At 36.5% G+C, this 115,343-nt stretch carries 119 protein-coding genes, 1 tRNA gene, 1 pseudogene and 3 riboswitches (1 of these 124 running past the window's edge); of the genes and pseudogenes, 88 read left to right on the forward strand and 33 right to left on the reverse strand.

Going from position 1 to position 115,343, the window contains the following annotated elements; translation table 11 throughout:
* Positions 1 to 113: 113 nt before the first annotated feature.
* Positions 114 to 1,886: a B12-binding domain-containing radical SAM protein gene (locus tag LT143_RS14410; protein WP_246943922.1), complete on the reverse strand. Its 1,773-nt coding sequence runs from the start codon at positions 1,884 to 1,886 to the stop codon at positions 114 to 116.
* Positions 1,887 to 2,148: 262 nt separating this feature from the next.
* Between LT143_RS14410 and LT143_RS14415 the strand changes: the two genes are divergently transcribed.
* The 3 genes from LT143_RS14415 (at position 2,149) to LT143_RS14425 (ending at position 5,528) form a co-directional block, all read left to right on the forward strand.
* The gene (locus tag LT143_RS14415; protein ID WP_246943923.1) at positions 2,149 to 4,329 is read left to right on the forward strand and encodes a PAS domain S-box protein; all 2,181 of its coding nucleotides are present in this window, start codon (positions 2,149 to 2,151) and stop codon (positions 4,327 to 4,329) included.
* A gap of 9 nt (positions 4,330 to 4,338) precedes the next feature.
* Positions 4,339 to 4,830 (forward strand): methylated-DNA--[protein]-cysteine S-methyltransferase, encoded by a 492-nt coding sequence (locus LT143_RS14420; RefSeq protein ID WP_272495811.1) that lies wholly within the window; start codon positions 4,339 to 4,341, stop codon positions 4,828 to 4,830.
* Between the two features lie 83 nt (positions 4,831 to 4,913).
* Complete coding sequence (locus tag LT143_RS14425; protein WP_246943924.1) at positions 4,914 to 5,528, forward strand: DedA family protein; 615 nt, start codon at positions 4,914 to 4,916, stop codon at positions 5,526 to 5,528.
* 99 nt (positions 5,529 to 5,627) lie between these two features.
* Here LT143_RS14425 and LT143_RS14430 read toward each other — a convergent pair whose 3' ends face one another.
* The 4 genes from LT143_RS14430 to LT143_RS14445 form a co-directional block, all read right to left on the reverse strand.
* Complete coding sequence (locus LT143_RS14430; protein WP_246943925.1) at positions 5,628 to 6,083, reverse strand: chemotaxis protein CheX; 456 nt, start codon at positions 6,081 to 6,083, stop codon at positions 5,628 to 5,630.
* Positions 6,084 to 6,300: 217 nt separating this feature from the next.
* Positions 6,301 to 7,356: an S-methyl-5-thioribose-1-phosphate isomerase gene (mtnA, locus tag LT143_RS14435; protein ID WP_246943926.1), complete on the reverse strand. Its 1,056-nt coding sequence runs from the start codon at positions 7,354 to 7,356 to the stop codon at positions 6,301 to 6,303.
* Complete coding sequence (gene mtnK, locus LT143_RS14440) at positions 7,349 to 8,545, reverse strand: S-methyl-5-thioribose kinase (protein WP_246943927.1); 1,197 nt, start codon at positions 8,543 to 8,545, stop codon at positions 7,349 to 7,351. Before mtnK ends, mtnA begins: the two co-directional genes overlap by 8 nt.
* Before the next feature lie 86 nt (positions 8,546 to 8,631).
* A riboswitch (SAM riboswitch) is annotated at positions 8,632 to 8,811 on the reverse strand.
* A 491-nt stretch (positions 8,812 to 9,302) separates the two neighbouring features.
* Positions 9,303 to 10,088: a carbon-nitrogen family hydrolase gene (locus LT143_RS14445; protein ID WP_246943928.1), complete on the reverse strand. Its 786-nt coding sequence runs from the start codon at positions 10,086 to 10,088 to the stop codon at positions 9,303 to 9,305.
* Positions 10,089 to 10,242: 154 nt separating this feature from the next.
* On the opposite strand from LT143_RS14445, the gene LT143_RS14450 reads away from it, so the two are divergent.
* The 5 genes from LT143_RS14450 (at position 10,243) to LT143_RS14470 (ending at position 14,927) form a co-directional block, all read left to right on the forward strand.
* On the forward strand, positions 10,243 to 11,415 hold the full coding sequence (locus tag LT143_RS14450; RefSeq protein ID WP_246943929.1) for a pyridoxal phosphate-dependent aminotransferase: 1,173 nt from the start codon (positions 10,243 to 10,245) through the stop codon (positions 11,413 to 11,415).
* Between the two features lie 90 nt (positions 11,416 to 11,505).
* Positions 11,506 to 11,619, forward strand: a riboswitch (SAM riboswitch).
* A gap of 135 nt (positions 11,620 to 11,754) precedes the next feature.
* Positions 11,755 to 12,981 carry a 2,3-diketo-5-methylthiopentyl-1-phosphate enolase gene (mtnW, locus tag LT143_RS14455; RefSeq protein ID WP_246943930.1) on the forward strand — a complete coding sequence of 409 codons (1,227 nt, stop codon included), beginning with the start codon at positions 11,755 to 11,757 and terminating at the stop codon, positions 12,979 to 12,981.
* 12 nt (positions 12,982 to 12,993) lie between these two features.
* Positions 12,994 to 13,653, forward strand: a complete 660-nt coding sequence (locus LT143_RS14460; RefSeq protein ID WP_246943931.1) for a 2-hydroxy-3-keto-5-methylthiopentenyl-1-phosphate phosphatase — start codon at positions 12,994 to 12,996, stop codon at positions 13,651 to 13,653.
* Positions 13,650 to 14,279 carry a methylthioribulose 1-phosphate dehydratase gene (locus LT143_RS14465; RefSeq protein WP_246943932.1) on the forward strand — a complete coding sequence of 210 codons (630 nt, stop codon included), beginning with the start codon at positions 13,650 to 13,652 and terminating at the stop codon, positions 14,277 to 14,279. Before LT143_RS14460 ends, LT143_RS14465 begins: the two co-directional genes overlap by 4 nt.
* 114 nt (positions 14,280 to 14,393) lie before the next feature.
* Positions 14,394 to 14,927 carry a 1,2-dihydroxy-3-keto-5-methylthiopentene dioxygenase gene (locus tag LT143_RS14470; protein WP_246943933.1) on the forward strand — a complete coding sequence of 178 codons (534 nt, stop codon included), beginning with the start codon at positions 14,394 to 14,396 and terminating at the stop codon, positions 14,925 to 14,927.
* Positions 14,928 to 15,169: 242 nt separating this feature from the next.
* Here the strand turns inward: LT143_RS14470 and LT143_RS14475 are convergent, their stop codons facing one another.
* Positions 15,170 to 15,937 (reverse strand): divergent polysaccharide deacetylase family protein, encoded by a 768-nt coding sequence (locus LT143_RS14475; protein ID WP_246943934.1) that lies wholly within the window; start codon positions 15,935 to 15,937, stop codon positions 15,170 to 15,172.
* A gap of 74 nt (positions 15,938 to 16,011) precedes the next feature.
* Positions 16,012 to 16,458 (reverse strand): YkvA family protein, encoded by a 447-nt coding sequence (locus LT143_RS14480; protein WP_246943935.1) that lies wholly within the window; start codon positions 16,456 to 16,458, stop codon positions 16,012 to 16,014.
* Between the two features lie 282 nt (positions 16,459 to 16,740).
* Between LT143_RS14480 and LT143_RS14485 the strand changes: the two genes are divergently transcribed.
* The 4 genes from LT143_RS14485 (at position 16,741) to LT143_RS14500 (ending at position 19,723) form a co-directional block, all read left to right on the forward strand.
* On the forward strand, positions 16,741 to 16,998 hold the full coding sequence (locus tag LT143_RS14485; protein ID WP_246943936.1) for an aspartyl-phosphate phosphatase Spo0E family protein: 258 nt from the start codon (positions 16,741 to 16,743) through the stop codon (positions 16,996 to 16,998).
* An 83-nt stretch (positions 16,999 to 17,081) separates the two neighbouring features.
* Positions 17,082 to 18,002, forward strand: a complete 921-nt coding sequence (locus LT143_RS14490; protein ID WP_246943937.1) for a PhzF family phenazine biosynthesis protein — start codon at positions 17,082 to 17,084, stop codon at positions 18,000 to 18,002.
* 139 nt (positions 18,003 to 18,141) lie between these two features.
* Positions 18,142 to 19,131: a phosphotransferase enzyme family protein gene (locus LT143_RS14495; protein WP_246943938.1), complete on the forward strand. Its 990-nt coding sequence runs from the start codon at positions 18,142 to 18,144 to the stop codon at positions 19,129 to 19,131.
* Between the two features lie 151 nt (positions 19,132 to 19,282).
* A complete protein-coding gene (locus LT143_RS14500; RefSeq protein ID WP_246943939.1) occupies positions 19,283 to 19,723 on the forward strand; it encodes a MarR family winged helix-turn-helix transcriptional regulator in 441 nt (146 codons plus the stop codon).
* A 229-nt stretch (positions 19,724 to 19,952) separates the two neighbouring features.
* On the opposite strand, the gene motB is transcribed toward LT143_RS14500, so the two are convergent.
* Both motB and motA read right to left on the reverse strand, forming a co-directional pair.
* Positions 19,953 to 20,717, reverse strand: a complete 765-nt coding sequence (gene motB, locus LT143_RS14505; protein ID WP_246943940.1) for a flagellar motor protein MotB — start codon at positions 20,715 to 20,717, stop codon at positions 19,953 to 19,955.
* On the reverse strand, positions 20,710 to 21,510 hold the full coding sequence (gene motA, locus LT143_RS14510) for a flagellar motor stator protein MotA (RefSeq protein ID WP_246943941.1): 801 nt from the start codon (positions 21,508 to 21,510) through the stop codon (positions 20,710 to 20,712). Before motA ends, motB begins: the two co-directional genes overlap by 8 nt.
* Before the next feature lie 243 nt (positions 21,511 to 21,753).
* On the opposite strand from motA, the gene LT143_RS14515 reads away from it, so the two are divergent.
* Positions 21,754 to 23,448, forward strand: a complete 1,695-nt coding sequence (locus LT143_RS14515; RefSeq protein ID WP_246943942.1) for a M3 family oligoendopeptidase — start codon at positions 21,754 to 21,756, stop codon at positions 23,446 to 23,448.
* 93 nt (positions 23,449 to 23,541) lie between these two features.
* Here the strand turns inward: LT143_RS14515 and LT143_RS14520 are convergent, their stop codons facing one another.
* Positions 23,542 to 24,378, reverse strand: a complete 837-nt coding sequence (locus LT143_RS14520) for a hypothetical protein (protein ID WP_246943943.1) — start codon at positions 24,376 to 24,378, stop codon at positions 23,542 to 23,544.
* 108 nt (positions 24,379 to 24,486) lie between these two features.
* Between LT143_RS14520 and LT143_RS14525 the strand changes: the two genes are divergently transcribed.
* From LT143_RS14525 to LT143_RS14535, 3 genes are all read left to right on the forward strand, one after another.
* On the forward strand, positions 24,487 to 24,690 hold the full coding sequence (locus LT143_RS14525; protein ID WP_246943944.1) for a hypothetical protein: 204 nt from the start codon (positions 24,487 to 24,489) through the stop codon (positions 24,688 to 24,690).
* 203 nt (positions 24,691 to 24,893) lie between these two features.
* Positions 24,894 to 25,976 (forward strand): GGDEF domain-containing protein, encoded by a 1,083-nt coding sequence (locus tag LT143_RS20630; protein WP_246943945.1) that lies wholly within the window; start codon positions 24,894 to 24,896, stop codon positions 25,974 to 25,976.
* Positions 25,977 to 26,173: 197 nt separating this feature from the next.
* Positions 26,174 to 27,292 carry an HD-GYP domain-containing protein gene (locus tag LT143_RS14535; RefSeq protein ID WP_246943946.1) on the forward strand — a complete coding sequence of 373 codons (1,119 nt, stop codon included), beginning with the start codon at positions 26,174 to 26,176 and terminating at the stop codon, positions 27,290 to 27,292.
* Positions 27,293 to 27,358: 66 nt separating this feature from the next.
* Here LT143_RS14535 and LT143_RS14540 read toward each other — a convergent pair.
* A pseudogene (locus LT143_RS14540) lies at positions 27,359 to 27,594 on the reverse strand (hypothetical protein); the annotation flags it as partial.
* A gap of 106 nt (positions 27,595 to 27,700) precedes the next feature.
* Here LT143_RS14540 and LT143_RS14545 point away from each other — a divergent pair.
* Positions 27,701 to 27,838 (forward strand): DUF6254 family protein, encoded by a 138-nt coding sequence (locus LT143_RS14545; protein WP_246943947.1) that lies wholly within the window; start codon positions 27,701 to 27,703, stop codon positions 27,836 to 27,838.
* Positions 27,839 to 28,099: 261 nt separating this feature from the next.
* Complete coding sequence (locus LT143_RS14550) at positions 28,100 to 29,722, forward strand: ABC-F family ATP-binding cassette domain-containing protein (RefSeq protein WP_246943948.1); 1,623 nt, start codon at positions 28,100 to 28,102, stop codon at positions 29,720 to 29,722.
* A gap of 52 nt (positions 29,723 to 29,774) precedes the next feature.
* Here LT143_RS14550 and phoU read toward each other — a convergent pair whose 3' ends face one another.
* The gene (gene phoU, locus LT143_RS14555) at positions 29,775 to 30,440 is read right to left on the reverse strand and encodes a phosphate signaling complex protein PhoU (protein ID WP_246943949.1); all 666 of its coding nucleotides are present in this window, start codon (positions 30,438 to 30,440) and stop codon (positions 29,775 to 29,777) included.
* A 364-nt stretch (positions 30,441 to 30,804) separates the two neighbouring features.
* Positions 30,805 to 30,848: riboswitch (PreQ1 riboswitch) on the forward strand.
* Between the two features lie 92 nt (positions 30,849 to 30,940).
* Here phoU and queC point away from each other — a divergent pair.
* Genes queC through queF form a run of 4 tightly spaced genes read left to right on the forward strand, consistent with a single transcriptional unit; the run spans position 30,941 to position 33,293 of the window.
* Positions 30,941 to 31,600: a 7-cyano-7-deazaguanine synthase QueC gene (queC, locus tag LT143_RS14560; RefSeq protein ID WP_246943950.1), complete on the forward strand. Its 660-nt coding sequence runs from the start codon at positions 30,941 to 30,943 to the stop codon at positions 31,598 to 31,600.
* The gene (queD, locus tag LT143_RS14565) at positions 31,601 to 32,038 is read left to right on the forward strand and encodes a 6-carboxytetrahydropterin synthase QueD (protein ID WP_246943951.1); all 438 of its coding nucleotides are present in this window, start codon (positions 31,601 to 31,603) and stop codon (positions 32,036 to 32,038) included.
* Entirely contained in the window at positions 32,038 to 32,769 is a 732-nt protein-coding gene (gene queE / locus LT143_RS14570) for a 7-carboxy-7-deazaguanine synthase QueE (protein WP_246943952.1), read from the forward strand. The genes queD and queE overlap by 1 nt, the downstream gene beginning before the upstream one ends.
* A 26-nt stretch (positions 32,770 to 32,795) precedes the next feature.
* Positions 32,796 to 33,293, forward strand: a complete 498-nt coding sequence (gene queF / locus LT143_RS14575; protein WP_246943953.1) for a preQ(1) synthase — start codon at positions 32,796 to 32,798, stop codon at positions 33,291 to 33,293.
* A gap of 89 nt (positions 33,294 to 33,382) precedes the next feature.
* On the opposite strand, the gene sda is transcribed toward queF, so the two are convergent.
* Positions 33,383 to 33,592 carry a sporulation histidine kinase inhibitor Sda gene (gene sda, locus LT143_RS14580; RefSeq protein ID WP_246943954.1) on the reverse strand — a complete coding sequence of 70 codons (210 nt, stop codon included), beginning with the start codon at positions 33,590 to 33,592 and terminating at the stop codon, positions 33,383 to 33,385.
* Positions 33,593 to 33,868: 276 nt separating this feature from the next.
* Entirely contained in the window at positions 33,869 to 34,057 is a 189-nt protein-coding gene (locus tag LT143_RS14585; protein WP_246943955.1) for a YkvS family protein, read from the reverse strand.
* A gap of 326 nt (positions 34,058 to 34,383) precedes the next feature.
* Here LT143_RS14585 and LT143_RS14590 point away from each other — a divergent pair, with 326 nt between their 5' ends.
* Positions 34,384 to 35,235: a patatin-like phospholipase family protein gene (locus LT143_RS14590; RefSeq protein ID WP_246943956.1), complete on the forward strand. Its 852-nt coding sequence runs from the start codon at positions 34,384 to 34,386 to the stop codon at positions 35,233 to 35,235.
* 555 nt (positions 35,236 to 35,790) lie between these two features.
* Here LT143_RS14590 and LT143_RS14595 read toward each other — a convergent pair.
* Positions 35,791 to 35,982, reverse strand: a complete 192-nt coding sequence (locus tag LT143_RS14595; protein WP_246943957.1) for an alpha/beta-type small acid-soluble spore protein — start codon at positions 35,980 to 35,982, stop codon at positions 35,791 to 35,793.
* Between the two features lie 148 nt (positions 35,983 to 36,130).
* Between LT143_RS14595 and LT143_RS14600 the strand changes: the two genes are divergently transcribed.
* From LT143_RS14600 to LT143_RS14610, 3 genes are all read left to right on the forward strand, one after another.
* Positions 36,131 to 36,325 (forward strand): hypothetical protein, encoded by a 195-nt coding sequence (locus LT143_RS14600; protein WP_246943958.1) that lies wholly within the window; start codon positions 36,131 to 36,133, stop codon positions 36,323 to 36,325.
* Positions 36,326 to 36,556: 231 nt separating this feature from the next.
* The gene (locus LT143_RS14605) at positions 36,557 to 37,813 is read left to right on the forward strand and encodes a S8 family peptidase (protein WP_246943959.1); all 1,257 of its coding nucleotides are present in this window, start codon (positions 36,557 to 36,559) and stop codon (positions 37,811 to 37,813) included.
* Positions 37,814 to 38,080: 267 nt separating this feature from the next.
* Entirely contained in the window at positions 38,081 to 38,680 is a 600-nt protein-coding gene (locus tag LT143_RS14610) for a cell wall hydrolase (protein ID WP_246943960.1), read from the forward strand.
* Between the two features lie 44 nt (positions 38,681 to 38,724).
* On the opposite strand, the gene mgtE is transcribed toward LT143_RS14610, so the two are convergent.
* The gene (gene mgtE / locus LT143_RS14615) at positions 38,725 to 40,086 is read right to left on the reverse strand and encodes a magnesium transporter (RefSeq protein WP_246943961.1); all 1,362 of its coding nucleotides are present in this window, start codon (positions 40,084 to 40,086) and stop codon (positions 38,725 to 38,727) included.
* 231 nt (positions 40,087 to 40,317) lie between these two features.
* On the opposite strand from mgtE, the gene LT143_RS14620 reads away from it, so the two are divergent.
* From LT143_RS14620 to LT143_RS14635, 4 genes are all read left to right on the forward strand, one after another.
* Positions 40,318 to 40,674, forward strand: coding sequence for a DUF2512 family protein (locus tag LT143_RS14620; protein ID WP_246943962.1), 357 nt, complete (start codon positions 40,318 to 40,320; stop codon positions 40,672 to 40,674).
* 63 nt (positions 40,675 to 40,737) lie between these two features.
* Positions 40,738 to 41,508, forward strand: coding sequence for a hypothetical protein (locus LT143_RS14625; protein WP_246943963.1), 771 nt, complete (start codon positions 40,738 to 40,740; stop codon positions 41,506 to 41,508).
* Positions 41,509 to 41,909: 401 nt separating this feature from the next.
* Entirely contained in the window at positions 41,910 to 42,665 is a 756-nt protein-coding gene (locus LT143_RS14630; protein ID WP_246944126.1) for a FixH family protein, read from the forward strand.
* A 146-nt stretch (positions 42,666 to 42,811) separates the two neighbouring features.
* Positions 42,812 to 43,870, forward strand: a complete 1,059-nt coding sequence (locus LT143_RS14635; protein ID WP_246943964.1) for an EAL domain-containing protein — start codon at positions 42,812 to 42,814, stop codon at positions 43,868 to 43,870.
* Between the two features lie 9 nt (positions 43,871 to 43,879).
* On the opposite strand, the gene LT143_RS14640 is transcribed toward LT143_RS14635, so the two are convergent.
* Both LT143_RS14640 and LT143_RS14645 read right to left on the reverse strand, forming a co-directional pair.
* Positions 43,880 to 44,551 (reverse strand): GNAT family N-acetyltransferase, encoded by a 672-nt coding sequence (locus LT143_RS14640; RefSeq protein WP_272495812.1) that lies wholly within the window; start codon positions 44,549 to 44,551, stop codon positions 43,880 to 43,882.
* A 73-nt stretch (positions 44,552 to 44,624) separates the two neighbouring features.
* The gene (locus tag LT143_RS14645) at positions 44,625 to 44,804 is read right to left on the reverse strand and encodes a DUF5370 family protein (protein WP_246943966.1); all 180 of its coding nucleotides are present in this window, start codon (positions 44,802 to 44,804) and stop codon (positions 44,625 to 44,627) included.
* Positions 44,805 to 45,170: 366 nt separating this feature from the next.
* Between LT143_RS14645 and LT143_RS14650 the strand changes: the two genes are divergently transcribed.
* The 25 genes from LT143_RS14650 (at position 45,171) to LT143_RS14770 (ending at position 70,485) form a co-directional block, all read left to right on the forward strand.
* On the forward strand, positions 45,171 to 45,401 hold the full coding sequence (locus tag LT143_RS14650; protein WP_246943967.1) for a hypothetical protein: 231 nt from the start codon (positions 45,171 to 45,173) through the stop codon (positions 45,399 to 45,401).
* A gap of 33 nt (positions 45,402 to 45,434) precedes the next feature.
* Positions 45,435 to 46,406, forward strand: coding sequence for a YbgA family protein (locus LT143_RS14655; RefSeq protein WP_246943968.1), 972 nt, complete (start codon positions 45,435 to 45,437; stop codon positions 46,404 to 46,406).
* A 183-nt stretch (positions 46,407 to 46,589) separates the two neighbouring features.
* Positions 46,590 to 47,531, forward strand: a complete 942-nt coding sequence (locus LT143_RS14660) for a TAXI family TRAP transporter solute-binding subunit (protein ID WP_246943969.1) — start codon at positions 46,590 to 46,592, stop codon at positions 47,529 to 47,531.
* A 185-nt stretch (positions 47,532 to 47,716) separates the two neighbouring features.
* Positions 47,717 to 48,226 carry a DUF1850 domain-containing protein gene (locus LT143_RS14665; RefSeq protein WP_246943970.1) on the forward strand — a complete coding sequence of 170 codons (510 nt, stop codon included), beginning with the start codon at positions 47,717 to 47,719 and terminating at the stop codon, positions 48,224 to 48,226.
* The gene (locus LT143_RS14670; protein ID WP_246943971.1) at positions 48,216 to 50,174 is read left to right on the forward strand and encodes a TRAP transporter permease; all 1,959 of its coding nucleotides are present in this window, start codon (positions 48,216 to 48,218) and stop codon (positions 50,172 to 50,174) included. Before LT143_RS14665 ends, LT143_RS14670 begins: the two co-directional genes overlap by 11 nt.
* A 306-nt stretch (positions 50,175 to 50,480) precedes the next feature.
* Positions 50,481 to 51,275 (forward strand): alpha/beta fold hydrolase, encoded by a 795-nt coding sequence (locus LT143_RS14675; protein WP_246943972.1) that lies wholly within the window; start codon positions 50,481 to 50,483, stop codon positions 51,273 to 51,275.
* 120 nt (positions 51,276 to 51,395) lie between these two features.
* Positions 51,396 to 51,845 carry a hypothetical protein gene (locus LT143_RS14680; RefSeq protein ID WP_246943973.1) on the forward strand — a complete coding sequence of 150 codons (450 nt, stop codon included), beginning with the start codon at positions 51,396 to 51,398 and terminating at the stop codon, positions 51,843 to 51,845.
* A gap of 402 nt (positions 51,846 to 52,247) precedes the next feature.
* Positions 52,248 to 53,120: an NAD(P)-dependent oxidoreductase gene (locus LT143_RS14685; RefSeq protein WP_246943974.1), complete on the forward strand. Its 873-nt coding sequence runs from the start codon at positions 52,248 to 52,250 to the stop codon at positions 53,118 to 53,120.
* Between the two features lie 71 nt (positions 53,121 to 53,191).
* A complete protein-coding gene (locus tag LT143_RS14690; RefSeq protein WP_246943975.1) occupies positions 53,192 to 53,368 on the forward strand; it encodes a hypothetical protein in 177 nt (58 codons plus the stop codon).
* A gap of 146 nt (positions 53,369 to 53,514) precedes the next feature.
* Positions 53,515 to 54,558 (forward strand): class I SAM-dependent methyltransferase, encoded by a 1,044-nt coding sequence (locus LT143_RS14695; RefSeq protein WP_246943976.1) that lies wholly within the window; start codon positions 53,515 to 53,517, stop codon positions 54,556 to 54,558.
* 233 nt (positions 54,559 to 54,791) lie between these two features.
* Entirely contained in the window at positions 54,792 to 56,003 is a 1,212-nt protein-coding gene (locus LT143_RS14700; protein ID WP_246943977.1) for an acyl-CoA dehydrogenase, read from the forward strand.
* Positions 56,004 to 56,026: 23 nt separating this feature from the next.
* Complete coding sequence (locus tag LT143_RS14705; RefSeq protein WP_246943978.1) at positions 56,027 to 56,800, forward strand: SDR family oxidoreductase; 774 nt, start codon at positions 56,027 to 56,029, stop codon at positions 56,798 to 56,800.
* Positions 56,801 to 56,836: 36 nt separating this feature from the next.
* Positions 56,837 to 57,589: an SDR family NAD(P)-dependent oxidoreductase gene (locus tag LT143_RS14710; protein WP_246943979.1), complete on the forward strand. Its 753-nt coding sequence runs from the start codon at positions 56,837 to 56,839 to the stop codon at positions 57,587 to 57,589.
* 73 nt (positions 57,590 to 57,662) lie between these two features.
* The gene (locus tag LT143_RS14715; RefSeq protein ID WP_246943980.1) at positions 57,663 to 59,282 is read left to right on the forward strand and encodes a long-chain-fatty-acid--CoA ligase; all 1,620 of its coding nucleotides are present in this window, start codon (positions 57,663 to 57,665) and stop codon (positions 59,280 to 59,282) included.
* A gap of 203 nt (positions 59,283 to 59,485) precedes the next feature.
* Complete coding sequence (locus LT143_RS14720; protein ID WP_246943981.1) at positions 59,486 to 60,052, forward strand: TetR/AcrR family transcriptional regulator; 567 nt, start codon at positions 59,486 to 59,488, stop codon at positions 60,050 to 60,052.
* Positions 60,053 to 60,180: 128 nt separating this feature from the next.
* Positions 60,181 to 61,059 carry a 3-hydroxyacyl-CoA dehydrogenase family protein gene (locus LT143_RS14725; RefSeq protein WP_246943982.1) on the forward strand — a complete coding sequence of 293 codons (879 nt, stop codon included), beginning with the start codon at positions 60,181 to 60,183 and terminating at the stop codon, positions 61,057 to 61,059.
* Positions 61,059 to 61,838 carry an enoyl-CoA hydratase gene (locus tag LT143_RS14730; protein WP_246943983.1) on the forward strand — a complete coding sequence of 260 codons (780 nt, stop codon included), beginning with the start codon at positions 61,059 to 61,061 and terminating at the stop codon, positions 61,836 to 61,838. Before LT143_RS14725 ends, LT143_RS14730 begins: the two co-directional genes overlap by 1 nt.
* Positions 61,839 to 61,849: 11 nt before the next feature.
* Positions 61,850 to 62,254 (forward strand): acyl-CoA thioesterase, encoded by a 405-nt coding sequence (locus LT143_RS14735; RefSeq protein WP_246943984.1) that lies wholly within the window; start codon positions 61,850 to 61,852, stop codon positions 62,252 to 62,254.
* 22 nt (positions 62,255 to 62,276) lie between these two features.
* On the forward strand, positions 62,277 to 63,353 hold the full coding sequence (locus tag LT143_RS14740) for a phosphotransferase family protein (RefSeq protein ID WP_246943985.1): 1,077 nt from the start codon (positions 62,277 to 62,279) through the stop codon (positions 63,351 to 63,353).
* Positions 63,354 to 63,375: 22 nt separating this feature from the next.
* Positions 63,376 to 64,113 carry a 2-phosphosulfolactate phosphatase gene (locus tag LT143_RS14745; protein ID WP_246943986.1) on the forward strand — a complete coding sequence of 246 codons (738 nt, stop codon included), beginning with the start codon at positions 63,376 to 63,378 and terminating at the stop codon, positions 64,111 to 64,113.
* On the forward strand, positions 64,107 to 65,879 hold the full coding sequence (locus LT143_RS14750; protein WP_246943987.1) for an acyl-CoA dehydrogenase family protein: 1,773 nt from the start codon (positions 64,107 to 64,109) through the stop codon (positions 65,877 to 65,879). Before LT143_RS14745 ends, LT143_RS14750 begins: the two co-directional genes overlap by 7 nt.
* Before the next feature lie 67 nt (positions 65,880 to 65,946).
* A complete protein-coding gene (locus tag LT143_RS14755; RefSeq protein ID WP_246943988.1) occupies positions 65,947 to 66,717 on the forward strand; it encodes an SDR family NAD(P)-dependent oxidoreductase in 771 nt (256 codons plus the stop codon).
* 62 nt (positions 66,718 to 66,779) lie between these two features.
* Complete coding sequence (locus LT143_RS14760; protein ID WP_246943989.1) at positions 66,780 to 67,559, forward strand: enoyl-CoA hydratase/isomerase family protein; 780 nt, start codon at positions 66,780 to 66,782, stop codon at positions 67,557 to 67,559.
* 4 nt (positions 67,560 to 67,563) lie between these two features.
* Positions 67,564 to 68,547, forward strand: a complete 984-nt coding sequence (locus LT143_RS14765) for a quinone oxidoreductase family protein (RefSeq protein WP_246943990.1) — start codon at positions 67,564 to 67,566, stop codon at positions 68,545 to 68,547.
* A gap of 264 nt (positions 68,548 to 68,811) precedes the next feature.
* Complete coding sequence (locus LT143_RS14770; RefSeq protein ID WP_246943991.1) at positions 68,812 to 70,485, forward strand: long-chain fatty acid--CoA ligase; 1,674 nt, start codon at positions 68,812 to 68,814, stop codon at positions 70,483 to 70,485.
* A 237-nt stretch (positions 70,486 to 70,722) separates the two neighbouring features.
* Here the strand turns inward: LT143_RS14770 and LT143_RS14775 are convergent, their stop codons facing one another.
* A complete protein-coding gene (locus LT143_RS14775; protein ID WP_246943992.1) occupies positions 70,723 to 71,883 on the reverse strand; it encodes an aminotransferase A in 1,161 nt (386 codons plus the stop codon).
* Positions 71,884 to 71,946: 63 nt separating this feature from the next.
* Positions 71,947 to 73,329 (reverse strand): glycine--tRNA ligase, encoded by a 1,383-nt coding sequence (locus LT143_RS14780; protein WP_246943993.1) that lies wholly within the window; start codon positions 73,327 to 73,329, stop codon positions 71,947 to 71,949.
* 335 nt (positions 73,330 to 73,664) lie between these two features.
* On the opposite strand from LT143_RS14780, the gene LT143_RS14785 reads away from it, so the two are divergent.
* Complete coding sequence (locus tag LT143_RS14785) at positions 73,665 to 73,940, forward strand: alpha/beta-type small acid-soluble spore protein (protein WP_246943994.1); 276 nt, start codon at positions 73,665 to 73,667, stop codon at positions 73,938 to 73,940.
* A gap of 39 nt (positions 73,941 to 73,979) precedes the next feature.
* Here LT143_RS14785 and LT143_RS14790 read toward each other — a convergent pair whose 3' ends face one another.
* Positions 73,980 to 75,149: an FtsW/RodA/SpoVE family cell cycle protein gene (locus LT143_RS14790; protein WP_246943995.1), complete on the reverse strand. Its 1,170-nt coding sequence runs from the start codon at positions 75,147 to 75,149 to the stop codon at positions 73,980 to 73,982.
* A gap of 400 nt (positions 75,150 to 75,549) precedes the next feature.
* Here LT143_RS14790 and LT143_RS14795 point away from each other — a divergent pair, with 400 nt between their 5' ends.
* The 3 genes from LT143_RS14795 to kynB are packed head-to-tail and all read left to right on the forward strand — an operon-like array spanning position 75,550 to position 77,852.
* Positions 75,550 to 75,906: a DUF2500 domain-containing protein gene (locus tag LT143_RS14795; RefSeq protein ID WP_246943996.1), complete on the forward strand. Its 357-nt coding sequence runs from the start codon at positions 75,550 to 75,552 to the stop codon at positions 75,904 to 75,906.
* A gap of 33 nt (positions 75,907 to 75,939) precedes the next feature.
* Positions 75,940 to 77,211 carry a kynureninase gene (kynU, locus tag LT143_RS14800; RefSeq protein WP_246943997.1) on the forward strand — a complete coding sequence of 424 codons (1,272 nt, stop codon included), beginning with the start codon at positions 75,940 to 75,942 and terminating at the stop codon, positions 77,209 to 77,211.
* 17 nt (positions 77,212 to 77,228) lie between these two features.
* Positions 77,229 to 77,852: an arylformamidase gene (kynB, locus tag LT143_RS14805; protein ID WP_246943998.1), complete on the forward strand. Its 624-nt coding sequence runs from the start codon at positions 77,229 to 77,231 to the stop codon at positions 77,850 to 77,852.
* A 41-nt stretch (positions 77,853 to 77,893) separates the two neighbouring features.
* Here the strand turns inward: kynB and LT143_RS14810 are convergent, their stop codons facing one another.
* Together LT143_RS14810 and LT143_RS14815 are read right to left on the reverse strand one after the other, a co-directional pair.
* Positions 77,894 to 78,139, reverse strand: a complete 246-nt coding sequence (locus tag LT143_RS14810; RefSeq protein WP_246943999.1) for an IDEAL domain-containing protein — start codon at positions 78,137 to 78,139, stop codon at positions 77,894 to 77,896.
* Positions 78,140 to 78,169: 30 nt separating this feature from the next.
* Positions 78,170 to 78,391, reverse strand: coding sequence for an IDEAL domain-containing protein (locus LT143_RS14815; protein WP_246944000.1), 222 nt, complete (start codon positions 78,389 to 78,391; stop codon positions 78,170 to 78,172).
* A 155-nt stretch (positions 78,392 to 78,546) separates the two neighbouring features.
* On the opposite strand from LT143_RS14815, the gene LT143_RS14820 reads away from it, so the two are divergent.
* Positions 78,547 to 78,999 carry an OsmC family protein gene (locus LT143_RS14820; RefSeq protein ID WP_246944001.1) on the forward strand — a complete coding sequence of 151 codons (453 nt, stop codon included), beginning with the start codon at positions 78,547 to 78,549 and terminating at the stop codon, positions 78,997 to 78,999.
* Between the two features lie 44 nt (positions 79,000 to 79,043).
* Here the strand turns inward: LT143_RS14820 and LT143_RS14825 are convergent, their stop codons facing one another.
* Positions 79,044 to 79,205 carry a hypothetical protein gene (locus LT143_RS14825; protein ID WP_246944002.1) on the reverse strand — a complete coding sequence of 54 codons (162 nt, stop codon included), beginning with the start codon at positions 79,203 to 79,205 and terminating at the stop codon, positions 79,044 to 79,046.
* A 284-nt stretch (positions 79,206 to 79,489) separates the two neighbouring features.
* Between LT143_RS14825 and LT143_RS14830 the strand changes: the two genes are divergently transcribed.
* The 4 genes from LT143_RS14830 (at position 79,490) to LT143_RS14845 (ending at position 83,109) form a co-directional block, all read left to right on the forward strand.
* Complete coding sequence (locus tag LT143_RS14830; RefSeq protein ID WP_246944003.1) at positions 79,490 to 80,155, forward strand: NUDIX hydrolase; 666 nt, start codon at positions 79,490 to 79,492, stop codon at positions 80,153 to 80,155.
* Positions 80,156 to 80,227: 72 nt separating this feature from the next.
* On the forward strand, positions 80,228 to 81,460 hold the full coding sequence (locus LT143_RS14835) for a PLL family lectin (RefSeq protein WP_246944004.1): 1,233 nt from the start codon (positions 80,228 to 80,230) through the stop codon (positions 81,458 to 81,460).
* Positions 81,461 to 81,494: 34 nt separating this feature from the next.
* Positions 81,495 to 81,577: transfer RNA gene (locus LT143_RS14840), tRNA-OTHER, on the forward strand.
* A gap of 281 nt (positions 81,578 to 81,858) precedes the next feature.
* Positions 81,859 to 83,109 (forward strand): ATP-binding protein, encoded by a 1,251-nt coding sequence (locus LT143_RS14845; RefSeq protein WP_246944005.1) that lies wholly within the window; start codon positions 81,859 to 81,861, stop codon positions 83,107 to 83,109.
* A 78-nt stretch (positions 83,110 to 83,187) separates the two neighbouring features.
* Here LT143_RS14845 and LT143_RS14850 read toward each other — a convergent pair whose 3' ends face one another.
* Positions 83,188 to 83,604 (reverse strand): hypothetical protein, encoded by a 417-nt coding sequence (locus tag LT143_RS14850; RefSeq protein ID WP_246944006.1) that lies wholly within the window; start codon positions 83,602 to 83,604, stop codon positions 83,188 to 83,190.
* A 412-nt stretch (positions 83,605 to 84,016) separates the two neighbouring features.
* Between LT143_RS14850 and LT143_RS14855 the strand changes: the two genes are divergently transcribed.
* The 6 genes from LT143_RS14855 (at position 84,017) to LT143_RS20635 (ending at position 92,429) form a co-directional block, all read left to right on the forward strand.
* A complete protein-coding gene (locus LT143_RS14855) occupies positions 84,017 to 84,922 on the forward strand; it encodes a chemotaxis protein (protein ID WP_246944007.1) in 906 nt (301 codons plus the stop codon).
* 110 nt (positions 84,923 to 85,032) lie between these two features.
* Entirely contained in the window at positions 85,033 to 86,670 is a 1,638-nt protein-coding gene (locus tag LT143_RS14860; protein WP_246944008.1) for a GGDEF domain-containing response regulator, read from the forward strand.
* Position 86,671: 1 nt separating this feature from the next.
* Positions 86,672 to 87,727: a HEAT repeat domain-containing protein gene (locus tag LT143_RS14865; RefSeq protein WP_246944009.1), complete on the forward strand. Its 1,056-nt coding sequence runs from the start codon at positions 86,672 to 86,674 to the stop codon at positions 87,725 to 87,727.
* Between the two features lie 49 nt (positions 87,728 to 87,776).
* Positions 87,777 to 89,135 (forward strand): glycosyltransferase family 2 protein, encoded by a 1,359-nt coding sequence (locus LT143_RS14870; protein WP_246944010.1) that lies wholly within the window; start codon positions 87,777 to 87,779, stop codon positions 89,133 to 89,135.
* A gap of 32 nt (positions 89,136 to 89,167) precedes the next feature.
* Positions 89,168 to 89,539, forward strand: a complete 372-nt coding sequence (locus LT143_RS14875) for a response regulator transcription factor (protein ID WP_246944011.1) — start codon at positions 89,168 to 89,170, stop codon at positions 89,537 to 89,539.
* Between the two features lie 85 nt (positions 89,540 to 89,624).
* On the forward strand, positions 89,625 to 92,429 hold the full coding sequence (locus LT143_RS20635; RefSeq protein ID WP_246944012.1) for an ATP-binding protein: 2,805 nt from the start codon (positions 89,625 to 89,627) through the stop codon (positions 92,427 to 92,429).
* 126 nt (positions 92,430 to 92,555) lie between these two features.
* Here LT143_RS20635 and LT143_RS14885 read toward each other — a convergent pair whose 3' ends face one another.
* A complete protein-coding gene (locus LT143_RS14885) occupies positions 92,556 to 93,023 on the reverse strand; it encodes a YkyB family protein (protein WP_246944013.1) in 468 nt (155 codons plus the stop codon).
* A gap of 153 nt (positions 93,024 to 93,176) precedes the next feature.
* Complete coding sequence (locus LT143_RS14890) at positions 93,177 to 93,377, reverse strand: penicillin-binding protein (RefSeq protein ID WP_246944014.1); 201 nt, start codon at positions 93,375 to 93,377, stop codon at positions 93,177 to 93,179.
* Between the two features lie 91 nt (positions 93,378 to 93,468).
* Here LT143_RS14890 and LT143_RS14895 point away from each other — a divergent pair, with 91 nt between their 5' ends.
* From LT143_RS14895 to LT143_RS14905, 3 genes are all read left to right on the forward strand, one after another.
* Positions 93,469 to 93,876, forward strand: a complete 408-nt coding sequence (locus LT143_RS14895; RefSeq protein WP_246944015.1) for a fluoride efflux transporter FluC — start codon at positions 93,469 to 93,471, stop codon at positions 93,874 to 93,876.
* Positions 93,873 to 94,232 carry a fluoride efflux transporter FluC gene (locus LT143_RS14900; protein ID WP_246944016.1) on the forward strand — a complete coding sequence of 120 codons (360 nt, stop codon included), beginning with the start codon at positions 93,873 to 93,875 and terminating at the stop codon, positions 94,230 to 94,232. Before LT143_RS14895 ends, LT143_RS14900 begins: the two co-directional genes overlap by 4 nt.
* Before the next feature lie 183 nt (positions 94,233 to 94,415).
* On the forward strand, positions 94,416 to 96,530 hold the full coding sequence (locus tag LT143_RS14905) for a sensor domain-containing protein (protein ID WP_246944018.1): 2,115 nt from the start codon (positions 94,416 to 94,418) through the stop codon (positions 96,528 to 96,530).
* Between the two features lie 45 nt (positions 96,531 to 96,575).
* Here the strand turns inward: LT143_RS14905 and LT143_RS14910 are convergent, their stop codons facing one another.
* The 3 genes from LT143_RS14910 to LT143_RS14920 form a co-directional block, all read right to left on the reverse strand.
* Positions 96,576 to 97,442 carry a metallophosphoesterase gene (locus LT143_RS14910; RefSeq protein ID WP_246944020.1) on the reverse strand — a complete coding sequence of 289 codons (867 nt, stop codon included), beginning with the start codon at positions 97,440 to 97,442 and terminating at the stop codon, positions 96,576 to 96,578.
* A gap of 138 nt (positions 97,443 to 97,580) precedes the next feature.
* The gene (locus tag LT143_RS14915) at positions 97,581 to 99,140 is read right to left on the reverse strand and encodes an ATP-binding protein (protein ID WP_246944022.1); all 1,560 of its coding nucleotides are present in this window, start codon (positions 99,138 to 99,140) and stop codon (positions 97,581 to 97,583) included.
* Complete coding sequence (locus tag LT143_RS14920) at positions 99,067 to 99,507, reverse strand: ATP-binding protein (RefSeq protein WP_246944024.1); 441 nt, start codon at positions 99,505 to 99,507, stop codon at positions 99,067 to 99,069. Before LT143_RS14920 ends, LT143_RS14915 begins: the two co-directional genes overlap by 74 nt.
* Positions 99,508 to 99,663: 156 nt before the next feature.
* On the opposite strand from LT143_RS14920, the gene fadH reads away from it, so the two are divergent.
* The 9 genes from fadH (at position 99,664) to LT143_RS14965 (ending at position 107,089) form a co-directional block, all read left to right on the forward strand.
* Complete coding sequence (gene fadH, locus LT143_RS14925) at positions 99,664 to 100,428, forward strand: 2,4-dienoyl-CoA reductase (protein WP_246944026.1); 765 nt, start codon at positions 99,664 to 99,666, stop codon at positions 100,426 to 100,428.
* 161 nt (positions 100,429 to 100,589) lie between these two features.
* Complete coding sequence (locus LT143_RS14930) at positions 100,590 to 101,804, forward strand: EAL domain-containing protein (RefSeq protein WP_246944028.1); 1,215 nt, start codon at positions 100,590 to 100,592, stop codon at positions 101,802 to 101,804.
* Positions 101,805 to 101,868: 64 nt separating this feature from the next.
* On the forward strand, positions 101,869 to 102,108 hold the full coding sequence (locus LT143_RS14935; protein WP_246944030.1) for a hypothetical protein: 240 nt from the start codon (positions 101,869 to 101,871) through the stop codon (positions 102,106 to 102,108).
* Positions 102,109 to 102,431: 323 nt separating this feature from the next.
* Positions 102,432 to 103,196 (forward strand): DUF3993 domain-containing protein, encoded by a 765-nt coding sequence (locus tag LT143_RS14940; RefSeq protein WP_246944031.1) that lies wholly within the window; start codon positions 102,432 to 102,434, stop codon positions 103,194 to 103,196.
* Between the two features lie 163 nt (positions 103,197 to 103,359).
* Positions 103,360 to 103,596, forward strand: coding sequence for a YkuJ family protein (locus LT143_RS14945; protein ID WP_246944032.1), 237 nt, complete (start codon positions 103,360 to 103,362; stop codon positions 103,594 to 103,596).
* 48 nt (positions 103,597 to 103,644) lie between these two features.
* On the forward strand, positions 103,645 to 103,791 hold the full coding sequence (locus tag LT143_RS14950; protein WP_246944033.1) for a hypothetical protein: 147 nt from the start codon (positions 103,645 to 103,647) through the stop codon (positions 103,789 to 103,791).
* A gap of 230 nt (positions 103,792 to 104,021) precedes the next feature.
* Positions 104,022 to 104,540, forward strand: coding sequence for a ribonuclease H-like YkuK family protein (locus LT143_RS14955; protein ID WP_246944034.1), 519 nt, complete (start codon positions 104,022 to 104,024; stop codon positions 104,538 to 104,540).
* A 527-nt stretch (positions 104,541 to 105,067) separates the two neighbouring features.
* Complete coding sequence (cbpB, locus tag LT143_RS14960) at positions 105,068 to 105,517, forward strand: cyclic-di-AMP-binding protein CbpB (protein WP_246944035.1); 450 nt, start codon at positions 105,068 to 105,070, stop codon at positions 105,515 to 105,517.
* 60 nt (positions 105,518 to 105,577) lie between these two features.
* Positions 105,578 to 107,089 (forward strand): MDR family MFS transporter, encoded by a 1,512-nt coding sequence (locus LT143_RS14965; protein WP_246944037.1) that lies wholly within the window; start codon positions 105,578 to 105,580, stop codon positions 107,087 to 107,089.
* Positions 107,090 to 107,130: 41 nt separating this feature from the next.
* On the opposite strand, the gene LT143_RS14970 is transcribed toward LT143_RS14965, so the two are convergent.
* Together LT143_RS14970 and LT143_RS14975 are read right to left on the reverse strand one after the other, a co-directional pair.
* Positions 107,131 to 107,511 carry a VOC family protein gene (locus LT143_RS14970; RefSeq protein ID WP_246944039.1) on the reverse strand — a complete coding sequence of 127 codons (381 nt, stop codon included), beginning with the start codon at positions 107,509 to 107,511 and terminating at the stop codon, positions 107,131 to 107,133.
* Positions 107,512 to 107,522: 11 nt separating this feature from the next.
* Positions 107,523 to 108,257 carry a sulfite exporter TauE/SafE family protein gene (locus LT143_RS14975; protein ID WP_246944041.1) on the reverse strand — a complete coding sequence of 245 codons (735 nt, stop codon included), beginning with the start codon at positions 108,255 to 108,257 and terminating at the stop codon, positions 107,523 to 107,525.
* A gap of 141 nt (positions 108,258 to 108,398) precedes the next feature.
* Between LT143_RS14975 and LT143_RS14980 the strand changes: the two genes are divergently transcribed.
* From LT143_RS14980 to LT143_RS14995, 4 genes are all read left to right on the forward strand, one after another.
* The gene (locus tag LT143_RS14980; protein WP_246944043.1) at positions 108,399 to 109,268 is read left to right on the forward strand and encodes a LysR family transcriptional regulator; all 870 of its coding nucleotides are present in this window, start codon (positions 108,399 to 108,401) and stop codon (positions 109,266 to 109,268) included.
* Between the two features lie 96 nt (positions 109,269 to 109,364).
* Entirely contained in the window at positions 109,365 to 110,075 is a 711-nt protein-coding gene (dapD, locus tag LT143_RS14985) for a 2,3,4,5-tetrahydropyridine-2,6-dicarboxylate N-acetyltransferase (RefSeq protein WP_246944044.1), read from the forward strand.
* Between the two features lie 197 nt (positions 110,076 to 110,272).
* Positions 110,273 to 111,403: an N-acetyldiaminopimelate deacetylase gene (locus LT143_RS14990; protein ID WP_246944047.1), complete on the forward strand. Its 1,131-nt coding sequence runs from the start codon at positions 110,273 to 110,275 to the stop codon at positions 111,401 to 111,403.
* A 160-nt stretch (positions 111,404 to 111,563) separates the two neighbouring features.
* Complete coding sequence (locus tag LT143_RS14995; RefSeq protein ID WP_246944049.1) at positions 111,564 to 111,809, forward strand: YkuS family protein; 246 nt, start codon at positions 111,564 to 111,566, stop codon at positions 111,807 to 111,809.
* A gap of 122 nt (positions 111,810 to 111,931) precedes the next feature.
* Here LT143_RS14995 and LT143_RS15000 read toward each other — a convergent pair whose 3' ends face one another.
* On the reverse strand, positions 111,932 to 112,777 hold the full coding sequence (locus tag LT143_RS15000) for a mechanosensitive ion channel family protein (protein WP_246944050.1): 846 nt from the start codon (positions 112,775 to 112,777) through the stop codon (positions 111,932 to 111,934).
* A gap of 402 nt (positions 112,778 to 113,179) precedes the next feature.
* On the opposite strand from LT143_RS15000, the gene LT143_RS15005 reads away from it, so the two are divergent.
* Complete coding sequence (locus LT143_RS15005) at positions 113,180 to 114,928, forward strand: ABC transporter ATP-binding protein (RefSeq protein WP_246944051.1); 1,749 nt, start codon at positions 113,180 to 113,182, stop codon at positions 114,926 to 114,928.
* Positions 114,929 to 114,945: 17 nt separating this feature from the next.
* A protein-coding gene (locus LT143_RS15010; RefSeq protein WP_246944052.1) for an ABC transporter ATP-binding protein crosses the window boundary here: on the forward strand, positions 114,946 to 115,343 show its start. The gene runs 1,423 nt beyond the window's last position; 398 of the gene's 1,821 nt are visible here — the first part of the coding sequence; it begins with the start codon at positions 114,946 to 114,948; its stop codon lies off the right edge, out of view.

A 115,343-nucleotide genomic window follows, 5' to 3' on the forward strand; every position in this document is an offset into this window, starting at 1 on the left:
AAATTTCCCACCATACTTTGCCATACAAAAACACCCCAGAGGTTAGATTTTAACTCTAACTTCTGGGGGGCAGTACCAGCGCTCCAAGCATTTTCTTCAATTTAAATCATTACCTACACGTTTACTTCTTCTAAATATTTAATTGGTGTACTAAATAGTTTCGTTTGCTGATCTTTCGGGTCAAAATAAGCTAGCAGTAGGGAAGGTTTCTCTTTAATTTCACCTAATTGTAGGAAGTGATTGAGATCGAAGCTAATCATTTCTAGTACGGTATGCTTATAAATATCCTTCTCTGAAAGCTGTAATTCTTCAAAAGCTTTTCCTAATAAGGAAGGAGAAGCCAGGATTTTTCGGTATAGCTCTGATCGCTCTTCTTTAATGAGAGTATCATCCCACCAAGGCTTTCTTGGTTTATACTTTTGCCCGCGTAGATAATCTAACTTCATCAGACTATGAATAATCGAACGGTTTTCCTCTGACCAAAAACTTAAGAAGTTCCATAAGCGTTGAAATAAATCTTCAAGTTGATGACCAATTCGTCCCCAGCCCATCTTATCCCAATATAGTCCAAATTCTTGGAAGAAATCAAAAGGCGTGGCAAAAACCTCAGTTACTAAATACTCCACTGTATAGTCCATACGATGATCATTCCAATATTTTTCTAAAACATCTTCAACTTGCTTTATTTTAGAAATTTCTTCAAATGACAAGACATTATTCTTTAAGATTTCATAAGGGGAGTGGTCCATATACACATATTGATGCTGCTCAGCGCGAATACGAAGTCCGGTACCTCTTAACATTTTTAAGAATCCAAGCTGAAGTTCCTCTGGTCTTAATTCAAATACATCATTAAAAGTTTTCTTAAACGAATCATAGTCTTCTTCCGGCAAACCAGCGATTAAGTCCAAATGTTGGTCAATTTTTCCACCATTCTTTACCATTGATACAGTTCGAGTTAACTTTTGAAAGTTCTGTTTTCTCATGACAAGCTCATTTGTCGCGTCATTTGTAGATTGTACACCAATTTCAAAACGGAAGAGCCCTGTTGGAGCATTCTCATTTAAAAACTCAATAACTTCCGGTCTCATAATATCGGCTGTAATTTCAAACTGAAAAACAGTGCCTGGAAGATGTTCATCAATTAAAAACTGGAACATCTCCATTGCATAGCTCCTACTAATATTAAAGGTTCGATCCACGAATTTAATGGTTTTGGCACCATTCTTCATAAGAAAACGAATATCCTCTTTTACCTTTTCCTTATTGAAATAACGTACTCCCACCTCAATGGAAGATAAACAAAATTGACAGCTAAATGGACAACCTCTACTTGTTTCAATATAGGTTACACGCTTTGAAAGATGAGGAAGATCCTCTTCAAACCTAAATGGAGAAGGTGCTTCTTGAAGGTTCAGCTTATTACGCTGTGGATTTACAACAGCCTTTTGATCCTCCGTTCGGTAGGCAAGGCCATGAATATTCGTAAAATCGGTTTCTCCACTCTTTAACTGGTCCAACAATTGTTTAAACGTTTCCTCCCCTTCACCGATTACAATGTAATCAACGTCTTGTAATCTTTCCATCCAATACATGACATCATAGGAAACTTCAGGTCCACCAATCATAATCTTCAACTCAGGCTTAATTTTCTTAAGCATTCCAATGACTTTAATGGTTTCTTCTATGTTCCATATATAACAGCTAAACCCAATGACATCAGGTTTATATTTAAAAAGATCTGTCACGATATTTATAGAAGGATCTTTTATTGTATATTCAACCATTTCAACCTGATGCTCAGGTTCCACGTAAGCACGCAAACATCTGATGGCTAGGTTCGTATGAATATATTTTGCATTCAGTGTTGTTAAAACAATGTTCATTCTATTTATGAGCTCCTTTTTGCTGTAAGCAATCATTCTTATTACTATCAATATTGCCATTTCAACGATCACTATAGACCTGCAAGATACAAGCTTGTAGAGATGCGATTGGAATACTACTAGCTATTTTATCATATTTTGTAATGAAATGATGAAGGATGGTGTCAGGAAAGAACTGGAGAAATAATTTTTTGAAGGATTTGGATAGAATTTGTAGAAATAAATAGATAAAGCAGTTTGAATCGGAGAGGAAGTGTCAAGCTTGTCAGAGAAGCTATCAGTAATAGAGAAACAGACTTCTTTATATGAATTAGAAAAAGAAAACTTGTTGCTAAACGAAAAGCTGTGTCAATATGAGATGATTTTTGAACAATCACTAGATGCCATTTTTCTACTCGATCAAGAAGGTTATTTTATTGAAGTGAATGAAGCGGCTTGTCAATTGTTTGAGCTTCCAAGGAATCTGCTAGTTGGAAAAAGTGTAAGCCCCTTTCTCGTTTTAGAGTCTCTTCATTCACTTAAGCAGTATCAGCGCCTCCTTAACGAGCATGGTTCCTTTAAAGGTGATATAACAATACGAACAGGTCATGGAAAAGTTAAATATATAGAAGTTTCAGTACGAAAAAATACATTAAATAAAGTGAATGTATGTATTATGCGAGATGTTACTTCTAAGAAAAATTTGGAAAAACAACGCAATATTAGTAAGCAGCTGTTTATGGACGTTTATAATCGTGCGGTAGATGGAATTGTTATATTTGATCGAAATGGAAAGTTTATTAATTCTAATCAATCCTTTATGACAAGTTTTGAATTAACAAAAGAAGAGTTGGTCGGTTGCTCTATAGATGATTTTGTAGAAGAAGAATTTTTATATAAGCTGGAAAAGTTATGGAGAATTCTAGATGAAAAAGAAAGAGCACAAGGGGAACTGCCGGTAAAATTAAAGAGTGGTGCAAGGAAAATCTTTGAATTTACAACTACTGCAAATATTTTCGATAATTATTATATGTCTATTATGCGTGATGTCACAGAGAAGAAATTAATGGAACGAAAACTTCAAAAAAGTGAACTAAGGTTCCGAGAAATCTTTGATACAGCATTAGATGCTATTGTGATTTGGAATCAGGATGGCAGAGTTCTACGCGCAAATAATTCAGCAAGCAAAACCTTCGAAATGCCACTAGAGCTTCTATCTAATTATAAAATTTTTGATTTTGTTGATACAGAAAGTAATGAATTCATAGAGATGAACAAGGAACTTATTGAGACTGGTAAGGTAAGGGCAGAGCTCGACTTCCTCATGGTAAATGGACAAGTAAAAAGATTAGAATTTACCTCCAGGCATAAGGTGCTTGATGGGTACAATATGACGATTTTTCGTAATGTTAGTGAGACCAGAATGATGGAGAAGGAACTACGAGAAAGTGAACATAAGTTTAGAAAACTTTATGATAATGCATTAAACGGTTTTATAATCCTAGACCATGATGGACATATAGTCGATATGAATCCAGAAGCGAAGAGAATTTTTAATGTAGGTGAAAATTCATCATTTTTGCGAAAGAAATTTCAGGATTTTGCTATCTATAGTGAACTGGATAAGGAACAAAAATGGAGAGACCTTTTAAACAATCGTCACATTAATGGGCATTTTGTATTAGGCCATCGAAATATTGAATATACATTAAGTAAAAACATTATCCAAGATCATCATTTAGCCATCCTTCATGATGTTACAGAAAGAAAGGCCATGGAAGAAAGACTACGAAAATCAGACACGTTAAATGTTGTTGGTGAACTAGCAGCAGGAATCGCTCATGAAATAAGAAATCCAATGACCGCTTTAAAAGGCTTTATACAGCTACTACAAGGTAGCGAGATGCAAGAAGATTACGCTATGTACTTTGAAGTGATTACAGCTGAACTTATGAGAATCGAAACCATTATTACGGAGTTTTTAATATTAGCAAAGCCACAAGCAGTAAACTACCAGCAAAGAGACTTGATTAAAATTGTGAGTGATACGATTGATCTTTTAACACCACAGGCAGCTCTTGAGAATATTCAACTTGAGTTTACATCCCTAAATGAAATTCCTGAAATTTATTGTGAGCCGAATCAACTTAAGCAGGTTTTTATTAACATTTTAAAAAATGGCATAGAAGTGATGTCTAATGGTGGAGTGATTTCCGTCACAACTTCTCTTGAAGAGAATCAGATGGTGAAGATTTCTTTTAAAGATCAAGGAACTGGAATCCCTAAGGATAAGTTAAAACGTTTAGGCGAACCGTTTTATACAACGAAGGAACGTGGTACTGGACTAGGTTTAATGGTTTCTTATAAAATAATAGCTGAACACAATGGGAAAATTGAAGTTGAGAGTGAGGAAGGACAGGGAACTGTATTTCATATCTTCTTGCCAATTCACCCAAAGAACTAGGGGTGGCGTATGCTTTTATATAACATGATGAATTCAATTCTAGGTACTATTTATATTGTCTCAAATGATGATTTTATCATAAAAGTATTAATTGATGAAGAACAGTGGATTGAATTTCGAGAGAAGATTAAAGAGGAGCTCGTGTATTCAGATACTCAACTGTTGCAAGAGGCTGTTACTCAGTTAAAAGAATACTTTTCAGGAGATCGAAAGGTATTTGATTTACCTTTATATCAGACAGGAACAGATTTTCAAAGAAAGGTTTGGAAAAGTCTGCAAAACATACCCTATGGCAATACGCTAAGCTATTTAGATATAGCTGAAAGTGTAAATAGCCCAAAGGCTGTTAGGGCAGTTGGTCAAGCAAACCGCAGAAATAATTTGCCTATTATTGTACCTTGTCACCGAGTAATTGGTAAAAATAATAGTCTCACAGGTTATGCAGGAAATAAAATAGACTTAAAGGAAAAACTTCTTCAATTAGAAGGTGTACGAATATAACGTCATCTCCTAGCCCATGCCATCTGAATCTTCAGGGGCTTTTTCTTAGTTAGAGGAAGGGCTTTCATTAACGGAGGTGTAATATGGAGCTAGAAACTGCGTTTCATTTTGTTGATCAATATGGATATATAGCTTTATTTGTGGTTTTGTGGATTGGGATTTTCATCATTCCTGTGCCAAATGAAATAATTGTTATGTCTACAGGACTCGTTCTCTCAAATGGAATGATGACATTTCTACCCACATTCTTTACCACATACTTCGGTGTGGTGATGAGTTTGTCTACATTATATGTGCTAGGGAGATTTGGATTTTATCCGTTGCAAAAAAGGTTTTTGCACCGTACCAATTATAAAAAATATGTAGAATGGTCCTCACGGCTTATTGAGAAATACGGCCCATTTGCATTAGTCATAGGATATTGTTTTCCAGGTGTGCGTCATTTCGTTCCATTTGTCATAGGGAGTAACCGGATGAAGTTTCGTACATTTGCTCTATACGCCTATAGTACAGCAGCTGTATGGTCGTCACTATTTTTTATGCTAGGATTCTTCTTTGGTGAACAAATGGATCATATAGTAAAAAATATTTTTGTTTATGGATCCATTGTTACTGGGTGTATAGTTGCTGTGGCAACCCTATTTATAATAAAACAAAGTCAACGAAGGAAGAGATTTAGAATGGGGAAAATTTCATAGAAACTCTTTTCACATTGAATTCCTTTTCAGACACAAAGAAAAAACGTGTAGAAGTCGATCTACACGTTTTTTTAACATCCATTTGAAGCAAAAGAGTTACTATTGATTTTCTAGCATTAGAATAATATCAAGACTTTCCGATGGACTAACGGAAACGGGTACAAGGATTGCCTGACTAAATCCTGATAACTTAGCCTCACCGACTAGAATGGTTGGTGGTGTTATATCCATCAATAGTTCGTTTTGAGAAGCATTTGTTGCAAGATTTCCGGCAATCATATTCCCGAGCTCTCCTGTGAAGGATTCGAGCATTTCACCTTCAAGCTCCATTCCATACATACTTTGACCTATAGAGCTAAAGGTTGTGGGATTTGCATCAATAACAATTCTACCCTTTACATCCCCAGTCATCCCAATAAGTACAGACATTTTTGACTTAATTACTTTTTCCTTAAAGAGGCTAGGACTACTAACAGTTACTGACATGGGAAGGACATTTTTTACAGATTGAATAGTGCCATTTAAGATTTTTGTGATATTCGCGTTTTGTGACACGGTTCCACCTCATTTAAAATAACGAACTTTTATTTTCATTATCATAACATATTTAGTCCTAGATTGTGCGTATTTTCGAGAAAATAATCGAATATTGTCGAAGGCTTCATCACTGTGTCCATTTTAAAAAGCAACTAAGGCTCTTTACATCGTAAAATGGAAGTCACCCTTGTAGGTTAAATACTTTTCTACAAGGGTGATCATAGACTATCCGTTTTTAAAATAAACTACTAAAAAGTTGTTCAATCTCTACTTTGTAATTTCCTCTTAAAATGCCTTTTTCTGTAATAATTGCGCTTATCAACTCATTAGGAGTAACATCAAAGGCTGGATTAAATACTTTTACTCCTTCAGGTGCAACTTGCTGACCAAATATATGCGTAATTTCTTTTGCATCTCTTTCTTCAATTGGTATTAAATGACCAGCTTCAAGTGTTGGATCAAAAGTTGATAATGGTGCTGCCACATAAAATGGAATTTGAAAGGCTTTTGCAAGAATAGCTAGATTGTAGGTACCAATCTTGTTAGCTGTATCCCCATTTGCCGTAATACGATCTGCTCCAACAATAATTGCATTAATGCCTTTTGTTGCGATTGTATGAGCTGCCATATTGTCCGTAATCAATGTAACATCAACATCAGCCTGCATAAGTTCCCATGTCGTTAATCGTGCTCCTTGTAAAACAGGACGAGTTTCTGATGCGAACACTTGCAGCGTTTTACCAGCATCTTTTGCTAAATAAAAAGGTGCTAGTGCTGTGCCATATCTTGCAGTAGCAATTGACCCTGCATTACAGATGGTTAAGACTTTATCTTGATCTTTAAACAGTGATAAAGCATGGGTCCCAATTTGTCGGCAAACTTCTTCATCCTCAGCTTGGATTTGAATGGCTTCATGCGTTAAAATGGTCTTTGCTTCATTTACGGAAGTGGCACTCTTTACCTTAGAAGAAAGACGATCAAGGGCCCAGGCTAAATTTACAGCTGTTGGACGTGAGCTAGCTAAAAACTCCCGGTCTTTATTTAATTTTTCGTGAAAACTGGTTAGGTCGTTTTCATCGTAGTTATTAGCTGCTAATGCTAACCCAAAAGCAGCTGTTATTCCTATTGCAGGGGCGCCACGAACCTTTAAAGTGAAAATCGCATCCCATACATCTTGAATGGTTCTAAGCTCAATATACACTGTTTCAAGTGGAAGCTTTTGTTGATCTAATAAAAAGATATGATCATTTTTCCATTGAACTGATTGTGGAATGGTGAAATTCTTAGTCATGTTGTAATACACTCCTTACACGTTGAAGCAATTCTTCAGTCGTGCTTATATTTGTTCTATGTTTAAGTAGATATTTACCAAGTTCAATTGCATTATTCTTAGCTACCAAACGTGTAGCTTCATTTTCAATGCCGTCTAAATCAGCAACGTGGGCCAAACCAATGGTTCTTCTTATTAATTCACAGCCAGCAAAGCCAATAGTGTCCTCAAAAATCTCTTTTAATGTGTAGTCTAAGAATCCAGGGATCTTTGAGTATTCCTCTGTACTTTCTTCATTCCAAAGTCTTGTAAATTCTGTATTAAATACATGCCAAGTTGTATCTATATGCGTAAACAGTTTATGTTGATTTTCTTGATTTACTGATAGTGAATTTAGTAGTAAATTTGCAATGAACTGTCCAATATCAAAGCCCATTGGGCCGTAGTATGCAAATTCTGGGTCAATTACTTTCGTTTCTAACTCACTTGCAAAAATACTTCCGGTATGCAGGTCACCGTGTAATAGTGCTTCCGCATTTGTTAAGAATTTTTTCTTTAGTTTGGCAACCTCTAGTTTAACCTCTGCATCGTTCCAAAGGTTATGGACGGCACTGGTTAAACCATCTTCAAAATTGTTTGTATCTTTATCAAAGAAAGGATCTGTGAAAACTAAATCCTCTGTAATTTTACAAAGTTCAGGATTTATGAACTCTTGTACTTGTTCTTTTTTAACTTTAGGATCTAATGCATAATCCGAGGTATAAAAAAGAGTCTTAGCTAGGTAAGTACCGATATGCTTTGAGAGCAGCGGGAAATGCTTTCCGTCAATTAAGCCCTTTCTAGAAATCTCTAGATGTGATAAGTCTTCCATCACCGTTATGGCAAGATTCTCGTCTGTAAAATGTACAACAGGGACAAGTTCAGGTACATATTTAGCTGCTACTCGTAAAGCATTTGCTTCAATTTGGTTACGCTTCAATGTTAACGGCCAGCTTTCACCCACAACTTTTGCATAAGGCAATGCTTGCTTAATAATAATACTCTTGCCGTTGATCTTGTCTGAGACATGGAAAACGAGATTTAAGTTGCCATCACCAATCTCATTACAAGTAAGAACTGCATCTTTAGGAAAAAGCTTTAATTCAAGTGCTAATGTAGTAGCGGTACTTTCTGTAAGTGGTTCATATGTGAAACGGTTTGCAACTGTCATGTATGAGCAACCTCCTTGGTATTCTATCCAGATAAAATAAAAAGCCTCTTTCATAAAGAAAGAGGCTTGAAGTCATTGCTTCGCACCTCTTATCTACCAGAATAAATAAAACTTCTGTTGGATGTAGCACCGTGCCTTACGAAGAATAACTTCTTGGTTATCTAATTGGCGCATATTAATATGTTCGCGCCCCATTTCGCAATGGTATTACGGTCGGTTGCTGCAGCTTCATCGGGCCATTTCCCTCAGCCAACTCTTGATAAGAGAGTATTAATTTATTAAATTGTCTGATATTACTCGCAGTTCATAATATCAAGCTTCTACATAATCTGTCAATATATAATTTTTGAGTCTAAGGTTTATTGATTTAATCCTGATTAACGAGTGTAACTCTAAGAGAATGTATATTTTTTTCTTAAAGGTTGTTGCTTTCGTGTTTAGTGTCATCTACATTTTATCTAGACAGAGCTCTTCGATTAGTACGCATTTAGCGTTAAAAGTGAGCTTTACTACAGATAAAGGGGTTAAAAAGCAACAAAGTTTTAGAACATAGTCTTAAATATAGCAATTTACACGTCTAAAAATGGTAATACAGTCAACGTCATGATTCATTCCGAACGGAATTGCACAGTAATTCACGATAATCGCACACAAGTTCGAAAGAATTGCACACAACAAGCGGCGAATTGCACACTAGTCGTAAATAATTGCACAAACCAAACGAATTGTAAATTTATCCGACTTAACGAAATGCTGCTTATTGGTAAAACTCAGGTCTACGGTCTGAAAAGATAGGGATTTGCTTTCTGACATTTTTCACTTTTTCAATTTGTAATTCGCCTGTAAGAATAGATTCTTCTTCTGTTGCTTCTGCTAAAACCTCTCCCCACGGATCTATGATCATGGAATGTCCAACAAACTCGTTTTTAGGATCCTTGCCTGCACGATTACAAGCAACAACATAGCATTGATTTTCTATGGCTCTACTAATTAATAGCGATCTCCAATGAGTAAGCCGCGGATGTGGCCATTCAGCAACGACGAATACAACTTCTGCCCCCTTGGCAGTATGTTTTCTAATCCATTCAGGGAAACGAATATCATAGCAGATAAAGCCTGCACAAGAAACACCATTCAATGAAAACATGCCATCATGTTGACCAGCCTGTAGGTAATGATGTTCATCCATTAATTTAAATAAGTGTAGTTTACTGTATTCATTGAGTAACTCACCATTTCTGTCAATCATGTACATCGTATTATAGACACCATCATCAGTTCTTTTTGCAATGGATCCGCCTACTATATTTACACGATGTTCTTTCGCGAGTTGGGTAAGGAATAAAAGGGTATCTTGGCCCTCATGATCAGCAATCTCATCTAGTCTAGTTAAATCATATCCAGTTGTCCAAAGTTCCGGCAACACAATAACGTCCGGCTTATCGAGCACTGCTTTTTCAATTTTTTCACGCATATGTTTAAAATTTTCTTCCGGGTTCCCAAAAGCAATATCAAATTGGATGCAGCTAACTTTAAGGTTCATCTACCTCTACTCCTTTAAAAAATTACTTTACAAGTTGTCATTAACACTATAATATTTTGCACTGTAATTTCAATATAATTTTTACTTATCTGAATTTCAAATCAACTAGAGTGAAACGTTAAAGAATATAGATAAACAACTAAAGGAGTTAATAATGAGAACGTTTGAACAGTCTAATCTACTCAAAAGTTTACCCACTCAGTTTTTTGCAACACTCGTTGGCAAGGTTAATAAAGTAATTGAACAAGGACATGATGTTATTAACCTAGGGCAAGGTAACCCAGACCAACCAACACCAGATCATATTGTAAAGGCTTTGCAGGAAGCAGCTACGAATCCAATTCATCACAAGTATTCTCAGTTTAGAGGGCAAAAGTTCTTAAAGGATGCCATTGTCGCTTACTACAAAAGAGAGTATGGAGTCGAGCTTGATGCTGAAAAACAAGTTGCGATTCTTTTTGGTGGGAAAGCAGGATTAGTAGAAGTTCCACAATGTCTTCTTAATGAGGGTGAAACAGTCTTAGTCCCAGATCCGGGATATCCGGACTATTGGTCAGGTGTAGAACTAGCTAAAGCCAAAATGGAATTAATGCCTTTAAAAGCTGAAAATCAGTTCTTACCGGATTACAAGGAATTGGATACTGATATTTTAGAAAAAGCAAAGCTTATGTTTTTAAATTATCCGAACAACCCTACAGGAGCCATTGCAACAAAGGAGTTTTTTGAAGAAACTGTTCATTTGGCAAACAAACATAATATTTGTGTCGTTCATGATTTTGCCTATGGAGCTATCGGATTTGACGGTAAGAAGCCACTCAGTTTCTTGCAAACAGAAGGAGCTATAGAGACGGGGATTGAAATTTATACGCTATCCAAAACCTATAATATGGCAGGCTGGCGCGTTGGATTTGCTGTTGGTAATGAAAGTGTGATTGAAGCGATTAATCTCCTGCAAGACCATATGTATGTTAGTTTATTCGGTGCTATTCAAGAAGCAGCTGCTCATGCACTTTTATCTTCACAAGAATGTGTGGATCACCTTGTTCAAACATATGAATCTAGACGTGATACATTTATTTCAGAATTACATGCAATGGGATGGAAAGTGGAAGCACCAGCAGGGTCGTTCTTTGCTTGGCTTCCTGTACCGGAAGGATTCACTTCGGTTAGTTTTTCTGATTATTTGCTTGAAAAAGCACATGTTGTTGTGGCACCAGGTGTTGGTTTTGGAAAATTTGGAGAAGGATATGTGAGAGTTGGTTTATTAACGAACGAAGAACGATTGACTGAAGCTGTATCCAGAATTAAAAGATTAAATCTGTTCTAAAATTACTCTTGACATTTAATAATGATGCTGTCATAATCCAAATTAATTTAAAACTAATTGTTAAGCTCCTGCAAATGGGAGTCGTCATAAAACTTATCAAGAGTAGGCGGAGGGACTAGCCCGATGAAGCCCGGCAACCGACTTTAAATCCATGATTTAGAGCACGGTGCTAATTCTTGCAGCTTTATTGCTGAGAGATAAGGAGATGTTATAGTCTATTAACCTCTTCTTATGAAGGGGTTTTTTTATGTTTTTAATCTAAATAACAATATTGTTTATTTTATAAATGATAAGAGAAGCTAAGCTAATGAGCGATTATTGAGTAAAGAGGTGTTTAATTTGGCAAGTGTAATAGCTACATATCTCATACATGATGTAAAAGGAGATTTGCAAAAGAAAGCAGAAGGAATTGCCCTTGGCTTGACAATAGGTTCGTGGACGGAGCTTCCACAGCTAGAGAAAGAGCAATTAAAAAAACATAAGGGTGAGGTTGTCTCCGTTTCGGAATTACCAGAGAGCACTCACGTTAATGATTATTTGGGAAAAAACGTTAAACGTGGACAAATACAAGTAGCTTATCCTATTGAAAATTTTTCACATGATCTACCAGCTATTTTAACAACTGTATTTGGAAAGTTGTCGTTAGATGGTGAAGTGAAGCTCATCGATTTAGATTTCCCGAACGAAATAAAGCGTTCTTTTCCAGGCCCATCTTTTGGGATAGACGGAATTAGAAGTAAGCTTGGTGTTTATGATCGTCCTCTTTTAATGAGTATATTTAAAGGTGTAATTGGAAGGGACCTTGATTACTTAAGGGACCAACTTAAAGAACAATTATTAGGTGGTGTGGACTTAGTTAAGGATGATGAAATCTTATTTGATAATCCATTAACACCATTTGAAAAACGGGTCACAACAGGACGTGATGTAATAAAAGAGGTGTATGAAGAAACAGGTCATAAGGCCCTTTATGCTGTTAATTTATCAGGGAGAACGTTCGAATTAATTGAGAAGGCCAAACGAGCAAAAGAGCTTGGGGCGGATTTATTACTATTTAATGTGTTTGCATATGGTCTAGATGTGTTACAGGCTCTTGTGGAAGACAAGGAGATTGGATTACCAATTATGGCTCATCCAGCTGTTAGTGGAGCTTTAACCCCATCGGAGTTTTACGGGATACAAAACCCACTTTTACTTGGTAAGCTTCTACGTTATGCTGGGGCTGATTTCTCTTTATTCCCTTCACCGTACGGAAGTGTTGCATTAAAGAGAGAGGAAGCGTTGGGAATTGCAGCTGAGCTTACAAAGGATGATGAATTTAAAAAACCGTTCCCCGTTCCGTCTGCAGGAATTCACCCAGGGCTTGTACCTTTATTAATGAAGGACTTTGGCTTGCAATCTGTCATTAATGCAGGTGGTGGAGTTCACGGGCATCCAGACGGAGCTATTGGTGGAGGTAAGGCGTTTAGAGCGGCTATTCAAGCGACTTTAGCAGGTGTATCCTTACAGGATGCCGCTCATCAGGATGAATATTTGAAGAAAGCAATCTCTTTATGGGGCTTGTAAGAGGGTGTATTCATGAACCAAATTATATTTTGTGATTTTGATGGAACCATTACTGAAACGGATAATATCATCTCACTTATGAAGCAATTTGCACCTCCTGAGTGGAACAGTATGAAAGATCAAATATTGTCTCAAGAGATCTCCATTCAAGAAGGAGTGGGGAAGATGTTTTCTTTACTTCCTTCTTCTATAAAAGACGATATCATCCACTACTTAAAAGAAACGGCTATTATTCGTGAAGGGTTTTCTGATTTTGTTCAATTTACAAAAGAAGAAGAAATTGAACTTTTTATTGTAAGCGGGGGCATCGACTTTTTTGTTTATCCTTTGCTAGAAGGGCTAATTAGTAAAGAATTCATTTTTTGTAATGCTTCTGACTTCAGTAATGAGAAGATTCAGGTTCTGTGGCCAAATAGCTGTGATGAATCGTGTGATAATGGATGTGGGTGTTGTAAGCCTAGTCTTATTAAGAAACTTGCCCAAAAGGAAGACCACGTCATCGTCATCGGTGATTCGATAACAGATTTGCAGGCTGCAAAGCAAGCAGATACAGTCTTTGCAAGGGACTTTCTTAAAGAAAAACTGACTGAACTGAACATTCCATTTCAACCATTTGAAACATTCTATGATGTGATTCATTATTTGAAAGAGCAAAAGGTGATTAATGTATGAGTAACTTGCAAGAAAGATGGACGGAGCTAGCTGATATAAAAGATGAACTGGCATGGAGAGATTGGTTTCCAGGAACAAGTGGCAACCTATCAATCAAGGTCTCAAACGAACCCTTAACCTTTTTAGTCACGGCAAGTGGGAAGGACAAACGGAAACGAACCGAGGAAGACTTCCTATTAGTTGACCACGAGGGGAAACCAGCAGAATCAACACATCTAAAGCCATCAGCTGAAACACTGCTTCACACCGAAGTCTATAACCGAACCAATGCAGCCTGTTGTCTACATGTTCACACCGTTGACAATAATGTAATCTCAGACCTTTTCTTCCCAAAGGGAGAAATTGTCTTTCATAAACAAGAACTCATTAAAGCATTCGGACTATGGGAAGAAGATGCAACCTTTACAGTGCCAATCATCTACAATCATGCCCATATCCCAACACTGGCCGAAGCGTTCATTCCTCAAATCAATGGTGACGCAGGAGCCGTACTCATCCAAAACCATGGTATTACCGTATGGGGAAGATCCCCCCTAGAAGCTAAGCGATACCTAGAAGCATGCGAGTTTCTCTTTAGCTATGAATTAAAGAAACTCATGCTTAAAAATGTGGTAGCAGCACTTTAACACACTACCGCATCGGGGGCCTGTCCCCCGATGCGGTGATGCACTAAAGTGAGTGTGTGTGAAATCAACATGATTAGATTAATATTTTGCTAGATATAGAAGGAGGAGTTAGAAATGGCAACAATTCGTATTCACGGAAGTAATGAAATTATTGAAGATCAGGTGAAGGTAGCTGAGTTTCTAAATAGTAATGAGGTTATTTATGAGCAATGGGATATTTCTAAATTACCAGCTGACCTTCGTGAGAATTATCAATTATCTGACGAGCAGAAGAGTGCTGTTTTAGCAGCGTTTGATGTTGAGATTAAGGATATTTCAGAAAGAAGAGGTTATAAAACTGCTGATGTTATTGCGTTATCAGATGCAACGCCTAATTTAGATCAGTTATTAACGAATTTCCAACAAGAGCATCATCATACAGATGATGAAGTAAGATTTATTGTGAGTGGCCATGGGATCTTTGTTATCCAGGGGCATGATGATGTATTCTTCGATGTACGTTTAGAGCCAGGCGATTTAATTTCAGTGCCTGAAAATGTTCGACATTATTTTACTTTACAAGAGGACCGTAAAGTTGTAGCAGTTCGTATTTTTGTGACACCAGAAGGTTGGGTCCCAATTTATGAGCAAAATGAAGTAAATGCATAAAATAAAAACCCTTTTCATGCCAGATGAAAAGGGTTTTTATTATTGTCTGGCTTCACACAAGAAGAATAAATCTCTACTGTTCCACTTACTGAAGGGCTCTTTTCTAAAACTATGTTGCTTCTTAAAACTACTTTATCCGATGTTAAGCTTATTCTATACGATAAAATGACGTATTTATCGTTTTAGAAAAGTGCGACTTTCTAGATGAAAAGTAGAAGACTTTATAATAGTACGAAAGCAGCCTATTGAATAAATTGCCTTTCATCAATTAGTGTGGCCGCCTTTACAAATTTTGCATTCGTTTGAATAACGGGTATAAATTCTTTAATCACACCAGCCGTCTTTTCTCCAGGTGGTCCCACATGGCCAATAGCTACGATCTCATCGTCGCTCCCTTGTAGTCTTTTAATAAGACGTTTCGTTTGATTGATAATGTGTTGAGTTGTATAAACATCATCAAAAAATAACTCATTCTCTAAATAAGGAACACCGATCTCTTGAGCAAGGGAAGCGACTACACTCTTTGGGGTGGTTTTACTATCAATATAAATTAGACCGTGTTCACGACATTCTTCTAAAATGACAGTCATTACCCTTTTGTCGGCTGTCACTTTGGACCCCATATGATTGTTTATACCTATGGCGTACGGAACATCTTTGATGGCATCATTTACTCTTTTTCTAATTTCTTCAGAAGACAAGTCAGTCGTAATAGCACCTGGACCTAACCAATGACGCTTACCTTTAACAGGCTCCATTGGTAAATGGATAATGACATCATGTCCTAAACGATGTGCCCATTCAGCATCAGACTTTGACGTTTCCAAAAAAGGCATGACTGCAATGGTTAGTGGAATAGGTAGCGCTAGGATTTCTTCAGACCCTTTCATTTTATTGCCAAAGTCATCTATGATGATCGCTACCTTTTTTTCTTCCGACTGTGCATTTATGCTGACAGGTAGAAGTAAACAACTTAGTAGAGAAAAAAGAAGAATTCTGGTAAGCAACATATAATCGCTCCTTTTCATGATAGAGTGCCTGAAATAATAATCGTTTTCTATAGCATGAGCCAGAGCGTTTAATATTACTCCTCGTTAGTTGGTGTCATTGTATTTTCTTCTGTAGTTGATGGCTGTTTAACCTTCCAGAGTTTATAGGCATGTAAATCACGTTCAATTTGTTTAAAGATAAAGGCAATAATCGTGGCATCATCAATATATCCAGGTCCAATTAAGAGATCTGGAATAAAGTCTGTAGGGACAACAAAATAAAGAATGCCGATTACTATTAATGTAAGTGTCTTATACGGCACTTCACGATATCTGCCTGACACCCAATCATCGAAGGCATCCACGAGTAAAAGAAGCTGATTTCGAAAGCTTTCAATTTTACCAACTTCAGATTTTGTTTTAGTAGTTGCTTCTTGTATAAGTGCTTTCGCTTTTTTTCGATCGTTTATGTATTGTAAAGCTTTCGTACGGTAGCGTTTAATAGTATTATCTTTCGCAACATCTGTGATATGTTTTCCCATCATTGCTCACTCCTGCTTACTATTCTTATATCTAGTTTACCATGCGTGTGAAAAAATTCATAAGATTCCTAACACCTAGAACAACAAAATACTCCTTGCGTCGGTACAAGAGTATACAATAGATGAAATACGTCAAAAATGTGACATATTTTTAAAATAAATGATTGAAAAAAATGTCTAATTTTGCGATTCTATTTACATAAATAGAAGATTTTGTAATAATTCAAGAGTAATGAGTGTGGAGCTTTGTCGTAGTAGTGGATTAAAGGGGGATAACACACCTTGAAAGATGACATACAAATGAAGACGTTAATAAAGATGATTGATCAGAAGAGAGAAGAAATGATCTCAATTGCTATGGAAACTGGATTCACTAGTTCAGAGACGATTACATGCAGTCAGGAACTAGATGTGTTAATAAATAAATATCAAACGTTAAAACTAGTTGAAAATAAAACGGGTATCTACCAATCCCTTTTACATACACTATCCCTGTTCGTCATTCAACCAACATGGACAATAAATAAAATGAAGATGTAACTAATAGCCTGTTATGTGTGATTTAAATCTCATATAACAGGCTTTCTTTACAGCTAAGAAAAATAAGACAAAGGAGAATAGATATGAATAAATTACCGTACATATTATTAGACGTATTTACCGAAAAACCTTTTGGGGGAAACCAACTAGCTGTCTTTTTAAATGGAGAAGGACTAACAACAGATACCATGCAAACTATTGCGAAAGAATTAAATCTTTCTGAGACAGTCTTTATGTTTCCGCCCACAAAAGATCGTCCTCATTTTAAATTAAGAATCTTTACTCCCGCAATGGAACTTCCATTTGCTGGCCATCCTACAATTGGAACCGCATTTCTACTTGGAGAAAAAAACCTTGTGCCAGGGCTTACTAACGGCATGAATACAGTTGTAGTAGAAGAGAATATTGGCAAAATAACTTTAAATTTATATATACAAAATGGAAGCATGGTAAAAGCCGAAATGGTTCAACCTATTCCCGAAATTGTGGGTAAGGTAGAAGATGTTTCCGCAGTAGCTTCTCTTCTCTCACTTCCGGAAGAAGCAATTGATTCAAGTTTACCAATTCAATCTATTTCAGCGGGAATTCCGTTTTTATTTATTCCCGTAAAGTCACTATCTGATATGGAGAATATCAAATTTAGGTTGGATGTGTGGCAGGAAAGATTTTCAGCAAATGAGAATACTAGACATATTTTTGCTTTTTCTTTAGAAACGGAAGGCGATGCACAAGTTCATAGTAGGATGTTTGCACCTGCATTGGGAATCAGTGAAGATCCAGCCACAGGAAGTGCAAGTGGTCCTTTAGGTTTCTATCTTGTTCAAAATAAAGTGATACCTGTAATGAATAACCTAGTGAAGATTATTAGTGAACAGGGAATAGAAATGGGACGACCAAGTAAAATTGACATTACCCTCGAAATGACAGATGAAGGGGTAAAAAGGGTCCTTATTGGAGGTAGTGCATTCATTATGGGTGAGGGGACATTGTTTCTAAATGAATAAATTTTAATAAGGCTCTTTTGTAGAATTTTGTTGCTTTTCAATCTTATAATTCAGCAATTTCGCCATTACTATACGAAAACAGCCTTTATTAAAGTTGATGTGATTCATTATTTTGATTAATAATTAAAGGAGTCTGCATATGGAACAGGTAGTCAATCAGCTTTTTTCAGAGGAGTTAATTCACAAGGCGGGAAAAAACTTTGGTGCAGAAACACAAAGTTATAGAAAACTAGGCGATTTTGAAAGTTATATTTTTGAAGTCTCTTATAATGGGAAGCCTACCATACTTCGATTAACTCATAGCTCACACCGATCATCTCAACAAATTGAAGCAGAACTTGAATGGGTGGATTACCTTCATCAACATGGTGTACATGTATCTAAACCTTATCAATCCGATGAAGGAAGCTATGTGGTCAAGCTTCCTGTTCAAGGTAGCTACTTTTTTGCTAGTTTATTCGAAAAAGCACCTGGTGAACCTGTTAAGGTGCAATCAGAAGAATTTAATGAAAAGCTCTTTCAAGAATGGGGAAGATGTACAGGTCAGCTACACCGCCTAACAAGAGGCTTTTTGCCAAAGGGGGAAAAGCGACCATTATGGAGTGAAGAAGAGCTTCTTTACCCTGAACGAATACTACCAGTTAAAGATTCCAGCCTAATGAAAGCTGCTAATCTACTAGTAAGCCAGGTGAAGAATTTACCAATAAGCACTGATAACTTTGGACTTATTCATAGCGATATTCATTCTGGGAATTTCTTTTTACATGAGGGGAACATGCAATTATTTGATTTTGACGATTCTCAATATTTCTGGTTCACTCATGATATAGCAGTACCTATTTATTATAGTTCCTGGTACAAGTTTCAAGAGGGGAACCGGGAAGTACGAACAGAGTTCGCAAAGGGTCTCCTCGAACACTTTTTAATTGGATATGAGAAAGAATATCATGTAGAAGATGAATGGTTGAAGAGAATTCCACTATTCTTAAATGTAAGAGATTTAGTGTTATACAATGTATTTCATAAAAAAATGGATGTAGAGAATGCAAATGATCGATTGAAATCTTTATTAAATGAAATAAAGGTAAGAATTCTCACTCAAGACTCCATTGTAGATCTACGGTTGTAAGCTCATCCTTTTGATGGGCTATTTTTCCTTCTATAGCTAAAGCTTTAATCAATCTATAGGAAACCTGTCATGTTGAAAGATGATTTGACAGTTCAAGGTATGTTTAGTATTATATCTTTAATTCAAGATATATAAGGGATTTGATAGATATATGGAAAATCGTAAAGAATTAGACACAGCTTTAAAGCTTTTTGTCGTACTATCTCGTGCCTACCGAAGTGTAAGTGACCAAGCTAATAAATCCATTCAAAGCTTTGGATTAAATCCGACAGAATTTGCTGTATTAGAACTTTTATTTAATAAAGGGGAAACACCATTACAGCAAATAGGTGGAAAAATATTAATCGCCAGCGGGAGTATTACCTATGTTGTTGACAAGCTAGAAACAAAAGGACTGCTCGTAAGACGACAATGTAAAAAAGATCGACGTGTAACCTATGCTGCATTAACAGAATCAGGTACGGAATTTATGGAAAAAATATTCCCTGAACATGAGCAATATATTCACGAAATTGAAGCGAGTCTGTCTTTTGAAGAAAAGGAACAGCTAATTGTACTCCTAAAAAAGCTCGGACATGGTGTAAAGTCATAATAAAACACTTAACTTTCCTATATAAACCTAGGAAGGTTTTTTTTCGTATAGATTTTTACTCCGTTTTAAAAGCGAAAGTGCTCTTTTCTAAAAATGATCACTTCGGCTCTATAGTATTAGAGAATGGAGGTGTAGTAGAAAAATTAGTTTAGAGAGCAACAAAGCTCTAGAAAAAAGCCAAATAAAAAGAGTCAATCCACAAACAAGATTGACTCTTTTTACATTCTAACTACTGACCATTAAACTCATTCGGAAGAATTAGTACTTCTACACGACGGTTTTTGGCTCTTCCTTCAGATGTGGTATTCGTATCAACAGGTTGGTATTCACCAAAGCCTTTTGCGCTAAATCTTCGTTCATCTAGATTGTCATTTTCCAATAGTAGCTTCATGAAGTTGACTGCCCGCATAACACTTAGATGCCAATTTGAGTCAAACTGTGAGTTACTAATAGGTACATTGTCTGTATGTCCACTAATGATAACATTTCGAGGTGGATCACTAACTAATAATTGTGATAAATCTTTGATTAAAGATTCTTCATTTAACTTCACTTCGGCAACTCCCGAATCAAAAAATACATCATTTAAAATAGTAATAAGTAAACCTTCATCGGTTAAAGTGGTTTCTAGTCGCGTATCAAGTTTTTTCTCTTTAATATATTTGTTAATTTTCTCTTGAAGTTCTTTTAGCTCGTTCTGTTCCTGTTCATCAAACTCAGGATTTTCATTTTCTTCGTTTTGATCATCCTCTTTGTTTGCCGACTGAGGTTGTTCCTCTGGAAGAGGACTTGGATATTCCATTAAACCTGTTCCACCATTAAATGCACTACTGAAGGACTGTGCCATTTGTTGAAATTTTTGAGCGTCAACAGAGCTACTAGCAAATAATACGATAAATAATGCCAATAATAATGTTAGTAAGTCTGCATAAGGAATAAGCCAGGATTCATCAACGTGTTCTTCGTGATGATGCTTCTTCTTCTTTTTACTCATCGTTAGTACCACCTTGACCTTGAGATGCAAAATATTTCTCGCGCTCATGATGTGGTAGGTAGCTTACTAGTTTTTGTTCTAACATAGTAGGAGATTGACCGTCCAATACTGATAATACTCCTTCTATCATTACACGTTTAACATGTGCTTCTTCTTTTGACTTTCTCTTTAGTTTGTTTGCAAATGGGTGATAGATTACATATCCGAAGAAGATACCAAATAATGTGGCTACGAAAGCTGCTGCAATCGCTGCGCCTAGTGCATCAATATCCGCCATGTTACCAAGAGCGGCAATTAGACCTACTACCGCACCTAACACCCCAAGAGTTGGTGCATACGTACCAGCTTGTGTAAAAATACCTGCTCCGGCAAGATGTCGCTCTTCCATTGCCTCAATTTCTTCATCCATCACATCGCGGATAAACTCAGGAGACTGCCCATCTATAGCGAGACTTAATCCATTCTTTAAGAAAGGATCATCCACTTCATTTAACTGCGCTTCAAGTGCTAATAATCCTTCTTTACGAGCAATATTAGCCCAATTAACAAAGGTTGGAACAAGATCTATCACTTGAATACTGCCTTTGCTTGTAAAAATAATTTTAAGAAGTTTGGGTAACTTTTTTAATTCATGACCTGGAAAGGCTATGGAAACTGCCCCTGCTGTACCAACCATAATGATGAAAAATGCGGCAGGATTTAAAAGAACAACTGGAGATACGTGTTTAAATATCATCCCTACTAATAAACCTGAAAAACCAAGAATAATACCGATCAAAGAAGCTTTATCCATACTTTATCACCTAACTTTATATTTTTCTGTTGTTCGACAAAAAGAGATTCATATCTACAATTAGTGATCTATTATCCTATTTGTTTTATCGGCAAGGTACAGTAGATTGTTTAAGGATTTATACGATTATTTTCATGAATTTAGATAGATGGATTAAAATAAGATGAAATTAAAGAGCAATTATAGGATAATCGAAACATAGTAGTAAATCTGTGTCACGTACATCAAAGAGGAGTGAATCTAATGAGATTTGAAGAATTTGATTATAAAAGACCTAATTTAGAGGAAATAGAGAAAATTGTATGCGCTTTATTAGAACAATTCGATCATGCGAATAGTGCTGTGGAGCAAAATGCAATCATGAAGCAGATTAATGCTATTAGAAATGACTACAGCACTATGTACAATATTTGCTATGTGCGCCATACAATTGATACGACCGATGAGTTTTATCAATCGGAGAATGATTTCTTTGATGAAGCCAATCCGATTATGCAAAAGATTACGACAAGCTTTTATAAGAAATTAGTTGCTTCTCCATATAGAAGCGAGCTTGAGACAAAATGGGGAAGTCATTTGTTTAATTTAGCTGAGCTTGAGCTAAAGACTTTTTCTCCTGACATCATAGAAGATTTGCAAGCTGAAAATAAACTTTCAAGTGAATATACGAAGCTTGTAGCATCTGCAAAACTAACATTCAACGGTGAGGAAAAAACACTAGCGCAATTATATCCTTTCACGATTACAAAGGACCGTTCTGTTCGTAAGCAAGCTAGTGAGCTTTATTACGGCTTTTTTGCTGAAAATACAGAACAGTTTGATGAAATTTATGACAAACTAGTAAAAGTTCGTACTAAGATCGCGAAAAAATTAGGATATGATAACTTTGTAACGCTAGGCTATGACCGTATGTTAAGAACAGATTATGGTGCTGAGGATGTTAAGCGTTTTAGAGATCAGGTAAAGGAATTTATTGTTCCTCTAGCGACAAAATTAAAAGAGCGTCAGCGTGAGCGTATCGGTGTAGAACAGCTCTATTACTATGATGAAGGATTTAATTTTGAAAGTGGTAATCCTGAACCAAAAGGAAGTCCTGAATGGATTGTTGAGAATGGAAAGACGATGTATAATGAGCTTTCTCCTGAAACGAGTGAGTTTTTTGATTACATGATTGATAATAATCTAATGGACTTAGTAGCTAAAAAAGGTAAAGCTAGTGGTGGATATTGTACATACATAGCTAATTATAAATCACCATTTATCTTTTCTAACTTCAATGGTACGTCAGGAGACATTGATGTACTAACACATGAGGCGGGGCACGCGTTCCAGGTTTATTCAAGTAGAGAGTATGAAGTACCTGAATACAACTGGCCAACGTTTGAAGCTTGTGAAATCCATTCGATGAGCATGGAATTTTTTACTTGGCCTTGGATGGAGAAGTTCTTTAAAGAAGATACGGAAAAATATAAGTTTTCACACTTAAGTAGTGCTCTATTATTTCTTCCATATGGAGTAGCAGTTGATGAGTTCCAACACTTTGTTTATGGAAACCCTGATGCGACGCCACAAGAAAGAAAAGAGCAGTGGACAAAGCTTGAAGAAAAATATTTACCGCATCGAAATCATGGAGAAAATCAATATTTATTGAATGGAGGTTTTTGGCAAAAACAGAGCCATATCTACACTTCCCCATTCTACTATATTGACTATACATTAGCGCAAATTTGTGCATTCCAATTTTGGGTACGTGCAAGAGAGAATAATGATGCAGCGTGGAAAGACTATTATACACTCTGTCAAGAAGGAGGAAGCAAGCCTTTTACAGAGCTTGTAAAAGTAGCTAACCTTCATTCTCCTTTTGAACATGGGTCTGTTCAAGCTGTAGTCACAGAGATCGAATCTTACTTAAACCAAGTAAATGATAAAGAACTTTAAAAAGCCTTAAGGAACGCTGGAATCACTATTTTGTGGTTCCAGCGTTTTTTCATTAAATGTACAAATTCAGCCATGGAATCTGGGGTTAGTTGGTTATTTTAAGTTAAATAAGACTCTGTCTAATTCTATCTTCCAAGGTGAAAGAGGAGTGTCTCTGTAGAGAGGGATATAAATATCACCTTTCATTTTTCCTTGGTTCTTAGAATACATGGTTACTTCTACGTTTGTTTCAGATGTTAAGATATCTTCATGTATATTATTCATTTCTTTGAATGTAATAGTATCTACGTCATGCAAAAAATCGAGAAAATGCTGATCTTGTTTCCAGTTAGAAGGGAGTACTAAGTCCAATATATATGTGTCTTGTTGATTCATACCTTCTAAAAATACGTGAACAAGTTCTTGATAGCTGAGACTTCCTACATACTCTTCTAATGTTCCTGCCGATTTTAAAATCATTAATTTATGAGAAAAGTCCATGTAGTCTCTTTTGTGAGTAGAGCTACCATAAAAATGAATGCAAAAGTGACCAGGGAAATTATTTTGGATAGCTCCTGCACCATGTGGCATTCCATGCATAGAAGCAGGAATTAAGAAATCCTCGAATTGGACGAATATCGCTCTTCGTTTCCAACTCCACTTTCCCCCGTATATATCTTTCATCATTTTTGTGTCTTTTGAAGTTAATGGTTGAACGTCCGTATGGTCACGTCCTGCTCTTCTTTGTACTTTAAAGCTTTTACCTGTCTCCAGGTCAATCACTGTAAATTTAGTGTACTTAGGTAATAATAAATTGACCTCTTCCCATCTTAATAAATCAATTTCAAAGCTAATGTGTGGAGTTGAATAGTTATCTTCAGCAACAACGACATAAGTGGGAAAGAGAATGAAGAAAAATACTGAAATAAGACTCCATTTCAAAGTTTTCATGCTTTCACCCTCAAGAAATTTCTTATTTTTAACTCATGATTCCCGAACTTACAGAGTTATATGAGTGGTTATGTCTTTCAATTATTGGAATACATTGAGGAGTTTTGAATGAATAAAAAGGAATGTTTCATACTAAGGCGTATGGGTGCAAATCAAAAAAGTTTTATAGGAGGGATTTATTTGAAAGAGGAAAACCAAAAATTAACGAATCTTAGCTATGAATCAGATGGTAAAATGGGAAAAGATCGTGAGGAAAAAGAGCAAGCATCAGAAGCAAAGGATTTCTTTAATATAACCCCTGACAGTGAATAGGAAAATGGCCAAGTTATGCTTGGCTTTTTTATAAATGTGATTACCTTCTCGTTATACCTAAGGCTTAACGAGGCGTCTTGAATTTAAACTTTGCTTGTTACTAAAACTACTATTTCTTACGAGCCTTTTATTTTTGTGGGCTATGTACTGGTTTTCCTTTTATTAGTATAATAGATAGTACTTATATGAAAAGGATGATTTATGTGAGCCATAAAATCGTTCAATTAGATAACTATAAATTAGAACAGATATTCACTGGGTTAAGATGGGTATTTTTACTTGTAGCGGTCATCTTTTTTTATTACCCTCCTGTGGCTTCAGTTCTTAATTATACTAAATATTCATTTTCAATATTATTAACTTTTGGACTAGTTTATATGACGATTACCCAATTAGTCCTTCTCTATAAGGGGGCTAATAAACGTATTTTTGGAATAATCATGAAGACGGGTATAATTTTTGATTTAGTTGCTGCTAGTTGGCTGTTAATTCTGAGCGGTGGTGCACAAAGTAATTTATTTCCTATTTTCTATTTAATCATTATGCATGCTACAATTTATTGGAGAATTTCAGGGGCAATATTCTCATTTATGACGATGCTTGTTACATATACAATTATTTTTCTGTTAGATCCAACTGGAATAAATGGGATCACGCTTATTGATTATTCGTTGAATGTCATCTTTTTATTCATAATAGGCTTACTTGGAGCTGTTATCGTAACGAGGGAACGTTTGCAGTATTCTAAGTCTAACCAGTATCGCGATAAGCTAAATAGAGACTACCTGACCGGGTTATATAACCATCGCCATTTTCAAGAACAACTACTTCACCAAAAGGATATAACGGTTGGAATGATTGACATTGATTATTTTAAACAAGTTAATGATACATATGGACATGTTGTGGGGGACAGCGTTCTAAGAGAACTCGGACAGTTGCTTGAGGATGCAATTCCATCTAATAAAGGAATGGTATTTCGCTATGGAGGGGAAGAATTTTCAATCATCTTTTTTTCTACTAGTTTACAAGATATAAAGGCTTATATCCTAAAAATCTATGATAACCTAAATGAACATATATTTTATTCAGACCAGCAAACCTTTCATATTACGATAAGCATGGGAATAGCGAATGAAGAATCTTTTCATTTAGAAAGAAAAGAACTGACTAAAATTGCCGACGAGCTTTTATATGAGGCAAAGAATACGGGGAAAAACAGGGCAATCTTCTCAAACGGAGAGACTGTAATCAATGAACAGGCTAAAGAAGTAGTATTTAATTAAAGGCTCTTTTCTTATAGATTGTTGCTTCGAAAAAAGCCCAAAAGCCGGATTTTTACTTACTAGTTTAATGTCACCTGCTTGTCATCTAGACAGCTGCTCTTTCTATCCATTAATTTAGTAGTAGAGAGAGTTTAATTCGTTATAAAACCAAGTTAAATTATTTCACTATGTTTGCGAGGAATTTTCTCATGTATTCGATGAAGAAGATTATATTAACAGCGTGGATAGGGACGACTTTAGGGGCAATTATATTAATAGGTGTTAGCATCTTTCTTTTTGAAGAAATTCCGAAAGATTTTTATGCACTAATGGTTGTCCTTATACTAGGCTATTTACCATTTATACTAATCTATCAATATTTATCAATTGTAAAACAACGATTTTTGTTTCTTATTATCACTTATATCATACTTGGATTAGTTCTTTATCTAGCTCCATATATTGGTCATGTGATTTTCTATTTTGGGCTAATCTATGCAGCTTTATTTAAAGAGAAAATTTATTTCGTATTTTCATTCCTGATTTCAATAGTTATCTATACCGCTATCATTTATGTACATCCGATTATTTCTCTATATCCATTTATGGAGATCGTCCAGTTTTTTGTTTTTCTCAGTTATACCATCTTCCTTTATTTTGTTTCTAAAATGATGGTTCGCCAGGAGAAAATAAACTCAATGTATACTAAGACAATGGAGGCTCTTGTGCTTGCAATTGAGGCAAAGGATGAATATACGAGAGGACACTCTACTCGTGTAGCTGAATACAGTATAATCTTAGGTAAAACATTGAAAGAAAGCGGGTTTCCTGTCGATTTGGAAGTACTTCGAATTAGTTCATTACTACATGATATAGGTAAGGTTAATATTTCAAATAATATTTTACAAAAGCAAGGGAAATTAACAATTGAAGAATATGAGGAAATAAAAAAACATCCAGTGTTTGGAGCAGAAATCGCTAAGAGCCTAGAATTTCCTGATGAAATTATCAATCCCATTTTATTTCATCATGAAAGAAAAGATGGTAAAGGATATCCTAATAAACTAGTGGGAGATGAAATTCCATTATTAGCTAGAATTATCTCTATTGCTGATACCTTTGATGCACTCACTACAAACAGGTCTTATCGTAGAGCGTACTCTACATTTGAAGCTAGAAATATAATCCTAGAGAACAGTGGGACTCAATTTGATGACCAACTTACACCATACTTTATTGATTGTTTCCCTAAGTTGAAAAAAAGGGCTGAGCAACTAATAGAGCTTGAAAAGAAATTATCAAAGGTGATGGATGAAGAAGTAAAAGCCTTACATTAAGAGACAGTGAGCATAAGACTCACTGTCTTTTTCATGCAGCTTCTACAGCTTACATTCTTTTGATTCTCATGAATTTTTTCGTCTTTCACTGTAATCTCTATGTGGCACGTCCAAGAGAGGGTAAGCAATTGGGTCTTCAATTTGCTCTTGAATGACTCTTCGTAAAGGTCTAGCCCCGAAATGAGGGGAGTATCCTGAGTTGGCTAATATTCGTTTAGATCATTTAGCATCAGAGATACAATGGAGGTCATATGATCTTCATTTAGTTGATTAAATTCGATGATTCCATCAAACCTGTTTAAAGAAATTTCTTCTCCACGCTATACTTAACTGGAAATAGGTTGGATACATAATAAATAAAAAATCTCGACATGATAGTAAGGAATTACTCAAAAAGGAGACTTAGATATGACACAATCTAAACGACAAAAAGAACGACAGTGGAGAACAAGAAAAGAAGCACAAAATCCTCATGGAAAAGTCAAGTCCTTCGATGAGCTTGGTGAGGGAGTAACGGAAGAAAAAGATAACAACGAAAACAGATAATTTGAATACAAGTTAGGCGATGAAAAGTAGAGTGATGATACTCTACTTTTTTTATGTTCAAGAAGTCGTAAAAGGAATGCCCATCATATTTAGTGTGGGATTTACTTATTCGTAGTCTAAATCTATATGACAACTCTAACAGTAAGTCAGACAACTACTGGTTGGATTGTTTTGCTATTCTTTCGTTCAAAAGTATCTTATTATAGTGGGATTATGCTATAATAACCGAAGTGTATATTAGAATGGAGGATTAGAACAGGTATGTTATCAGTACAAAATATAGGGCTACGATATGGTGATCGTAAGCTTTTTGATGATGTAAATATTAAGTTTACTCCCGGGAACTGTTATGGGCTAATAGGAGCAAATGGGGCAGGGAAATCTACGTTTTTAAAGATTTTGTCAGGAGAAATTGAGGCTCAAGAAGGTAATGTAATTATTACGCCTGGTGAGCGATTAGCTGTTCTTAAACAGAACCACTTCGAATATGAAGAATTTGAAGTGATAAACACAGTCATTAAAGGTCATGCTCGACTTTATGAAGTGATGCAAGAAAAGGATGCCATCTATATGAAGGCTGATTTCACGGATGAAGACGGAATGAGAGCAGCGGAACTTGAGGGAGAGTTTGCCGAATTAAACGGTTGGGAAGCTGAATCAGAAGCTGCCATCCTATTAAAGGGATTAGGTATCGGTGAAGATTTACACCACAAGAAAATGGCTGACTTAACAGGTGGAGATAAGGTTAAGGTATTATTAGCACAAGCGCTATTCGGTAAACCAGATATCCTTTTACTTGATGAGCCGACCAACCACTTGGATATTCATGCTATCCGCTGGTTAGAAGAGTTCTTAATTAACTTTGAAAATACTGTTATTGTTGTTTCCCATGATCGTCACTTCTTAAATAAGGTATGTACTCACATTGCAGACCTTGACTTCGGGAAAATACAAGTTTATGTGGGGAACTATGATTTCTGGTATGAATCCAGTCAATTAGCAGCTAGAATGTCTCAAGATGCAAACAAGAAGAAAGAAGAGAAGATTAAAGAGCTTCAAGCTTTTATTGCGCGTTTTAGCGCCAACGCTTCTAAATCAAAACAAGCGACTTCTAGAAAGAAGCTTCTTGATAAAATTGAACTTGATGATATTAAACCATCATCACGTAAATACCCATATATTAATTTTGCTCAGGAACGTGAAGTAGGTAATGATCTCCTTCGAGTAGAAGGAATAACTAAAACAATTGACGGAGTTAAGTTACTTGATAATGTAAGCTTTACTGTTAATAAGGCAGATAAAATTGCTTTTGTTGGTAGAGATGAGATTGCTAAATCTACTCTATTTAAGATTTTAATGGGCGAAATGGAAGCAGATAGTGGAACCTACAAATGGGGAGTAACGACAAGCCAAGCCTATTTCCCGAAGGATAATTCCAAGTTCTTCGAAAACAACGAATTAAATCTAGTAGACTGGCTACGTCAGTATTCGCCAAATGACCAGACGGAAAGCTTTTTACGAGGATTCCTCGGAAGAATGCTGTTTTCTGGTGAGGAAGTTATGAAAAAGGCGAAAGTACTGTCTGGGGGAGAAAAAGTTCGTTGCATGCTTTCTAAAATGATGTTAACGGGTGCAAATGTACTTCTTCTAGATGAGCCGACGAACCATTTAGACTTAGAATCCATTACTGCTTTGAATAATGGGCTCATCTCTTTCAAAGGGACGATGTTATTCACTTCACATGACCATCAATTTGTTCAAACAATCGCAAATCGAATTATTGAGATTACTCCAAATGGAATTGTGGATAAGCAATCGACATATGATGAATACCTTGAAAATGAAGCCCTTCAAAAACAAGTAGAAGCTTTATATTCTGCATAATTGGAAAAAGCGCAACGGATTTGTTGCGCTTTTTCTTCATTTTTATAGAAGTTTAGTTCTGAAAATTTAAGTCTACTCTTTCTCCTTTAACGAGATAGATAATGTTCTCCGCGATATTTGTCACATGGTCGCCTACTCTTTCAAGATATCTGCATATAAAAGCAAGCTGGGTAAGTTGCGGGACTGCTTCTGGTCTGACAGCCATTAAATTTAGGAGCTTTTGAATAGTCTCTCCATACAAACGGTCAACCACATCATCTTTTGCTGCAATCTCATAGGCGTTTTGTATATCTTCCTCATGGTAAGCGGTTAAGGAATCAGAAAGCATTTGTTGAACAACTTTTGCCATTTCGGGGATTGCTTCAGTTGAAGTATAGAAAGGTTGTTTTCCGATAAACAATGTGGATTTTGCGATGTTAACAGCTAAATCTCCCACTCTTTCAATGTCAGAAGAAATTTTAACAGCGACCATTAAACGTCGAAGGTCAGATGCAACAGGTTGCTGTTTTACAATATTCTTGATAACCATATCGTTAATTTCTTTCTCGAGCTCATTAATTTCCTTATCATCATAAATAATTTTTTGTGCAAGCTCTAGATCTTGTGATTGTAAAGCAATGATCGATTGGTCAATCGCATGCTTTGATTGATAAACCATTTCTAGAAGTTTTTCTTTGAGTGATATCAATTGTTCATCAAACTGTGTACGGGTGCTCATGTATAATCTCCTCCTGTTTACAATCTTTATGGGAAAAATCATAAAATAATACCTGATAACAAAAAAGTCCCTACGTATTTACAAAATATATCAAAAGTTTTCAGATATTTGTAATCATTTTCAACGACAATTCCTGCAAGGGATTGTTGAAAAGGGTCAATTCCACTCGAAATAAATAGGAAGAACTAAGTATAAATATACAAGTTGTATACAAAGTACATATAAAGTAACGGTGACAGGAAAGTAAAAGAATGATAAACATCCAGTAAATTTATTTTTACCTCTGATTATTTTCACTTGTCGAAACCGTGAATTATGTTATAGTTAATAGGGTGAAAATATAGACATTGTTTTGTGCATAACGAAACGAGAGGTTCGTAAACTCCCTCTATAAAAAACTATTGGTCAAGCGATATCTAATGGTATCGTTTTATTCTGTGCTGCCAATAGTAATAGGGAAATAGCTCTCGTTTCTTTTAATAAAGAAAGGGGCTTTTTTTATGACTTTAAAGAAAGCAGTGGTAGTCTTTAGTGGTGGTCAGGATAGTACGACCTGCCTGTTATGGGCGCTTAAGCACTTTGATGAAGTAGAAACGGTTACATTTAATTACAACCAAAAACATAAATTAGAAATAGATTGTGCTGCCTCGATTGCAAACGAACTTAATGTGAAACACACAGTGCTAGATATGTCACTATTAAATCAATTGGCTCCGAATGCACTGACCCGAGATGATATTGAGATTGAACAAAAAGAAGGAGAACTTCCAACTACGTTCGTGGATGGTCGAAACTTGTTATTCTTATCATTTGCAGCTGTTCTCGCTAAACAAGCTGGGGCCCGTCATATTGTTACAGGAGTATGTGAAACTGATTTTAGTGGATATCCAGATTGTCGAGATGTCTTTATTAAATCTCTAAATGTAACGTTAAATCTCTCAATGGATTATAATTTCGTCATTCATACTCCTCTGATGTGGATCAATAAAGAAGAAACTTGGGCTCTTGCTGATGAACTGGGTGGTCTAGACTTCGTCAGAGAAAAAACGCTGACTTGTTACAACGGGATCATTGCAGATGGGTGTGGCGAATGTCCAGCATGTGTTTTACGTAGAAAAGGTCTTCATGATTATTTAGAAAGTAAGGAAAGGAGTGAGTAGATGCTTCAGCAGTTTTATCCGCAGGTACTCCATTCTTATTCATATGAACTTAATAAAGATATGCATTTTGCAGCAGCTCATTTTATTCCACATGCTGATGCTGGAAAGTGCAGTGAACTTCATGGTCACACGTACTTCGTAAATATTACAGTCGTGGGTGACGAGCTGAATTCAGCAGGTTTTCTCGTTAATTTTCAGGATTTAAAGAAGGTTGTTCATTCACGCTATGATCACACCATCATGAATGACCATAAAGAGGACTTTAATGATGAGTCTTCTAATCATTTTCCGACAACTGAAGTAATTGCGAGAAGAATTTGGGAGAATATTGAAGCGCATCTAAAAACATTGCCTAATCAGCCAAAGTGCTTGCAGGTGTTAGTAAGAGAAACACCTACAAGCTACGTTGTTTACCGTCCGAAAGTGAGTGAAAAGTAGTGAACAAGACTATTCCAGTATTAGAAATTTTTGGACCGACGATTCAAGGTGAAGGGGCAGTTATTGGTACTAAAACCATGTTTGTCCGAACAGCAGGCTGTGATTATCAGTGTAAATGGTGTGATTCTGCGTTTACATGGGACGGCTCTGCGAAGGATGAAATTAAGCAACTGACGGCAGAAGAGATTTGGAGCGAACTAAAACTTCTTGGTAAAGATCAGTTTTCGCATGTGACGATCTCGGGTGGAAACCCAGCATTATTAGCCAACTTATCCTCCCTCGTTACATTATTAAGAGAGAATAACATTAGAATAGGGTTAGAAACACAGGGATCAAGATGGCAGGATTGGTTAACGGATATACAAGATATAACTATATCTCCTAAACCACCAAGTTCTGGAATGCGCACTGATTTTGAGAAGCTTTCCAATATTATTGAGAATCTGACATCTCCAGATTTAGAAAACCATTTATCTTTAAAGGTTGTTGTCTTTAACAATGAAGATTTCGAGTACGCCGTAAATATTCACAAGCGTTATCCAGATGTTCCTTTTTACGTACAAGTAGGTAACGATAATGTATATGGAAATGAGCAATCCGAAATTGTCTCATCACTTTTAAATAAATATGAATGGTTAATAGATGAAGTGGTTAAGTCTAAGGATATGAATGATGTAAAAGTGCTGCCTCAACTTCATACACTAGTATGGGGAAATAAAAGAGGAGTTTAATTTTAATAGATAGGTAGGTAATGAGAATGAGTGGAAGAAAAGATTCTGAACTAGAAGGTGTAACCTTATTAGGTAACCAAGGTACTAACTACTTGTTTGAATATTGTCCAGACGTGTTAGAAACATTTGAAAATAAACATGTAAATAGAGACTACTTTGTGAAATTTAATTGTCCTGAGTTTACAAGCTTATGTCCTAAAACAAATCAACCTGATTTTGCAACGATCTATATTAGTTATATTCCAGACGAGCTAATGGTAGAGAGTAAGTCATTAAAGCTGTATCTTTTTAGCTTCAGAAACCATGGTGATTTTCATGAAGATTGTATGAATATAATTATGAACGATCTTATTGAATTAATGAATCCACGTTATATAGAAGTGTGGGGGAAATTTACACCTCGTGGGGGGATTTCAATTGACCCATATACAAACTATGGTCGACCAGGCACGAAATATGAACAAATTGCCGAACATCGCCTCATGAATCATGATATGTATCCAGAAAAGGTTGATAATCGCTAAAATTCAAAAAACGATGCTATTTCATACTAATAGCATCGTTTATTTATGTGAAGAATTTATTGGCCTAACAAGTTCGAACAGTGTAGAATTTATTCACTCTTTTTCTGATCATATGACATCACTAAATAAAATGTTTTTTTGTCTTCATGATATAAAGTAACTTTTGTTAAGATACTAGTAAGGTTTCTTGCTTCTATTTCAGTTAGTAAGAGAGACTGAAATTCCAAATCTATATCAAGTCTTTTGGCAGTCAAATACGCTTCTAACAACTGTTCGTCTGTTAACCTATTAAAGCTCATACATACACTCCTGTTTTAGGTCAAAATATTCAATTTTGTGGAATAATATAACAGAAAAATAGAGAATTCACAACTAAAAAGATAGTAGGATTGTATTTTATTAGTTCATTAGTTATATAGAGATATTGAAAAAGCACAACCTTCACTTTGAAGATTGTGCTTTTTATCTGACTCTGTTCAACTATGTTGTAATTTTCCTTTGCAAGCCTAACGGAAATCTTCCATTTCAATCAACCGTGAAGTCAACAAACATAGTTCTTAAACAGAGCGTACTATTTATGCTTTTACAGCTCCAATGATTTTGTAATTTTTATGATTAACAACTGTACGTCTTTCTAACTCAAGGTCTAGGAAATTTTCCATATATGTGAGATCAACAATGACTGAGTTTTCGTTTACTTTCTCAACTATCCCCTGTAATCCGTCTTTGAATTCAATTATGTCTCCTAATGAAGCAGTTTTCATGTGACATCTCTCCTTTCACATACCTTAAAATATAGTTTGCAATAAAATCCAGAAAAGGTAAAGGAATTTTTTAAATTCTTTGAAAAAATTTTCATAGGTAGTTCGTTATGTTATTTAGGAAATTTCTAATAAAATCTTCTTAAAAATGGAATGAAATAGGTGAATTTTACCTTTTTTCTTATTCATTATATTAATATATGGTAGTATAATGATAAATTATTTGCATTAGTGTATTTTCATAGTTTAATGAGCTCTTTTATCTTTCGTAGATCATAGAAACTATTTCTAATGTAACAATCGACCTTGTATAATGAGGAGATGATCATATGGTGAGTGCTGGTTTAGTTCTCGAAGGCGGTGGCATGCGGGGAGTGTACACAGCGGGTGTACTGGAATATCTATTAGAACAGAATCTTTATTTTCCTTATAATGTGGGTGTATCTGCTGGAGCATGTAATGCAGCTTCTTATTTATCGAGGCAGAATGGGAGAAATAAAAAAGTCAATATTGACTTCATTAAACATCCTGAATACTTGTCATTTAGAAATTTTATAAAAAAAAGACAGCTATTTGGAATGGATTTTATTTTTGATAAGATCCCAAATGAATTAGTTCCTTTTGATTTTGATACATTTTATCGTGCAGAGGAATTTTTTGAAATCGGTACAACTGATTGCGTAACGGGAGAAACAATTTATTTTAATAATAAACATCATGGTAAAGATTTGCTTACTATTATAAGAGCTTCTAGCTCTTTGCCGTTTGCAGCTCCCATTGTTTCATACGATAACAGGAAGTTATTAGATGGGGGAATATCAGATCCGATTCCTCTGAAACGTGCAGAGAATAAAGGATATTCAAAAAATGTAGTCATCCTAACTAGAAATAAAGGATATCAAAAGAATTCATCAAAAAGGTCATGGCTATCATCAAAAATTTATAGGAATTATCCCGGCTTACTTGACCAGATGGAACATAGAGCAACCTTCTATAATGAAACACTACAATATATCTCAACTAGGGAAAGTGAAGGAAACGTTTTTGTTATACAACCTCGTACTCCGTTAAAGGTGGGACGTGTTGAACGTAATCGCGATCGTCTTATTGAACTTTATAACGAGGGATACGAAGATGGAAAACGCCTTTATCCTGCATTAATAAGTTGGTTAAACGAGTAAAATCAGAAACTAAAATAAGGCATTTATCGTTATCGTTAAAAGTGAGTTTAACTTCAGAAAAAGTAGTTGTTAGGAAAGAAGAGACAAAAAAGAAGCAGCTAAAAGCTGCTTCATCTATGTGTGTAAAGGGCATTTCACTTGTTTCATTTAGTTGGATGGATTTTTCGTTACTATTTTGCGTGTATGATTATTAACTTTGTGAGTAAAATACACTTCGTATGTGTAGTATATAAGCAATGTTGTCATTCATGGTGTGTGTACTTGCTTATTATTGTTGAAGTATCTTCATGGTGTGTGTAACGTTTAACAAGCATAGATGTATATTCGTGTTTGGAGTTCTAGCCGCTTAAGCCTGTTGTTATTCATGTTGTACGTCTAGCTTAGTGGCATGGGTGTAAATTCTAGTGTGTGTCTAGCTTATCATACGCAATCAAGCAAATCATGGTGTGTGCATGCCTAGTATAAGCTGTTGTTATTCTTGATGTGTGTTCTGTGCACGTGCTATTTATAGAGCTTGATTACGGTAGGCGCACTACAAATAGTTACTATAGGTTATTATCGTCCTAATTGTTGTTCTGCCATTTGAACAAGACGTTTAGTAATTTCACCACCTACAGAACCGTTAGCACGAGATGTAGTTTCAGGTCCAAGGTCTACGCCAAATTCTTGTGCAATTTCATATTTCATTTGATCAATTGCTTGTTGTACACCAGGTACAAGTAATTGATTTGAGTTATTGTTTGCCATTGAATTTTCCCTCCCTTCATCTTTGCTTCGTGTATATGTTTTGTACATGATGAAAATTTTATGCAATCTTTTTTTATTTTTTATTTTGCTAGTTAAACATAGGTGTTATTCAGAAATAACCTTAATCTATAGAGGAGAAATATATATAATGAATACTAGTGACATTGAACATATATTAGACAAACTTAGAAACAAAGAATTGGAAGAATACCTTGTACAAAAAGAAGATTTTCTAATCTTTCGTGAAAAGCTTGTAAAACAAAGCGATTTTAAACACTTTCGTGGTGTTGCTCAACATGGAGGATCCGTTGTTTATACTTATACAGATGAACCTAGAAGCTAATTCTTTCATATGAAAGGATTAGCTTTATTTTGTATGAAGCAAAAAAGAACTACATATGTTGGGAAAGTATCACTTAAAAACACTATATAATTAGTGAAAATATCTATGTTGTTTCCCAATACAAACTCTTTTCTATACGTGATATGATTAATGAGAAAATTCCGAAAAAGGAGTTTTCTTCTACTTAACTACATAGTAGAAAATCCTATTACAAAGGGAGAGGGTTTGTAGATGAGATGGTTAAAAATACTGGGAAGCATACTAATGGTTGCAGCTTTCATTACACCCATGTATTCTACAAGTGCTGGAGCAGCAGTAGTGAATCAGGAAAAGGTACGTGTTTTAATTAGCTCAAAAAATGAGGCAGTAAAGAAAAATGTGAAGGCTGATTATGGAGTGCGTTGGGATTTTAAAGAAAAAGGATTCACTACAGAAGTAACAGAGAAGCAGTATATTGCCCTTCAAAAAAACAAAAACCTAAAAGTTGAGCTGGTTGAACAATTAACTCTTGGTGCAAAACCAGGCACTGCAACTGGTACGAGAACGGTTGTGCCTAATGACCAAACACCATGGGGGATTGAGGCTATTTATGAAAATCCGACTATACAAACAACAACTGGAGGAAGTGGAGTAAAAGTTGCTGTTTTGGATACCGGAACAATTAATCATGTTGATTTAACAAACAATTTAGAACAATGTAAAGACTTTACTCAGAGAAAATCAAGTCTTGTGTATAACTATTGTAACGATGGAAATGGTCATGGAACGCATGTAGCAGGTACTGTCCTAGCAGATGGTGGGTCTGACGGGCAAGGCGTTTACGGAGTTGCCCCAGAAGCAAAGTTATGGGCATACAAAGTATTAAGTGATCGCGGTTCTGGTTATTCAGACGATATTGCAGCTGCCATCACACATGCAGCAGATCAGTCCGTTGCGTTAGGTGTAGATGTTATTATCTCAATGTCGTTAGGTTCTAGCAGTAAGTCCTCTTTAATTGCTGATGCAGTAACATATGCTTACAATAAAGGTGTTTTAGTTATTGCGGCAGCAGGGAACAGTGGACCAAATGCTAATACGATAGGTTATCCTGGTGCACTGGTTGATGCCGTTGCTGTTGCAGCTCTAGAAGATGTACAAGAAAATGGCACATACCGTGTAGCAGATTTCTCATCTAGAGGGAATCCAGATACAGATGGAGATTATGTCATTGTTGAACGAGATGTAGAAGTATCAGCACCTGGTCGTGCTATTGAATCTACATGGTATGATGGAGGCTATAATACAATTAGTGGTACATCAATGGCAACTCCACATGTCTCAGGTTTAGCCGCAAAGATTTGGGCACTAAATCCAAATCTGACAGCATCTCAACTACGGACAGAACTTCAAACGAGAGCAAAAGCAAATGATATTCTAGGTGGTTCAGGTGCAGCGGCTGGTGATGATTATGCCTCTGGATTTGGATTCCCTACCGTTATTGCCCGTTAGAAAGTTATCTACTAAGGACAAATATGAATTACTTAAAGCCTACTGGTCACTCAGTAGGTTTTTTCTTTTTAACCATTCATATATTAGGAAGAAATAATGAAAAATCAATCAAAAAAGTGTGTTGGATAACATTACCAGTATATAGCGGAAGTATTAGTAAACAAGGAATCTTATTATCTTGAAATTGAGTGGGAAGTTTTGGTTAATGAAAACCTCTTAGTAAGCTGATAGTTTAATAGGTGAGCAAAATACTAGGAGGTTTTATAGATGAATTGGATGAAAAAACTAGCTATTGCTTCAACGCTGACTGCTACAATACTTTCTTTTAATGTCCATGCAGCAGATGCTACTACATCATCATACACCGTAAAAAGTGGCGATACCTTTACAAGAATAAGTAATCATTATGGTGTGCCTATTGCAGCTATTCAAAAGATTAATAATAGAAACAACTTTATGCTTTATGCTGGTGAAAGAATTACGATTCCTAGCATACCAACAAGCTACGAAAGAAATCTGCTTGCGAGGTTAGTATACGCAGAAGCAAAGGGTGAACCGTATGCAGGCAAAGTAGCTGTAGCCACTGTTGTGTTAAACCGTGTTGATAGTAAACTATTCCCTAACTCTGTCCACGGTGTAATTACTGAGGTCTCTTCAGGTGGACATTATGCTTTTTCTCCTGTTGCAAATGGAACGATAAAACTTGCGGCTGATGCAGCGTCTAAAAAAGCTGTTGAAGAAGCTTTGATGTACCGTGGTCAAGGAAGTGGATCTTTATATTTTTATAATCCTAAAACTGCACAAAGTGAATGGATTAAATCTAGACCGGTTACCATTAAAATAGGAAACCACGTATTTGCAAGATAATAAGTAGAGGAAGAGGAATGGTTAGCTATTCCTCTTCTTCGTTACTACAATAAATACTTGATAAATAAAGTAGCAATTCCGAAATAGGTAACAAGAGAGAAAATATCATTGATCGTTGTAATCAATGGGCCAGAAGCGACAGCTGGATCTATATTTAAACGATATAAGATAAGAGGTATGATCGTACCTGCTAACGTCCCAATAACGAGAGTAATAAAAAGTGAACTTCCGACCACAAGGCTTAGCACCATATTTCCGTCCTGCCATACATAAGCAATAACAGAAATTAACGCACTGCAAATGAGACCAATTAAGAAGCCCACTCCAAGCTCACGTGTAATAACCTTCCTAACGGCCTTTTGGTTTAATTCACGTGAAGCTAACCCTCTTACAATGACTGCTAATGATTGTGTTCCTGTGTTGCCTGTCATCCCTGCTATCATTGGCATAAAAAAAGCAAGTGCTACAACTTTTTCTAACGTATCTTCAAATCCGCTAATGATGCTGCCTGAAATAATTCCAATAAATAATAGTAATATAAGCCATGGTAACCTACGGTAGGCTGCGACCAGTGCCTTCGTATCAAAATCAATAGCTTTTCCTGTGGCTGATAGTTTTTCAATATCTTCATTTGCTTCATAGATGACGACATCAATAATGTCATCAAAGGTAATAATCCCTTTTAAAACGTGATCCTCGTCAACTACTGGAACAGCTAAGAAGTCATAGCGCTCAAAGAAAGTTGCAACTATCTCTTGGTCCATGTATACAGGAACAGATATAACACGTTCAAACATAATATCAGTTATCTTAGAATCAATATCAGCAAGGATTAAATCACGATAAGATACAACTCCGACCAATTTCTTTTGTTCATCAATAATATAAATATAATTTATTGTTTCAGAGTACTCAGCAAAGATTTTTATCTTGTCAACGGTTTGTCTTACTGTAAAATGGTCCCGAATCCAGACAAATCGGTTTGTCATTAAGCGTCCTGCTGTTTCTGGGGGGTAACTCATTAAATGTTGAACTGCCTCTGATTCCTCTTTTTTCATACCAGATAAAAGTTTTTGTATGAGTTCAGGTGATAAGACATCAAGTAAAGCGGCTAAATCGTCATTATCCATTTCATCTAATACTTTCCCTGATGTTTCAAATCCAAGTTTATGTAAGATTTCAAGTTGTAGATCATGATCTTCTAGCTCTTCAATTAGGTCTGCAATTTGATTTATAGATAAAAATGATAATAGCTGATTACGGTTTTCTTCTAGGAGAAGTCTGTATAAATTAGCAAAGTCGTATGGATGTAGTTCATCCAAGAGTCTTTGTATCTCTTCTTTTTTTCCGCCTTCTAAGAGTCTTAATAAGACAAAGCTAAATTCATTTTCGTTGTGATTGCTCAAGTAAAAGCCTCCTCCCCCAAAAAACTTCTATAAGTAAATGTAGATTAGCCATACATTCTTATTGTTGCGTTTCGTATGCTTTTCGATACCATAAAGGGAAACATGATAGGTGACCGTAAATAGTCCACAACCTATTAGGAGAATATAAGAAAAGGATCTTTTAATCCGGATTTTGAAATCAGGTGAGCATCAATATATACGAAAAGAGTCTAAGTATAAAGGAGGTACAGTATGACAAGCTTGTTTATGAAAGTTATCATTTGTCCACTAGTTGTGACTCTCTCTGCTTACATTCTTCCCAATGTCAATTTTACCAATATGTTTCAACCTATTTTAATTGGGCTAACATTAGCGATAGCAGGTACTCTTATGGAATATTTATTCCTAAGAGAAGGAAGTGTATGGACTAGTACATTTTTAGATTTTATCGCAGCAACTATCATTGTTTATGTGTTCCCTATATGGATGGATGGGGCAGTAGTGACATTTTTAGGGGCAATTGTTGTCGCATTATTTTTGGCAGTTACAGAGCACTTTTCACACATATACTTGGTTAAAACAAATAAAACACAAAAGTCCTTTTTATAATTTTTTGTAAACGACATCTATCTCCTTCAATGTGAATACCTTTTGTAAGAGGGGGGAGCCATATTGAAGGATATTTTTGTTGAACAAAAAGATGGTTATGTTACCTTGTTTAATAAAGGGAATAGAACATTTCCCTTTGTTGAGGTATTTTTAAATGGGAAGTATGTAGGTTTATATAAACTAGAAACAAATTCTAAACTCAGAGTACCACTAGATGAGGAACTTAAATCATATGTTTTATCTGGGTACTTACAGAATGACTTAGAAATAAGTCCCTTTTCTCACCGAATGAATATTAGTACGCCAGAGAACGAGAAACAGATTGAAAGTGACTATAGAGCAGGAGATATATTAGTTGCTTGTGACAATGTAGGTGGGCTTCCTTACGGTTATATGGGACACTCAGCATTGGTGGTGGACAAAGAAAATATAATTGAAGCGGTTATAAGTGATCCTATTGTTCGAAAAGCTCCCATATCAGACTTTACAAAATATCACCCTATGTATGCCCATTTTCGACCGAAAAATCAAGAGATGGGTGAGAAAGCTGCGACCTATGCAGAGAAATATTTAAAAAAGTTTGAGGAATACAAAAAAGAAGGGCAAAGTAAGCCACTATTTTATTTCACGATTAGTACCCCGATCACCGATGAATGGAAATACATTTATTGTTCAAAGCTTGTCTGGTTGAGCTATCATTATGGTGCAAATTATTCATTTCCTGTTGACCATCTCTGGTTTTCTCCGGAAGATCTATATACCATCCTAAGTCGTTCAGATGAGTTTGAAGTTATGTATGTTCATCCTGATTTTCAGTTCTTTATTGATATATAATCTGTGTAAAGAGCTCTTGTCGAAAATATCTATATAATAAATGTAATCCCTTACTTTGCTAAGGGATTTTTTTTAGGACTTTGTTAAAGAACATTGTGATAGTTACACAGTTGATAGAAGTGAAGGGATGCGAGACTCCTGCGGGATATCCCGCGAGACCCCACAGGTGAGAAGCGCCGAGGAGTGGGATTTTTCACGATAGTGAAAATATCCTTCATTTCCCGCCCGCGGAAAGCGAGCGTCCCGTAACGAAAATCAACAACCAATTATAACGAGCCTTTTTATAAGATTTAACAGCCCCCTTTTGTCACTAAGTTGTCAACGCTGTATCGTTTTGGAAAAGGTTTAATAGACTATAATAATTGATAGATCTTATATAGATGGGGTGTTTATGTTTGAAGATGAGATTACTAGTTATCTTTACAGGTGTATTGGTTTTGTTCATTAGTGCTTGTAATAACTCAACTAATAATGGCACAAATGTAAATCAAGAAACAGAAGTACCGAAGATTATAAATGTAGAAATAGAAATTGAGAAAAATCAGCTTGAAGTTGGTGAAACAGTAAAGGTCGATGCAATTGTTACGCAAGGTAATGAAGCTGTGGAAGATGCAAGTGATGTAAGCTTTGAAGTTTTTGAGAAAGACATCGATAGCGACCATGAAATGATTGTGGGAGAGCATACCGATAATGGAATTTATACGATCCAAAAAACTTTTGAAAAAGAAGGAACTTACATTATTGTTGCACATGTTACGGCACGAGATCAGCATGCAATGCCGAGAACGGAGTTGAAAGTAGGAAATCCAGTTGCAAATGATCATGAAACAGAACATTCGCATGAGCATGATGGCCATACTGAGGGGAATTTAACCATTGATTTTAAACATGATGAGCTAATCAGTGGGAAACCTATCTTACTTGATGCTCAGCCAGTGCTTGAAGGAAATCCAGTTGTTGACTCCATGGTGAAATTTGAAATTTGGGGAGAACATGAGAGTAGGCATGAATTTATACAGGCGGAAGAAGTGCGAGATGGTGTATATCAATCGACTTTTCAGTTTGAAGAGGAAGGGACATACTTTGTAGTTGTTCATCTACAAAATGAGGAACTTCATGAACATATAGAACATGAATTGACTGTTAAATCTGAATAACAAAAACTTGGCGAGCTGCCAAGTTTTTCTTTTTTAAATCCGGCTTTGGGATTTTTACGTAAGCAACGAAAAAAGGCATTTAAAAAAAGCAAAAAGCACGTTATGATAGGTAGTAAAGTTAAATTAAGAGTTAGGAAGGAAAAATCATGTCTTGTACACAATGCACTGATGTAAATATGTATGAAAATGAAGGCTTTATCATCATGTTTTCTAGGTTTCCAGAAATAATACGGGCAATCTTACCAGCGATTGATCCAACCAATATTCGTTCTAGTGAAGCAACTACATGTACCGTTGAATATCACTCTATTGAACAACTCCTCCAAACTTTTGAAGCCATTCACACAATTGTAGAAGAGCAGTTCGGTTCAAAAATAGAGTTATATACTTCAATTGAAGATAAACAGCAACAACAAGCTAGATTTCCACAAATGCTTCCATTTGCTGAAATCTATAGTCGAGTTAAACAACCAAAGCTATTTCATGTGATTAAAGAGTCATATTTTACAAATCATATTCAACCTATTATTTCGTTGAAAGACGATAAAATTGTAGGATATGAATTTTTACTACGTTCATCGCATCCTGAATTCCCTTTTACACCGTATGAACTTTTTACATTTTCTCAATCAGCGGGACTTCAGGCAATGCTTGATGGTAATGCAAGGAAACAGGCAATTAAATATGGATCAGAAAACTTAACAAAAGGTATGTTACGATTTATTAATTTTCTTCCGTCTTCCATTTATAATCCTAAGCATTGCTTACAGAGTACATTTGAAAATATTGAGAAGTACAATGTCGATCCAAGTGATCTCGTTTTTGAAGTCGTAGAAACGGAAAAGATACATGATGTTTCCCATCTACAAGCAATTTTTGAAGCATATAAACATGAGGGTATTAATGTTGCCTTAGATGATATCGGGGCAGGATACTCAACCATTGAGTTATTAGAGGAGCTTCGTCCCAATTACGCAAAGATTGATCGTGAGTTAATTTCTTTCTGTGACCAGTCCACTGATAAACTAGACCGATTAAAGAGAATAATTGAAGTTGCGAAGGCATATGATATCAAAACATTAGCAGAAGGAATTGAAAGAAGAGAAGAGCTAGAGTTATGTCGTGCTCTTGGGTATGATTTTGCGCAAGGTTATTATATAGGGAAACCTAGTCCGAAACCATTAACACTAGTAGAACTGCCGTAATTGGCAGTTCTATTTTTTAAATGGGTTTTTCCATTCCATTAACAAACCGTAATGATGCGATTCTTCGTCTTCTAAGTAGTTGGGAATCACTTCAACAGGAGTTCTTCCACATTTAAGCAAGAATGTAATAACGGGATCATATATTTCACCATCTACTACTCTCTGAACATAACCATCAATAGCTAAAGAATCCGCATATTTATGGTAACCAGGTATCCGTCCGCCACCTAAAAGCCGATCAAGATTTAAGGCGACTACTGTTTCATACATCGACTGCATCATCCATTTTCCTAAACCATACTTGCGGTATGTAGGTTTTATACATATATCTACTACATATAAGGAGTTTCCATTAGGATCATGGTTTTTAATGTATCCTGAGTCTGTAGCTTCATCCCATGTTTGATGAGAATCTCCATGTGTGTAGTGCTTCAGTAAGCCGGTCATAGATCCACACAACTCCCCGTCAATTTCCACACAAAGTGTCCCTTCTGGAAAAAAGCTAACGTGGTTATGTAATTGCTCTTTATTCCACCACAATTCACTTGGAAACGGGGGAGGGAAGCTGGCTTTTTGAATATCAATTAAGGAATCAAAGTCATTCTCTGTATAATTTCGTATAATGGCTTTAACTGGTTTTTGTTGATTAAATACATATAATTCCTTATAGAATACACTCAAATTGATCACCTACTTTTTATAGATAATCTTAGTTAACAAAAAATATAGAGGAATTTCAAACTATTTGTCTGAATTACTGAAAGAAATTCTCTATTAATTCTTCAATTATTTTAGGCTCAGGCGATTGTCCATGAAAGGTGAAGTCTAGCTCTTTAACAAATTGCCCCTCTTTATACACATGAACCGCTCCCTTTTGCTGCATTACACTGTATTCCGTTTCAAACATATAGCCATTTCTCTCTATAGCACCCAAGGTAACACCTCTATTTTTATATTTTTTCTTAATGTTGGTCGAACCTAGTGGAACTATTCATGTAATTGAATCGGATGTTGGTTTTTTCTAAAGATATATATGCGAATAAAGAAAATGAATATTTAACAAATGTTTACAACAAAAATATGTAAACAATCTGAATGAACAACCGATAGTAAAAGTGTAGAAAGTTTCTTGTTTTCCCATATTCCCAAACAAGGCACATTTCTTCATAAATACCTTTTGCAATCAGGTCATCTGGTTGCTTTTTTTTATAGCTAAATAAAATACTACGTAATAAATTACATAGTGAAAAACCTCATTGGAAAACATAAATTTAGTAAAAAGATAAATGAGGTGTTAAAATTGACGGAATCACAGGAATCGAGAGAAAATAAACATAAACATCAATTCCATCCAGATGGAAAACAAGAAAGTATAATCAATGATACGACTGCCACTGCTGGAAAGGAAATGGGCATTGCTATTGATATGGACCCTAAGAATCCATATCAGTTTAAAAATAGCTTTGACTATACTCCGAAAGAAGACCCAGAATTAGAGAAGTTTAAGGATACCTTTAAAGGAGATTCATAATCTGGCTTGTTGGCATGAAAAAAGAGGGATGATATGCCTGAGTTTGTCAAACCAGTAATTGTTGTTAGTAAGTGTTTAGAATTTGAAAAATGTCGATACAACGGTGATGTGATTAGTGATCCAGTTGTAAGAAAACTTCAGGAATTTGTACAGTTTATCCCTGTTTGTCCAGAGGTAGGGATAGGTCTTGGTATTCCGAGAGATACCATTCGGATTGTAGAAGTTAAAGGAGAAAATAGGTTATTGCAACCTTCTACTCAAGAGGATTTAACTAAAAAAATGCTTGACTATTCCGAAACGTTTTTGAAACATCTACCTGAGGTTGATGGTTTCATTATGAAAAGTAAATCACCTACATGTGGAATGAAGGATGTTAAAGTCTATAGTGGACATGAGAAATCACCTGTCATTGGAAAGACAAGTGGCTTTTTCGCTCAGGCTGTTAAAGATTATTTTCCATATATCGTGATGGAGGAAGAAGGAAGACTTCATAACTTCTTATTACGTGAACACTTTTATATTAAGTTATTTACCATTGCGAGCTTCAGAAGAGTAAAAAATGAAACGCATTCATTTAAGAACTTACTCTCGTTTCATACGAATAATAAGTACTTGTTTATGGCTTACAATCAGACCGTCCAGAAAGAGTTGGGTCGTATTATTGCTAGTCATAAAAAAACGGGGTTAGATGAACTTTTTTCAAACTATGAAGAGCAACTTCACCGATTATTCGCAAGAAGACCTCGGGATCAATCTCATATCAATGTGTGTCAGCACATTATGGGCTACTTTAAAAAAGAGCTTCATCAAAAAGAAAAGGAATATTTTGAGGAGCTTTTGCTTAAGTATCGTCATAATAAAATTCCATTGAGTAGTGTAACTAGCCTTTTAAAGTCATGGGTTATTCGTTTTGAAAACGACTATTTATTGGAGCAAACTTATTTTGAACCATATCCTGAAGCTTTGTTAGAAATTAGTGATTCTGGTAAGGGAAGATCTTTATAGTCTAAATATTCTTGATTTGTGAAAACCCTACCAATAGCGCTAAATATAGCCGAAAAGGTGGAAAAAAGTAGGGGTGCTTGTTATAATGTACAAATAAACAGAGATTGCTTCTAAGGAACTTCAAGAAGTGATTATTGTTTATCATTGATTGTTAGCTTCATTAAATGAAAAGGGGGAGTAAAAATGAAGAAAAAGAGTTTATTTATCGGTTTCATCTTAATGCTTGGCCTGTCAATGATTTTATCGGCATGTGGAGGAAAACAGCTTGTTAGTATCGTAACTGGTGGTACAGGAGGTACATATTATCCTCTTGGTGGAGCTATGGCAGATATTGTTAATGAAAATACTGACATAGAAGCGACTGCACAATCATCTGGCGCGTCTCAAGAAAACATGCAATCTCTAGCAGATAACAAGGCAGATATTGCATTTGTACAAACAGATATTGCTAGTTACGCTAATGAAGGTACTCTAATGTTTGAAGGTAATGCAATTACAAATGTGCAAGCGATTGGAACGTTATACCCTGAGACAGTTCAGATTGTGACACTAGCAGATAGTGGAATCAATTCTGTTGAAGATCTTGCTGGTAAAACAGTTTCTGTAGGAGCACCTGGAAGTGGAACGTATGCCAATGCTGAACAAATTCTTGAAGCTCATGGAATGACTTTTGATGACATCGATGCACAAAATCTAGCTTTTGATGAATCAACTGAAGGTATTCAAGATGGTAACATTGATGCAGCCTTCATTACTTCTGGTACACCTACAGGCTCAGTAGAGGCTTTATCTGCAATTAAAGGTGTAAAGCTTATTCCAATTGAACAAGATAAAATTGATGCGCTAATTCAGAAATATCCGTTTTATGCGAAAGACGTTGTTCCAAGTGGCACATATGGAATGGAAACTGAAACTACAACTGTTGCAGTACTAGCAATGCTTGTGGCAAGAGCTGAACTTGATGAAGATACGGTATATGAAATCACGAAAGCAATCTTTGAAAATACGGATAAGATTACTCACGCGAAAGGTAAGCTTATTACAGCTGAAAGTGCATTGGATGGTTTAGGTATTGAACTACATCCAGGAGCTGATAAGTATTTCACAGAAAAAGGCTTGAAATAATACTCTAAATAGTATTAACAGGATAGACTGAGAGCTCAGTCTATCTTTTTTCAAGAGAGAGAGACATTTTACATAGGTGGGGGCATATTGCTAGCAATGGGAAGATCGATACTTACATTGAATTGTGCTTCCTATCTTAAAAGTTTAATTCAGTAAATATTATGTAAAGAATTTGTGGTGTCAAAATGAAAAAAACTATACTTCTAGTGGGGGTAATATGGATCATCTTGCTTCTACTCTTTTTTCCGTATAAAGACAGCCTAGTATTTGAAGCTGGGAATACTGGAGATATAGAAGTGTATTATCCAACACAAAATTTACAATCATTTAAAATCCTCTATACCCATTCCATTCACCTTAGTGATGTTATTGAAATTTATAAAATAATTCCTAAAGATTTAATTATGCAGACTGAATTGATCTACGAGGATTATGCAATCGGAATGCCCTCCGGTCCTTCGGAGGGAGAAAAGTTCACGATAGAAAATGGAAAAATGCATATTACTAATATGACGAGGAAATTCCCTTACCTTGATATACGAATTGGTCAAGTAGTATCAAACCATCGCTTAATTATTGATGGAGTTACTTATGAATTAGGGAATTATGTATCACCAGGATCTTGGGTCCGAGTAAAAATGAGGAAAATAAGTAATGTGGAAGTTTGGAAGGGAGTGAAATTACATGAACCGTAACCAAGGTCATGAGCCATCATCGGAAGATATGCAAGATATATTGAAGAAGTATGATCCTGAGGCGAGAACACGGTCACTAACCGGAGTTATAGGGTGGATCGTATTTATTGGACTTTTATCGTTCTCACTATTTCAGCTTTATACCGCAATTTTTGGGGTCTACACTGCACAAATACAGCGTTCCATTCATTTAGGGTTTGCCCTTGGTTTGATTTTCTTGTTATTTCCAGCTGTTAAGAGTCACTTACATCAACAAAAAGGAAGGTTGCAAATTGCCTGGTATGATGGTCTATTATCTATTCTAGGGGTAATCGTAGGATCTTATTGGCCTTTGATGATTCAAGATTTAGTATTGCGAGTAGGAAGATTAACGATCTTAGACATGGTTGTTGGATTATTAGCGATCCTACTAGTATTAGAAGCCACAAGAAGAGCGGTTGGACTGCCAATTACGATTATTGCGGTTGTCTTTTTGCTATATGCTTACTTTGGACCTTATATGCCGGGATTCCTAGCTCATCGTGGATTAAGCTTAGAACAAATTGTACAATCCATGTTTTTTACGACAGAAGGTATTTTAGGGACTCCAATTGGAGTATCAGCCACCTTTATCTTCTTATTCCTGTTATTTGGTTCTTTTTTAGTGAAAACTGGAGTAGGGCAATATTTTAATGATCTTGCTGTCTCTATTGCAGGAAAGCTTACAGGCGGACCTGCAAAGGTAGCTATTTTCTCTAGTGCTTTACAAGGTACGATTAGCGGGAGCTCTGTTGCGAATGTCGTAACATCCGGTTCTTTCACAATTCCAATGATGAAAAAACTAGGGTATCGTAAAGAATTCGCTGGAGCTGTTGAAGCAGCAGCCTCTACAGGCGGACAGTTAATGCCACCAATTATGGGAGCAGCAGCATTTTTAATGGTTGAATTCATAGGTGGGATCTCTTACTGGGATATTGCCAAAGCAGCAGCCATTCCAGCTGTTCTATATTTTACAGGAATTTGGATAATGACTCATTTTGAAGCAAAAAGAATTGGACTACGAGGATTGTCCGATGAAGAGATGCCAGACAGAAAAGAAGTATTAAAAAAGATTTATTTACTTGTTCCAATCATCGCTGTTATCGTCCTGTTGATGTCTGGTATGAGTGTGACAAAGGCCGCTTTATGGTCCATTGTCGTCACCATTGCAGCCAGTGCGATTAATAAGGAAACAAGAATTGGACTTAAAGATGCTATTGATGCCCTAGTAGATGGAGCTAGAACAGCACTTGCTGTCGCAGCTGCAACAGCTTCAGCTGGTATCATTGTTGGGGTTGTAACGAAGACAGGGTTAGGGTTAAAGCTTGCAAATGGACTCGTTGACTTATCAGGTGGTCTATTAATTCCGACACTGTTCTTCACGATGATTGCAGCCATTATTCTTGGAATGGGGTCTCCAACAACGGCAAACTATGTCATTACCTCAACAATAGCAGCTCCTGCAATCATTTTATTAGGGGTACCAGACTTAGCGGCGCATCTTTTCGTATTTTACTTTGGTATTATTGCTGATATTACACCACCAGTTGCATTGGCAGCTTTTGCTGCAGCGGGTGTATCCGGTGGAGAACCAATAAGGACCGGGGTCCAATCTGCCAAATTGGCAATTGCAGCGTTTATCATTCCGTATATATTTGTCCTTTCTCCAGAGATGTTAATGATTGATACAACGTTACTAGGCATCATTTGGGTAGTTATTACATCTGTTACAGGGATGATTGCCATAGGTTCTGCTATGGTAGGGTTCTGGGCAAGAAAGATGAATCCACTAGAAAGAATTATCGCTTTTATTACAGGTCTTCTACTGATTTACCCTGAAGGTATCAGTGATATTATTGGAATTATCATCTTTGCTCTTCTTTACGTCTCTCAATATTTCTTCAATAGACAAAAAGTAAAAGCAGTCTAACGGAAGCCTCTCCTTGAGAGGCTTTTTTAATACGATAACAATTGTAATCTTTAGTTTAGGCTCTTTTCGTATAGCTTGTTGCTTACTAAAACATTCCTAAATCCAGATTTTTACTCGGTAGTAAAGTGTTCAATGCTTTAAACAGAGACAGTTGCTCTTTTCTAACAATTATTACTCTGGTTAAATAGTATTAGAATGAAAATTAGTTTGAAAAGGAACAAAGTTTTAGAAAAGAGCCTTAGTTTATAATATAAGGTAAAAGGGAAGTTTGAATATGTAAAGTAATAAGTGAGAGGATGAAAATGGATGCTCAAAAGACATAGTAAAAAGGTAAATAACGTAACAATGTCATACATAGATGAAGGTAGTGGTGACCCCATTGTACTCATTCACGGTTTCTGCGGAAGTCCTGGATACTTTGAAGAGGTTATTCCTTTGCTAAGTAAAAATCACCGAGTGATTGCGCCAGCTTTAAGGGGGCATGGAAAATCAAGTGCTATCAATGAAGTTTATACTATTGATGACATGGCAGAAGATATAAAACTACTATTAGAAGAACTTAACTTAAACAAAGTAAAGATGTTTGGACACTCTCTTGGTGGATATGTTACGTTGGCATTTGCTGGGAATTATCCTGAAATACTGTCTAGTTTTGGGTTAGTGCACTCAACTGCTTTTCCTGATAATGAAGATGCAAAAGAAGGTAGGCTACGTAATATTGAGTTAATTTGTGAAAGTGGAATAGAACCATTAATTAATAATCTAGTTCCTAAATTATTTTCACCCCAAAATTCAAATTTACTGATAGATCAAGTACAACATGTTAGAGAAATTGGTCTAAACACTAGTGTAACAGGAGCAAAAGGTGCTTTACGGGCAATGAGAGAGCGTCCTGATCGGAACGAAATACTGATCAAATCTAATGTGCCAATCTTGCTTATTGCAGGTGAGGATGACCAAATTATACCTGTTGAAAAAGTATTCTCGCATAAGTCTCCTTTAATAAGACAAGTTGTATTAGAGGGAGTCGGGCATTTAGGAATGATTGAAGATCCAGGAAAATTAAGCGAGGTTATTCTAGATTTCACTATGTCTCTATAATAATTGTCAAGATGTATTACGAAATTTTAATTTTATTTTTTCTGAATATTGAAATGGTTCAAGCTAATTGATATACTGTTTTTAAAGTTTTCAGAAAATAAAGAACTACGGGGGTACACAATGAAAAAGAATTGGTTATTTGCACTTATATCTTCTCTATTAGTATTAGCATTAGCAGCATGTGGTGGCGGAGAAGGTGATGGCGCTGCATCTGGAGACGCTCCTTCTACTAATTCTGTTGAAGGTACAGTTAATATGTATGTAGACGGCATTGATAAGGAAAATACGGATACAGTTTTAAAATCTCTACATCCTTTTTCATCACAGCACGTAACTTTAAGAGGTTTTTATGATAATGATTTTGCACAATTTGATTACGATGTTGAAGTGGTTAGCTTAGAAGTCGTAGAAGAGTCAGATAGCAGTGCAGTTGTTAAGTTGGTCATGAACAAGACTCTCGTAGAGGAAAAAGCCGAAGGAAAAAATGAACTAAAAGAAGGCGAGATCACGCAAACCTTAACCCTAAAAACAAAAGGTGACGAGTGGTTAATTGATAAAGTAGAAGAATAATCTAAGTAGCAAGCATTGATTACTATTTAATCAATGCTTGTTTTTATGGGGGAGATCTATTTAGTCATAACATCATCTTTTCTGTATTAGCACTAGATTAAGCTTATAATAGAAGGCTGTTTTTGTATAGATTGTTGCTTCGTAAAAATCCCAAAAGCCGGATTTTTACTTGTTAATTCAAAGTCTCTGCTTTAAATTTAGAGAGTTGCTCTTTTCTAAGCTTTAAATACTCAGTTTAATCATATTGAATATGGCGAAATTGCTGAAATATAAGATTGAAAAGCAACAAGTTTTAGAAAAGAGCCTAATAGAATGGGGTTATACGAAAAGCCGTATAAAAATAGCCTCAAGATAGAGACAAAAAAGTATACGAGATCACTAATGAGAGAGGAGATCACTACGATGGGTGTAAAAAAAATCGGGTTTATTGGAACAGGGGTTATGGGGAAAAGTATGGCCTCACATCTTCTAAAGGGTGGATATGATCTTTACATATACACAAGAACAAAGGAAAAAGCGGTAGAATTATTAGACGCTGGAGCTATTTGGTGTGAAACAGCTGCTGATGTTGCAAGACATTCTGAAGCTATTATAACAATTGTTGGTTATCCTTCAGATGTTGAGGAAATTTATCTTGGCCAAGAAGGTTTATTAAACCATGCAAAGCCAGGTACATATTTTGTTGATATGACGACTTCTTCGCCTAGCCTCGCTGCAAACATTGCAGAACAAGCAAAAGAAAGAGGTATGTTCTCGTTAGATGCTCCTGTTTCAGGTGGTGATGTGGGTGCGAAAAATGCAACTCTCACAATTATGGTTGGAGGAGAGGCAGAAGCTTTTCAAGAAATGAAGCCTATTTTGCAATTACTAGGTCAAAATATTGTCCTTCAGGGTCAAGCAGGGGCGGGGCAACACACAAAAATGTGTAATCAGATCGCTATTGCAACTAACATGATTGGAGTATGTGAGGCGCTCATATATGCAAAAAAAGCAGGCTTAGATCCTGAAAATGTTCTTGCTTCAATCTCAGCAGGTGCAGCTGGTAGTTGGTCATTATCTAACCTAGCCCCAAGAATTATTAAAGGAAATTTTGAACCTGGATTTTATGTGAAACATTTCATAAAGGATATGAAGATTGCTCTAGATGAAGCAGAAAGAATGAATTTAGACGTACCTGGACTTTCTCTAGCAAAACAATTATATGAAACAATTGCTGAATCGGGCGAAGAAAATAGCGGAACACAGGCTTTATATAAACTGTGGAATAACGAATAGTGTGTCTGACTTACCTCTTGAATAAATTTTTTTATAGGAAGCAAAACTATAAAAAAGGAAGGGGTGAGTATATGGCTAAGCGTACGAAGAAGAATGACCCACAGCAAAAAAATAAAAAAGGCTTTGATTCAAGTGTCATTGATTCCGAATTCTCACATGAATTTGGAAGTGCTAACGCAAATAAAAAGCATAAAGAGCAAGCTAAAAAAGAAAAAGCGGCTAAGAATAACGGTGAATATAAAGGCTAATTAAGAACTGACGACACTGTCGTCAGTTTTTATTTGGATGAAGTATTCAAATAAGGCAGAAAATAAGTTCAGAAAATTCTAATATTATTGACGAGAATGTTTCCTATATGAGATATTAAATCTGTAAATAAATGGAGGTGTTGCTAATGTTGGTTCAGGAAAATGAGGGGGCTTATCCATATAGTGAAAACGATTTAGAAACAACTTTATTAATGCCAAGTTACCGTGTAGAGTTGAGAAATGCACAAAATGTAAAGGATCAATTTTTAAATGCTAATTTAGTAAATGACTGGTCACAGCTTTCGTGGAAGGATGTTGGGCGTCCGTATGAAGTCAAAACAGTGGCGAAGGATCGTACTGATTGGGAATTTGAACATCAACAGGAAATGCCAGTAAAAACCTCTTGGGAATTCTTTAATAGGTCCTTTCATGAATGGTTTGTTAAAGACGTCCCTGCTGAGTTAGACAGAAATTTGAAAGCGCTTTCTGGCCATGTGAAACAATTCCGTTTCGGTGAAGTAAAAGAAGCAATAGGTGATCATATAAAGCTAAGACTATGGAATTATGTACATCGGATCGAGGATGGAATATGGGATCCAAGAGGGAAGCGAGCATTATTTGAAGGATTGGATGTTCAAAGACCTAAAATTTTATTTTTAGGTGCTGCAGAAGGTTATGAAGCTATGCAGCTTGCCGCGATGTATCCGGGGGCTGAAGTGGTTCTTGTTGATTATGATGATTACTGTAAAACACATCGTTTTCAGGAATTCCCAGATTCCTATCCATTCTTGGGAACGAACTTAGCAACAGGTAGTACAAAAGTGTGGTATAAAGACCAGCTTACTATTGAGTATGTCGTGGATGATATTAGAAATCTTAAATATGGAAAAGAATTTGATATTGTCTTAAGTGTTGGATTACTTGAGCACGTTCCTGATGAACATAAACCTGATATCCTCGAAATGCATAGAAAGTTTGTTAAACCTAATGGTTATATTATTATGACGACACCAAGAGATCAAATGAAAACAAGGCTCTATTATAAAATAATGGCAGATGTTATGAATCACACGTACCGAGAACTTATGAATATTCAACAGATGGGCTTATATGTGTATGAAGCAGGATTTGATATAGTACGTCATGGCTATATTAAGGTTCATAATGGAATTATTGCTAAATCTAGATAGATTAATAGATGTTCACTTTTGCAGAGTGAACATTAGATGTTAGACAAGCTCTAAAAATCTATTAAATTACTCATAGAGTTAACTACTGATTCGTATACTTTTACTATCGGTTAATATTTTTTAGTATAGTTTGGTAACTTTTTCAAAATTGTTACTTGAATTTTCTGATAAAAGTAGTATATTGAAGATAGGGTTACATACCAACCGGTTAGTAAGTTGAAGGAGGGAAAGAAATGAATTTTGAGTACTCTGATAAGGTGAAAGATTTACAACAAAAGCTATCCAGCTTTATGGAGGAGCATGTTTATCCAAATGAGAAAGTTTATGAAGAGCAAGTAAATGCTCATGAATCAAGATGGTCAGCTGTTCCTGCCATTATGGAGGAGTTAAAGGATAAGGCAAAAAAAGAGGGGCTTTGGAATCTGTTTCTCCCTGAGAGTGAATATGGGGCAGGTCTAACAAATAGTGAATATGCGCCGTTATGTGAAATTATGGGTAGATCTCCTATAGGACCAGAAGTATTTAACTGTAATGCTCCAGATACGGGGAATATGGAAGTACTTGTTCGTTACGGAAGTGCAGCCCAGAAAGAAGAATGGTTAAATCCACTATTAGAAGGTAAGATTCGTTCATGTTTTTCAATGACAGAGCCAGATGTTGCTTCTTCAGATGCTACCAATATTCGTGCAAGTATTATAAGAGATGGAGATGAATACATCGTAAATGGTCGTAAATGGTGGTCATCTGGAGCAGGAGATCCTCGCTGTGAAATTGCTATTGTGATGGGGAAAAATGATGAAAATGCTCCAAAATATGAACAGCAATCGATGATATTAGTCCCTTTAGATACACCAGGTGTGACAATTAAAAGAGTTTTACCTGTGTTTGGTTATGATCATGCACCACATGGTCATGCAGAGATTCATTTTGAGAACGTTAGAGTCCCGGCTACTAATATGATTTGGGGTGAAGGGAAAGGTTTTGCTATTGCACAGGGGAGACTAGGACCTGGAAGAATCCATCATTGTATGAGATTAATTGGGGCAGCAGAACGTGCACTCGAGCTTTTATGTAAGCGTGTTCAAGAAAGGGTTGCCTTTGGGAAGCGTGTTGCCGATCAGGGAGTTGTCCAAGAATGGATTGCCAATTCAAGAATCGAAATTGAACAAGCAAGATTATTAACGTTAAAAGCTGCTTATATGATGGATACAGTTGGTAATAAAGAAGCAAAAGCAGAAATTGCCATGATTAAGGTAGTTGCTCCTTCTATGGCGCTAAATGTAATTGACCGTGCCATCCAGGCATTTGGTGCTGCTGGGGTTAGTGAAGACTTCCCATTAGCATCTATGTGGGCTAACTCTAGAACATTACGATTAGCCGATGGTCCAGATGAGGTTCATAGAGCACAGCTTGCAAGATTAGAGTTAAAGAAGTATAGAGATTAGTAGAAAGAAAGGGGTGCCTTTGTATGCATGTTAAACAACTATTTGATTTAACGGGTAAAACAGCAATAGTTACAGGCGGAGGAAGAGGACTGGGGGAACAAATTGCTCTTGGGTTTGCTGAAGCTGGAGCCAATGTAGTCGTCTGTTCAAGAAAAGTGGAAGCCTGCATGGAGGTCAGTCAAAAACTGCAAGAGTTAGGTGTAAAATCCTTAGCATTGAAATGCGATATAACAAATCCAGATGATGTAAATCATCTAGTACAGGAAACGTTAAAGGAGTTTGGCACTATTGATATCCTTGTTAATAACAGTGGAGCAACCTGGGGAGCACCAGCAGCAGATATGCCGTTAGAAGCTTGGCAAAAAGTAATGAATACAAACATTACTGGTACCTTCCTAGTATCTCAAGCGGTCGGGAGAACAATGATTGAACAAAGGTCCGGGAAAATTATTAATATTGCTTCCGTTGCAGGCTTAGGTGGTACAAATCCTAAGTATATGGATACGATTGGTTATAACACGAGTAAAGGTGCTGTCATTACATTTACGAAAGATCTTGCGGTGAAGTGGGGGCAATACAATATTAATGTAAATGCTATCGCACCAGGATTCTTCCCAACAAAGATGTCGCAAGTGTTAATTGAGAGAGGCAGAGATCGTATTTTGGAAACAACTCCACTTGGAAGAGTGGGAAGTGACCATGACCTTAAAGGTGCTGCATTATTCCTAGCATCTAATGCATCAAACTTTGTAACAGGTGATGTACTCATTGTAGATGGTGGCTCACACGCAATGTAGGGGAATCAATTAAGAGTTCACAGGAGGTGAAAAAAAGTGAGGCTTAAAGGGAAGGTATCTGTAGTAACAGGTGCAGCATCCGGAATTGGAAGAGCAACAGCACTTGTATTCGGGAGAGAGGGTGCCAAGATTGTTCTTTCTGATGTTGACGAGAAGAAGGGAGCAGAAACCCTAGAAGAAATAAAAAAATTAGGGTATGAAGCCATCTTTGTTAGGACTGATGTTTCCAAGGAAGACGAGGTTAAGCTGCTAGTCCAAGAATCGGCCGAGGCATTTGGCGGTATTGATATTCTTTTTAACAATGCTGGAGTGGGCAACTCCAACGTTAGGCTAGCTGATCTTTCAGTAGAGGAATGGGACCGGGTAGTTGATATTAATCTAAAAGGTGTATTTCTAGGCATGAAATATGTTATTCCTGAGATGATGAAGCGTGGGGGCGGATCCATTATTAATACCTCCAGCCTTTTAGGATTTAAAGGTAAGAAGTATTTAGCACCTTATAATGCGTCTAAAGGAGGGGTCATACTTTTGACGCAAAATGCAGCTGTTGAATATGGGACTAAAGGAATTCGTGTTAACGCAGTGGCTCCAGGAGTTATAGATACACCTATTGTGGATCAGTGGAGAGAGGATGACCGAATTTGGAAAGCCGTTACAACTTCTAATGCCCTAGGAAGAGTCGGTACCCCAGATGAAATTGCCAACACGGTTTTATTCCTTGCTTCAGATGAATCATCGTATATTACCGGAACTAGTATCCTTGTTGATGGTGGAGCTTTAACCTATTAAGTCTAGGCTATTCATTACCGAAAATGAAATTGATAAAAAAATATATTCTACAATTTTTGGGAGGACAATGTTAATGAGTACTAAATCTTGGTTGAAAAATTATCCAGACCATATAGCTACAGAAATAGAGATTCCCAACAAGACAATGCCTCAAATTCTTCAAGATACCACACAAACATATCCAGATCACAATGCATTAACTTTCTATCATAAAAAAATTTCATACCGAGAATTATCTACATTAGTAGGAGCCTTCGCTTCCGCATTACAACAAAATGGCGTGACTAAGGGAGATCGTGTCGCTATCATGCTCCCAAACTGCCCACAATATGTCATTTCTTATTATGGAACATTGACTGTCGGGGCAATCGTTACGCAGTTGAACCCTATGCTCGTCGAGAGAGAGCTTCAGTATATATTAAATGATTCTGGTGCAGAAACAATCGTCATTTTTGATGCCTTATATCCTCGCTTAAAAGCGATTCAATCTGAGACTAGTGTGAAGAAAGTAGTCGTTGTAAGTCTTCAACCTACTGAACAAACGTTCACACCAGACCTTATGTTTGAGCAATTTTTAGCTGCCGGAAATGGAAAAGTGAGTTATGTAGATATTGATCCTGCAGAAGACGTAGCCATTCTTCAGTATACGGGAGGAACCACAGGGCGTTCAAAGGGAGCTATGCTCACACACCGTAACCTCGTTGCCAATATTTATCAATGTGTAGAATTCTATAAAGACGACCTTCAATTTGGTCAAGAGCGGTATTTAACAGTTATTCCATTATTCCACGTATTTGGCATGACAGCTTGTATGAATTTTGCAATCTTTACGGGATCAAGCAGTATTCTATTACCTCGTTTTGATTTGCAAGAAGTATTAAACACAATCCAAGCGGAAAAACCAACTATTTTCCCAGGAGTACCTACGATGTATGTAGCTATTACAAATCATCCAGAAGCAGAAAAATACGGTATTGATAGTATCCGCATTTGTAATAGTGGAAGTGCACCAATGCCAGTAGAGCTTCTACGCGAATTTGAAAGAAAAACGGGAGCTAGAATATTAGAAGGGTATGGATTATCAGAAGCCTCACCAGTTACTCACTGCAATCCTAATTTTGCAGAAAGAAAACCAGGGACAATCGGTATTGGATATCCATCTACAGAATATAAAGTTGTGGACCTAGCTGAAGGTATAACTGAAGTGGATCCTGGTGAATTAGGTGAACTAATCATCCGTGGTCCTCAGGTGATGAAAGGGTATTGGAATATGCCAGAGGAGACAGCTAATACCTTACGTGATGGTTGGCTGTATACAGGCGACATTGCTAGGATGGATGATGAAGGGTATGTATCTATCATGGATCGTAAGAAAGACATGATTATCGCTGGTGGTTTTAATATTTATCCTCGTGATATAGAAGAAATTCTATACGAGCATCCCGCGGTTATGGAAGCTGTTGTAGTTGGAGTTCCTGATGAATATCGTGGGGAAACCGTTAAAGCGGTTATCGTTCCAAAGGCAGGAAAAGAAGTCTCAGAAGATGAAATTATTCAGTACTGTCGTGAGAATATGTCAGCTTACAAGGTTCCAAGATTAGTAGAGTTTAGAGCAGAGCTTCCAAAAACAAGCGTAGGCAAAATATTACGTCGTGTGATAAAAGAAGAATTATCAAATAAGCAAACAAATTAATAAGGAGGGGGAGAATTCCCCTTTCTTATAGGCTCTTTTCTAAAACTTTGTTACATTTAATCTACTTTATCTTGGTCAAGCCTACTTTTTAACGATAAATGCTGTATTTTATCGTTATGAAAAAGAGCCTACTTATAAAGGAAAAACATACCTTTTTGTGGTATAATCGCGAAAAAAACTACTAGAGGCAAGGGGACAAAAAGGTGAAAGAGCGAATTACAGAACAAAGCATACGTCTATTTGAAAAGAAGGGATTTACAGAAACATCCATTCAAGATATTGTGGACAGTCTTGGGGTGACCAAGGGAACTTTTTACTATTATTTTTCCTCTAAAGAAGAATTATTGATGGATATCCATATTAGCTATATTAATGATCTTAATGCTCAGCAGGAATTGATTTTAGGAGACACGACTAAAAATTGTAAAGAAAAGCTCTATGATATCGTCTATATGCTTATAAAAAACATTGAGTTAGATGGACCAAGCGCTAGGGTATTCTTCCGTGAAATGAGAAATTTAAGCGAGGAACATTTATCTGAAATTATTCCTAAGCGTGATCGTTTCCGATTAAATTTACAAGGTTTGCTAGATGAGGGGAAAGATAAAGGAGAGTTTACACAAAACCTCAAATCAGATATTGTTGCGTTCGGCATTTTAGGCATAGCTAACTGGAGTTATCAATGGTTCAATCCAAGTGGTAAAACTTCTGATCAAGAAGTAACAAATATTTTTGTTGATATGATTCTACAAGGAATTGAACTTAGGTAAGGCCCTTTTAAACAATTTAGTTTGTAACAGGTATATGAATTTTATTTAGAAAAAGCTTCTATCTTGAAAGAAAGATGGGAGACTTATAATCACTACATACCGACCGGTTAGTAAGGGGGAATAGAGACATGAATCAAATTGAAAGAATATTGGTAGTTGGAGCAGGTCAAATGGGTCATCAAATTGGGATGTTAGCTGCACTTGGTGGGTATACAACCACCATTCAAGATGTCAATGAGGCAGCTCTACAAAAAGCAGAAGCAACATTACAGGGGATTATGAAAAAATGGGTGGCTAAAGGAAAGATAACAGAGGAAGCAAAGCTCGCGGCATTTGCAAAACTTCATTTTTCTGTAGATTTAGAGGAAGAGGCTAAAAAAGCGGATTTTGTCATTGAGGCAGTCGTAGAGAAACTAGACGTGAAGAGAGAGGTATTCAGAAAACTTGATCAGTTAGCACCTCCTCATGCCATCCTAGCCTCTAATAGTTCGACTATAGTAAATTCTTCAATTGCTGAGGTAACTAATAGAGCTGATAAAGTTTGTAATATGCATTTCTTTTTCCCGCCGCTTGTGATGGATTGTGTGGAAGTAGTAATGAGTGAACAAACTTCAGAAGAAACGGCTCAGTTGACGATGGAAGTTTGTAAGCGAATGAATCGTACGGGTGTACTTCTAAAAAAAGAAATTTCGGGCTTCATCGCAAACCGGATTCTAGGTGCTCTCCAACGTGAGGCAGTTTCCTTATATGAATCAGGAATTGCTGATTATAAGGATATTGATATTATTTGCCGAAAAGCTTTAAACCATCCGATCGGTCCGTTTGAGTTAATGGATCTATCAGGTATTGATGTAGGGTACTATGTGATGCAACAACGATTTGCAGAGACAGGTGATCCTGCAGATCAACCACCAGCATGTATAGAAGAAAAGGTTAAGCAAGGCCATTTAGGACGTAAAACAGGAAAAGGATTTTATGACTATGAACCAGTTGAGGTGAAGAGATAATGGCTGAATTTGTTACATTTGAAAAACTTGATGGAGTTGCGATTGTAACCATAGATAACCCTCCGCTTAATGTGATGAGTAAGCAGGTGGCACTAGAGTTAGGTAATATTTTTCATGAGCTATCAGCAGATGAAGAGGTTGTTACCGTCCTTCTTACGGGGGCTGGTGAAAAGGCTTTTATGGCTGGTGCTGATATTAAGGAATTTCCAAACCTTATGAAAAATCCTGATATGAAAGCATCTATTATGCAATCTCATGCCATTTTGAATGCTATTGATCAATTTGAGAAACCAACCATTGCTGTTCTTAACGGCATGACATTCGGAGGAGGTTGTGAGCTAGCACTTACTTGTGATCTTCGGATAGCTGAAGAGCATACTTTAATTGGTCTACCTGAAATTAAGCTTGGACTTTTTCCGGGAGGTGGCGGGACTCAAAGATTGCCAAGATTAATAGGAGAAGCAAAGGCAAAGCAATTGATGTTCACTGGTGAGCCCATTACAGCAAATAAAGCAGAACAAATTGGGTTAGTAAATGAAGTTGTTCCTACAGGTGAGGGTGTAAGCTATGGATTGAAGGTTGCCCGTCAGATTAGCAGACATTCCCTTCAAGCACTTTCTCGTATTAAAAAGGCTGTTGATGAAGGAGTGGAAATGCCACTAGAAGCCGGAATAGAAAGAGAAGCAGAATTATTTACAGAAGTTTTTCAAACAGAAGATATACGTGAAGGTGTTACTGCCTTTATTGAAAAAAGAAAACCTGTTTTTACTCATAAATAGAGGTGAATGAATTGAATTATGAAATAGAAGTCGTTGTGCGTTTTGGTGAGACTGATGCGTTAGGTCATGTTAATAATGCAAGCTACTTCGTCTATCTAGAGGAAGCACGAGTTCGTTTCTTTCAAGAGCTAGGATACCCAATGGAAACGAAAAATTGGAACTTTATACTGGCGTCAACGAAATGTGATTTTGTTGATCAAGCATACTTTTCACAAGCTCTTAGGATTATTACAACGGTCTCACATATAGGTACAAAAAGCTTTACTTTACATCATGATATTGTAGATAGTCTAACTAAAAAAGTGATTGCAAAAGGGACTGCTACCATCGTTTATTTTGATTTTCATGAACAGAAGAGTGCTCCAATACCTGAGAGCCTACGTAACCAACTAGAAGGTTTTGTAGCGATTAATTAATCTAAATACAGAAGGTGAGTTTATGAACAAGATAAACCGGACTCTTGACACAATTCCTGTGCGAAAGGGTGAGCAATTAGATGAGAAGGAATTATTACGATTCCTTCAAACTCATTTCGAATTAGACAATCAACCTCTAGAAATTAACCAGTTTGGTGCAGGTCATTCTAATCTAACGTATGAACTAAGGGTTGGGGAGTGGGAAGCTGTTTTACGACGTCCTCCTCACGGACCTGTAGCACCTAAGGCCCATGATATGGGGAGAGAATATAGCATTCTTAAAGATTTACACCCAGTGTTTCCACTTGCCCCAAAGCCTTATATATTTTCTGATCAGCCTTCTATCGTTGGTAGTCCCTTCTATTTAATGGAAAGAAGAAGAGGGTTCGTTTACGATACCACATTCCCGAAAGAGCTTGAAGTAACGAAAGAACTATGTCACGGATTATCTGCGTCGATGGTTGATACATTAGTGGAACTCCATTCGATAGATTATAAGAAAACAAAGTTAGTAGAGATGACACAGCCTGATGGATTTATGGAAAGGCAAGTTCACGGTTGGATTGGACGTTATGTAAGGGCAAGAACGGACGATATTCCAGGAGTGGAGGAACTTACGACATGGCTTGCGACGAATATTCCAACTTCACAGGCTCCAACCATTATCCATTATGACTACAAATTAAATAATGCCATATTTTCTTATGACGATCCAACAAAGATGGTAGGTTTGTTTGATTGGGAAATGACGACTGTCGGGGATCCTTTAGCGGAAGTGGGAGCGGCGATGAGCTACTGGATTGAAAAGGATGACCCAGAGTTATTAAGTAAAGGACCGGGCAAAGAGCCAGTAACCGTTAATGAAGGATTCTACACAAGGCAGCAATTCGTGGAGGAATATGCAAAAAAGAGTGGTAGGGATTTGTCTACTATTCACTACTATACAACCTTTGCTTATTTTAAACTGGCAGTTATCTGTCAACAGATCTATTACCGTTATAAGCAAGGCCAAACGCAGGACCCACGATTTAAAGATTTACATGTCTTTGTGAAAAGCTTGATTACCTATGCTCTTACGACAAGAAAGGGCTGGGAATAGGGATAAGAAATGGGGTCTCTCCATGATAAAGGTTCATGTCATTCTGAAGAAAGAGGATATAGACGAGCAAGAAATGAGCTCTGGCAAGATTGCTGTTGTATTTGATGTATTATTGGCAACTTCAACCATAACAGCTGCCCTTCAGTTCGGAGCAAAGGAAGTAATCCCTGTTTTAAATGGTGAGGATGCAAGAAGATTCGGAGCTGGTTTATCTAATCAGGAACATGTATTAGTTGGAGAGTATGAAGGAAAAACAATTGAGGGTTTTCTTGATCCTAACCCACTAGCTTTAAAGGAACAGATAAATGGGAAAACCGTTATCTTATCAACGACGAACGGAACAGTGGCGATTAACAAGTCAAGGAAGGCAAAACATGTTTATGCTTGCTCTCTGCTAAATGGTGAAGCGGTAGCCGAGCATGTCCTCAAGACACGTCAGGAAGAAACCATCGTGGTCGTGTGTTCAGGTTCTTCTGGTCAATTTTGTTTAGAAGATTTCTTTGGAGCAGGTTATTTTCTAGATTGCCTATCGAAAAACCACTCACTTGATTTAACAGATTCCGCTAAGGCAGCCTTATTATTTTTTAGAAGTTATCAAGACCATGCGATTACCACACTGACAGATACAAGAGTAGGTCAGATGTTAGAGAGGGTTGGATATTCCGAGGAAATAGATTTTGTTTCCCAATGTGGAATCTTCCCGGTCGTACCAGTATTACAGGGAAATAGTCTTAAAAAGGAGATGACCAAAACATGGTAACAACAAAATCTAATCAATATGGAGGAAGTTTCCTCTTTCAGACCATTGAAGCGAAGGAGTTGTTTACTCCGGAAGACTTTACTGATGAACACCGAATGATTGCCTCAACTGCCAAACAATTTATAGAAAAAGAAGTTGCTCCTTATCGTGATGATATTGAACATCAAGATTTTAAAAGAGTAGTAAATCTCTTAAGGAAAGCGGGAGAACTAGGCTTATTAGCTCACAGTGTGCCTGAATCCTATGAAGGATTAGGTTTAGATAAGGTCAGTAAAGCACTTGTTGGAGAAGCAGTTGGTCGCTCGAGTGGCTATGGTGTGGCCCATTCAAACCACACTTGTATTGCCACTTTACCTATCACTTATTTTGGGAATGAAGAGCAAAAGCAAAAATACTTACCTAAATTAGCATCAGGTGAGTATCTAGGAGCGTATTGTCTTACTGAACCGGGATCAGGTTCAGATGCCTTAGCAGCTAAAACAACAGCAAAACTTAACGAAGAAGGTACTCACTATATTCTTAATGGAACTAAGCTATATATTACGAATGCCGTATTTTCAGATACTTTTATCGTCTATGCAAAGGTAGATGGAACAAAGTTTACGGCCTTTATTGTAGAAAAAGATTTTCCAGGATTATCACTTGGACCTGAAGAAAAGAAGATGGGGATTAAAGGTTCATCGACTCGATCTGTTATTCTTGAGGATTGTTTAGTACCTGTAGAGAATCTATTAGGGGAAATTGGGAAAGGTCATGTGATTGCGTTAAATGTGCTTAATTTGGGGAGATTTAACCTAGGCGCTGCAACAATGGGGGGCGCTAAGCATGCTCTAGATACAACTATACAATTTATTCAAGAACGTCAGCAATTTGGACGTAGGATAGCGGATTTCGGTGCGACTAAAGAGAAAATTGCAAAGATGGCAGCTCGTATTTATGCGGCTGAATCTCTTCAATACCGTACTGCTCAACTACTAGAGGACGTGTTAGGAGATTTATATAATTCTACTAACCTTGGGGAAATTGGTAAGGCTCTAATGGAGTATTCGATAGAATGTGCATTGTGTAAGGTATATGGTTCAGAAACATTAGACTATGTAGTAGATGAGGCGGTTCAGCTTCATGGTGGAGCTGGGTTTATACAGGAATATAAGGTTGAGCAAATGTACCGCGATTCAAGGATTAATCGAATTTTTGAAGGGACCAATGAAATTAACCGTTTATTAATTCCTACCCATGTACTTAGAAAAGCACTTAAAGGAGAAATTCCACTACAAGAATTAATTACGAAAGCTCAGCTTGAGCTACAGTCTAATCCTAATACAATCGAAGGGCTATTAGGTAAGGAAAAAGAAGCAGTCGCAACAATACGCCGTATTTTCTTGCTTCTTACAGGGATGGCTTATGAGAAGCTAGGTGAAAGAATAGTTGAAGAACAAGAAATTGTCATGCGTTTATCTGAAATTGCCATTACCTTATTTGCTACAGAATCAGCGGTTCTGCGCTCCGAAAAAGCTGCTTTAAAAAATGGAGAGGAAAAGGAACAGTTGAAAATAAAACTAGCGAACTCCTTTGTTGAAGATTCAGTTATTGAAGTAGAGGGAATTACAAGAAAAATTGTAAGCGGGTTAACGAATGAAGAAGAACAACAAGCCGTATTCCCTCTTATTCATCAAGCATTAAGTCGTTTTCAATCAACCGGATTTATTCAAAGAAACCGTGATATTGCAGATTCTTTATATAGCGATAATCAGTACACTTGTTAAATGATTCATATGTCATAACTCATACCGATAAGGGGAAATGAAAAACTTAAAAAGGGGGATGATGCTGATGAGATTTAAAGAAGCCGTTGCTGTCGTCACTGGTGCTGGTAGTGGAATTGGTGAAGCGACAGCCAAGCAATTAGCAAACGAAGGTGCAAAGGTCATTTTAGTGGGAAGAACGAAAGCTAAACTTGATCGAGTTGCAGCAGAACTGAATGAGTTTTCAGCTCAGTGTGCCGATGTTTTTGCTGCTGATGTGACAAAGGAAGAGGATGTTAAAAACTTGGCTCACTACGTAAAAGAAACATATGGAGACCTCCATGTATTAGTAAATAACGCAGGTGGGTCTACTCATAACAATATTACGAAGCTTTCTATCGAGGATTGGGACCAGGTTCAAAATGTTAACTTGAGAAGTGTTTTCCTGGTGTCAAAATTTCTAGGTGAAGTAATGGTTGAAGGAAGTTCACGAAATGGCATACAAGACCGAGCAATTGTAAATGTGGCCTCTCTTTCCGGGCATAAAGCGGGTGCACACATCCCTCACTATAGTGCAGCAAAAGCAGCCGTCATTAATTTCACAAGAGCACTGGCATATGAATTTTCACAATTTGGCATTCGTGCAAATTCTGTTTCACCTGGATTTGTAGAAACGCCACTAACTGAACAAGGCTTACAAAATGATAGATTCGTAGAAGCCATTAAGAGAAGTACAGCGTTGAAGCGCGTCGGCAGACCTGAAGAGATTAGTAGTGTAATCTGCTTTGCTGCTTCAAAGGATGCATCCTATATGACCGGTTCTGATTTACTAGCTGATGGTGGATGGTTGATTGTATAGGGTGTTTCTTATATCTGCAACGAATTGTGCGGTAAGATCCTAAAATATAAGGAGTGAATCGAATGTCCACAGAACATTTATTAATTCATCAAAACGGTCCTGTGCTTTCTTTAACATTAAATCGTCCAGAGAGCTTAAATGCATTTAGTCCAGAGATGATCCTAGGATTAACAAACGCCTTTAAAAAGGCTGCAGAAGATGAAGAAATTAGAGTAGTCGTACTTTCTGGAGCAGGAAGAGCCTTTACTGCTGGTGGAGATGTTAAAACAATGGGACAAACGTCGCCAAAGGCAGTATATGATCATATCGGAAAATTAAATGAACTTATCATCACAATGAAAAACTTACCTAAACCAATTGTTGCTTCTGTGCACGGATTTGCAGCAGGAGCGGGCTTTAATTTAGCCTTAGGAGCTGACCTAATACTAGCCGCTGAAGATACAAAATTTATTTTAAGTTTTGCTCAAGTTGGACTTATCTCCGATGGTGGAGGATTATATTTCTTACCTCGTCTTATAGGTCCAAATCGTGCGAAGGAGTTATTCTTTAGTGCCGAGCCATTACTGGCAGATCGAGCATTGGAATATGGAATTGTAAATCACGTTTTTCCACTAGAATCATTAAAAGATGAAACGATAAGATTTGCCAATAAGCTTGCTAATGGTCCTGGAGTTGCTTATGGAATGGTTAAAAAATTAGTAGATCAAGCAGGCCAATCGACTCTCGAAGAAATGTTGGAACAAGAACGAATTACTCAAGCAATGATGGTCACGACAACCGATCACAGAGAAGGTGTTCAAGCATTTGTAGAGAAACGTAAACCATCATTTTCAGGGAGGTAATGAGATGAAAGCCGTTCAATTTAGTCAATATGGTGGACCGGAAGTATTAGAAATGGTGGAGCTAGAAAAGCCAACTCCTGGTGCAAATGAAGTAGTTATTGAAATAAAAGCTATTGGGGTTAATTATGCGGATACGGCTAGAAGAGAAGGACAATATGTAGTACCGACTCCACTTCCTTTCGTACCGGGGGCAGAGGTTGCTGGTGTTGTAGTGGAAGTAGGATCGGAAGTGACTTCGGTACAGATTGGGACAAAGGTCGTTACTTTATTAGGCAGTAAAAAAGCAACTGGTTACGCAGAGTATACGATTGCAGACGAAAGAGGGCTTATCCCACTACCAGAAGGAGTAGATTATAATCAGGCAGTTGCTCTTCCTCTACAAGGTCTAAGTGCGTATCATGTATTAAAAACAATGGGGCGGTTAGAAGAAGGGGAAACCGTATTAATCCATGCTGCTGCAGGTGGTGTTGGAACGATTGCTGTTCAACTAGCAAAGTTATTTGGAGCAGGTAAAATTATCGCAACTGCTAGCACGAGTGAGAAATTAGAATTGGCCAGAGAGCTAGGGGCAGATGTAGTTATTAACTACACGGAAGAAGATTGGGTAGAACAAGTAAAAGCAGCCACAGGTGGAAAAGGCGTCGACGTGGCGCTGGAGATGGTAGGAGGAAAGGTATTTAACCAAACGCTGAACTGTTTAGCTGCATTTGGTCGCCTTGTTGTGTTCGGTGCCGCTAGTGGGGAACAGAGTAAATTAACTCCTTCTGTACTCATGGGGAAAAACCAATCAGTAATCGGCTTCTTTTTGCCACAAATTATGAAAAAGCCTGCACTCATGCAGCAAAGTCTGGTTGAATTACTAACCTACTTACAAAAAGGGCAATTAAAACTTATTGTTGGTGGAGTGTTTCCTTTAAGTGATGCAATTCAAGTACATCAACTACTACAATCGAGAAAAACTCAAGGTAAACTTGTGCTGGTTCCATAATTTAGAGATTAAAACGATCTTTTTGGTAACAAGAAGGTCGTTTTTTTATAGATACATAGTGAATTGCACACAAATTCAGGATAATCGCACAGTACATGAGAGTAATTGCACACTAGTTCACTTGAATTGCACAAAAACTCAAGTTAATTGCACAGAACTAGTTTTTTTTACATCCTCACTAGTATATTTGCCGCTGCACACGAATATATTACAACATCTTGCAAGCGTTTACATAAATATAAACTTGTACAGGAGGAGATGAAGATGAGAACTACTCATTATGAATTTTGGCCGAAAGGATTAACTACAACTCTAACCGTTCCAGAGACAACTATTTATGAAAACTTAGAATATACAGCTAAGCGCTATCCTTCTAAGACGGCTATTTATTATTATGGTGGAGCACTATCGTATAAAGAGTTATTCCTTCAGGTCAATCAGCTTGCTGGGTATCTTGAACATGAAATCGGAGTGAAACGAGGAGATCGGGTTCTACTCTTTATGCAAAACTCCCCACAATTTGTTATTTCCTTCTATGCAATCTTACGTGTAAATGCCATTGTTGTTCCGATTAATCCAATGAATACTCCTGATGAACTAAGATTTTATATACAGGATGGAGATATTAAGACTGGACTAGTAGGCCAAGAATTACTACCTAGTATACAACCACTTGTTAAGACCTCGAGTTTACAATCTATCATCATCGCTTCTTACAATGAATATGCTGACTTAACTGAGGAGATTAACCATATACCTTTAGAAGTTTCAAGCCCTTCTGTAGTTTATCAGGAACAAGGCTTTTATAATTGGCTGGATTGTCTGAATGGTGATCGTGAGCCTTCAACGTATCAAGGAGACAGTAATGATATAGCAGTCTTACCTTATACATCAGGTACAACTGGAGTACCTAAAGGATGTATCCATACAAATAAGACGGTTCAAGCTAATATTTACGGTGCCTATCATTGGTCTGGTGCAACGAGTGATAGCGTGCATCTCATGACCTTACCGTTATTCCATGTAACAGGAATGGTCCATAGCTTCCATGCGCCCATTCTAGCAGGTGGTTCAATGGTTTGTATGACAAGATGGAATCGAGATCTGGCGGGACATTATATTCAAAAGTATAAATGTACACATTGGGTCAATATTAGTACAATGCTCATTGATTTCCTATCAAACCCAAATCTTTCATCCTATAATATCTCTTCACTTGCAGCCATTTCTGGAGGGGGAGCTCCTTTACCGGCAGCGGTAGGAGAAAAGTTGCACAATTTGACAGGTCTACAATTTGTAGAGGGGTACGGTTTATCGGAAACTATTGCACAGACTCACTTTAATCCACCAGACAGACCTAAATTACAATGCCTTGGCATTCCTTCTTTTGATGTTGATGCTCGAATTGTTGAAACAAATACGTTAAGAGAACTTGGGGTAGGGGAAGTAGGAGAAATTGTAGTAAATGGACCACAGGTCTTTAAAGGCTATTATAATCGCCCGGAGGAAACGGAAGCTTCGTTTATTACGTTGGATGGAAAAAGCTTCTTTCGAACAGGTGATATAGGAAGAGTAGATGAGGAAGGATACTTCTTTATGGTTGACCGTTTAAAACGGATGATTAATGCTTCAGGGTTTAAAGTCTGGCCAACAGAAGTAGAATCATTATTGTATGCTCATCCAGCTATTCAACAAGCATGTGTAGTTGGTGTTCCTGATGAGAAAAGGGGAGAAACGGTAAAGGCGTTTGTCATCCTTCAGGCAGGGCAAGAAGGACAGGTAACAGAAGAAGAAATTATAGAGTGGGCAAAAGAAAGAATGGCTGCTTACAAGTATCCTAGAATGATAGAATTTCGTCAGGACTTCCCTAAAACCAGTAGCGGGAAAATTTTATGGAGAAAACTTCAAGAAGAAGAACTGGCTAAACTGAGTAGTTAAAATGAAGCGCCGAGCCAATGAAGAGCTCGGCGCTGTTTTAATTAGGCTCTTTTCTAAAACTTTGTTGTTTTTCAAGCTAATTTCTCTAAAACCCACCCTATTTTGTACGCAAAACTAAAGTGATAATTGTTAGAAAAGAGCAACTCTCTCTATTTAAATCACTGGACATTGTACTACCGAGTAAAAATCCGGCAATTGGGATTTTTACGAAAGCAACAATCTTTACAAAAACAGCCTTTAATCATTTAAACGTGAAATAAATGTTTCCATTCGATCTAAAGCTTCCTTTAAAACATCCATGGAATAGGCATAAGATAGTCTTACATAACCTTCGCCAAATTCGGAGAATGCATCACCAGGCACAACCGCAACTCTTGCTTCCTTCACCATTTGTAAAGCAAAGTCAAAAGAGGTTAACCCAAATTTCTTAATAGAAGGAAAGAAATAAAAGGCACCGGTAGGCTTTATTGTTTCGATGCCCATATGTAATAAACGATTATACACATATTCCATTCTCTCCTGATACTGTTTACACATCTCAATGGCATCGTCTATCCCATTTGTTAACGCTTTATGAGCAGCCTTTTGTGAAATAGTTGTTGCGCATGATACGTTATATTGATGAACCTTTAACAGGTGTTGTGCAATATTGGCAGGAGCCATTAAGAACCCAACACGCCAGCCTGTCATAGAATGTGATTTTGACAAACCATTGATTACAATCGTTTTCTCTCTCATTCCTGGCAAACTTGCAATGGAGTGATGTTGATTTGCGAAAACAAGTTCACTATATATTTCATCAGAGAGAATGAAGAGTTCCTTGTCTTTAACAAGAGAAGCAATTTCTTCTAATTCTTCTTTAGAAAGTGTTACACCGGTTGGGTTAGAGGGATAAGGTAAAACAATACATCTCGTTTTGGTTGTTAAATGAGATTTAATTAGATCCGCAGTCAGTTTAAAATCATTTGCACGAGTATCGACGTGAACCGGTGTAGCCCCACAAAGTTTAATAATTGGCTCATATCCTGGGTATACAGGCCCCGGTAAGATGACTTCGCTACCTTGGTCTAGTATGGTTCTAAAGGCACAATCAATTGCTTGACTAGCTCCAATGGTAACAATAATTTCATTTGCTGGATCGTAGTTTAATTCATACTTTGTCTTTACAAATTGGGAAACAGCTTCTCTTAACTCAGGAAAACCGGCATTATGAGTATAATTTGTAAAATTATCTTGTATTGCTTTTATTCCTGCTTGTTTGACATGTTCAGGAGTTGGGAAGTCAGGTTGTCCAATCGTTAGAGATATTACATTTTCATACTCTGACACCATATTGAAAAACTTTCTAATCCCGGAAAGCTGTATATCTTTTACGTTAGGATTAATTAAATGTTCCATTGTTTCACTCCTTTGAAAATGCGATTTATTCTAGAAAAAAGATAGGGGAAGTTCCCCTATCTATTAAAATTGAAGTTTTTCTTCAATATAAGCCTTTAGCTCATGTATGGAGATACGTTCTTGTTCCATTGTATCTCTGTTTCTTACTGTAACAGTTTGATCTTGCTCAGAATCAAAGTCATAAGTGATGCAGAACGGAGTACCGATTTCATCTTGACGACGGTATCGTTTACCAATTGAACCAGATTCATCATAATCGACCATAAAATGTTTAGCTAAGTCTGCAAATACATTTCTTGCTCCCTCTGAAAGCTTTTTAGAAAGAGGAAGGATAGCTGCTTTATATGGAGCAAGAGCTGGATGTAATCTCATGACTGTTCGTGATGTTCCATCTTCTAGCTGCTCTTCTTCATAAGCATCAATCATAAACGCAAGCGTCACACGGTCTGCTCCTAATGATGGTTCTATACAGTAAGGCACATAGCGTTCATTTGTTTCCTGGTCAATATAATTAAAGTCTTCCCCTGAAAACTCTGCATGTTGCTTCAGATCATAATCTGTACGGGATGCAATTCCCCATAGCTCTCCCCATCCAAATGGGAACTTGTATTCAATATCTGTCGTTGCATTACTGTAATGAGATAGCTCATCATCAGAGTGGTCACGAAGGCGGATATTTTGCTCTACTACACCTAAGGATAGTAGCCATTTCTCACAAGTTTCTTTCCAGTATGTGAACCATTCTAATTCTTCACCTGGCTTACAGAAAAACTCAAGCTCCATTTGCTCAAATTCTCTAGTACGGAATGTAAAGTTACCAGGAGTAATTTCATTCCTAAAGCTCTTACCGACTTGACCAATTCCAAACGGAAGCTTTTTTCTCATAGAACGTTGAACGTTTTTAAAGTTAACGAAAATTCCTTGTGCTGTTTCAGGGCGTAAGAAGATTTCGTTTGTACTTGATTCCGTTACACCTTGGAATGTTTTAAACATTAAGTTAAATTGACGAATTCCCGTGAACTCAGCGCTTCCACATTCTGGACAAACGATATTGTGTTCTTTAATTAACTCTTCCATTTTCTCAAACGGTAGCCCATCCACAACTAGTTCTTGTCCTTTTGCTTCAAGCGCATTTTCGATAAGTTTATCAGCGCGGTGCCTAGCTTTACAATTCTTGCAATCAATCATTGGGTCATTGAAATTACCAATATGTCCTGATGCTTCCCATGTTCTAGGATTCATTAGAATGGCAGCATCAAGTCCAACATTATAAGGGGACTCTTGGATGAATTTACGCCACCAAGCTCTTTTAATATTGTTCTTTAATTCTGTACCCAAAGGACCGTAATCCCAAGTGTTTGCCAGGCCACCATAAATTTCAGAACCAGGAAAAACAAATCCTCTATGTTTTGCATGTGCAACGACTTGCTCCATTGTTTTACTCATCAAAATCTCTCCTTTTTCAATAAACAAATAAAAAGCTCCCGTCCACTAGGCCAAATTTAGCCTAGGGACGAGAGCATATCTCCCGCGGTTCCACCCTAGTTGGTTTGTATGGTACAAACCCTCTTTTCATCTTTCACTCAGGAATGCCGTTTCACTATTCGTCATGTTCAGGCTTACACTGTCCCTGAATCGCTAAGCATGAGAGGAGTAGCTACTATTAGTCCGTCATCGTTACTATAATACATAATATTACCAAACTAAAAAAATAATAGTCAATACACAGTTGTTTATTTTTTATAGGATTTATTAAATTAATTATTCAGGAGGAATTAAAAATGTCTAGAAGAAGACGCCCACTAGTTCCAGGAGCAAGAGACGGATTAGATCAACTCAAGGCTCATGTAATGAATCAAAATGGATTTAAAATAGATTCACACCATCCTGAACAGGCAAAAGTTGAAATGGCAAATGAGATTGGTGTTCCACTTAATAAAGGTGACAATGGTAACTTAACATCTAGAGAAGCTGGCAAGGTGGGTGGACCAATCGGTGGAAATATGGTGTCAGAACTGATAAAAATGGCAAAGAATCAGCTCAACCGTCCTGAATAGAGTAAAAAGATCCCGCTACGACATCGTAACGGGATCTTTTTATTCTTCTGAGAACATGTAAGTTCGATAGTAGAACCTAATGCTAAAAATTAATCCGAGAGCAAACATGTTACCAACTAGCGAACTACCACCGTAGCTAATAAAAGGGAGTGGAATACCTGTGATGGGTAGCAATCCGATTGTCATTCCAATATTTTGAATGACATGGAAACCAATCATACAAATAACACCTACACAAATATAAGAAGCAAAGTCAGAATTGGATAACAGCCCAACTTTAGTAATGTGATAGAGCAGTAAGAAAAGTAAGCAAATGACAACTGTAGCACCGATAAAACCGTATTGCTCTGCAACTACTGCAAAGATAAAATCAGTATGGTTTTCAGGTATATATACTTCATTTTCACCTATTCCTTTTCCTGTCAGCATGCCAGACCCGATAGCCTTAAGAGAATTTAATAAGTGATAGCCGTCTCCGCTACTATACGTGTATGGATCAAGCCATGAGTATATTCTTCCGAATTGATACTTTCTAACATTCAAGTATTTTTCTAATAGTTCGGGAGCCTGTAGTACTAAATAAAAGATGGTAGAAGCAGCAGCAATAATCGTTGTGAAAATAGGAAGTAAAATTTTCCATGTAATCCCTGACATAAAGATAAGGCCTACTGTGATGACCATCATGACAAGAGTTGTACCTAAGTCAGGTTGAAGCATAACGAGCCCCATTGGTAAGATCGCCACAAAAGTAATTTTTCCGAGTAATAAGAAATCGGTCTGGATTGTTCGATACACATTTTTCTCATTATGCTTTGAGATAATATGGCTTAACATAATGATGAGACAGACCTTAGTAATTTCCGAGGGCTGAAAGGACCCAAATCCAGGTAATATAAACCAGCTTTTCGCACCATTTACTTTCGGTGCAATTGAGGCAGGTGAAATAAACAGTATAATTAAAATCATGATACTAAAACCATACAAATACCATGAAAGTTTTCTAATCTGATCCGGCTCAAACACCATTATTCCACCAATTATACAAATACCCACGACATACCAAATAATCTGCTTAAGTAAAAAGTTTTCTCCATATTGAGAAGACGTTGTTTGGGCACTGTACAATGCTATACAGCTAGCACAAAAAAGTAAAAATAATAAAAAGGCAAGAACATAATCAAATTTTGTTAGTTCCCTTGATGAATTCATTTCTTAATCCCTTCTTTTAACGCATATTAATCTACTATTATTTTCCCAATGACTTAAAAGACTGTAAAGTACTATTTTATTTATTTAGGCTCTTTTCGTAAAGATTGTTGTTTATATTTCATATTAATGGTAGCGCCTTGGAACAACACGTCTATGGAATTTAACCTCACCAATACTAAAAAATTAGAAAAATAGCCATTCAATAAGAGGATTTCTACTCTTTCTTATGGAAATGTATTGAAACTTATTTTAATCTATATCGTATTTATTAAACGCTCTATTTTTAGAAAAGGTTATATCCTTCATCAGTAATATCCCTCACAAGAATTCTTATTGAGGTAGATAAAGTACTCTATAACTTATTCAACGTTTAAGAGTATAATAAAAAAGGAGTGTTAGGATGAATATGTTCGGAGGGTCACCATTTGGATTTGATTTGTTTATGACGGTAATACCGCTCATAGTGGTTGGTGGAATTCTTTACGTAATCATTAAAGGAATGACCACATGGATGTCTAATAATGCTGCACCAGTTCTAATTGAACAAGCGAAGGTGCTTTCAAAGAGAAGTCAGACATATGGTGGTGGAGACACTCAAGCTAGAACTGCCTATTTTATTACGTTCGAGTTGGTGGAGTCTGGTGATAGATTAGAGCTTCAAGTATCTGGGAAGGAATCTGGTTTACTAGTTGAAGGTGACCGGCGAGAACTGACCTATCAAGGTACAAGATATAAAGGTTTTAACAGAAAGTTGTAATGACAGAATCAATAACACAAGTAGGAGGATATTATGTTATTTACCATAAACGATGCCAAAGAACTGGATCAAAAAGACGTACTTTCTACATACAGAAATGAGTTTTACTTAAAGGAAGGAGTTATTTATTTAGATGGAAATTCATTAGGTCTTCTATCAAAAAGAGCAGAGGAAAGTGTTTTATCCCTGTTGCATAGTTGGAAGGAACTGGCTATTGAAGGTTGGATGAATGGAGCAAACCCTTGGTTCTATTTATCTGAGAAACTCGGAGCTAAAATGGCTAAACTTATTGGTGCAAAAGAAAGTGAAGTATTAGTAACAGGTTCAACCACGATTAATCTTCATCAATTACTGGCAACTTTTTATGAACCGACTAACGGAAGAACAAAAATTATTGCTGATGAACTAACGTTTCCTTCGGATATTTATGCTATAAAAAGTCAGATCAAATTAAAAGGGCTATCTCCTGAAGAGCAACTAGTTCAGGTGAAAAGTAAGGATGGTTATTTGCTTGACGAGGATTCCATTATTGAGGCAATGGACGAACAAACCAGCATAGTTGTTTTATCTTCAGTTTTATACCGAAGTGGCCAATTATTGAATATGAAAAAATTAGTAGAAGCGGCCCACCAACGTGGAATTTTAATCGGATTTGATCTAGCTCATTCAATTGGGGCACTTCCACATAATTTTTATGATGTACAGCCAGATTTTGCATTCTGGTGCAATTACAAATATGTGAATAGTGGTCCTGGATCTGTTGGGGGACTTTACGTCAATGAAAAGCATTTCGGTAAAGTGCCTGGAATTGCCGGATGGTTTAGTTCAAAGAAGGACAAACAGTTTGATATGGAGCATGAGTTGGACCACGAATTCAGTGCAGGTGCTTACCAAGTAGGTACACCTCATATTTTAAGTACTGCTCCAATTATTGGGTCACTTCAATTGTTTGAAGAAGTAGGAATAGATAGGATTAGACAAAAATCATTGTCTCTTACAGATTTCTTAATGAAGTTAATAGATCAAGAGCTCTCTACTTTCTCTTTTTCTATTATAAATCCGAAATTAGCTGAACATCGAGGAGGACATGTATGCCTTCATCATCCGGAAGCTGCGAGTATATGTAAAGCGCTAAAAGCTAATGGCGTCATTCCTGATTACCGTGAACCTAACCTTATCCGTTTAGCACCTATTTCTTTCTACACTTCTTTTGAAGAAGTTTGGCAAACGGTTCAAATTTTAAAAGAAATTATGGTAAATGAAGAATACAAGAAATATCAAAATAAGCGTGATGTTATTGCTTAGTTATAATAGGAGGATTTATGAATTGGATTGATATTTCTCAACCGCTTTCTCCAAGTACAGCGGTTTGGCCAGGGGACACAAGGTTTCAGTTTTCTCTAAGTTGGACAAAAGAACAATCAGGGTCTGTAAATGTTGGGAAGATAGAGATGAGTACTCATACTGGAACTCATATAGACGCTCCTTATCATTTTGATGATCAAGGGAAAAGAGTATTGGATCTTGATGTAAACAGATATATAGGTAAAGCATTTATTATGGATATAACAGGTAAGGCTTCTATCCAAGTACAGGATCTTCAACACTTAGAGATAAGTGATTATCATATCATCATTTTTAAAACAATGTCTTGGAAGAATCGTCACGAGTTTCCTGCTACTATTACTTATCTTGAAAAAGGGGTAGCACAATATCTTGCTGGAAAAGGTATACAACTTGTAGGGTTGGATGTTCCATCAGTCGATCCTGTCGATAGCAAGGAACTGATTGCTCATCATGAATTAGCAGAAAATGATATTCACATTTTAGAGGGGCTTGTCCTTGATGACATAGCGGAAGGATATTATGAACTTGTGGCCCTGCCACTTCCTATAAAAGAAGCTGATGGAAGCCCGGTTCGAGCAGTAATAAGAAAATTAGCTTAAGTTTCTAACATGAAAAAGAACACCATATCGGTGTTCTTTTGTCATTCATTACAATAATATTCTCCGTAAGTGGATCGTAATTCCTGGAATCTAATTTTATTACCTTCTATTAAGGCTTGATTAACAAGCTCACCAATTCTCCTCTTATTAAAAAGAAAGCACTGTTCATCTAAAAATAGAGTAGCCTGCAGTTGGATTGAATATTCTTGATCCCTGGTCAGTTTGTACGAAAAGTACTTATGCTGTTTATTAGTTGTGACTGTAAATTCTCGTCTAAGATGTTTCAACAGACTCACCCCGTTACAATTCATAGATTATTAGTTTAACAATTGAGTATATTTTTTAGATAATTCATAGAAAGTTTCTTTATCACCTAGGATAAGAGCTTCGTCAATTTTCTGCATCAGTCGTTGTACGTTGAACTTATTAAGTGACTTCTCTAATATCATTTGTGCGGCAAGGGAATATTCAGTTAATTCTTCCGTGTTCGTTGATACTACCATTAGTTCATTTTTAGGTTTTTCTTCATAATGTTTCAAGGTAATTCCTCCTCTGCCTTTTTATTATTATCGGACTATTTTAATAGAATGTAAAGTCCTTTTTTAGAAAATTTAGAAATATTTTTATATTTTATTAATTACCCGTTCTGAATGGAAGTTAAACCTATAAGTAATAGTAAAAATGAGGTGATTCCATGGGAAGAATGGTAAGTTTTAATGTAACAAGTACAGCAAAAGGGATACAGACCCAACTCCAAGCAAAGGAGCATCAATATTATTTAGATGAGCCATCACATGTAGGAGGACAAAATAGTGGACCTACCCCTTTGCACGCCTTATTAGGAGCTTTAGCCGGGTGTGAAAGTATTACTGCATTTGCAGCTGCGAAATCAATGAATTTACATGTAGAGGAAGTTTCAATTCACGTAATTGGCGAACTAAATCCGGATGGAATGAAAGGGAATAAAGAAGTAAAAACCTATTATGAAAAAGTAGAGATTCATGTGCAGTTAAGTTCAAGCGAGTCAATTGAGGATATACATGCATTAAAGCATAAAGTAGAAGAAAGGTGTCCTGTTTATAATCTGTTTAAAGCTGCAGGAGTAAAGATGATTTCAAAATGGGAATTAAAAGGTAATACAACTTAGTCTCATTGTAAATTCTAGACAAAAATAACGCCTCTATAAAGGTGTTATTTTTGTCTTTTTTTCTGTATTTCTTTAATGTTTTGATCTCGTTCCATTCCGTCTGATAGTTCTTCAGTAAATTCATGCTCATTTAAAAGCTCAGAGACCGCAATATCTGCAGAGGTTAAATTATTATTTGGAGCAGATTGATTATTCCACTTATCCATAAAGCACCTCGCTTTCCAACAATTAGTTTTTGACTTAGGCTGTTTTCGTAAAGATTGTTGCTTTCGTAAAAATCCAAAAGCCGGATTTTTACTAGGTAGTACAAAGTCCAGTCCTTTAGTTAGAGAGAGCTGCTCTTTTCTAACAATTATTACTTCGTTTTTTCTTACAAAAAGGGTGGATATTTAGAAGTATTAGCTTGAAAAGTAACAAAGTTTTAGAAAAGAGCCTTGACTTATGTGATTTTTTTATTCTTAGTCCTTACAAAGGTATAGATCATTAACGTATGATAGGAAGAAAAAGGGAATTTGGAGTGATAGGCCTGAGAGAGGAATTAGACATTTTTGACGAACAGTTTAATAAGATCGGAACAGCTGACAGGGACAATGTCCATCGAAAAGGATATTGGCACCAGACGTTTCAATGTTGGCTATATGATATAAATGATTCTCAAGTTAGGCTCTATTTTCAAAAACGCCATCCTGCAAAAGATAGCTTTGCTAATTTATTGGATATAACATCAGCCGGTCATTTATTGGTGGGAGAAACTCCAATAGAAGGAGTTCGTGAGGTAGAAGAGGAGCTAGGAATAAAAGTTACAGCAGAAGAACTACGATATATCGGAGTCTACAAATATGCTTACAGAAAAGATGATTTCATTGATCATGAATTTTGTCATGTTTTTATAAAAGAGTATGACGGTAGCCTTGAAGACTTCACCTTTCAAGAATCTGAAGTAACTGGTATGTTTGCAATTGAATTAGACAATGTAAATAAGTTATTTAAAGGGGAAATAAATAGCGTTGAAGCAATGGGAGTAGTTGTTGAAGATAGAAGACTTGTTTATAAGTCAGACGTATATCATATAAATAGCTTTGCGGATCATGGAACGGATTACTATAATTGGGTTTGCCAGCAGATTCTTCAAATATCAAATAAAAAACAGCCATAAAAAATGAAATCATTACATATGGATGATAATGGGATTATTATGAATTTATATTGATAAGGAGGTAATAAATATATGAGTTATTCACCTCATTCTCATACAGCCATTCAGGGTAATGCATTCATTCCGGGTCAACAGGAGTTTATCCAGTATTATTATTATGCTTCATCTAGGCAGCCAGAAGATCAGTTGAGAACGGTTTGGAATGTCATGAGGGATGATTTAAAGAAATTAGCGGAAGAGTTACAAGAGTTTAATATTAACCGAGGTATTTCGAGATATATCTTCCGATTAGTTGTGGACTTTGTGTTAAAAAACGTCTCAAATGTTCAGGGATCCATTAATCAAAAAACGACTAAACTATATCAACAATTTTCTCAACAGTTTGTTTGGGTCGTGCCGTTTTTAGGTGCTTATGGCGCAACAGAACAAGTTGTAGAGCGTGTCTTAAAAAGAGTGATTTTCCTAACAATTGAGAATGCTGATTTTGTCCCCGGGAAGGATTGGAGCGATTGGGAGTCTGTAGGTGGCGTTTTAACTTCAGGGCCGTCAGCTGTAGCCTTAAAAGGAAACCGAGTAGATGTTTTTGCCCGAGGGAGAGGTCAACAATTATATAAAATAACTCGTGAAAATGGGCAATGGAGTGAATGGGACAATTTAGGCGGGCTCTTAACTTCCTCTCCAGCTGCTGTTTCCTGGGGAGATCAACGTATAGACGTGGTGGCAAGAGGGGATGACCAGGCACTTTATCATAAGTATTGGAGCGGAGACGACTGGAGTGATTGGGAGAATTTAGGTGGACAGCTTTCCTCTTCACCTGCGATTGCTTCATGGGGAGCAAATAGGCTGGATGTATTTGCAAGAGGTTCAAATAAACGACTTTACCATAAATATTGGAACGGAGAGCGTTGGGGAGCTTGGAATGAATTAGGAGGAATGTTGACGTCAGCTCCTGCAGCAGTATCCAAGGGACCTAATCAAATAGATGTATTCGCCAGAGGGCAAAATAAAGCTCTATTCCATAAGTCGTGGGATGGTGAAGGTTGGAGTGACTGGCGAAACCTTGGTGGTGTTTTAGCATCAAGTCCAACAGTTGTTTCACTTGATGGAAGAAAACTTGATGTATTTGCTCGAAGTGAGCAAAGTACTCTCATCCATCTAAACTTTGATGGCAGTAGTTGGGGAGAGTGGGAGAACCTCGGAGGTTCACTGACGTCAGAGCCCTCAGCAATCTCGCATGGGAAAAGAGCAATTGAGGTTTACGCAAGAGGTGAAAATCAGGAACTGATCTATAAATATAAACGTTAGTATAAAACTTGTTGGTTAGGTAATACTTTACCTAGGACTTGTAGCTCAATGGTAGAGCGGCTAGTAGTTACTTGCTAATTACTATGCATTTAGTGGGTTCGATTCCCATCAAGTCCTTTAGAAAATATAATGAAGATAAGTATGAAACTTCTTACAAATTTACGATTGTATGAAGTTTTTTTGTCTTTCTATACGTTTATTTGTAGACAGGGAGCACAAACATAGATTGATAGAAGTAGGAAAGAAGGGTAAAATAAAAAGAAAATATGTCAAGAAAAGACAAACTTCGTAAAATGCTGCTACTTTACGGTAGACGAATGACAGGTTATTTGCATTTATCCTCGCTTAAAGCAACAAAGTATGTGAACAGAGTTACCTAAAAGAGAAGGTAGTGAGTTATGTTATCCATTATTAAACCTCTGGTTGTAAATGTTACCATCTTATTATCGCTTACATATAATGCTAATTTGTTTTTCCCTTTTAGCAGGGGAAAACCGTTTCATCTAAAGCAAAAGCTTATTTATGGAGTTATTAGTTCATTCGCGAGTTTTCTCTGTATGATCTATCCGATTGAGACATTAGGGGAAACGAACTTTGACTTAAGGATGCTTGTTATTATTATTGCTACCCTATATGGAGGCTTAATACCTGGATTAATTTGTACAGTGTTTACGGTATTTTTTAGATGGTTTATTATTGGCGGGAGTTTTGCTCCTGTTGGTATTATCGTCTGTGTACTTGCTTTTGCAGTTGCCATATTGTTTCGGAAAGTTTTTATACAAGCAACGAAAAAAATATTGTACTCATTTCTTATTCTTATTACTTACTTAACTTTCTATATCATCATCATTTTTTACTCCATTGATTTCCTGGATTTTCATTTTTATCTTATCTATTTTACATCGTTTATTGCCGCTTACTTTTGTCTTATTGTTATTATTGAAAGAATGATTGTAAACAATCAACACCTAGAAGAGGCTGTATATCTTGACAAATTGGCAACGGTTAGCCAAATGGCTGCGTCATTTGCTCATGAGGTTAGAAACCCAATAACAACCGTAAAAGGTTTTATTCAATTCCTTGGTCAAGATACAAAAGACGAAAAGCTAAAGCAATATTATCCACTAATAATTGAAGAACTAGATCGAACAAATAAAATTATTACAGATTATTTAACACTTGCTAAGCCGAAAAATTTTGAGTTAGAGATAGTGGAACTTACTGAAATCTTACATAATGTCGTCGATTTACTTAAGCCTTTAGCAGCTTATCAGAATGTAGCTCTTACCTTCACTAGCAAGGAGCAGTATCACGTTTATGCCGATAAAAATCACCTTAAACAATCTTTATTAAACCTGGTTAAAAATGGAATCGAATCAATAAGTAATCATGGTTATGTCACCATCGCTGTAAAAGAAGCTAAGGAAACAGTTGATATCGTGATTAAAGATAGTGGGAGAGGTATGACAAATGACGAACTAGAGAAAATTGGCCTTCCATACTATACGACAAAATCTAGAGGAACAGGTTTAGGAAGTATGATCTCGACTCGCCTCATTAGAGATATGGGTGGAACAATTCATTATGAGAGTAGTTTAGACAGCGGGACAAAAGTAATTGTTAGGTTACCTTTTGTTTCTAGAAAATAGTTCTATATAATTAAGCCCCTGCCATTTTCGGTAGGGGCTTTAACTATGATAAGGTAAGTTTCACATATGATACAAAGATTACTTTTTCTGATACTTTTCAATTTCTCCGTTAGTAGGATTAACTCGATACCATCCTTCATTTTTATGTTGATTTGTGCCTTTGTCTTCCTCAAGTAGATCATAAACATAAATGAGGTAGTCTCCGTTTTCAAGTTCAGAATCAAACATGACAATTGTATCACTACCAGCTTCTAAGTTTAAATAATCATGAACGAGAGACTCTGCTTCTATAACGGATAAAGAATCATCTTCAAAATCAGGATCATCATTAAATCCAATTAGTTGCTCATTAGTAGTTTGTTGTTCTGGATGATCAGGTGCGGTTGTAACATTGGTATTTGTAATGGATGTTTCTGCTGGAGGCGAAGGATTTGCATGAGTGCAACCAACAGTTGTCATTAATAGTACTATTACAAGTATAGATATTTTGCTCATTCCCATTATCCTTTCCATAAATCATTGTTGTAACCTTAGTATGAATCCATCTACATTGTTTATACAAAATTGTCTTCAGATTCCAATGTATTAGCCAACCTTTCTTTTACACATAACGGATTAGTTTATAAGGGGGGAAGATGTCTCGTAAGGTATGGGGAATTGACTCAGTCACTGCAGTTACGGAACCTTTATGTTCATGTGTGTTGTCTAATTTTGGAAGTGTTAAATACTGGGGGGAGATATTTATCAGACGTACCTATGTTTTAGTTGGTTTGACATAGTAGGAAATCTTTTTTGTTCGATAAAAGGGAATCAAGATATATAAATATTTTTCTAATTGTGCAAAAAAAGCAGAAAAATGTCGATATAATAGGTAGACAGATGATTACATTCAGAGAGGATGCTTCACATGAGCGATAAGCAAAAGGGAATTCTACTTGAAAGTGGTACAAATGAGTTGGAAATCGTTGAATTTTCAATTGGTGACAATAAATTTGGCATTAATGTAATTAAAGTAAAAGAAATTATTCTTCCAGTTCCTGTTACTAAAATTCCGAGATCACATCCTACTATAGAGGGTATTATTGATATACGTGGAGAAGTGTTGCCAGTTGTTAATGTAGCCAAAGCGTTAGGGTACCCTCCATCAACTCATCCAGAACAAGATAAATTTATTGTTGCTGAGTTTAATAAAACGAAGATGGTCTTTCATGTGCATACCGTCTCTCAGATCCACCGCATTTCATGGGATCAAATTGAAAAACCGTCTGATATGTATCAAGGGCTAGAAAGCCATATTACAGGTGTAGTGAAACAAGAACAGGGAATGATACTTCTATTAGACTTTGAAAAAATTGTAGTTGATATTAATCCGGCTTCTGGGATTACAAAAGATCGTATTAGTAAACTTGGAAATAGAGAGCGTTCAAACAAAAAATTAATGGTCGTAGAGGACTCTCCTTTATTAAGGCAGTTAATACAGGACACCTTATCTCAAGCAGGATATACCAATCTTCAATTTTTTGAAAATGGAAAAGAGGCTTTACTATTTCTAGAAAGCTTGAGGCACAGTAAGAAAGTTCTAGAAGAAGTTCAAATTATTATTACAGATATTGAAATGCCTCAAATGGATGGACATCACTTCACGAAAAGAGTGAAGGACGACGCAGAACTATCCATACTGCCTGTTATTATATTCTCATCTTTAATTACCGAGGATTTACGTCATAAAGGTAAACAAGTTGGTGCAGATGCACAGGTAAGTAAGCCTGAAATTGCGGAGTTAGTCCAACTTATTGATCAATATATCCTTTAGGATGAACAAAATAGTCATTGCAACCTAGACAAGAATTCATACTTATGAATTCTTGTCTATAGTTATCATTTTAATTAAGACGTAATTATTGATAATATACTATGTATTAAGTGATTAAAGGTCGTGGAATGGTGGAAAAGTATCGTGAATTACTATTAAACAATGTCAGAAAGCAAATTAATGTTTGGTTTGATAAAGAATACACACAAGGGACACCTCATGCGGAAGTGTACCGTTTTTTACACTCAATTACTGGCACAGCTACTACTATAGGATTGGATGAAATAGGTAATACAGCAAAAGAACTTCTTGAAAAATTAAAAGAACAAGAAGAAAGGCTTTGGGACCAAAAAGAACTGAAAGAATACTTAATGCCTCTTGTTTCCATATGTTACTACAATGGATCAGAAGAACCATTAACAATCACACAAAATATCAAAAATAAAGGGAATCAATCACTAGTTATCCTTATTGATGATGATCCTACATTTTTAATGTATGTAAAAGAAGCGCTAGAAAGGGAACAAATACTTGTTTTAGCGTTAACAGATCCTCATAAAGCGGTATCAATCTTATACGATTTAAAACCAGACTGTATTATTATTGATGTCTATATGCAGTCCGCTTCTGGTTTCGAGGTATTACACTACTTAAAAGAAAAAATGAAGCAACAGTTTATTCCAACTATCATGATGAGTGTGGATAACCGCAAAGAGATAAGAGTGAAAAGTTATCAGATGGGTGCAGATGACTTTATTGCAAAGCCGTTTGAAATGGATGAATTTATTGTCCGTCTAAAACGACAAATTGAACGAAAAGAACTTATTGATCACCTTGTTTTAATTGATGAGTTAACACTAGTGTATAACAGAAAATATTTAAATAATGTGTTTAAGCTCTTACAAAATGAGACTGTTCAAGAGGATGAAGTGTTTACCTTAGCTATCCTCGATTTAGACCATTTTAAAAACATCAACGATACATATGGGCATTTAATGGGTGATGAAGTTCTACGTACTTTTGCAGGCTTTCTTAAGGAAAAGCTGAGTAGCTTTGATATCATTATTCGATTTGGAGGAGAAGAATTCGTTCTATTATTTCCGAGGACATCATTGGGTACCGCAAAAGGACAGTTAGAAACCATTTTACATGAGTATGGGCAAAAGGAATATGTGGCAAATAGTACTCGTTTTCATATTACCTTTTCTGCAGGGATGGTGGAAGTGTCGAATAATGGTCAGTCTTTAGAGGAGTGGATGGAGCTTGCTGATTCAGCATTGTATGAAGCGAAATCCTTAGGACGTAACCAAATTGTTCTGGCAAACAAGGAACAAATAACGACCCATAAAAAAGTATTAAAAATTGGGGTTATTGATGATGATCCAATTATCCGAACTATGATTCTAGAAATGATTGATAATATGCAAAAGGAAGAGTCCATTCTATTAGAAGTGGAATCCTTTAGGGATGGCGCTAAATTCTTTGAATCTGACTGGTATAAGAGTGAAAATCCTTATATTCTTATTTTAGACGGTATGATGCCTAGAATGGATGGGCTAGAAGTGTTGCAGAAAATAAGAGCAGAACAGAATAGCGAACAATACACAGTCATTATGTTAACTTCTAGAAAGAGTGAACAGGATATTTCTAGAGGTCTACAGCTTGGTGCAGATGATTATTTAACTAAACCGTTTAATCTCCTCGAACTAGAGGCTAGACTTAAACGATTGATTCAAAGGATGAAGTAGAGTGGAGCAACCAATTGTTTTTTTACTTTTGTTAATTATCATGATCATTTTAATACTTTTAGTTCTTTTCTTTTATTTAACGATTAGAAAAGCCATTGAAAATAGAAGTAGATTGAAGATAGATTTGTATAAAGAAGATTATCGAAATCATATGTTTCGGTATTTGTATAAAGGAGAACATTCAAGACATCTCCTGCCAGATAATGATATGAAATATAAGGCGTTAGAAGAACTCCTAAATGAGTTTGCAAATGTTGCTGAAGGAGAAGAGTTTGAAGCGAGAATGAGAACTTTTTCAGAATTATATTTCTTAGAGCGTTACAAAAACCTTCTTTTTCATCGAAGATGGAGTAAAAGAATGAATGTTTTGTACAATATTGAATCATTTCAATTACAGGTTTTGCTAGAGGATGTTGTCAACCTATACAACTCAAGAAAAACACTTAGTGAAGCGGAAGTTGTTCAAATTTTCAAGTTAATGGTGAAATTTGACCATCCAGACCTATATCACTACATTACAGCTAATCAATACAATCTTTCTGAATTTGTATATCGTCTTTTGGTTAGTAACATGAAGGAAACGACACTAAAATACTTTATTGCAAAATATGATCAGCTATCAACAACGTTAAAACTTACTATTATTGATGTATTAGGAATTGAGAATCGGCAAGATTTAACTTCGTTCTTAAGGGCGCAGCTAACCAATAATTTGCCTGAAATTAGAATTCGCTCTCTAAAAGCTCTAGCAAATCTAGCTGTACCATTGACAGACAATGAATTGAAGCAACACCTATATTCTAAACATTTCGAAGAGAGGATAATGGCGCTTAAATTGGCTGCTTCGGTTCGGAAAAAGGAATATCTTCCTTATATTATTGAGAGTATGAGTGATGGCATGTTTAGCGTCCGACAACAAGCTGCACAGGCAATATACCGATATCCAAACGGATTGGACATTTTGAGTGATATTTTGACGAACTCAACTGACCAATTTGCAAGAGACATGGCTATGGAGTGGCTTGAGAAAGGAAGAAATAATGGAGCTTCTAGATAATATTTGGCTCAATTTAATATGGTTTGGTAGTTGGTTTGTACTTTTTTATATGATTATAGTTATTCTATTTTATACAGCGATGTTGGCTATTTCATTTGTGCAGTTACGTAAACAATATCAACTTGATGATCGAGAGCCTTATCAAGATTTACTTCAAGTAAGCTACACAAAGCCTGTTTCTATTCTTGTGCCAGCCTATAATGAATCTGCTGGTATTTATGGTAGTATAAGGTCGCTTTTAAGTATTGAATATCCGGAGTTTGAAGTTATCGTAATCAACGATGGTTCTAAAGATGATACGTTAGACAAGTTAATTACAAGATTTCAAATGGTTGAGGTCAACAAGGTTGTTCAAAAAAAGATTGATACGAAACCCATAAAGGCAGTATATCAGTCTAAAATTTATGGGAATCTTATTGTCATTGATAAAGAAAACGGAGGGAAGGCAGATGCATTAAATGCTGGTATTAATGCATCAAACTATCCTTATTTTTGCTCTTTAGATGGTGATTCCATCTTAGAACGCGATGCATTTCTAAAGGTAATGAAGCCCATTATTGATTCTGACGGAGATGTTATTGGCTCAGGGGGAAGTATTAGAATAGCAAATGGCTGTAAGATAGAAAACGGTGAATTAGTGAAGATCGGTTTATCGACAAAACCCATTGTCATCATGCAAGTAATTGAATACTTGCGTGCCTTCTTAATGGGTAGGGTTGGTATGAGTCGACATAATTTACTTCTGATTGTTTCTGGTGCATTCGGGGTTTTCTCGAAGAAATGGGTCGTTGATGCTGGTGGCTATAACCATAATACGGTTGGCGAAGATATGGAATTAGTCGTAAGATTACACAGGTTAATAAGAGAACGAAAAGAAAATAAAAAAATTGTGTATGTGGCTGATCCTGTTTGCTGGACTGAAGCGCCAGAATCAGCAAAGTTTTTGAGGAGACAGCGTACGCGTTGGCATCGAGGTTTATTTGAAAGTCTTTGGACGCATAAACGACTATTTTTTAATCCGAAGTATGGGAGTATAGGGTTTATTTCGATGCCTTACTTTCTGTTTGTAGAATTTCTCGGCCCAGTCGTTGAATTGATTGGTTTTATCATTATGATTTGTTCTTTTTTCTTGGGTGGGATTTATGTAGAGTTTGCAATCGTGCTATTACTCGTCTCCTTCTTATACGGTTCACTTTTTTCTATGATGGCTGTATTACTTGAAGAATGGAGCTTACGAAAATTCCCTAGAGTAATTGATATTGTGAGACTCTTCTTCTTCTCCTTAACAGAATCCTTATGGTACAGACCATTAACGGTGTTATGGAGATGTGAAGGAATCATAGATATTATTAGACGAAAGAGAAACTGGGGAGAAATGGTAAGAAAAGGTGTGTCAAATGAATCGTAGTTGGACGAGTTCAAAGAAAAAGGAGTGCTAATATGTCTAAAAAAATTCTTTTGGCTGAAGATGAAGAAGTGTTAAGAATGCTCGTTGTTGATACTCTTGAAGATGAAGGGTATCAAGTAGAAGAGGCGAGTGACGGTGAGGAAGCGTTACAGTGTATTTCCAAAAATGACTATGATTTAATCATTTTAGATTATATGATGCCTGTTTTTACTGGTCTAGAGGTAATTGAAAAAGTCCGAAGTATGCCAGAAAGAAAAGGCGTGAAAATTATGATGCTCTCAGCTAAGAGTCAGCAATCTGACCAGGAAAAAGTGAAAGAAGCTGGTGCTAATTATTTTATGTCAAAGCCATTTAGTCCATTGGAATTAGTAGCTAAGGTTGAGGGTATTTTAAGTGAGAATTAGAGAATATTTTTCGAAGAGTTTATCTAGGCAATTTGTTTTGATTATGGGTATTTTCATCATTGTTTTTTTTATAAGTTCATCACTCGTGTCATTATATGAGCAAAACATTACTAATCACTACCATGAACTAAATCTCGAAAGTGAAGCAAAGGAAAAGGTTGCTCAAGATCTAGACTATGCTTTTAATGATTTGTTTTTTGAGGTTCGTGGACATATAGCATTTGGAGCGAGTTCACAAGATTATCTGGATCGCGCAAATGCCCAATTTCCCATTATAGAGAGAAATATTGAACTGCTGAATGAATTAAAGAACAATGATATGGATGAAGAATTTTATAAAGAAGTTGTTACCTTCTATCAAAATTATAAAGAAGAGGAATACCCAGTAATTGTAGAGAATGTTGAAGAAGGTAGGACATTGGAGAATGTTGAACGAGCCATAAATGGTTTAACAACAGATATACGAAATATGAAGAGTATACTTAAAGAATACCGACTCCAAATGGATCAAAATGTACAACAAAACTTTGATACACTTTCGACTGAATTAAAACAGAGTCAGTATTTATTCCTAGCACTCATCTTACTAATGCTTGTTCTATTAGGTTGGGTAATTAGAGCTATGCTATCTAAAATTGGTGGCCCTTTAAGTGAATTTGCCCAGACAGCAAACTTAATTGCTCGGGGAGAAGAGACAAATTTTGATTTTAATAGTAGTCGTAAGGATGAGCTTGGTACGTTGACTAAAGCATTCGGTAAGATGATTATTAGTATTCAGAACAACGAACAAGAATTAGTCGCTCAAAATGAGGAAATGTATGCCCAGCAGGATGAACTTCAAGCCCAGCAGTTTGAACTTGAAAATGCACTTGAAGCACTAAGGCAGAATGAACAAGATTTAATTACTCGTAATAATTTTATCAATGGTTTATCTTATTCTCTAAATAAAGATGAGGTCTTACACAGCATCGTGGAAAACATGTGTTATGTGTTGAAGGCAGATAAAGGGTTTATAGGATTAATACGTAGTATGGATTTTGCGGTGTTTGGTATGTCTACAAAACGGGCTGAGAAATTAATTTTGACGCTAACGGAAGGACCGGCAAGAAGAGCGATTGATACAAAAAAATCATACATGATTAATCGAGAAGCCACTGATATTGAAAAAGATTACCATGACCGAACATTATATTGTTCGGATTTATACGTACCTATACTAGATTCAACAGGTGGTATAGAGGGGATTCTCATTTTTACAAAGATGGGATCGAGTTTTGAGGAAGATCAGGTAGAAGAATCTGAAGCACTAGCTAAACAAATAACGATTTCACTAGAAAGAATAAAGCTATATGAAGAATCTGAGCAAGATCGCATATTAACACAAGATATCATGAATACCATTCATGAGGGTATTCAATTAGTAGACGTTACAGGGAAGATCATTCAAGTCAATACGAACTTTTGTGATCTAATAGGCTGTAACCATTCACGTGAATTAGAGAATGCTGAGCTAAAAGAGTGGATGAACAGGTTTTCTGTTATTGAGGAGGAGCGTGAAGGTCTCGCTAAATTCTTCTATGATGTGATTAAAGGACATCACGAAGTTGACACATATCGTTATCAAACGAAGCAACCGAACCAACGTGTCATCCAAGTTTATTTTGAACCCTTGACAAAAGGGAAAGTTAAATTTGGGACTGTATTTGTTCATCGTGATATCACAAAGGAATTTGAAGTTGATAAGATGAAATCAGAATTTGTAAGTACGGTCAGTCATGAGCTTCGCACACCATTAGCAAGTGTACTAGGATTTACAGAACTAATGCTTCATAAAGAGTTAAAACCGGAAAGACAACAAAAATATTTAACGACCATCTACAATGAAGCAAATCGGTTAACATCATTAATTAACGACTTCTTAGATGTCCAACGGATGGAATCTGGAAAACAAACGTATGAAAAGAAGTATGAGGACCTTATGCCAATCATTGAGCAGGTCGTTCAAACTCAAAAGGTGAATCTCACATCTCACCAAATACATGTTAGAAATGAAACTTCTTCTACGACAGTCTTAGGAGACCGTGATAAGATTGCTCAAGTATTCATGAACTTAATTAGTAACGCCATTAAATATTCACCAGACGGTGGAGAAATTAATATTACGGTATATGAGCAAGACAATCTACTAAAGGTTGCAATTGAAGACCAAGGATTAGGAATACCGTCAGAAGCTATTCCACATTTATTTACGAAATTTTATAGAGTGGATAATTCTGACCGCAGAAGGATTGGGGGGACAGGCCTCGGTTTATCCATTGTGAAAGAAATTATGAAGGCCCATCGAGGAGATATTACAGTTGCATCTGAACTGAAAAAAGGAAGTACGTTCACTGTTCAATTTCCAATTGTAAAGCAATCGGATAACCTGATACCCGATCCAACACATCACATCTTGAACTCGTCTAAAACATTTACAAGCGGAAGAAATGTGCTAATAGTCGAAGATGATTCGAGTTTATCTAATCTACTAGCAACAGAGCTTAAAGAAAGTGGATTTAACGTACAAAATATTGCAACAGCAAGAGGAACCCTAGACTATCTCTCCCACTCAAAACCTGATGTGGTCGTCTTAGACATTACTTTAGAAGACCAAGATTTAGACGGGTGGGATGTTATCAGACATATGAAACAAAAAGAGGAGCTAGGAAGTATTCCTATATTTATTTCCTCGGCTCTAGAAGAGAAAAGTAGAGGAATAGAATTAGGAGCAAACGAGTATCTAGTTAAGCCATATCCTCCAAGTATGCTCTCTAAGGCGATTATGCAAACTCTATTGAATCAAGGGAGTCAGGGGCAAATTATGGTGCCTGAAGAAGAGGCTGAGAAATAAGTATCATTGCCAATAATAAACCTACATTTCCTATACCTAATAGTTTGAATCCTTAAGTAGCTCTATAACAACAATAAAAAAAACAGGTTTTTCAACCTGTTTTTTATTGTTGTTGTTGTTGTTGTATTAACGATAGCTTTCACCTAGCCGTTTAAAGACAGGCTTTTGATAGTTTCGAGCGGTTACTTTTTTCTGTGGATTTGATGTTGAAGGAATCACACCAACATATTTTTGTAATAGCTCTTTTGCTTGAGACAGTGCCATATGAGTTTTAGGGTTACGGTAGGTCTGATTTAAGGAACCTAGATGTGGAAGATTGTCGAAGTCTTCTTTAGAAGGTGGCATATGGAAAAAATAATCTCCTGCAGATACAAGAACATCTGATTGCTGTCTACTATTTCTTGGATTTCTTGAAAAATGTAAGCCTACTTTTTTTGCTTTGCCCTCTACTACTAATTTTTCCAATGCTTTTCGTTTTAGCAAATATAAGTATTTGGGATCTGTTGCCGTTTTAGCATGACGGTTGACAGAAAAAATGGCTTGAGTTAATTCTTGAAGTGTTACCTGATCAGATTTCGTTTGATGTTGGTCCATTTATTAATCTCCTTTCTATATTATTATGATAGCCTATCATGCGTAATTTTCCAAATGATAAAAAAGAATTTTTTGCTGGCCCATGATTAACTCTTATTATGTATCTGCCTAATAAAAAAGCAGCCACCCTAAAATGGATGGCTGCTTCAGTTTTTAATAACCGTAGTATCCTCCATAAGGGTAACCATATGGATATCCATAGTAAGGATAGTATGGTCTAGGATAATAATACGGTCTAGGACCATAGAAAGGTCTTGGTCCGTATAAAAATGGACTGACAGCTAATCCTGCCAAGAAAGGTAAAAATGGAAAACGTTGATCATGGGCCTCAGGGCCTCTATATGCATGATACATAATGATGTTGCCTCCTTTTAAAAGTTTCGTTATATAATATGGTTATCTAGTCGAATGGAGCATGTACGGATGAAATTGGAGGTTTTTTAGTATGAATAAGATAAAAGGGGCTGCATTTGTAGCTACCGGGGGATTTCTTGGGGCAGGGGCAAGGTATGGGGTATACATGAGTGTACCAGAGTCCTTTGCCATGATAGGGACTTTTATTTGTAATATTGCTGGTTGTTTGTTGATTGGGTTTCTATATGAATATGTGACCGGAAGGGATAAACAGGAACAATGGTTAATTTGGGGAACTGGTTTTTGTGGTGGTTTTACTACCATGTCTGCCTATGCGAGTGACATCTTTCATATCGCTACTACCTCTGATGCCTTTTATGTTATAGCCTATCTTATGGGAACTTGGTGCATCGGACTTTGTTTCACTGTGTTAGGTATAAAGTTGGCAGCTCATTACATAAATGAAATTCCTGCAGAAGAAAGGGTGAAGAAACAATGACCATCTTGTATGTATGCTGCGGCGGGGTTATTGGTGCTTTAGGTCGATACGGATTAACCATCATCCTATCTAAATCATTGCATAAGAATGGCCCCCTTATTGCCACATTTATCATTAATGTACTAGGTTCATTCATCTTAGGAAGTTTACTATCTTTTTTTAGCGAAATGAACTATTCCTCTTTGAAGGTAGGTATTACCGCTGGTATAATCGGTGCCTTTACGACATTTTCTACTTATTCCCTTGATTGTGTTAAGCTCTTGAAGGAAAAGAAATGGTTACAGTTTTTTATTTATTCTTTCACCACGATATGTTTATGTGTCGTCTTTTTCTTAATTGGCACGATTACTTTTTAAAGTAGTAGGTATATTTAGCTAATCGAAGTTCATAGTCTTCTTTTTTACAATAGTTACTGATATAATGAGATTGTGTCATATATTGTCGGAAATTAAATATTTTTAAATTATCTAACTTCCGTGTCAACTAGTGTGATAGATTGCTAGTTACGGTTTATTATACCTTGAGGATGCGATACCAAAATGAACCGGATTAACCAACAGCTACAGTCAGAACTGGAGCTTGATATAAAAGATAAAAATTACTCAAATAAGATGACTCTCATTATTAATGAGATTATTTTGAATGTGGTCAGTGATCTCGTGTATTTAATGAAAGTTGATCATGGCAATACATTTCGTTATGTATATGCGAACGAGGCTGCATATAAGAGAGCAAATATAAATGAACATAGTATGGGACTTACTATTCAGGAAGTTATTCCAGGTGAGTTTGCGAACTACCTTCAAGAGCAATATGAGAAGGCAGTAACACTTAATGAGCCAATCGTTTTTCAAGATAACTTGGTGATGAATGGTAAAGAAATATATAGTGAGTCAATTTTAACACCTATAAATGATGATGCTGGTCAATGTAGGTATGTGGTTAGTGTAACAAGAGATATAACAGATAAAATGCAAGAAAAATTTAGAATGCTTGAAAGCCAACAACGCTATAAATCCTTAATGGATCACAATATGGACGCTGTCATTTCGGTAAATGAAAGTAGAACAATATTGAATGCAAACCCTTCGACATATGGAATTACAGGATATACAGAAAAAGAGTTAACACATCTATTATTTTTGTCTTTAGTTGCAAGTGAGCACGGAAAAAAGGTTGATCAGTTGTTCCAGGACACTCTTCAAGGAAAAACAAAAGATAATATTACGTGTCAAATTGTTCATAAATCAGGCATGTTGATAGATGTCCAACTTAAAATGATTCCAATTGTTGTGAATGTAGAGATTAAAGGGGTTTATATTATCATGAGAGACATTACTGAGCAATTGCGCAGTAATGAAGTACTGAAATTCATTACGTATCATGATCATTTAACAGGTCTTCCAAACAGAAGCTCACTTAAAGAGGATATTCATCAGGTTGTCTCTAAATCAAAAGAACATGACCAAATCTTTGGACTCATGTATTTAGACTTAGATCGCTTTAAGTTCCTAAATGATAGTATGGGACATTACGTAGGTGATTTATTATTAAAGGAAGTAGCACAAAGACTTACTTCACTTAAGGAGATCAACCAGAATATTGCTGTCTATCGTCAAGGTGGAGATGAGTTTATCTTAATTATTGAAGATACCAATCGTTGTCAGACTCAAGACGTTGCAGATCAAGTTCTTTCTTTATTTCAAACACCGTTTCTATTAACGTCTCAAGAGTTTTATGTAACGCCAAGTGTAGGAATAAGTATGTATCCAAAAGATGGTTTAGATGAAGAAACGTTAATAAAAAGTGCTGATACAGCTCTATCTAATGTAAAGGATAGAGGTAGAGGTCATTATCAATTTTATTCCCAGGATATGCAAAAAGGCGACTCGCAAACCATGTTGCTAGAGACATGCCTTCGAAGAGCAATTGAAAAGGATGAACTACTTCTGTACTATCAGCCACAGGTTGATTTATATACTGGAGAAGTATATAGCTATGAAGCACTGCTTAGATGGAATTGTGGTTTACTTGGTTTTGTATCACCTGCAGATTTTATTCCACTAGCTGAAGAAACTGGGTTAATTATACCAATTGGTGAATGGGTGATTGAGGAAGCGTGCTTACAGCTAAATAAGTGGAGGAGTAAGGGACATACAAATATATCCGTTGCCATTAACCTTTCAGGAAGACAATTCCAGCAGCCTAACTTAGTTGAATTTATTAAGAATGCCATTACTTCAAATAACATTGATCCTTCGCAAATAGAGATTGAAATCACAGAAGGTGCTATGCAGGATACGCGAGAAACAATTGGGATCCTCAATAAGCTAAAGGAAATTGGAGTGCAAATCTCAGTAGATGATTTTGGGACTGGCTACTCTTCACTAAGCTATTTAAAGAGATTCCCGTTAAATACATTAAAGATTGATCAATCCTTTGTTCGCGACGTATTAAGTGACGAGAAGGATGCCGCCATTACTACGACCATTATCCACTTGGCTCATAGCTTGGGCTTTAATGTAGTAGCAGAAGGTGTCGAACTTGAAGAACAAGCCGAATTTTTAAGAAGAATGGATTGTGAAAAAGCTCAAGGCTACCTGTTTAGTAAGCCAGTACCAGCTTCACAAATAGAAAAGGAATTCCTAAAATAATTGCAACAAAAGCAAAAGGTATGAAGAGTTTTTTCTTCATACCTTTTATGTTCCTGGTTTTAACGTAAAAATAGAAATTTCAGGCTTGGATAAAAATCTAAAGGGTACTCTAGTTGTTCCTAGGCCTCTATTTACATAAAGAGTAAGTGGGATATTTCCAATTTCATAGAAACCTTCCACATAATCTGATGCGTAAGGAGGCGTGATCACCGCACCGTAAAAGGGGAACTGGACTTGTCCTCCATGACTATGACCAGATAATTGTAGATGGACAGGATAGGAATGACTGATCTTAGCAACATCAGGCTCATGTGCAAGTAAGATCGTATACTCATTCTCAGGTATTTGTCGCAACGTTTGCTCAAAATCAGGTCTTCCTAACATATAGTCATCTAAACCGGCTATCGTAATTGTCTCGTTCAGAAACGTTATATTAGTTGCAGAGTTTATTAACAAAGTAAACCCTGCCTGTTCCATAATCTGTTTGTATGATTCTGTGCCATATCCACCGTGATCATGATTTCCATAAATAGAGAATTTGCCAAGCGGTGCTCTAATAGCTGATAACAATGGGATGAGTTGAGATGGATTAGGGTACCGGTCAGGAGCATCAATTAAATCTCCTGTAAAAAACACCAAATCTGCTTCAAGCCCATTTATTGTATGGATTAGTTCGCTAAACTGGTCAATATCATAATAATGGCCGATATGTGTGTCACTAAATTGCAGAATCCTAATACCTTTAAACCCTTTAGGAATGTATGGGGACCTTACGTCATATCGATTTATTTCTAATTGATGGGGCTCTATATACCTTGAATATGTATAACCAAATGCTGTTGTTAAAATCGCCCCAATAGAATAGCCGAATGCTCTCTTTAAAAATCCTCTCCTTGTGTACTGCTCACTCATTGACAAACCAACCTATCTATTAAAGTTTAAACTACGAGTATTGTCTCTATTATCCTATTAAAATTATAACACGAAAAGGTTGAAGAGTATCAAAAACGAATGCGAAAAAGCAGCCTGTATGGGCTGCTTTGACTAACATTATATTATTTTTAATTCTTCTAGCGTTTGTTTTAGGTCGGCTTTTGTTTCAATGCGATCACTAAAGGTAATCCCTAATTCTATCATGGTATTGGCAACTTCTGAGCGAATACCAGTTACAACCGCATTACACCCAAGAAGTGCGAAGCCTTCGACAATCTTGAATAAGTGACTGACTACTGCTGTGTCCATATACGCAACTCCAGATAAATCGATAATCATTTTCTTTAAGCGCTCTTTTTCAATATGAGATAAGGCTTTTTCTTGTAGTCGTTTAGCTCGGTATGTATCCATTGTTCCGACAATAGGTAAAATCGCAATCTTGTCAGTCAAAGGTATAATGGGAACGGATAACTCTTCAATGACTTCACGTTGTGATTGCATGATTTTATTATTATATTCATTATAGCTAATAATAAAGTTATTAAGATATGTATCAACAAAATGGTTCGTTTTCTTCTCAAATGTAAAAAATTCTTCAATGCTGACTGTAACGTCTTGGAAATAATGGTACATATAGTCCCAATAGATGCTACGTAACTCCTGAAACCATTCGAGTTTAATAATGGAAGGTACTTCACTCTTAGCCCAAATGACCCCTTGTTCTTTTGCTAGCTCAATTAATTCATGTTCTGCATCTTGGTCTAGCAAGCTAATAATCTTCTTAGCAATCTCAAACATTGATTGTTCTTGAATAGAAGAATTTTTTAAATGTAAGAAAATATTGTTTGTTCGATCTTGTAAACTTCGATCGAAGGATTCTTGGTTCAAGTATAAAAAATCTTTAAAACTCTGACCTTCTCTTGTTTGTAACTTGCTCATTTTGTTAATCTTCACTTCCTTCACTTTCTGTATAGGGAAGAGGATTGTAAATGTTGTTCCAATTCCTTCTTCACTTTCTACATTTACTTTTGCGCCATGTTTGTGGAGTGTCGTAAATACTTGTGTAAGCCCCATACCTGTCCCATTATCTTTTGTTGTGAAGAATGGAGTGCCGAGTAAATCAATTTTATCTTTTGGAATGCCTGTACCTGTATCTTGAATAATAATATAAATACAATCATCTTTTACATATTGGGAGACAGAAAGCTCACCCTTTTTTGGCATTGCTTCAAAGGCATTTTTTAGTAAGTTAAAAAAGGCTTTCTTTAAAGTATTTCTTTGGCCATAGATTTTCACTTGATAATCACTGATATTTTTATTTAGGGTGATTCGGTATAAGTGTTCTTGAAATAATGACAAAATAGCATCTAGCTCAGAACCAATAGAAATGTACTTATAAGGTTCTGCTTCTAGATCTGGCTTGGATACTTGCAATAAGTTATTAAGTGTACTTAACGCCCGTTCCAACTCATCCATTGCGATATGTAGATAAGGGGATTCTTGTTCCTCCTTAAGTAGTTGCAGGAAGCCTTTTACAGAGGTTAGTGGATTTCGAACCTCGTGAGCAATTCCTGCCGAGACTTGACCAATAGAAATAAGTCGATCATTCCGTGCTTTTTCTTCCTTCAAATAATGTAAGTTTTGTGGAAGGGATTCGACCATACCATTTTTCAACAATTACTTTTGTCCCTCCTTGCTCCGGTGATTCAATCATGAATACATCCATCATTTGTTTGACGCCTGTTAAACCTAAACCCAAGCCTTTTGAATGAGGATTTTTAATGCCATTTATAACATCCTCAATAGACGCAATACCCACACCATCATCAATAGCGGTAATTCTAATCCCTTTTTGGATACGTTCAATGAAAACATATCCAGTACTATTGGAGTGAAATAGGATGTTTTTACATAATTCAGATATCGTTACAATAATTTGTTGTTTCTCTAGGATGGAATAGGGCGAGTTGGACATTTCCGTGTACGCTACAGTAACAGCAGAAATAATGTCCGGTTCTCTATTAATACTAATTCGATGAGACAAGATACTCCCTCCAAAACATGACAATCAGTTTATATTCTAACAAAATATTTCGTAATTTGAAGGATTTTTTTCTCTTTTTTCAATTATCTTATTTTTCAAACATATAAATTAGTGTACAATTAATAAATAAAACGCTTACAAAAGGGAGATGAGAAAATGAAAGGTAAGGTAGTCATTGTAACAGGTGGTTCTAATGGGATGGGGAAGTATATGGCGAAACAATTTGCTTCTGAAGGAGCCTATGTAGCTATTACAGGGCGTACTCTAGAAACGTTAGAGGAGACGAAAAAGGAAATTGAAAAATTTGAAGGACAGGTGTTACCCATTCAAATGGATGTTAGAGAGCCTGAGCATGTCATACATATGGTTGAAAAAACATCAGAGACATTTGGTACCATTGATTACCTTGTTAATAATGCAGCAGGGAACTTTATATGTCCCGCAGAAAAACTTTCTGTAAACGGTTGGAACGCTGTCATTGATATTGTTCTTAATGGGACATTCTATTGCAGCTCCTACGTCGGCAAATATTGGATCGAAAAAGGAATAAAAGGAAGCATCATAAATATGGTGGCAACTTATGCATGGGGAGCAGGAGCAGGTGTTATCCACTCTGCGAGTGCAAAGGCAGGGGTGTTAGCGATGACAAGAACCCTCGCTGTCGAATGGGGAACTAAATATGGAATCAGAGTAAATGCCATTGCACCTGGACCCATTGAACGTACAGGTGGAGCAGACCGTCTCTGGGAATCAGAAGAAGCCGCAAAACGTACGCTTCAAAGCGTCCCACTTGGAAGATTAGGAACGCCTGAAGAAATTGCAGGACTCGCTACTTTCCTATTCTCAGATCATTCCGGCTACATCAACGGAGAGTGTATTACGATGGACGGCGGACAATGGTTAAATAAACGCGCGTTTTAATAGCAGTCGTACTTTAACATATTAACGCATCGGGGGCCTGGCCCCTGATGCGTTAATTCGTTAAAGTGGCATAATGAATTTAAATTTTTTTGATCTTAGTTGCGGGATTTATTTTCAGTTCATGGTATAATCATACAAAAAGTTAGATAGGAGATGGGGGAATGGATCCGTTAGATATTTTAACGAACCTGTCTATGGTAACCCCACATTTTCAAGCAATTTTTAACGCTGAGGAACGAAAAGTGATTGGTTACGAAGTGCTGGGTCGTATGAAGACAGAAGAGGGGTGGCATAGTCTTGGGCCGTTCTTTCGCGATCAATCGATACCAGATGAGTACCGTCTAGAGGTAGATGATTTGATTGTTCGAAAAGCACTGGACTATTGGCTTGAGGTGGATGCAAAACCTTACATATTTATAAATCGAAATCCAGATCTATTAATGCGTGACCATGGAGAGTCTTTATTAGAAATGCTGAAAGTGTATCAGGATAAAGGGTTTCCACTTGATCATTTAGTTTTAGAGATAACTGAACATGATTTTACTGGAGATATTGAACGGTTGAACCATCTACTTACTTATTATCGTACCTATGGCATTAAAATAGCGGTAGACAATGTTGGGAACGGAGCTGGAAATTTAGATCGCATTGGTCTGATTGAGCCTGATATTTTAAAGGTTGACCTCCATATGTTGAGAAAGACAAATGGTCTAGCTTCTTATCAGGATGTCCTATATTCACTTTCGTTATTAGCGAGGAAAATTGGAGCAGCACTACTCTATGAAGAAATTGAGACCTTGTATCAGCTACAATATGCTTGGAGAAATGGCGGTAGGTACTATCAAGGTTTTTACCTCCAAGATCCGTCAGAAGTTTTTATAGACGAAAGCTTACTTACAGAAAAACTCAAATTAGAAATACAGCAATTTATTGAACATGAAAAACGGAAAATTCGGAACTTCTATCAGCTTTCAAAATCCATTCAACAAACGGTACAACAATCTTTATTAAAGGATAAAAAGGAAAGCAAAGGTGATGAGTTACTAAAGCACATATCCCAAGATTTATCAGCATATAGCTTTAGAATTTATATTTGTGATGAAGACGGTTTTCAAGCTTCAGCAAATCATGTAAAAATTAAGGACGTATGGGTACAACAACCTTCTTATCATAATAAAAACTGGAGCTGGCGTCCTTATTTTCTTGAGAATATTATGAAGATGAAGTTAGAAGGAAGAGGCATCTTATCTGACTTATATAGCGATATTGAAACGGGTGAACTAATTCGAACGTTCTCTTATCCGATTGATCAAGATCAGTACTTATTTATCGATTTAACATACGAATACTTATATGAAAAGAATGCCATCTTATAGAATGGTATAAGCCCTCTCCATTTGTGTAACTATAAGTTTATACACTGTGTTAGGGGGGATGTATATGACAATGATGGATATAGTTCTATCCGTATTAGCTTTATTAATCCTAATCATTGGCTTTTTCTATACATGGAATATCTCAAAAAATACAAAGTATCAAACAAACGGGTACGATACGGAAATTAACCCAAAAGTTCAGGCGCATCCTTATACAAGGAATCCAATTTTTCTAACGTACTTAATTGGTGCGGCTCTTGTTATCGGGTTTATTGTCTATTATGCACTTACGTCCCGGTGGTAACATAAAGCATTAACAACTTACACTTTCAACTATTCGTCTTTCTTTCGGAAAGCCAACAAAATTTTGTTGGCTTTTTTTCATGCCTTGTCCTGTAGAAAGAAGAGAAAGCATTTTGTATCAGCGAAAAACCACATAAAAAGAACTTTTTCTGTTGATTATTGTTTGTTTAGAGAGAAGAAAGGGTATTCCTGTAATAAAGATAAAGAAGACTGTCTAACCATGGCAGTATTTTACGAACGAATGGTACGCATAAACTTAAAAATCATTGGTACAATGTCAATTATTAAGGCGATCTAAATCACAAGTTAAAGGGGTGATAGTAAGTGAAGCGTACTAATATATGCCTATTCATACTATCTGTTTTGATTCTAGCTGTTTTTCATCATCCAGTCCATGCTTCATCTAATCAATTGTTGGACAAGCCGGGTGTCATGCAGCTTTTACAGGAAACATATGATACACAGTATTCATTAACAGAACGCTATCATACTTGGGATGAAGCGAAGGAGAAGTTAACTCAATATGTAACGGAGGAACTTGCAGAAGATTTTATGGTGGAACATTTATTTGAGGAAGAAGAAGGCTATATCTTTTATGGAACAGATTTTTCCGCCTACATTATTCCAGAATATTCATATACAGACTCAACAAAAATTGTTATAACGTCTAATCAAGACACTATTTTTGTATACGAGAAGTCTTCTAGTGTAGGGCCAGTAACGTTCTCTCCTCAATATGAAATCGTCACAATTAGTTATATTGAGAAACAGTGGAAAGTATCAGATATATCGTTTGAAGAGGAACTACCAGAAGAAGTACTTCAGTCGAATGATTTAGATGAAGTAAAAGGTACTGCAAAAGTCAACGGAAAGAAGGCTACTGTAAAAGTTCAGCCAAATGTGGAAAGGGTAAATTACATTGCAACGGGTTCTATAGCGAAATTTACTATTGATCAAGATACTATTTTACCTTCACTTCAACCTTATGCGAGTCTAGTCCCTTATCAATTATTATTTCAGAATGTTAAGAATCGCCCGTCATTACTAACATTTTCAACCATTTTTACAGTAAAAGGAGAGGTTCGATGAATCTTTCCTTTCTTTTTATGTAAAAATTCTATAGAATTACAAATTGGGCCTATTAGTGGATAGAAAAGAAATCATTGTTTATCCTAAAAGTAGAGTTAAAATATAGGTAATGTATATTGTGCAATAAATGAAATGCACACTTAATTAAAAGGGGGAATTGACGTTGTCAAAATTACAAGGAATTATTCAACGATTAATGAGTTTAGCGGAGGCACAAGAACATGGAGATCCAGCTCAACGGTTCTTTGAGGTAGATGGGGAAAAAAGATGTAGTGTAACTTACTTCCCAAAAACGGAAACGTATGAGATTGAAGTGTATTCACAAGGGGAAAAACCGAAAAAATATCAATTTGATAACATTGATATGGCTGCAATTGAGATTTTTGATTTAATTCACTAAACCATCTATTCAATCGTGACATCATCATTTAAAAAGGGTGAAAATAGTATGGAAACTCCATTTGTTATTTGTCCAAATTGTGCATCTAAAAAGGCACTAGATGAGGTGTTAGTTGCACAGTCTAATCAAAATGTCATATATACATGCCCAAATTGCTCTTATACAAAAAAGAATATTCAAACGAGTAAAGGGTAAAGAAGACAGTTTTTGAATAGACTGTTGCTAAATAATAATTAAAGAAGTAAGAAGAATGACAATAAAGTTTTAGAAAAGAGCCAAAAAGTAACAAGCTGACAAGCCCTTCTGTATAAAATAGGATGAGGAGCTTATTCACAACAGTATTTGACAATAGAAAAGACTAATATATCCATTCTTTAAGAGGCTGCTCAATAATTGGATTTGACAGAATATTAGGGAGTGAACGCATGAGTGATCGATTGTTGTTTCAAAACATATCAGAAAACAACATGACATTTGAGCGAGTCTTTTCTAAAATCATAACCTTTTTGAAGCAAGAACCTTCATCTATTTATCATCTCTCTATTGGTACAGACTCTCAAGTACACCAGAATGAGACAAAGTTTATCTCGGCCATTCATCTACACAGAGTGGGAAAAGGTGCTTGGGGTTGCCTGCGTGAATTGGTTCTACCAAGAGAAGTTCGTAGTGTACGAGAGAAGATATCCATGGAAACAGCGTATTCACAGGAACTAGCTAGCTTGTTTACAACGGAACATTTTAATGAAATGACTGATGTGCTTTTACCTTATGCTGATGAGGGAGCAGATTTGCGTTTTCAAATTCATCTGGATATTGGGAGAAAGGGAGTCACCAAGGATTTAATCCAAGAGATGACGAGCCGAATCATCTCAATGGGAATTGAAGCAAAAATCAAACCAGACTCTTATGCAGCGTCTAGTTATGCAAATCGATATACGAAATGATTAGAAAAAATGAAAGGAAACCATTGTGGTTTCTTTTTTTAGTCTCTTTTCTAAAACTTTTTTGTTTTTCAAACTAATTTTCAAATAAATGGCTGTGTTAAAGTACAGTGTTGATTTTTAGCAGAGTTGATTGAAGTGGAAGGACGCGAGACTCCTGTGGGAGAGCGGGTCGCGGACAAAGGAAGTTCACTTCGTCCTTGTAGACCCCACAGGCACGGTTTTCGCCGAGGAGTGGGATTTTTCACGATAGAGAAAATATCCTTCATTTACTGCCCACGGAAAGCGAGTGTCCTGGAACGAAAATCAACAACAAGGTTTAACAGAGCCAAATAAATTAACCTTCAAATGCTATTAAACTGAAGTAATAATTGTTAGTAAAGAGCATTCTGAAAAAAATATAAGAGCATTTTTCATTCTATATACTGTAAGAGAAAGTGTGATAAAATGGATATTGGGTTTCACTAGACAATCTCCCATATAAATACATATATATTAAGTAGTGAAAAACTTATTAAGGGGAATATGCTATGATTAGTCTTCAACATGGAGAGTTTATAGAAACAACGGTTAAAGACCTTATTATCTCATCAGACAAGGTAGCCCATGTACAATTGGGGAATGGCCTAGAACATGCACTTTTAGTGCTGGTAAAGTCGGGGTACTCAGCCATACCTGTTCTAGATCCTTCTTATCACTTGCATGGTCTAATCAGTACCTCCCTCATTTTAGATACAACCTTAGGGTTAGAGCGTATTGAATTTGAACGTTTAGAGAAGATGAAAGTCGAAGAAGTGATGAACACTGACGTCCCTCGACTGAACATAAAAGATTCTTTTTCTAAAGCTTTAGACCTTGTCATTAATCATCCTTTTGTCTGTGTGGAAAATGATGAAGGGGTGTTTGAAGGCATCTTAACGAGACGAGTAATTTTAAAAAAGTTAAATGCGGTTATAAAGAAAAATACACATAAAAAGTAGGGGTGTTGGCCGTCTCCGGTCAGCCCTTTTCCAATTCATCTACTTGTAGGGGGGATAGAGATGGCTCTGGCTGTTAAGCGATTACTACATAATGATAAACCCAAAAAGACGAATAGACCTTTTGTATTAGCTGCTGTAATGCTTGCTATGTTTATGGCTGCGATAGAGGCTACAATAGTCTCCACGGCTATGCCAGCTATTGCTGCAGACTTAGGGAACTTTTCCCTATACAGCTGGGTGTTCTCTTCCTATTTACTAATGAATGCTGTGACAGTCCTAATTTATGGTAAGCTGTCAGATCTTTTTGGAAGAAAACCAATACTTAATGTGGGAATTATCATCTTTTTAGTTGGTTCTATTCTATGTGGATTTGCGACCTCAATGGAAATGTTAATTGTATTTCGGTTTATCCAAGGGTTTGGTGCGGGTGCAGTCATGCCAATTGCATCAACAATCGTTGGTGATATGTATACAAAAGAAGAAAGAGCAAAAATACAAGGGTACCTCTCAAGTGTGTGGGGAATTTCCGCCATATTAGGTCCGGCTATTGGTGGGTTACTCGTTCAATTTGCGAACTGGAAGTATGTATTCTGGCTTAATGTTCCTCTTGGCTTATTGGCAATGGGAGTACTAACTCTATATCTTCATGAAGGTATTGAGAAAAAGAAGCATAAAATCGATTATGCTGGAGCCATCCTGTTATTAATCGGAGTAAGTGCACTGATGGTTGTCTTGGTGGAAGGTGGAGTTAAATGGGAGTGGATGTCTAGTCCTATCCTATTCCTATCTGGACTCTCAATCCTGATGATTATTCTCTTCTACCTGCAGGAGAAACGAGCTAAAGACCCTATGATGCCATTTTCAATTTGGAAAGAAAAGTCCATCCTCATAGCCAATTTAGCATCTTTAACAACAGGTGTTATGCTGATAGGTATTTCAAGCTTTTTACCTGCATTTGTACAAGGAGTAATGGAACGTTCTCCCATTATAGCAGGATTTACATTAACCACCATGTCAATAGGTTGGCCAATTGCGGCCACCATTGCAGGCCGTTTATTGCTTAAGATCGGTTTTAGAACTACATCCATAATAGGTGGCATTAGCTTAATACTAGGAGCAATTATCTTTACGATGATGACCCCTGCATCCGGACCAATTTGGGCTGCATTTGCTTCCTTCTTAGTTGGTGTTGGAATGGGTTTCACAACCACATCGTTTATTGTATCAATTCAAAGTACTGTTGAGTGGAAACAAAGGGGAATTGCCACTGCTGCTAATATGTTTATGAGAACTCTTGGAAGTACCATAGGTGCAGCTTTACTCGGAGGTATTTTAAACAGCCGATTATTAGATTATATACAGTCTAGAGGATTGAACGAAAATGTTAATGTCGACACTACTAATATATTGCTAAATGAAGAGCAACGTAATCAACTTTCCGACTCAGTTCGAACGGTACTGCAAGAAGGTTTAACCGTTTCATTGAATAGTGTGTATTGGGTGGTTCTCTTATTTGCCGTAATTAGTTTTATACTCGTATTATTCTTACCGAAGCACGAGAAAAGTAAATAGGAAAAGGACTTGAGACCTCCTCAAGTCCTTTTATAATCTAATCATAAAGATCCCGAAATTTTTTCTAAAAACTCGATTCTATTTCCAAAAGGATCATGAAACGTAAACCTTAGGACGGATGGAATAGGCTTCTCGTCATATGTTTCAACTCCGGATTGTTCCAGATACCTTCTTACTTCCAACAAATCTTCTACACGAAAGGCAGGATGACGTTTACTTTTATATGAACTCATCTCTTCAGTTCCAATATGAAGCTCGATATCACCAGCGGTATACCAAAGGCCACCACTTGATTTCAGAGAATCAGGCTTCTCAATTTCAGTAAAACCAAGTAAATCAGTATAAAAACCCCTTGCTTCGTCCTCCTTTCCAAAAGGGATGCATATTTGGACATGGTCTAGCTTTTGGATATTGATTTTCATCATACACGCTCCTAAAAAACAAGATTAATAGACAATTGAATGATTAATAAAACAGTAATGGCTCTTAAAATGAGTTGAAGATGTTTAGAGGAAAGCCTACTTGCAAGTCTTACGGATACTTGGGCTCCTATGATTGAGCCGATCACTAGGCTTAGTGATACTTTCCAATCTAAATGACCAGCAATTAAATAAGTACTAAAGGCTCCTAGACAACTAAGAAAAGTGACAATTCTAGCTAGGGCCATAGAGGATAGATAGGAAAAGCCATTATAAAGATAGGTGTACATTTGGAGTGTTCCTTGCCCTGGACCAAACATACCATCATACATTCCGATACTAAAAATGATAGGAAAAACCTTCTTAGGAATGTCTTGTTCTATTCGATTGACTTCTTTAGGCTTTTTTACAAAGCTTAAACAGAGAGCAAAGATTAATAAGAATATCGCAACACTCAGCATGGTGTCTTCTGTAAGGGAGCTTGCAATTAATCCTCCTGTAATCCCGCCAACTAAGCCGAATGGTGCTACTACTATGGCCGTTTTTAATTTAATATTCCTATTTTTTAATAATACAAGAAAACTAGACAATGAGCTGATTGTATTAGAAAACTTATTTGCGGCAATAGCCGAATGAATAGGGACCCCTAGAAGCAACATACAGGGTAAACTAATTAATCCCCCGCCTCCTGCTAATGTTCCAATAAATGTACCAAAAAAGCCAATGATGATGAATAACAAAATCTCCATGCAACCCACCCGCCTTTTAACAACCAATTTATGGTAAATTTACTTTCACTTATTATTTTACTTAAAAGATAGTGATAATGAAATTTCATTATTTTTAACTTATAATATAATAAAAACTTATCACTGAAACGAGGATGTAAGATGCAAACGTCAGAATCAAGATTGCTAGTCACTTTAGCAGAGGAAATGAATATGCGAAAAGCTGCTGAAAAGCTGTTTGTATCACAACCGGCACTAAGTCAAAGACTGCAGACTATTGAAAAAGGTTGGGACACGCAAATTTTTATCCGCTCTCAAAAAGGGTTAACGGTGACACCGGCAGGAGAGAAAATCATTGAATATGCAAAAGAGGTTGTTCAAAAAGAAGAAAAAGTAAAAGAGGAAATTCACTCATTAAACACGATGGTACATGGAACGTTAAAATTAGCGGTTGCCTCAATAATTGGACAACATTGGCTTCCCAATGTATTAAAGCAGTTTGTACAAAAATATCCTCATGCAAAGATCTCGTTGATTACAGGCTGGAGCAGTGAAATTTTGAGGCATTTATACGAAGGACAAGTACATGTTGGAATCATTAGAGGGACACCTGATTGGAAAGGAGTAAAACACCATATCCTAGCAGATTCTCTCTACTTAGTAGACACAGAAATTAATAATCTAGATGAGTTAAGAACAACAGAACGACCGTTTATACAATTTAAAAGTGATTCAACCTATTACCAAGAAATACAGGATTGGTGGCATCGTCAATTCGACCATCCACCAAAACGGACCATTGTCGTTGATCAAATTGAAACGTGTAAGCAAATGGCCTTTCATGGAATAGGATATGCGATACTACCATCGATTACCTTCCATGAGAATGATCCCGCTGTTTATAAGATACCCTTATTTGATGAAACGGGTCAGCCTGCAAAGCGAGATACTTGGCTATTAGGATATGAATCAGCTTTTCAATTAAAGCAAGTAGAAGCATTTATGAAAATCATTAATGAAGATGTAAAATAATAAGTAAAGACTAAAGTTATTTGCTTGTCTTCTGTTCATGTCTTTGATACAGTAAAGGAATGAAAAATCTATATTTTCACAAGGAGGACATACATAATGAAAATGATGGATGCTAACGAAATCATTACTTTTATCCAAAAAAGCGAAAAGAAAACTCCAGTTAAGGTCTATGTAAAAGGTAACCTAGAAGGTATTGACTGGGGAGCAAATACAAAATCATTTGTTACAGGGAATACAGGTGTTTTATTCGGAGAATGGAGTGAAATCCAATCTGTTCTTGAAAATTATGGTGGCCAGCTTGAGGACTACGTAGTTGAAAATGACCGTCGTAACTCTGCTATCCCTTTACTTGACTTAAAAGGTATTAAAGCACGTATTGAGCCAGGTGCTATTATCCGTGACCAGGTTGAAATTGGTGATAATGCTGTTATTATGATGGGTGCTTTAATTAATATTGGGGCTGTTGTAGGAGAAGGCACAATGATTGACATGGGTGTTGTGCTAGGAGGACGTGCAACGGTAGGAAAGAATTGTCACATTGGAGCAGGTTCCGTTCTTGCAGGTGTAATTGAGCCGCCTTCAGCAAAGCCAGTTGTCGTAGAAGATGACGTAGTAGTTGGGGCTAACGCAGTTATTCTTGAAGGAATTACAGTAGGTAAAGGTGCCGTTGTTGCGGCAGGTGCGATCGTTATTGAAGATGTACCACCATACACAGTAGTAGCTGGGACTCCTGCTAAAGTAATTAAGCAAATTGATGAAAAAACAAAATCTAAAACTGAAATTAAGCAAGAGTTAAGACAATTATAATAAAAACCAACACTAGCGCGGAAATGCTCCGCGCTTTATCTATATAAAAAAGCACCCATATTCTTAACTGTAAGTATGTTCTGAGGCCAGCTTTTCACTATGAGTTGCTCCGGAAAATACACAGATACATAGTATGTAAGCGAGCCTATCTAAGGTAATATAGGTGTAAGATCCAATCCAATAAAGGGGAAGTATAAATGAACGCATATCAACCTTTTATAGATATTCGAAGAGAGCTACATAAGATCCCTGAATTAGGGTATCAAGAATTTAAGACCCAAGCCTTTTTACTCGACTATCTGCAAACTTTACCATCAGAAAGACTAGAGATTAAACCATGGAAAACAGGAATCTTTGTCAAAGTACATGGATCAGACCCAAGTCAGATTATCGGTTATCGGACTGATATTGACGGGCTTCCTATTGGAGAAGAAACGAATCTTCCTTTTCGTTCCTCCCATGAAGGATATATGCATGCCTGTGGCCATGACCTTCATATGAGTATTGCATTAGGTATTTTAACAGAGTTGACCAAGCATCCAATTAAAGATGACGTTCTATTTATGTTTCAGCCAGCAGAAGAAGGTCCAGGTGGGGCCGCTCCAATGATACAGAGTGATATTTTCAAGGAGTGGAAACCTAGCTATATAATAGGCTTACATATTGCGCCGGAACATCCAGTTGGTACGGTTGCCACGAAAGAAGGTCTATTATTTGCTAATACCTCTGAGCTTTTTATTGATTTGACGGGTAAAGGTGGACATGCAGCATTTCCACACAAGACGAATGATATGGTTGTGGCAGCTTGCTCATTAGTTACACAGCTTCAATCGATCGTTTCTCGTAATGTAGATCCACTTGATAGTGCAGTTATCACAATTGGTAAAATTACAGGTGGTACTGTTCAAAATATTATTGCAGAAAAGACTAGACTAGAGGGGACAATTCGCACGTTATCTGTAGAATCCATGAAGAAAGTAAAAGAACGGATTCAGGCTATGGTTCATGGTATTGAAGTAGGATATAGTTGCAAAGCAAATATAGATTACGGATCCATGTATCATCAGGTCTATAATCATCATGAAATCACAAGGGAATTTATGGATTTTGTTAGTGATCATACGAATGCTAATCTCGTAGAGTGTAAAGAAGCCATGACTGGAGAAGACTTCGGCTATATGATAGAAGAGATCCCTGGATTTATGTTTTGGCTTGGAGTAGATTCAGAATACGGCTTACATCACTCAAAACTCTCCCCAAAAGAAGAGGCGATCGGTACGGCAATTGATGTCGTGACAAGTTACTTAAGATGGAAAGCTTCTAAATAATACCAAAGGCCCAGTATGGGTCTTTTTTGCGTTCTTTTCTATATAAATTATTAAATGAAAGGAAATCAAACACGGGTTACCTAACAACATAAAAAACTTCATCTGCTTAGAATAAATTTCTAGAAAATGTTGCACATTACTCTTGAGGAGGTGGATGGAAATGGCTCGTATTGGTATTGAACAATCATTAACCGATGTAAGACAAGCTTTAGAAGGTAAAGGATATGATATCGTAGATTTACGTAATGAAAACGATGCAAAGGGCTGTGACTGCTGTGTGGTAACTGGTCAAGATTCAAATATTATGGGAATCAGCAATACAGTTACAGCAGGAGCTGTTATTGAAGCTTCTGGTTTATCAGCAGAAGAAATTGCTGAAAAAGTGGAACAAAAACTAAATCGTTAAACAGAGTGGAACAGCCTTATTCAGCTGTTCCTATTTTTTAGGCTCTTTTCTAAAACTTTATTGCCTTATAGACTACTTTCGAAAAGAGCCTTTTCTAAACAAAAAAACTAGGTCAACAAGACCTAGTTTTGTGTTTCTGGTGATTTCCCAATAAATACTTGATGAGGGAATGGGATTTCAATTCCGTTTTCATCAAGAGCCTCCTTCAAGGCTTTTCTTAGTTTTCTTTCTACGGCCCATTGAGCCATATTTTCTGTTTTGGCAAGAATACGAATGACTACATCAGATGAACCAAGTGATTGAACGCCTAGCACATTTGGACCTTCTTTGATACTGTCATCTTCCGCCGCAATTCGATTACAAGCTTCTTGTAAAACCTCAATTGCACGGTCTATATCATCGCTATATGATATGCCAATATCCACTAAAGCTCTCATATTTCCTCTTGAATGGTTACTTAAGCTAGAAATCTGTCTGTTTGGCAAGTAGTGAAGGGTTCCATCAAAACCTCTGATCTGAGTTGTCCGTAGTCCCACGGATTCTACAATCCCTGAAAAACCAGCCGTTGTTACATAATCATCAACATCAATTTGTTTTTCCAGTAGTAAGAAGAAACCAGTCACGACATCACTAACTAAACCTTGTGCACCAAAGCCAATCGCTAACCCTACAACACCAGCTCCAGCTATTAGTGCTTTTGCATCATAGTCAAAGATCTCAAACACCATCACAATAAAGATAAAGATGAGAATATAAGAGAAGAGGTTTAACGATAAACTCTCTAGTGTCTTTGAACGGCCTACTGATATATTCTCTTTTTCAGTAATCTTCTTAAAAGAACGTTTTATTAAAGTCGATCCGACACCTTTCACGATGAAAAAGACAATAATAATTCCGATTAATTTTAATATAATTGTTCCAGCTCCCACCATAAGATCTGTCCAATTAAAGTTGCTAAATAAATCCATTATTCCATTCCTTTCCTTGTCCAATAGTATAAAAGTTTATGACAATAAGTACTTTCTCTATATTCCCGTATTTCGGTTAATTAAACTTACTCTGATAAACTTCTATTCATTTATTGTAACATAATCAGTTATTCATACTTAAAATTCACATTCCTTAATAAAAAGTTCACAAATTACTGGAAATTTACTTCGAAATCCGATATATTTTTAGTATTGTTCTGTTTTTTTTGTATTTATAGAAAATTTAAAGAAATGAATTGGAGTATAGCATTAGGACATACGTGATCATGTTTAGGTGTATAGATCCAAGAAGTGACTTTATATGCATCTAAATAATTAAACGCAGCTCTTGGTCTTTGCTACTCTATTTTTGTTTCAGTTTTACTAAGGAGGGTTAACATAATGGAGGTTTTTAAGAAGCTGAAGCAATTCTATTGGCCTTATGTAAATTATTTTTATTGGTCCATGTTTTTTCTTTTATTTGTTACAGCAATTACGGTTGTCTATCCGATGATCCTACAGTACACGATTGATAATGTCATATTAGCAGGTGACTATCGACTTGTTCCGTATATCGCGCTGGGCTTTGTTGGAATTATGGCAATTAAGGGTTTGACAACATATTTTCATCAATACCTAGGAGATATGTTTGGTATTCGATCTGTGTATCGTTTACGAAATGCATTGTATGAGAAATTGCAATTTCTCCCATTTCGTTATTATGATAATGCTAAAACAGGAGATTTAATGTCCAGATTAACAGCTGACGTGGAAGGTTTCCGTTTTTTCTTATCTTTTGGATTTGCAGAACTATTGCGTTTTTCACTTTTAATCGTACTAAGTTTAGGTGTTATGTTTTATTATTCCGTTCCTCTAACGATTGTTACAATGGCGGCGTTGCCATTCTTAGCATTCGTGGTATATCGTTTTGATAAGAGGGTTCATCCTGCATTTAGAGGTATTAGAAAATCTTTTGGTAGATTAAATACAAAAGTACAAGAAAACATTAGCGGTATTAATACGGTTAAATCTTTATCTAGAGAATCGTTTGAAATTGACAAGTTTAATCATTCAAATAGTGATTATCGTGAGAAATACTTAGCGACATCGAATGTGTGGGCAAAATATTTCCCTCTAATGGAGTTCATCGGTAATATTTGTGTGGTTGCATTACTTTCCTACGGTGGGTTTCTTGTTATTAATGGGTCCGTTCAACCAGGGGAACTTGTAGCCTTTTTCAGCTTAGTCTGGTATATTATGTGGCCTATTATGAACCTTGGGTTTGTCGTGAATCTTTTCTCTCAATCAAAAGCTTCAGGTGAAAGATTACTAGAGATATTAGAAGCAGACAATGAGATTCATGAAATTCCCAATCCGCTTAATAAGGATCGTTTAGAAGGGCATGTTCAATTCAAGTCAGTGACACTTCAATATAAGGAAGAGGATGAGGAAGCTCTTACCGACATTAGCTTTGATGCAACACCAGGGAAAGTTATTGGCCTTATAGGTGCTACCGGAAGTGGTAAAACAAGTATCACTCAATTAATTACTAGATTTTACGAGCCGAATGAAGGACAAATTCTAGTAGATGGAATTGATATTAAAAATTATTCTATAAAAACACTGAGGAAGAATATTGGATTTGTACTACAAGAATCCTTTCTTTTCTCTTCATCAATTAAAGCAAATATATCTTATGGTAACCCTGATGCAACGATGGAACAAATTATGGATGCTGCAAAACGTGCACAAGCACATGACTTTATTATGGAGTTACCTGATGGGTATGACACGATGCTTGGAGAACGTGGCATGGGATTATCAGGGGGACAAAAACAGCGAATTGCGATTGCTCGTGCAATTTTAATTAATCCTAGTATTCTTGTACTCGATGATGCAACAAGTGCCGTAGATATGGAGACAGAATTCAAAATTCAAAAAGCATTTAAAGAAGTAATGAATGGACGTACTACCTTTATCATCGCCCATCGTATTTCCTCGCTTAAGCATGCTGATGAAATTATTGTTCTAGAGAATGGTGTAATTGCGGAAAGAGGAGTTCATGATGACCTTCTTCAAAACAATGGAACGTATCAGAGAATTTATGATATCCAATATAAAGACCGAGAAATCGTTACACAAGGGCAATAAAGGAGGGGAGTTGTACTATGAAAGATAGAGAACAAAAGAAAAGTAATTTAAATCGATTTCATTACTCAACGGAACAAGTCATTGAGAAACCATTTAATTGGCAGCAGCTATCAAGACTAATGTCATATATGAAACCATATTCAAAAAATTTATTACCTTTATCAATATTCGCTATGATTTTATCTACCACTGTTCGATTAATCGTACCGATTATTATAGGTAAATATTTATTAGACTTTGCCATAGCTGAAAAAAATACTAGTTTACTAGTAACATTAGTCATAATCATTGCTGTATTGTATACAGTTTCGTACGTTGGAAATACGCTACGAATACGCTGGACAAATCTACTAGGGCAAAATGTTATCTATGACTTGAGACAGCATTTGTTTACACATGTTCAATCTTTATCACA

It is taken from the genome of Bacillus pinisoli, assembly GCF_023036475.1.
GTDB classification, from domain to species: Bacteria; Bacillota; Bacilli; order Bacillales; family SA4; genus Bacillus_BS; species Bacillus_BS pinisoli.

Coding starts and splice junctions, on each gene's coding strand:
- LT143_RS14410 (WP_246943922.1), bottom strand. CDS start 1,886: ATGAACATTGTTTTAACAACACTGAATGCAAAATATATTCATACGAAC.
- LT143_RS14420 (WP_272495811.1), top strand. CDS start 4,339: ATGCTTTTATATAACATGATGAATTCAATTCTAGGTACTATTTATATT.
- LT143_RS14425 (WP_246943924.1), top strand. CDS start 4,914: ATGGAGCTAGAAACTGCGTTTCATTTTGTTGATCAATATGGATATATA.
- mtnA (WP_246943926.1), bottom strand. CDS start 7,356: ATGACTAAGAATTTCACCATTCCACAATCAGTTCAATGGAAAAATGAT.
- mtnK (WP_246943927.1), bottom strand. CDS start 8,545: ATGACAGTTGCAAACCGTTTCACATATGAACCACTTACAGAAAGTACC.
- LT143_RS14445 (WP_246943928.1), bottom strand. CDS start 10,088: ATGAACCTTAAAGTTAGCTGCATCCAATTTGATATTGCTTTTGGGAAC.
- LT143_RS14450 (WP_246943929.1), top strand. CDS start 10,243: ATGAGAACGTTTGAACAGTCTAATCTACTCAAAAGTTTACCCACTCAG.
- LT143_RS14460 (WP_246943931.1), top strand. CDS start 12,994: ATGAACCAAATTATATTTTGTGATTTTGATGGAACCATTACTGAAACG.
- LT143_RS14465 (WP_246943932.1), top strand. CDS start 13,650: ATGAGTAACTTGCAAGAAAGATGGACGGAGCTAGCTGATATAAAAGAT.
- LT143_RS14470 (WP_246943933.1), top strand. CDS start 14,394: ATGGCAACAATTCGTATTCACGGAAGTAATGAAATTATTGAAGATCAG.
- LT143_RS14475 (WP_246943934.1), bottom strand. CDS start 15,937: ATGTTGCTTACCAGAATTCTTCTTTTTTCTCTACTAAGTTGTTTACTT.
- LT143_RS14480 (WP_246943935.1), bottom strand. CDS start 16,458: ATGGGAAAACATATCACAGATGTTGCGAAAGATAATACTATTAAACGC.
- LT143_RS14490 (WP_246943937.1), top strand. CDS start 17,082: ATGAATAAATTACCGTACATATTATTAGACGTATTTACCGAAAAACCT.
- LT143_RS14495 (WP_246943938.1), top strand. CDS start 18,142: ATGGAACAGGTAGTCAATCAGCTTTTTTCAGAGGAGTTAATTCACAAG.
- LT143_RS14500 (WP_246943939.1), top strand. CDS start 19,283: ATGGAAAATCGTAAAGAATTAGACACAGCTTTAAAGCTTTTTGTCGTA.
- motB (WP_246943940.1), bottom strand. CDS start 20,717: ATGAGTAAAAAGAAGAAGAAGCATCATCACGAAGAACACGTTGATGAA.
- motA (WP_246943941.1), bottom strand. CDS start 21,510: ATGGATAAAGCTTCTTTGATCGGTATTATTCTTGGTTTTTCAGGTTTA.
- LT143_RS14515 (WP_246943942.1), top strand. CDS start 21,754: ATGAGATTTGAAGAATTTGATTATAAAAGACCTAATTTAGAGGAAATA.
- LT143_RS14520 (WP_246943943.1), bottom strand. CDS start 24,378: ATGAAAACTTTGAAATGGAGTCTTATTTCAGTATTTTTCTTCATTCTC.
- LT143_RS14525 (WP_246943944.1), top strand. CDS start 24,487: ATGAATAAAAAGGAATGTTTCATACTAAGGCGTATGGGTGCAAATCAA.
- LT143_RS14535 (WP_246943946.1), top strand. CDS start 26,174: ATGAAGAAGATTATATTAACAGCGTGGATAGGGACGACTTTAGGGGCA.
- LT143_RS14545 (WP_246943947.1), top strand. CDS start 27,701: ATGACACAATCTAAACGACAAAAAGAACGACAGTGGAGAACAAGAAAA.
- LT143_RS14550 (WP_246943948.1), top strand. CDS start 28,100: ATGTTATCAGTACAAAATATAGGGCTACGATATGGTGATCGTAAGCTT.
- phoU (WP_246943949.1), bottom strand. CDS start 30,440: ATGAGCACCCGTACACAGTTTGATGAACAATTGATATCACTCAAAGAA.
- queC (WP_246943950.1), top strand. CDS start 30,941: ATGACTTTAAAGAAAGCAGTGGTAGTCTTTAGTGGTGGTCAGGATAGT.
- queD (WP_246943951.1), top strand. CDS start 31,601: ATGCTTCAGCAGTTTTATCCGCAGGTACTCCATTCTTATTCATATGAA.
- queF (WP_246943953.1), top strand. CDS start 32,796: ATGAGTGGAAGAAAAGATTCTGAACTAGAAGGTGTAACCTTATTAGGT.
- sda (WP_246943954.1), bottom strand. CDS start 33,592: ATGAGCTTTAATAGGTTAACAGACGAACAGTTGTTAGAAGCGTATTTG.
- LT143_RS14585 (WP_246943955.1), bottom strand. CDS start 34,057: ATGAAAACTGCTTCATTAGGAGACATAATTGAATTCAAAGACGGATTA.
- LT143_RS14590 (WP_246943956.1), top strand. CDS start 34,384: ATGGTGAGTGCTGGTTTAGTTCTCGAAGGCGGTGGCATGCGGGGAGTG.
- LT143_RS14595 (WP_246943957.1), bottom strand. CDS start 35,982: ATGGCAAACAATAACTCAAATCAATTACTTGTACCTGGTGTACAACAA.
- LT143_RS14600 (WP_246943958.1), top strand. CDS start 36,131: ATGAATACTAGTGACATTGAACATATATTAGACAAACTTAGAAACAAA.
- LT143_RS14605 (WP_246943959.1), top strand. CDS start 36,557: ATGAGATGGTTAAAAATACTGGGAAGCATACTAATGGTTGCAGCTTTC.
- LT143_RS14610 (WP_246943960.1), top strand. CDS start 38,081: ATGAATTGGATGAAAAAACTAGCTATTGCTTCAACGCTGACTGCTACA.
- LT143_RS14620 (WP_246943962.1), top strand. CDS start 40,318: ATGACAAGCTTGTTTATGAAAGTTATCATTTGTCCACTAGTTGTGACT.
- LT143_RS14630 (WP_246944126.1), top strand. CDS start 41,910: ATGAGATTACTAGTTATCTTTACAGGTGTATTGGTTTTGTTCATTAGT.
- LT143_RS14635 (WP_246943964.1), top strand. CDS start 42,812: ATGTCTTGTACACAATGCACTGATGTAAATATGTATGAAAATGAAGGC.
- LT143_RS14655 (WP_246943968.1), top strand. CDS start 45,435: ATGCCTGAGTTTGTCAAACCAGTAATTGTTGTTAGTAAGTGTTTAGAA.
- LT143_RS14660 (WP_246943969.1), top strand. CDS start 46,590: ATGAAGAAAAAGAGTTTATTTATCGGTTTCATCTTAATGCTTGGCCTG.
- LT143_RS14665 (WP_246943970.1), top strand. CDS start 47,717: ATGAAAAAAACTATACTTCTAGTGGGGGTAATATGGATCATCTTGCTT.
- LT143_RS14670 (WP_246943971.1), top strand. CDS start 48,216: ATGAACCGTAACCAAGGTCATGAGCCATCATCGGAAGATATGCAAGAT.
- LT143_RS14675 (WP_246943972.1), top strand. CDS start 50,481: ATGCTCAAAAGACATAGTAAAAAGGTAAATAACGTAACAATGTCATAC.
- LT143_RS14680 (WP_246943973.1), top strand. CDS start 51,396: ATGAAAAAGAATTGGTTATTTGCACTTATATCTTCTCTATTAGTATTA.
- LT143_RS14685 (WP_246943974.1), top strand. CDS start 52,248: ATGGGTGTAAAAAAAATCGGGTTTATTGGAACAGGGGTTATGGGGAAA.
- LT143_RS14690 (WP_246943975.1), top strand. CDS start 53,192: ATGGCTAAGCGTACGAAGAAGAATGACCCACAGCAAAAAAATAAAAAA.
- LT143_RS14695 (WP_246943976.1), top strand. CDS start 53,515: ATGTTGGTTCAGGAAAATGAGGGGGCTTATCCATATAGTGAAAACGAT.
- LT143_RS14700 (WP_246943977.1), top strand. CDS start 54,792: ATGAATTTTGAGTACTCTGATAAGGTGAAAGATTTACAACAAAAGCTA.
- LT143_RS14705 (WP_246943978.1), top strand. CDS start 56,027: ATGCATGTTAAACAACTATTTGATTTAACGGGTAAAACAGCAATAGTT.
- LT143_RS14715 (WP_246943980.1), top strand. CDS start 57,663: ATGAGTACTAAATCTTGGTTGAAAAATTATCCAGACCATATAGCTACA.
- LT143_RS14725 (WP_246943982.1), top strand. CDS start 60,181: ATGAATCAAATTGAAAGAATATTGGTAGTTGGAGCAGGTCAAATGGGT.
- LT143_RS14730 (WP_246943983.1), top strand. CDS start 61,059: ATGGCTGAATTTGTTACATTTGAAAAACTTGATGGAGTTGCGATTGTA.
- LT143_RS14740 (WP_246943985.1), top strand. CDS start 62,277: ATGAACAAGATAAACCGGACTCTTGACACAATTCCTGTGCGAAAGGGT.
- LT143_RS14745 (WP_246943986.1), top strand. CDS start 63,376: ATGATAAAGGTTCATGTCATTCTGAAGAAAGAGGATATAGACGAGCAA.
- LT143_RS14750 (WP_246943987.1), top strand. CDS start 64,107: ATGGTAACAACAAAATCTAATCAATATGGAGGAAGTTTCCTCTTTCAG.
- LT143_RS14755 (WP_246943988.1), top strand. CDS start 65,947: ATGAGATTTAAAGAAGCCGTTGCTGTCGTCACTGGTGCTGGTAGTGGA.
- LT143_RS14760 (WP_246943989.1), top strand. CDS start 66,780: ATGTCCACAGAACATTTATTAATTCATCAAAACGGTCCTGTGCTTTCT.
- LT143_RS14765 (WP_246943990.1), top strand. CDS start 67,564: ATGAAAGCCGTTCAATTTAGTCAATATGGTGGACCGGAAGTATTAGAA.
- LT143_RS14770 (WP_246943991.1), top strand. CDS start 68,812: ATGAGAACTACTCATTATGAATTTTGGCCGAAAGGATTAACTACAACT.
- LT143_RS14775 (WP_246943992.1), bottom strand. CDS start 71,883: ATGGAACATTTAATTAATCCTAACGTAAAAGATATACAGCTTTCCGGG.
- LT143_RS14780 (WP_246943993.1), bottom strand. CDS start 73,329: ATGAGTAAAACAATGGAGCAAGTCGTTGCACATGCAAAACATAGAGGA.
- LT143_RS14785 (WP_246943994.1), top strand. CDS start 73,665: ATGTCTAGAAGAAGACGCCCACTAGTTCCAGGAGCAAGAGACGGATTA.
- LT143_RS14790 (WP_246943995.1), bottom strand. CDS start 75,149: ATGAATTCATCAAGGGAACTAACAAAATTTGATTATGTTCTTGCCTTT.
- LT143_RS14795 (WP_246943996.1), top strand. CDS start 75,550: ATGAATATGTTCGGAGGGTCACCATTTGGATTTGATTTGTTTATGACG.
- kynU (WP_246943997.1), top strand. CDS start 75,940: ATGTTATTTACCATAAACGATGCCAAAGAACTGGATCAAAAAGACGTA.
- kynB (WP_246943998.1), top strand. CDS start 77,229: ATGAATTGGATTGATATTTCTCAACCGCTTTCTCCAAGTACAGCGGTT.
- LT143_RS14820 (WP_246944001.1), top strand. CDS start 78,547: ATGGGAAGAATGGTAAGTTTTAATGTAACAAGTACAGCAAAAGGGATA.
- LT143_RS14825 (WP_246944002.1), bottom strand. CDS start 79,205: ATGGATAAGTGGAATAATCAATCTGCTCCAAATAATAATTTAACCTCT.
- LT143_RS14830 (WP_246944003.1), top strand. CDS start 79,490: ATGATAGGAAGAAAAAGGGAATTTGGAGTGATAGGCCTGAGAGAGGAA.
- LT143_RS14835 (WP_246944004.1), top strand. CDS start 80,228: ATGAGTTATTCACCTCATTCTCATACAGCCATTCAGGGTAATGCATTC.
- LT143_RS14845 (WP_246944005.1), top strand. CDS start 81,859: ATGTTATCCATTATTAAACCTCTGGTTGTAAATGTTACCATCTTATTA.
- LT143_RS14850 (WP_246944006.1), bottom strand. CDS start 83,604: ATGAGCAAAATATCTATACTTGTAATAGTACTATTAATGACAACTGTT.
- LT143_RS14855 (WP_246944007.1), top strand. CDS start 84,017: ATGAGCGATAAGCAAAAGGGAATTCTACTTGAAAGTGGTACAAATGAG.
- LT143_RS14870 (WP_246944010.1), top strand. CDS start 87,777: ATGATTATAGTTATTCTATTTTATACAGCGATGTTGGCTATTTCATTT.
- LT143_RS14875 (WP_246944011.1), top strand. CDS start 89,168: ATGTCTAAAAAAATTCTTTTGGCTGAAGATGAAGAAGTGTTAAGAATG.
- LT143_RS14885 (WP_246944013.1), bottom strand. CDS start 93,023: ATGGACCAACATCAAACGAAATCTGATCAGGTAACACTTCAAGAATTA.
- LT143_RS14890 (WP_246944014.1), bottom strand. CDS start 93,377: ATGTATCATGCATATAGAGGCCCTGAGGCCCATGATCAACGTTTTCCA.
- LT143_RS14895 (WP_246944015.1), top strand. CDS start 93,469: ATGAATAAGATAAAAGGGGCTGCATTTGTAGCTACCGGGGGATTTCTT.
- LT143_RS14900 (WP_246944016.1), top strand. CDS start 93,873: ATGACCATCTTGTATGTATGCTGCGGCGGGGTTATTGGTGCTTTAGGT.
- LT143_RS14905 (WP_246944018.1), top strand. CDS start 94,416: ATGAACCGGATTAACCAACAGCTACAGTCAGAACTGGAGCTTGATATA.
- LT143_RS14910 (WP_246944020.1), bottom strand. CDS start 97,442: ATGAGTGAGCAGTACACAAGGAGAGGATTTTTAAAGAGAGCATTCGGC.
- fadH (WP_246944026.1), top strand. CDS start 99,664: ATGAAAGGTAAGGTAGTCATTGTAACAGGTGGTTCTAATGGGATGGGG.
- LT143_RS14930 (WP_246944028.1), top strand. CDS start 100,590: ATGGATCCGTTAGATATTTTAACGAACCTGTCTATGGTAACCCCACAT.
- LT143_RS14935 (WP_246944030.1), top strand. CDS start 101,869: ATGACAATGATGGATATAGTTCTATCCGTATTAGCTTTATTAATCCTA.
- LT143_RS14950 (WP_246944033.1), top strand. CDS start 103,645: ATGGAAACTCCATTTGTTATTTGTCCAAATTGTGCATCTAAAAAGGCA.
- LT143_RS14955 (WP_246944034.1), top strand. CDS start 104,022: ATGAGTGATCGATTGTTGTTTCAAAACATATCAGAAAACAACATGACA.
- cbpB (WP_246944035.1), top strand. CDS start 105,068: ATGATTAGTCTTCAACATGGAGAGTTTATAGAAACAACGGTTAAAGAC.
- LT143_RS14965 (WP_246944037.1), top strand. CDS start 105,578: ATGGCTCTGGCTGTTAAGCGATTACTACATAATGATAAACCCAAAAAG.
- LT143_RS14970 (WP_246944039.1), bottom strand. CDS start 107,511: ATGAAAATCAATATCCAAAAGCTAGACCATGTCCAAATATGCATCCCT.
- LT143_RS14975 (WP_246944041.1), bottom strand. CDS start 108,257: ATGGAGATTTTGTTATTCATCATCATTGGCTTTTTTGGTACATTTATT.
- LT143_RS14980 (WP_246944043.1), top strand. CDS start 108,399: ATGCAAACGTCAGAATCAAGATTGCTAGTCACTTTAGCAGAGGAAATG.
- dapD (WP_246944044.1), top strand. CDS start 109,365: ATGAAAATGATGGATGCTAACGAAATCATTACTTTTATCCAAAAAAGC.
- LT143_RS14990 (WP_246944047.1), top strand. CDS start 110,273: ATGAACGCATATCAACCTTTTATAGATATTCGAAGAGAGCTACATAAG.
- LT143_RS14995 (WP_246944049.1), top strand. CDS start 111,564: ATGGCTCGTATTGGTATTGAACAATCATTAACCGATGTAAGACAAGCT.
- LT143_RS15000 (WP_246944050.1), bottom strand. CDS start 112,777: ATGGATTTATTTAGCAACTTTAATTGGACAGATCTTATGGTGGGAGCT.
- LT143_RS15005 (WP_246944051.1), top strand. CDS start 113,180: ATGGAGGTTTTTAAGAAGCTGAAGCAATTCTATTGGCCTTATGTAAAT.